Annotated in this window: 131 protein-coding genes (2 of these 131 only partly in view); 100 read left to right on the top strand and 31 right to left on the bottom strand. The window is 43.6% G+C overall.

The features are described 5' to 3' along the window. Positions 1–399: the 3' portion of a GNAT family N-acetyltransferase gene (locus BAA9072_RS01225; RefSeq protein WP_201712865.1), read on the top strand. The gene continues 204 nt to the left of window position 1, outside the view; only the last 399 of its 603 coding nucleotides appear in the window; the start codon falls outside the window, past its left edge; it ends in the stop codon at positions 397–399. 48 nt (positions 400–447) lie between these two features. Beyond that, positions 448–675 carry a hypothetical protein gene (locus BAA9072_RS01220; RefSeq protein ID WP_201712864.1) on the top strand — a complete coding sequence of 76 codons (228 nt, stop codon included), beginning with the start codon at positions 448–450 and terminating at the stop codon, positions 673–675. A 431-nt stretch (positions 676–1,106) separates the two neighbouring features. Here the strand turns inward: BAA9072_RS01220 and BAA9072_RS01215 are convergent, their stop codons facing one another. Beyond that, positions 1,107–2,288, bottom strand: coding sequence for a YhgE/Pip domain-containing protein (locus tag BAA9072_RS01215; protein ID WP_201713179.1), 1,182 nt, complete (start codon positions 2,286–2,288; stop codon positions 1,107–1,109). Positions 2,289–2,490: 202 nt separating this feature from the next. Between BAA9072_RS01215 and BAA9072_RS01210 the strand changes: the two genes are divergently transcribed. From BAA9072_RS01210 to BAA9072_RS01190, 5 genes are all read left to right on the top strand, one after another. Continuing rightward, complete coding sequence (locus BAA9072_RS01210) at positions 2,491–3,357, top strand: ABC transporter permease subunit (protein ID WP_201712863.1); 867 nt, start codon at positions 2,491–2,493, stop codon at positions 3,355–3,357. Continuing rightward, complete coding sequence (locus BAA9072_RS01205; RefSeq protein WP_201712862.1) at positions 3,354–4,376, top strand: ABC transporter permease; 1,023 nt, start codon at positions 3,354–3,356, stop codon at positions 4,374–4,376. The genes BAA9072_RS01210 and BAA9072_RS01205 overlap by 4 nt, the downstream gene beginning before the upstream one ends. A gap of 390 nt (positions 4,377–4,766) precedes the next feature. Continuing rightward, on the top strand, positions 4,767–4,925 hold the full coding sequence (locus BAA9072_RS01200) for a hypothetical protein (RefSeq protein ID WP_201712861.1): 159 nt from the start codon (positions 4,767–4,769) through the stop codon (positions 4,923–4,925). Between the two features lie 91 nt (positions 4,926–5,016). Next, positions 5,017–5,424 carry a YbaN family protein gene (locus BAA9072_RS01195; RefSeq protein WP_230980713.1) on the top strand — a complete coding sequence of 136 codons (408 nt, stop codon included), beginning with the start codon at positions 5,017–5,019 and terminating at the stop codon, positions 5,422–5,424. A gap of 37 nt (positions 5,425–5,461) precedes the next feature. Further along, complete coding sequence (locus tag BAA9072_RS01190) at positions 5,462–5,644, top strand: hypothetical protein (RefSeq protein WP_230980712.1); 183 nt, start codon at positions 5,462–5,464, stop codon at positions 5,642–5,644. Between the two features lie 163 nt (positions 5,645–5,807). Here the strand turns inward: BAA9072_RS01190 and BAA9072_RS01185 are convergent, their stop codons facing one another. From BAA9072_RS01185 to BAA9072_RS01175, 3 genes are all read right to left on the bottom strand, one after another. Further along, entirely contained in the window at positions 5,808–7,379 is a 1,572-nt protein-coding gene (locus BAA9072_RS01185) for a glutathione ABC transporter substrate-binding protein (RefSeq protein ID WP_201713176.1), read from the bottom strand. A 250-nt stretch (positions 7,380–7,629) separates the two neighbouring features. Next, positions 7,630–8,007: a penicillinase repressor BlaI gene (blaI, locus tag BAA9072_RS01180; protein ID WP_201712860.1), complete on the bottom strand. Its 378-nt coding sequence runs from the start codon at positions 8,005–8,007 to the stop codon at positions 7,630–7,632. Between the two features lie 41 nt (positions 8,008–8,048). Further along, positions 8,049–9,803: a BlaR1 family beta-lactam sensor/signal transducer gene (locus BAA9072_RS01175; protein ID WP_201712859.1), complete on the bottom strand. Its 1,755-nt coding sequence runs from the start codon at positions 9,801–9,803 to the stop codon at positions 8,049–8,051. A 172-nt stretch (positions 9,804–9,975) separates the two neighbouring features. Between BAA9072_RS01175 and bla the strand changes: the two genes are divergently transcribed. The 6 genes from bla to BAA9072_RS01145 all read left to right on the top strand — a co-directional run bounded on the left by bla (position 9,976) and on the right by BAA9072_RS01145 (position 15,284). Continuing rightward, positions 9,976–10,869 carry a class A beta-lactamase gene (gene bla, locus BAA9072_RS01170; RefSeq protein WP_201712858.1) on the top strand — a complete coding sequence of 298 codons (894 nt, stop codon included), beginning with the start codon at positions 9,976–9,978 and terminating at the stop codon, positions 10,867–10,869. A gap of 375 nt (positions 10,870–11,244) precedes the next feature. Further along, positions 11,245–12,708, top strand: a complete 1,464-nt coding sequence (locus BAA9072_RS01165) for a sensor histidine kinase (RefSeq protein ID WP_201712857.1) — start codon at positions 11,245–11,247, stop codon at positions 12,706–12,708. After that, positions 12,705–13,391 carry a response regulator transcription factor gene (locus BAA9072_RS01160; RefSeq protein WP_201712856.1) on the top strand — a complete coding sequence of 229 codons (687 nt, stop codon included), beginning with the start codon at positions 12,705–12,707 and terminating at the stop codon, positions 13,389–13,391. The genes BAA9072_RS01165 and BAA9072_RS01160 overlap by 4 nt, the downstream gene beginning before the upstream one ends. 162 nt (positions 13,392–13,553) lie before the next feature. Further along, complete coding sequence (locus BAA9072_RS01155) at positions 13,554–14,048, top strand: hypothetical protein (RefSeq protein ID WP_201712855.1); 495 nt, start codon at positions 13,554–13,556, stop codon at positions 14,046–14,048. A gap of 23 nt (positions 14,049–14,071) precedes the next feature. Then, on the top strand, positions 14,072–14,284 hold the full coding sequence (locus BAA9072_RS01150; RefSeq protein WP_201712854.1) for an SHOCT domain-containing protein: 213 nt from the start codon (positions 14,072–14,074) through the stop codon (positions 14,282–14,284). A 151-nt stretch (positions 14,285–14,435) separates the two neighbouring features. Continuing rightward, positions 14,436–15,284 (top strand): STAS domain-containing protein, encoded by an 849-nt coding sequence (locus tag BAA9072_RS01145; RefSeq protein ID WP_201712853.1) that lies wholly within the window; start codon positions 14,436–14,438, stop codon positions 15,282–15,284. 59 nt (positions 15,285–15,343) lie between these two features. On the opposite strand, the gene BAA9072_RS01140 is transcribed toward BAA9072_RS01145, so the two are convergent. The 8 genes from BAA9072_RS01140 to BAA9072_RS01105 all read right to left on the bottom strand — a co-directional run bounded on the left by BAA9072_RS01140 (position 15,344) and on the right by BAA9072_RS01105 (position 22,877). Continuing rightward, the gene (locus BAA9072_RS01140; protein ID WP_201712852.1) at positions 15,344–16,051 is read right to left on the bottom strand and encodes a Dph6-related ATP pyrophosphatase; all 708 of its coding nucleotides are present in this window, start codon (positions 16,049–16,051) and stop codon (positions 15,344–15,346) included. Positions 16,052–16,204: 153 nt separating this feature from the next. Further along, entirely contained in the window at positions 16,205–17,506 is a 1,302-nt protein-coding gene (locus tag BAA9072_RS01135; RefSeq protein ID WP_201712851.1) for an SLC5/6 family protein, read from the bottom strand. Positions 17,507–17,509: 3 nt separating this feature from the next. Beyond that, positions 17,510–18,199, bottom strand: a complete 690-nt coding sequence (locus BAA9072_RS01130) for a response regulator transcription factor (protein WP_201712850.1) — start codon at positions 18,197–18,199, stop codon at positions 17,510–17,512. A 13-nt stretch (positions 18,200–18,212) separates the two neighbouring features. Continuing rightward, positions 18,213–18,980, bottom strand: coding sequence for a sensor histidine kinase (locus tag BAA9072_RS01125; RefSeq protein ID WP_201712849.1), 768 nt, complete (start codon positions 18,978–18,980; stop codon positions 18,213–18,215). Between the two features lie 69 nt (positions 18,981–19,049). Further along, a complete protein-coding gene (locus BAA9072_RS01120; protein WP_201712848.1) occupies positions 19,050–20,030 on the bottom strand; it encodes an ABC transporter ATP-binding protein in 981 nt (326 codons plus the stop codon). Then, a complete protein-coding gene (locus BAA9072_RS01115) occupies positions 20,027–21,022 on the bottom strand; it encodes an ABC transporter ATP-binding protein (protein WP_201712847.1) in 996 nt (331 codons plus the stop codon). The genes BAA9072_RS01120 and BAA9072_RS01115 overlap by 4 nt, the downstream gene beginning before the upstream one ends. An 11-nt stretch (positions 21,023–21,033) precedes the next feature. Next, positions 21,034–21,954 (bottom strand): ABC transporter permease, encoded by a 921-nt coding sequence (locus BAA9072_RS01110; RefSeq protein ID WP_201712846.1) that lies wholly within the window; start codon positions 21,952–21,954, stop codon positions 21,034–21,036. 17 nt (positions 21,955–21,971) lie between these two features. Beyond that, complete coding sequence (locus BAA9072_RS01105; protein ID WP_201712845.1) at positions 21,972–22,877, bottom strand: ABC transporter permease; 906 nt, start codon at positions 22,875–22,877, stop codon at positions 21,972–21,974. 239 nt (positions 22,878–23,116) lie between these two features. On the opposite strand from BAA9072_RS01105, the gene BAA9072_RS01100 reads away from it, so the two are divergent. The 4 genes from BAA9072_RS01100 (at position 23,117) to BAA9072_RS01085 (ending at position 28,142) form a co-directional block, all read left to right on the top strand. Then, positions 23,117–24,637: a glutathione ABC transporter substrate-binding protein gene (locus BAA9072_RS01100; protein WP_201713175.1), complete on the top strand. Its 1,521-nt coding sequence runs from the start codon at positions 23,117–23,119 to the stop codon at positions 24,635–24,637. 68 nt (positions 24,638–24,705) lie between these two features. Then, positions 24,706–25,950: an amidohydrolase family protein gene (locus tag BAA9072_RS01095; RefSeq protein WP_201712844.1), complete on the top strand. Its 1,245-nt coding sequence runs from the start codon at positions 24,706–24,708 to the stop codon at positions 25,948–25,950. Between the two features lie 18 nt (positions 25,951–25,968). Further along, positions 25,969–27,204 carry an amidohydrolase gene (locus BAA9072_RS01090; RefSeq protein WP_201712843.1) on the top strand — a complete coding sequence of 412 codons (1,236 nt, stop codon included), beginning with the start codon at positions 25,969–25,971 and terminating at the stop codon, positions 27,202–27,204. Next, complete coding sequence (locus tag BAA9072_RS01085; protein ID WP_201712842.1) at positions 27,201–28,142, top strand: DMT family transporter; 942 nt, start codon at positions 27,201–27,203, stop codon at positions 28,140–28,142. The genes BAA9072_RS01090 and BAA9072_RS01085 overlap by 4 nt, the downstream gene beginning before the upstream one ends. Positions 28,143–28,257: 115 nt before the next feature. Here BAA9072_RS01085 and BAA9072_RS01080 read toward each other — a convergent pair whose 3' ends face one another. Continuing rightward, entirely contained in the window at positions 28,258–30,357 is a 2,100-nt protein-coding gene (locus BAA9072_RS01080; protein ID WP_201712841.1) for a sensor domain-containing diguanylate cyclase, read from the bottom strand. A gap of 82 nt (positions 30,358–30,439) precedes the next feature. Here BAA9072_RS01080 and BAA9072_RS01075 point away from each other — a divergent pair, with 82 nt between their 5' ends. The 9 genes from BAA9072_RS01075 (at position 30,440) to BAA9072_RS01040 (ending at position 36,050) form a co-directional block, all read left to right on the top strand. Further along, positions 30,440–31,081 carry a C40 family peptidase gene (locus BAA9072_RS01075; protein WP_201712840.1) on the top strand — a complete coding sequence of 214 codons (642 nt, stop codon included), beginning with the start codon at positions 30,440–30,442 and terminating at the stop codon, positions 31,079–31,081. Between the two features lie 130 nt (positions 31,082–31,211). Beyond that, positions 31,212–31,415 (top strand): helix-turn-helix transcriptional regulator, encoded by a 204-nt coding sequence (locus BAA9072_RS01070; protein ID WP_201712839.1) that lies wholly within the window; start codon positions 31,212–31,214, stop codon positions 31,413–31,415. 1 nt (position 31,416) lies between these two features. Next, on the top strand, positions 31,417–31,545 hold the full coding sequence (locus BAA9072_RS24415; protein WP_269139891.1) for a hypothetical protein: 129 nt from the start codon (positions 31,417–31,419) through the stop codon (positions 31,543–31,545). Positions 31,546–31,604: 59 nt separating this feature from the next. Beyond that, positions 31,605–31,832 (top strand): hypothetical protein, encoded by a 228-nt coding sequence (locus BAA9072_RS24110; RefSeq protein WP_230980711.1) that lies wholly within the window; start codon positions 31,605–31,607, stop codon positions 31,830–31,832. A 170-nt stretch (positions 31,833–32,002) separates the two neighbouring features. After that, positions 32,003–32,326 (top strand): PadR family transcriptional regulator, encoded by a 324-nt coding sequence (locus tag BAA9072_RS01060; protein ID WP_201712838.1) that lies wholly within the window; start codon positions 32,003–32,005, stop codon positions 32,324–32,326. A 2-nt stretch (positions 32,327–32,328) separates the two neighbouring features. Continuing rightward, positions 32,329–33,090 carry an HAAS domain-containing protein gene (locus BAA9072_RS01055; protein ID WP_201712837.1) on the top strand — a complete coding sequence of 254 codons (762 nt, stop codon included), beginning with the start codon at positions 32,329–32,331 and terminating at the stop codon, positions 33,088–33,090. Between the two features lie 470 nt (positions 33,091–33,560). Next, a complete protein-coding gene (locus BAA9072_RS01050; protein WP_201712836.1) occupies positions 33,561–34,589 on the top strand; it encodes a DUF3231 family protein in 1,029 nt (342 codons plus the stop codon). 290 nt (positions 34,590–34,879) lie between these two features. After that, entirely contained in the window at positions 34,880–35,419 is a 540-nt protein-coding gene (locus BAA9072_RS01045; RefSeq protein WP_201712835.1) for a sigma-70 family RNA polymerase sigma factor, read from the top strand. After that, the gene (locus tag BAA9072_RS01040; RefSeq protein ID WP_201712834.1) at positions 35,412–36,050 is read left to right on the top strand and encodes a hypothetical protein; all 639 of its coding nucleotides are present in this window, start codon (positions 35,412–35,414) and stop codon (positions 36,048–36,050) included. The genes BAA9072_RS01045 and BAA9072_RS01040 overlap by 8 nt, the downstream gene beginning before the upstream one ends. A gap of 41 nt (positions 36,051–36,091) precedes the next feature. Here BAA9072_RS01040 and BAA9072_RS01035 read toward each other — a convergent pair whose 3' ends face one another. Further along, positions 36,092–36,289, bottom strand: coding sequence for a hypothetical protein (locus BAA9072_RS01035; protein WP_201712833.1), 198 nt, complete (start codon positions 36,287–36,289; stop codon positions 36,092–36,094). 515 nt (positions 36,290–36,804) lie between these two features. On the opposite strand from BAA9072_RS01035, the gene BAA9072_RS01030 reads away from it, so the two are divergent. From BAA9072_RS01030 to BAA9072_RS01020, 3 genes are all read left to right on the top strand, one after another. Beyond that, positions 36,805–36,999, top strand: coding sequence for a hypothetical protein (locus tag BAA9072_RS01030; RefSeq protein WP_201712832.1), 195 nt, complete (start codon positions 36,805–36,807; stop codon positions 36,997–36,999). Between the two features lie 350 nt (positions 37,000–37,349). Next, positions 37,350–38,003 (top strand): hypothetical protein, encoded by a 654-nt coding sequence (locus tag BAA9072_RS01025; RefSeq protein WP_201712831.1) that lies wholly within the window; start codon positions 37,350–37,352, stop codon positions 38,001–38,003. A gap of 139 nt (positions 38,004–38,142) precedes the next feature. Continuing rightward, positions 38,143–38,328, top strand: coding sequence for a hypothetical protein (locus BAA9072_RS01020; RefSeq protein WP_201712830.1), 186 nt, complete (start codon positions 38,143–38,145; stop codon positions 38,326–38,328). Positions 38,329–38,447: 119 nt separating this feature from the next. Here BAA9072_RS01020 and BAA9072_RS01015 read toward each other — a convergent pair whose 3' ends face one another. After that, entirely contained in the window at positions 38,448–38,588 is a 141-nt protein-coding gene (locus BAA9072_RS01015; protein ID WP_201713209.1) for a hypothetical protein, read from the bottom strand. Positions 38,589–39,041: 453 nt separating this feature from the next. Between BAA9072_RS01015 and BAA9072_RS01010 the strand changes: the two genes are divergently transcribed. The 8 genes from BAA9072_RS01010 (at position 39,042) to spoIIP (ending at position 44,586) form a co-directional block, all read left to right on the top strand. Further along, on the top strand, positions 39,042–40,232 hold the full coding sequence (locus BAA9072_RS01010; RefSeq protein ID WP_201712829.1) for an MFS transporter: 1,191 nt from the start codon (positions 39,042–39,044) through the stop codon (positions 40,230–40,232). Between the two features lie 102 nt (positions 40,233–40,334). Then, positions 40,335–40,775 carry an AraC family transcriptional regulator gene (locus tag BAA9072_RS01005; protein WP_201712828.1) on the top strand — a complete coding sequence of 147 codons (441 nt, stop codon included), beginning with the start codon at positions 40,335–40,337 and terminating at the stop codon, positions 40,773–40,775. Positions 40,776–40,908: 133 nt separating this feature from the next. Further along, positions 40,909–41,388, top strand: a complete 480-nt coding sequence (locus tag BAA9072_RS01000; RefSeq protein ID WP_201712827.1) for a hypothetical protein — start codon at positions 40,909–40,911, stop codon at positions 41,386–41,388. A gap of 69 nt (positions 41,389–41,457) precedes the next feature. Beyond that, on the top strand, positions 41,458–42,093 hold the full coding sequence (locus tag BAA9072_RS00995; RefSeq protein WP_201712826.1) for an HD domain-containing protein: 636 nt from the start codon (positions 41,458–41,460) through the stop codon (positions 42,091–42,093). A 96-nt stretch (positions 42,094–42,189) separates the two neighbouring features. Continuing rightward, positions 42,190–42,357: a hypothetical protein gene (locus tag BAA9072_RS00990; protein WP_201712825.1), complete on the top strand. Its 168-nt coding sequence runs from the start codon at positions 42,190–42,192 to the stop codon at positions 42,355–42,357. Between the two features lie 114 nt (positions 42,358–42,471). After that, positions 42,472–42,723 carry a hypothetical protein gene (locus BAA9072_RS00985; RefSeq protein WP_230980710.1) on the top strand — a complete coding sequence of 84 codons (252 nt, stop codon included), beginning with the start codon at positions 42,472–42,474 and terminating at the stop codon, positions 42,721–42,723. A gap of 428 nt (positions 42,724–43,151) precedes the next feature. After that, entirely contained in the window at positions 43,152–43,691 is a 540-nt protein-coding gene (locus BAA9072_RS00980) for an RNA polymerase sigma factor (protein WP_201712824.1), read from the top strand. Beyond that, complete coding sequence (gene spoIIP / locus BAA9072_RS00975; protein ID WP_201712823.1) at positions 43,681–44,586, top strand: stage II sporulation protein P; 906 nt, start codon at positions 43,681–43,683, stop codon at positions 44,584–44,586. The genes BAA9072_RS00980 and spoIIP overlap by 11 nt, the downstream gene beginning before the upstream one ends. Before the next feature lie 46 nt (positions 44,587–44,632). Here spoIIP and BAA9072_RS00970 read toward each other — a convergent pair whose 3' ends face one another. From BAA9072_RS00970 to BAA9072_RS00960, 3 genes are read right to left on the bottom strand one after another with little or no spacing between them, the layout of a single operon-like run. Next, positions 44,633–46,000, bottom strand: a complete 1,368-nt coding sequence (locus tag BAA9072_RS00970; protein WP_201712822.1) for a PTS ascorbate transporter subunit IIC — start codon at positions 45,998–46,000, stop codon at positions 44,633–44,635. A 29-nt stretch (positions 46,001–46,029) separates the two neighbouring features. Then, positions 46,030–46,296 (bottom strand): PTS sugar transporter subunit IIB, encoded by a 267-nt coding sequence (locus BAA9072_RS00965; RefSeq protein WP_201712821.1) that lies wholly within the window; start codon positions 46,294–46,296, stop codon positions 46,030–46,032. 19 nt (positions 46,297–46,315) lie between these two features. After that, on the bottom strand, positions 46,316–48,415 hold the full coding sequence (locus BAA9072_RS00960; protein WP_201712820.1) for a BglG family transcription antiterminator: 2,100 nt from the start codon (positions 48,413–48,415) through the stop codon (positions 46,316–46,318). 311 nt (positions 48,416–48,726) lie between these two features. On the opposite strand from BAA9072_RS00960, the gene BAA9072_RS00955 reads away from it, so the two are divergent. The 10 genes from BAA9072_RS00955 (at position 48,727) to BAA9072_RS00910 (ending at position 54,128) form a co-directional block, all read left to right on the top strand. After that, positions 48,727–48,987 carry a SunI/YnzG family protein gene (locus tag BAA9072_RS00955; RefSeq protein WP_201712819.1) on the top strand — a complete coding sequence of 87 codons (261 nt, stop codon included), beginning with the start codon at positions 48,727–48,729 and terminating at the stop codon, positions 48,985–48,987. Further along, complete coding sequence (locus BAA9072_RS00950; protein ID WP_201712818.1) at positions 48,988–49,146, top strand: hypothetical protein; 159 nt, start codon at positions 48,988–48,990, stop codon at positions 49,144–49,146. It begins immediately after the preceding gene. An 86-nt stretch (positions 49,147–49,232) separates the two neighbouring features. Then, on the top strand, positions 49,233–49,511 hold the full coding sequence (locus BAA9072_RS00945) for a YesK family protein (RefSeq protein ID WP_201712817.1): 279 nt from the start codon (positions 49,233–49,235) through the stop codon (positions 49,509–49,511). Positions 49,512–50,254: 743 nt separating this feature from the next. Continuing rightward, positions 50,255–51,037, top strand: a complete 783-nt coding sequence (locus tag BAA9072_RS00940) for a phosphotransferase (protein WP_201712816.1) — start codon at positions 50,255–50,257, stop codon at positions 51,035–51,037. A 12-nt stretch (positions 51,038–51,049) separates the two neighbouring features. Next, a complete protein-coding gene (locus tag BAA9072_RS00935; RefSeq protein WP_201712815.1) occupies positions 51,050–51,526 on the top strand; it encodes a GyrI-like domain-containing protein in 477 nt (158 codons plus the stop codon). 12 nt (positions 51,527–51,538) lie between these two features. Then, positions 51,539–51,790: a hypothetical protein gene (locus tag BAA9072_RS00930; protein ID WP_201712814.1), complete on the top strand. Its 252-nt coding sequence runs from the start codon at positions 51,539–51,541 to the stop codon at positions 51,788–51,790. Further along, a complete protein-coding gene (locus tag BAA9072_RS00925) occupies positions 51,784–52,212 on the top strand; it encodes a hypothetical protein (RefSeq protein ID WP_201712813.1) in 429 nt (142 codons plus the stop codon). The genes BAA9072_RS00930 and BAA9072_RS00925 overlap by 7 nt, the downstream gene beginning before the upstream one ends. A 302-nt stretch (positions 52,213–52,514) precedes the next feature. Then, entirely contained in the window at positions 52,515–53,081 is a 567-nt protein-coding gene (locus tag BAA9072_RS00920; RefSeq protein ID WP_201712812.1) for a histidine phosphatase family protein, read from the top strand. After that, on the top strand, positions 53,072–53,542 hold the full coding sequence (locus BAA9072_RS00915) for an NUDIX hydrolase (RefSeq protein WP_201712811.1): 471 nt from the start codon (positions 53,072–53,074) through the stop codon (positions 53,540–53,542). Before BAA9072_RS00920 ends, BAA9072_RS00915 begins: the two co-directional genes overlap by 10 nt. Positions 53,543–53,654: 112 nt before the next feature. Next, positions 53,655–54,128 (top strand): DinB family protein, encoded by a 474-nt coding sequence (locus tag BAA9072_RS00910; RefSeq protein WP_201712810.1) that lies wholly within the window; start codon positions 53,655–53,657, stop codon positions 54,126–54,128. A 114-nt stretch (positions 54,129–54,242) separates the two neighbouring features. On the opposite strand, the gene BAA9072_RS00905 is transcribed toward BAA9072_RS00910, so the two are convergent. Then, positions 54,243–54,743 (bottom strand): GNAT family N-acetyltransferase, encoded by a 501-nt coding sequence (locus BAA9072_RS00905; RefSeq protein ID WP_201712809.1) that lies wholly within the window; start codon positions 54,741–54,743, stop codon positions 54,243–54,245. Positions 54,744–54,842: 99 nt separating this feature from the next. Here BAA9072_RS00905 and BAA9072_RS00900 point away from each other — a divergent pair, with 99 nt between their 5' ends. From BAA9072_RS00900 to arsC, 3 genes are read left to right on the top strand one after another with little or no spacing between them, the layout of a single operon-like run. Beyond that, positions 54,843–55,178 carry an ArsR/SmtB family transcription factor gene (locus BAA9072_RS00900; RefSeq protein ID WP_230980709.1) on the top strand — a complete coding sequence of 112 codons (336 nt, stop codon included), beginning with the start codon at positions 54,843–54,845 and terminating at the stop codon, positions 55,176–55,178. Positions 55,179–55,197: 19 nt separating this feature from the next. Then, the gene (locus tag BAA9072_RS00895) at positions 55,198–56,487 is read left to right on the top strand and encodes an arsenic transporter (protein WP_201712808.1); all 1,290 of its coding nucleotides are present in this window, start codon (positions 55,198–55,200) and stop codon (positions 56,485–56,487) included. Positions 56,488–56,511: 24 nt separating this feature from the next. Beyond that, positions 56,512–56,931 carry an arsenate reductase (thioredoxin) gene (gene arsC / locus BAA9072_RS00890; protein ID WP_201712807.1) on the top strand — a complete coding sequence of 140 codons (420 nt, stop codon included), beginning with the start codon at positions 56,512–56,514 and terminating at the stop codon, positions 56,929–56,931. A 143-nt stretch (positions 56,932–57,074) separates the two neighbouring features. Here the strand turns inward: arsC and BAA9072_RS00885 are convergent, their stop codons facing one another. The 3 genes from BAA9072_RS00885 to BAA9072_RS00875 all read right to left on the bottom strand — a co-directional run bounded on the left by BAA9072_RS00885 (position 57,075) and on the right by BAA9072_RS00875 (position 58,512). Then, positions 57,075–57,941 carry a permease gene (locus BAA9072_RS00885; RefSeq protein WP_201712806.1) on the bottom strand — a complete coding sequence of 289 codons (867 nt, stop codon included), beginning with the start codon at positions 57,939–57,941 and terminating at the stop codon, positions 57,075–57,077. Positions 57,942–57,962: 21 nt separating this feature from the next. Then, positions 57,963–58,118: a hypothetical protein gene (locus BAA9072_RS00880; RefSeq protein WP_201712805.1), complete on the bottom strand. Its 156-nt coding sequence runs from the start codon at positions 58,116–58,118 to the stop codon at positions 57,963–57,965. Between the two features lie 70 nt (positions 58,119–58,188). Further along, positions 58,189–58,512 carry an ArsR/SmtB family transcription factor gene (locus tag BAA9072_RS00875; protein WP_201712804.1) on the bottom strand — a complete coding sequence of 108 codons (324 nt, stop codon included), beginning with the start codon at positions 58,510–58,512 and terminating at the stop codon, positions 58,189–58,191. A gap of 269 nt (positions 58,513–58,781) precedes the next feature. Here BAA9072_RS00875 and BAA9072_RS24410 point away from each other — a divergent pair, with 269 nt between their 5' ends. From BAA9072_RS24410 to BAA9072_RS00850, 6 genes are all read left to right on the top strand, one after another. Then, the gene (locus tag BAA9072_RS24410; protein ID WP_269139890.1) at positions 58,782–58,913 is read left to right on the top strand and encodes a hypothetical protein; all 132 of its coding nucleotides are present in this window, start codon (positions 58,782–58,784) and stop codon (positions 58,911–58,913) included. A gap of 177 nt (positions 58,914–59,090) precedes the next feature. Next, positions 59,091–60,410 (top strand): neutral/alkaline non-lysosomal ceramidase N-terminal domain-containing protein, encoded by a 1,320-nt coding sequence (locus tag BAA9072_RS00870; RefSeq protein ID WP_201712803.1) that lies wholly within the window; start codon positions 59,091–59,093, stop codon positions 60,408–60,410. A gap of 466 nt (positions 60,411–60,876) precedes the next feature. Continuing rightward, positions 60,877–61,419, top strand: coding sequence for a GNAT family N-acetyltransferase (locus BAA9072_RS00865; RefSeq protein WP_201712802.1), 543 nt, complete (start codon positions 60,877–60,879; stop codon positions 61,417–61,419). A gap of 57 nt (positions 61,420–61,476) precedes the next feature. Further along, positions 61,477–61,848: an iron chaperone gene (locus BAA9072_RS00860; protein WP_201712801.1), complete on the top strand. Its 372-nt coding sequence runs from the start codon at positions 61,477–61,479 to the stop codon at positions 61,846–61,848. A 14-nt stretch (positions 61,849–61,862) separates the two neighbouring features. Further along, positions 61,863–62,456, top strand: a complete 594-nt coding sequence (locus BAA9072_RS00855; RefSeq protein WP_408015192.1) for a YdeI/OmpD-associated family protein — start codon at positions 61,863–61,865, stop codon at positions 62,454–62,456. A 135-nt stretch (positions 62,457–62,591) separates the two neighbouring features. Further along, positions 62,592–63,152: a GNAT family N-acetyltransferase gene (locus tag BAA9072_RS00850; protein WP_201712799.1), complete on the top strand. Its 561-nt coding sequence runs from the start codon at positions 62,592–62,594 to the stop codon at positions 63,150–63,152. A gap of 7 nt (positions 63,153–63,159) precedes the next feature. On the opposite strand, the gene BAA9072_RS00845 is transcribed toward BAA9072_RS00850, so the two are convergent. Beyond that, positions 63,160–64,515: a polysaccharide deacetylase family protein gene (locus BAA9072_RS00845; RefSeq protein ID WP_201712798.1), complete on the bottom strand. Its 1,356-nt coding sequence runs from the start codon at positions 64,513–64,515 to the stop codon at positions 63,160–63,162. 207 nt (positions 64,516–64,722) lie between these two features. Between BAA9072_RS00845 and BAA9072_RS00840 the strand changes: the two genes are divergently transcribed. The 6 genes from BAA9072_RS00840 (at position 64,723) to BAA9072_RS00815 (ending at position 68,298) form a co-directional block, all read left to right on the top strand. Next, positions 64,723–65,004 carry a hypothetical protein gene (locus BAA9072_RS00840; protein WP_201712797.1) on the top strand — a complete coding sequence of 94 codons (282 nt, stop codon included), beginning with the start codon at positions 64,723–64,725 and terminating at the stop codon, positions 65,002–65,004. A 78-nt stretch (positions 65,005–65,082) separates the two neighbouring features. Next, on the top strand, positions 65,083–66,243 hold the full coding sequence (locus BAA9072_RS00835) for an FtsW/RodA/SpoVE family cell cycle protein (protein WP_201712796.1): 1,161 nt from the start codon (positions 65,083–65,085) through the stop codon (positions 66,241–66,243). A 12-nt stretch (positions 66,244–66,255) separates the two neighbouring features. Continuing rightward, on the top strand, positions 66,256–66,561 hold the full coding sequence (locus BAA9072_RS00830; RefSeq protein WP_201712795.1) for a hypothetical protein: 306 nt from the start codon (positions 66,256–66,258) through the stop codon (positions 66,559–66,561). Between the two features lie 4 nt (positions 66,562–66,565). Continuing rightward, complete coding sequence (locus BAA9072_RS00825) at positions 66,566–67,270, top strand: zinc dependent phospholipase C family protein (protein WP_201712794.1); 705 nt, start codon at positions 66,566–66,568, stop codon at positions 67,268–67,270. 135 nt (positions 67,271–67,405) lie between these two features. After that, on the top strand, positions 67,406–67,666 hold the full coding sequence (locus tag BAA9072_RS00820; RefSeq protein WP_201712793.1) for a hypothetical protein: 261 nt from the start codon (positions 67,406–67,408) through the stop codon (positions 67,664–67,666). Between the two features lie 260 nt (positions 67,667–67,926). Beyond that, complete coding sequence (locus BAA9072_RS00815; RefSeq protein ID WP_201712792.1) at positions 67,927–68,298, top strand: DUF4181 domain-containing protein; 372 nt, start codon at positions 67,927–67,929, stop codon at positions 68,296–68,298. A gap of 50 nt (positions 68,299–68,348) precedes the next feature. Here BAA9072_RS00815 and BAA9072_RS00810 read toward each other — a convergent pair whose 3' ends face one another. Beyond that, the gene (locus BAA9072_RS00810) at positions 68,349–69,821 is read right to left on the bottom strand and encodes a DHA2 family efflux MFS transporter permease subunit (protein ID WP_408015191.1); all 1,473 of its coding nucleotides are present in this window, start codon (positions 69,819–69,821) and stop codon (positions 68,349–68,351) included. Positions 69,822–70,036: 215 nt separating this feature from the next. Here BAA9072_RS00810 and BAA9072_RS00805 point away from each other — a divergent pair, with 215 nt between their 5' ends. From BAA9072_RS00805 to BAA9072_RS00780, 6 genes are all read left to right on the top strand, one after another. Next, positions 70,037–70,633 (top strand): TetR/AcrR family transcriptional regulator, encoded by a 597-nt coding sequence (locus BAA9072_RS00805; protein WP_201712791.1) that lies wholly within the window; start codon positions 70,037–70,039, stop codon positions 70,631–70,633. Between the two features lie 28 nt (positions 70,634–70,661). After that, positions 70,662–70,859, top strand: coding sequence for an SE1832 family protein (locus tag BAA9072_RS00800; protein ID WP_201712790.1), 198 nt, complete (start codon positions 70,662–70,664; stop codon positions 70,857–70,859). Between the two features lie 805 nt (positions 70,860–71,664). Continuing rightward, positions 71,665–72,300, top strand: coding sequence for a YdcF family protein (locus BAA9072_RS00795; RefSeq protein WP_201712789.1), 636 nt, complete (start codon positions 71,665–71,667; stop codon positions 72,298–72,300). Next, positions 72,297–72,521 carry a hypothetical protein gene (locus BAA9072_RS00790; protein WP_201712788.1) on the top strand — a complete coding sequence of 75 codons (225 nt, stop codon included), beginning with the start codon at positions 72,297–72,299 and terminating at the stop codon, positions 72,519–72,521. The genes BAA9072_RS00795 and BAA9072_RS00790 overlap by 4 nt, the downstream gene beginning before the upstream one ends. 30 nt (positions 72,522–72,551) lie before the next feature. Next, positions 72,552–73,214, top strand: coding sequence for a tubby C-terminal domain-like protein (locus tag BAA9072_RS00785; RefSeq protein WP_201712787.1), 663 nt, complete (start codon positions 72,552–72,554; stop codon positions 73,212–73,214). Between the two features lie 27 nt (positions 73,215–73,241). Further along, positions 73,242–73,532 (top strand): hypothetical protein, encoded by a 291-nt coding sequence (locus BAA9072_RS00780; protein WP_201712786.1) that lies wholly within the window; start codon positions 73,242–73,244, stop codon positions 73,530–73,532. Positions 73,533–73,629: 97 nt separating this feature from the next. On the opposite strand, the gene BAA9072_RS00775 is transcribed toward BAA9072_RS00780, so the two are convergent. Continuing rightward, the gene (locus BAA9072_RS00775; RefSeq protein ID WP_201712785.1) at positions 73,630–73,881 is read right to left on the bottom strand and encodes a hypothetical protein; all 252 of its coding nucleotides are present in this window, start codon (positions 73,879–73,881) and stop codon (positions 73,630–73,632) included. A 128-nt stretch (positions 73,882–74,009) separates the two neighbouring features. Here BAA9072_RS00775 and BAA9072_RS00770 point away from each other — a divergent pair, with 128 nt between their 5' ends. From BAA9072_RS00770 to BAA9072_RS00665, 22 genes are all read left to right on the top strand, one after another. Further along, positions 74,010–74,717 (top strand): hypothetical protein, encoded by a 708-nt coding sequence (locus tag BAA9072_RS00770; RefSeq protein WP_201712784.1) that lies wholly within the window; start codon positions 74,010–74,012, stop codon positions 74,715–74,717. Positions 74,718–74,993: 276 nt separating this feature from the next. Beyond that, entirely contained in the window at positions 74,994–75,503 is a 510-nt protein-coding gene (locus BAA9072_RS00765; RefSeq protein ID WP_201712783.1) for a nucleoside deaminase, read from the top strand. Beyond that, on the top strand, positions 75,500–76,141 hold the full coding sequence (locus tag BAA9072_RS00760) for a kinase (RefSeq protein ID WP_230980707.1): 642 nt from the start codon (positions 75,500–75,502) through the stop codon (positions 76,139–76,141). Before BAA9072_RS00765 ends, BAA9072_RS00760 begins: the two co-directional genes overlap by 4 nt. A 103-nt stretch (positions 76,142–76,244) precedes the next feature. Continuing rightward, positions 76,245–77,498 carry an ATP-binding protein gene (locus BAA9072_RS00755; RefSeq protein WP_201712782.1) on the top strand — a complete coding sequence of 418 codons (1,254 nt, stop codon included), beginning with the start codon at positions 76,245–76,247 and terminating at the stop codon, positions 77,496–77,498. Between the two features lie 333 nt (positions 77,499–77,831). Beyond that, positions 77,832–78,254, top strand: a complete 423-nt coding sequence (locus BAA9072_RS00750) for a DUF4181 domain-containing protein (protein WP_201712781.1) — start codon at positions 77,832–77,834, stop codon at positions 78,252–78,254. Positions 78,255–78,268: 14 nt separating this feature from the next. Further along, entirely contained in the window at positions 78,269–79,342 is a 1,074-nt protein-coding gene (locus tag BAA9072_RS00745) for a DmpA family aminopeptidase (protein WP_201712780.1), read from the top strand. Positions 79,343–79,359: 17 nt separating this feature from the next. Continuing rightward, entirely contained in the window at positions 79,360–79,860 is a 501-nt protein-coding gene (locus tag BAA9072_RS00740; protein WP_201712779.1) for a kinase, read from the top strand. 19 nt (positions 79,861–79,879) lie between these two features. Next, positions 79,880–80,314: a cytidine deaminase gene (locus BAA9072_RS00735; RefSeq protein ID WP_201712778.1), complete on the top strand. Its 435-nt coding sequence runs from the start codon at positions 79,880–79,882 to the stop codon at positions 80,312–80,314. Between the two features lie 31 nt (positions 80,315–80,345). Next, positions 80,346–81,155: an MBL fold metallo-hydrolase gene (locus BAA9072_RS00730; protein ID WP_201712777.1), complete on the top strand. Its 810-nt coding sequence runs from the start codon at positions 80,346–80,348 to the stop codon at positions 81,153–81,155. Positions 81,156–81,406: 251 nt separating this feature from the next. Next, positions 81,407–81,964, top strand: coding sequence for a DEAD/DEAH box helicase family protein (locus BAA9072_RS00725; protein WP_201712776.1), 558 nt, complete (start codon positions 81,407–81,409; stop codon positions 81,962–81,964). Positions 81,965–82,113: 149 nt separating this feature from the next. Continuing rightward, positions 82,114–82,719 carry a GNAT family N-acetyltransferase gene (locus BAA9072_RS00720; RefSeq protein ID WP_201712775.1) on the top strand — a complete coding sequence of 202 codons (606 nt, stop codon included), beginning with the start codon at positions 82,114–82,116 and terminating at the stop codon, positions 82,717–82,719. Between the two features lie 263 nt (positions 82,720–82,982). Next, positions 82,983–84,281, top strand: a complete 1,299-nt coding sequence (locus BAA9072_RS00715; RefSeq protein ID WP_201713170.1) for a histidine--tRNA ligase — start codon at positions 82,983–82,985, stop codon at positions 84,279–84,281. Between the two features lie 384 nt (positions 84,282–84,665). After that, positions 84,666–85,496, top strand: coding sequence for a glycerophosphodiester phosphodiesterase (locus BAA9072_RS00710; RefSeq protein WP_201712774.1), 831 nt, complete (start codon positions 84,666–84,668; stop codon positions 85,494–85,496). A gap of 463 nt (positions 85,497–85,959) precedes the next feature. After that, the gene (locus BAA9072_RS00705) at positions 85,960–86,379 is read left to right on the top strand and encodes a MarR family winged helix-turn-helix transcriptional regulator (RefSeq protein ID WP_201712773.1); all 420 of its coding nucleotides are present in this window, start codon (positions 85,960–85,962) and stop codon (positions 86,377–86,379) included. Positions 86,380–86,391: 12 nt separating this feature from the next. After that, complete coding sequence (locus BAA9072_RS00700; protein WP_201712772.1) at positions 86,392–87,585, top strand: MFS transporter; 1,194 nt, start codon at positions 86,392–86,394, stop codon at positions 87,583–87,585. Positions 87,586–87,825: 240 nt separating this feature from the next. Then, positions 87,826–88,299: a DUF2975 domain-containing protein gene (locus tag BAA9072_RS00695; RefSeq protein ID WP_201712771.1), complete on the top strand. Its 474-nt coding sequence runs from the start codon at positions 87,826–87,828 to the stop codon at positions 88,297–88,299. A 9-nt stretch (positions 88,300–88,308) separates the two neighbouring features. Further along, positions 88,309–88,539, top strand: coding sequence for a helix-turn-helix domain-containing protein (locus BAA9072_RS00690; protein WP_201712770.1), 231 nt, complete (start codon positions 88,309–88,311; stop codon positions 88,537–88,539). Next, on the top strand, positions 88,536–89,336 hold the full coding sequence (locus tag BAA9072_RS00685) for a DUF817 domain-containing protein (protein WP_201712769.1): 801 nt from the start codon (positions 88,536–88,538) through the stop codon (positions 89,334–89,336). The genes BAA9072_RS00690 and BAA9072_RS00685 overlap by 4 nt, the downstream gene beginning before the upstream one ends. 165 nt (positions 89,337–89,501) lie before the next feature. Continuing rightward, complete coding sequence (locus BAA9072_RS00680) at positions 89,502–89,786, top strand: DUF3784 domain-containing protein (RefSeq protein WP_201712768.1); 285 nt, start codon at positions 89,502–89,504, stop codon at positions 89,784–89,786. A 309-nt stretch (positions 89,787–90,095) separates the two neighbouring features. Further along, a complete protein-coding gene (spxA, locus tag BAA9072_RS00675) occupies positions 90,096–90,491 on the top strand; it encodes a transcriptional regulator SpxA (protein ID WP_201712767.1) in 396 nt (131 codons plus the stop codon). 74 nt (positions 90,492–90,565) lie between these two features. After that, a complete protein-coding gene (locus BAA9072_RS00670; RefSeq protein ID WP_201712766.1) occupies positions 90,566–90,982 on the top strand; it encodes an Rrf2 family transcriptional regulator in 417 nt (138 codons plus the stop codon). Between the two features lie 58 nt (positions 90,983–91,040). After that, on the top strand, positions 91,041–91,373 hold the full coding sequence (locus BAA9072_RS00665; RefSeq protein ID WP_201712765.1) for an IDEAL domain-containing protein: 333 nt from the start codon (positions 91,041–91,043) through the stop codon (positions 91,371–91,373). A 66-nt stretch (positions 91,374–91,439) separates the two neighbouring features. Here BAA9072_RS00665 and BAA9072_RS00660 read toward each other — a convergent pair whose 3' ends face one another. Continuing rightward, the gene (locus BAA9072_RS00660) at positions 91,440–92,234 is read right to left on the bottom strand and encodes a sporulation protein (RefSeq protein WP_201712764.1); all 795 of its coding nucleotides are present in this window, start codon (positions 92,232–92,234) and stop codon (positions 91,440–91,442) included. Positions 92,235–92,405: 171 nt separating this feature from the next. Here BAA9072_RS00660 and BAA9072_RS00655 point away from each other — a divergent pair, with 171 nt between their 5' ends. From BAA9072_RS00655 to BAA9072_RS00645, 3 genes are all read left to right on the top strand, one after another. Then, positions 92,406–93,422 carry a C45 family autoproteolytic acyltransferase/hydolase gene (locus BAA9072_RS00655; RefSeq protein ID WP_201712763.1) on the top strand — a complete coding sequence of 339 codons (1,017 nt, stop codon included), beginning with the start codon at positions 92,406–92,408 and terminating at the stop codon, positions 93,420–93,422. Positions 93,423–93,618: 196 nt separating this feature from the next. Further along, positions 93,619–95,358 (top strand): ABC transporter ATP-binding protein, encoded by a 1,740-nt coding sequence (locus BAA9072_RS00650; protein ID WP_201712762.1) that lies wholly within the window; start codon positions 93,619–93,621, stop codon positions 95,356–95,358. Beyond that, positions 95,355–97,133 carry an ABC transporter ATP-binding protein gene (locus BAA9072_RS00645; RefSeq protein WP_201712761.1) on the top strand — a complete coding sequence of 593 codons (1,779 nt, stop codon included), beginning with the start codon at positions 95,355–95,357 and terminating at the stop codon, positions 97,131–97,133. Before BAA9072_RS00650 ends, BAA9072_RS00645 begins: the two co-directional genes overlap by 4 nt. 307 nt (positions 97,134–97,440) lie before the next feature. Here the strand turns inward: BAA9072_RS00645 and BAA9072_RS00640 are convergent, their stop codons facing one another. The 5 genes from BAA9072_RS00640 to asnB all read right to left on the bottom strand — a co-directional run bounded on the left by BAA9072_RS00640 (position 97,441) and on the right by asnB (position 104,250). Then, positions 97,441–97,644, bottom strand: coding sequence for an IDEAL domain-containing protein (locus BAA9072_RS00640; RefSeq protein ID WP_201712760.1), 204 nt, complete (start codon positions 97,642–97,644; stop codon positions 97,441–97,443). Between the two features lie 245 nt (positions 97,645–97,889). Next, positions 97,890–98,690, bottom strand: a complete 801-nt coding sequence (locus BAA9072_RS00635; protein ID WP_201712759.1) for a YibE/F family protein — start codon at positions 98,688–98,690, stop codon at positions 97,890–97,892. Continuing rightward, positions 98,687–99,799: a YibE/F family protein gene (locus BAA9072_RS00630; RefSeq protein WP_201713169.1), complete on the bottom strand. Its 1,113-nt coding sequence runs from the start codon at positions 99,797–99,799 to the stop codon at positions 98,687–98,689. The genes BAA9072_RS00635 and BAA9072_RS00630 overlap by 4 nt, the downstream gene beginning before the upstream one ends. Before the next feature lie 595 nt (positions 99,800–100,394). Then, positions 100,395–102,077, bottom strand: coding sequence for an alpha/beta hydrolase family protein (locus BAA9072_RS00625; RefSeq protein WP_201712758.1), 1,683 nt, complete (start codon positions 102,075–102,077; stop codon positions 100,395–100,397). Positions 102,078–102,426: 349 nt separating this feature from the next. Continuing rightward, positions 102,427–104,250, bottom strand: a complete 1,824-nt coding sequence (gene asnB / locus BAA9072_RS00620) for an asparagine synthase (glutamine-hydrolyzing) (protein ID WP_201712757.1) — start codon at positions 104,248–104,250, stop codon at positions 102,427–102,429. A gap of 365 nt (positions 104,251–104,615) precedes the next feature. Here asnB and BAA9072_RS00615 point away from each other — a divergent pair, with 365 nt between their 5' ends. The 7 genes from BAA9072_RS00615 to BAA9072_RS00585 form a co-directional block, all read left to right on the top strand. Then, positions 104,616–105,512, top strand: a complete 897-nt coding sequence (locus BAA9072_RS00615) for an STAS domain-containing protein (RefSeq protein ID WP_330999250.1) — start codon at positions 104,616–104,618, stop codon at positions 105,510–105,512. Positions 105,513–105,654: 142 nt separating this feature from the next. Further along, entirely contained in the window at positions 105,655–106,212 is a 558-nt protein-coding gene (locus BAA9072_RS00610; RefSeq protein WP_201712756.1) for a hypothetical protein, read from the top strand. A 117-nt stretch (positions 106,213–106,329) separates the two neighbouring features. After that, on the top strand, positions 106,330–106,662 hold the full coding sequence (locus BAA9072_RS00605; protein ID WP_201712755.1) for a hypothetical protein: 333 nt from the start codon (positions 106,330–106,332) through the stop codon (positions 106,660–106,662). A 189-nt stretch (positions 106,663–106,851) separates the two neighbouring features. Continuing rightward, on the top strand, positions 106,852–108,882 hold the full coding sequence (locus BAA9072_RS00600; RefSeq protein ID WP_201712754.1) for a DUF4179 domain-containing protein: 2,031 nt from the start codon (positions 106,852–106,854) through the stop codon (positions 108,880–108,882). Between the two features lie 304 nt (positions 108,883–109,186). Next, on the top strand, positions 109,187–111,097 hold the full coding sequence (locus tag BAA9072_RS00595) for a PTS mannitol transporter subunit IICBA (RefSeq protein ID WP_330999249.1): 1,911 nt from the start codon (positions 109,187–109,189) through the stop codon (positions 111,095–111,097). Between the two features lie 86 nt (positions 111,098–111,183). After that, on the top strand, positions 111,184–113,253 hold the full coding sequence (locus BAA9072_RS00590; protein ID WP_201712753.1) for a BglG family transcription antiterminator: 2,070 nt from the start codon (positions 111,184–111,186) through the stop codon (positions 113,251–113,253). Positions 113,254–113,258: 5 nt separating this feature from the next. Next, positions 113,259–113,649 carry the 5' end (the start) of a mannitol-1-phosphate 5-dehydrogenase gene (locus tag BAA9072_RS00585; protein WP_201713166.1) on the top strand. The gene runs 749 nt beyond the window's last position, so 391 of the gene's 1,140 nt are visible here — the first part of the coding sequence; the start codon lies at positions 113,259–113,261; the stop codon falls past the right edge of the window.

Raw genomic sequence — 113,649 nt, 5'->3', positions numbered from 1 at the left:
GACGTGGCCCACGTATTTGCAGTGTTTCGGAAAGAAGATCAAACCCACTTAGGAATGATTGATTTTTCCACGCTGGCTCGGGACGATTTTCAGTGGGGGAGGCTGGGATATACGATACATAATCAGCATTGGAAAAAGGGTTATGGAAAAGAGGCAGTGAAAGAAGCCTTAAACATGGCTTTCACGAAATTGAACTTCCATCGGATCGAAGCTCATATCAACCTCGACAATATCCCCTCTATGAAACTGGCAGAAAGCGTCGGGATGGAATTCGAATGCGTGAGGAAGGGGTTTATTTTTGAGAACGGAGAATGGACGGATCACCTGATCTATTCTCTTCACTCTACGCAAAGGAGGAACTCGTCCCAAGAGATGATAAAGACCTCCTCTAATGCATAGTAGATTGCTCTAGAGAAAATGAAGTACCTGGACATGCAGATACCATGAATGGCGTGTAAATTTGTCCATAAAACGTTTTATTTTCACAATCGGATTTATGGTGATGGGTGCCTTTCTTTCACATATCGGGATGTTCTTTCACATTATTGCCTCGGCATTAAACTCTTTGCATCGGGTGAAATCATGTCGACCATTGATATGGGGAAGGGGAATAAAACGGGGAGTGCGTTCTTAATCCTTGTCACTTCTGCTGTTATATACGTTGTTGGGAATTAACCAAGCATAATTTGAACACGCCAGAAAGGATGACACATGATGCTTGAAACGGTCTTCGGAATCTTTATTGTTCTTTTTATATTGGGGCTTTGTTTTATGATCATCGTTTGGAGTGTGCGATCTTTATATAAGAGTACAAAAAGATTAAGAGAAAATAGGGATTTAGAGTTACGAAAAGAGATAGAAATGTTAAAACAGCGGGTGGAATTACTTGAGAGTGAGGCCCGGAAGTCGAGTGTTGCCACGTCAAGAAATCTGTAAGAAAGGAGTGTTCCCCTGGTGATCTGGTTATTCGTTTTAGGTATGACATATCCAGATTTAACGGAGCACACCATGAAGATAGATGAAGCGAATAAAAATACCAATGTGCACAAAAACGCAGGCGTTTCGTAAAAAAATGGTCAGAGGCTATACGCCCTGACCACTTCTCATTACCCTGCTGTTGTTTGGGATGTTGTCTTGCCGGCAGCATGTGGCTTGAACGCAGTGGCAAGGATCACAACTATGCCCCCGACTCCGATCCAAACAAGCGTAGACACGGAAGAACTCCACGTCAATCCCTTCCCGAAGAAGAACAATTCACGCAAACCTTCCACCATGAATTTCATTGGCAGCCAGGAATAGAACCAATCTCGGTAAAATGATGACATCATTTCAGGAGCCATGGCAAGTAGCGGGGCCCCGAAGAATAGCATTAAGACAAAAAGGGGCATGCCCTTAATGCCGATCAGAGATAGAATCGCTGAGATCATCAGGAAAAAGCTGAAGGACGTAATGCTCAGGAACAAGGCTGTATCGGTCACATCAGGAATATGAAACCCGATCAGTCCATCGGCTAAAAAGGTCAGGCTAAACCCTACGATAAGGGCAACAACCGCCCCGATCAGGATCTGGATGCACTTCGCAGCAAGCTTTTCTTTCCGGCCGGCAACGTTCATTTTGCTGACAGCCAGATAGATGATCGCTGCACTTGCCATACTCGCCATCCAGAGTGGCTGGAATAAGGAAACAGGTGCATTTCCGTTTGCACTGTTCGTTCCGATTTCATTGACGTTCATCACGTTTTTCGTAATGGGGGTGATCAGTCCTGAAACCTGTTGTGGCGTCAAGGTGGCTCCCTGCTTCTCAAATCCTTCAAGCAACTGCCCGCGGATTGTAGTGTTCATGTTATCAATGACTCCATTTAAGATCTGTCCGGCAGCAGTCGACGCCATCGTATTCATCCCTTGGTTAATAAAGATGTCCACTTCTGCAGAAGCCGGGGCCGGTGTTCGTAATGAAGCCTGCTTCGCACTGAAATCTTCCGGAATGACGAGTGCTGCATAATATTCTTGATGGTCTAACCCTTTTTGAACAGCTGATGTGCTTGAAACGGGGACCCATTTCACGGCAGGTTCTTCATCACCCGACTTCGATTGCACCTTCTCAATGAGCGTTTCTCCCATATTCATCATTGATTGATCCGGCATTTGAAATCCTTCGTCTTCATTCACAATTGCAATCGGCAGATTTTTCGGCTGAGGCTGAACCGATGGGAACAGGGTCAGGGAAAAAATAAAGATGATGGCTAGTGCTATAAGGGGGGATGCAAGTACCAGTTTGTTTTTAAAAATGGACATGTGTAGACCTCCTCCCTATTTAAAAGTGAGTAATCACTCACAATTCATATTACCTGCTTTTTTTAGAAAGTCAATAAAAAAGTGAGTGATCACTTATTTATTCCGCTTGTTCATCACTAGTAAAAGGGTAATTGACAGAATTTTCTAATCTGATATATTGGTAATTGTTAGCAGTGAGCATTATTGGGGGTACAGTATGAAGAAAATCAAACAATCCGGCCTTGAAGCCGTTCTAATTATAATCGGAATCTTACTCGTCAGTGCTACATCAGGCCTGTTCAAAAACCAGGCATTTTCCCTTATTACATATACAGAGGAATTGGTTGCTTTATGCAAAGAAATAGTCGAACCCCATAAGCTGGTTTACACAAACCCCATCTCGGATATAGAACGGCCGTTATTCCCGATCATATTGAAAGCCTTCTTGAGCAGTGCAAGAATTTTCTTCTTATCACTGGGGTTGGCACTCTCGAGTTCGCTCCTTCTGATGATCCTCTATTTTTCAGTAGGCAAAACAATGCGCAAATGTATTCAGGGAGTCTCTTTTTATCTCGCTTCGCTGCCTGATATTTTTATCATCGGGATCCTCCAGGTGGTTGTCATCTGGTTTTTCAAGCAGACAGGCATTCTACTGGTCGATGTCGCTTCCTTGGGGAAAAATCAGGTCATCCTGTTCCCTGCAATCACGCTCTCGATCCTTCCAACGTTCTTTTTCCTGGGATCGATGGTGTCTTTTTTGCAAGAAGAGGAGGGACTGCCTTATGTGGAGCTTGCGAAAGGGAAGGGGCTCGGCAAATTCCGGGTCATGTTCATCCATATGATGAGAAATGTGCTGGTCAGCCTAACTTATCACGGCAAGCAAATCATCTGGATGATGTTATCAAATCTATTAATCTTGGAATATCTATTCAATGTGTTCGGAGTCACCTCGTTTTTATTTTCCTATAACACGCCTGCTATTTTTGCGATTACTTCGATCATGCTATTCGTTCCGTTATATTTTCTACTAAAAGTCATGCAGTTTGTGATTTCGAGAAAAATAGGCAGGGAGATGAGTCTATGAGAACCTGGAACCGGCACCATTTCACCATTAGCATCAGTTTACTTTTCATCGTCGTTCTGCTCGGTTGGAGTATGGTCTTCTATTTGACGGATTGGGAAATCCCAAATACGTATATCCTCTATGATGACGAGGCCAATATCATCGGGGATGCGCCGTTCCCTCCTTCAGCAGACTTTCCATTCGGGACGGACCGGGAGGGGGATGACCTATTTTACAAAGTACTGGAGGGAGCACAGTATACCATCGGCGCAGCGATTTTGATTTCCCTCCTCAGTTTCATGCTTTCCTTTGTCATTGGGGTGGCAGGAGGGTTCACGAAATCGAGGGCAAAGAAGTGGACACAATCAATCTTTACGTCCTTTTATTTCATCCCCCAATCAATCATCGCCTTCAATATGTTATACCCCTTACTATGGGAACCTTTACAGGGGTTTGAAACAAGTTTCACAGAACGAGTCGTCTGGCAGTCGATCACCCTGGCCGTGATCACGGCCCCGACAACGGCGATTCTCTTATCCAATGAAACCCGGCAGATTCTCGACAAAGAGTTCGTCACCTGCGCACAGGTGCTCGGTGGAAGTAAGGTCTTCCTGTTCCGGAAGCATGTTCTTCCACACTTGAAGCCGAGGCTCTTTATCATTTTTCCAAAAATCATGATCCAGGTGCTTCTCATCATTGCCCACCTCGGATTCTTTGACCTATATTTCGGTGGCACCGATGTGTGTTACGGCCCAATGTGCCCGCCACCACAACCCTTCGTCCAGGAATGGGCGAGCATCATGTCCATGAGCTACGTCGAATTGACCAATGCCTGGTGGATCTTTATGATCCCGATGATTTTCTTCGCTTCAACGATCCTGTCATTGACGGGCATTGCGAGGGGACTGGAGGGATTGTTGGAAGAAGATGAGGTGAAGAGTGTTTCGGACAAAAATGGCATGGCTGAACGGAGAGAAAATGGTCCGTTGGTGGAGAGTGATTTTTATTTTGTCGATCGGGGAGCTGATGAAACGTACTGACCACAGCATGGTTTAATGAGCAATTTCGTTCATGGAAGTCTGCTGAGAGCAGACTTCTTCTTTATGATAGTCCTCAAAATAAAGAAATTCCGACAATCCGGCATGAATCGTTGGTATCCCGCATGATTAATCTGTATCTCGCACGATAACGATAAATCCCGCACGATTTCCGTCAAATCTGCATGAAAATAGTAAATCCCGCATGATTATCTCACTGATCCAGAGAAAATCCTAAATAGATAGAGTCCTTCAAGCGTTCTTCTTTCCGCAGCTTCCAAGTCTGTCTGGGAGCATGATGAAATTAGACGCGAAATTCGAAATAATGCCTTTCCCTTTGTCATGCACCCCCACAACCTTTCATATTCATAGAAAAGGAAAGGAGCTGCTTCCATGATCATCTCAATCATTTTCTACCTTATGAACAAATACCGAAAACAAACGGTCCAGGTCCTGACCTTGGAAAGCTTTCTTCAAGCTTCGGCTCTCCATGAAGAGGTGGGGAAGAAGAAGGGTATGGAGGTGATGGTGACGGAGGTGAATAGTGATTAACAATAATCTCCTAAACAACCCATTCCACCTTTCTGGTATATTTATAGTACAATGAAGGAGAGAAACACGGTGAGGGTAGGGGAGATGGATCATGACTTTGAAAAAGATGAAGAGTATTCTGTTCATGGTACTCGGGTTCATAGCCTTAGTGTTCGGAATTGCCGGCACGGTTCTGCCCGTTCTGCCAGGTGGGCCGTTTTACTTATTATCGGCTTACTGCTTTGCGAAGAGCTCCAAGCGCATGGAAGCCTGGTTCAAGAATACTTACATTTATAAAAAATACGTGGTCGCCTTCCTCGAAAAAAAGGGAATGACCCTGAAAGAAAAAATCAGGATCAACGTGACGGCTGATTTCTTTATTCTGCTTTCTGTTCTGTACGTGGATATCCTCCTTGTCAGGATCATCTTAATCGGACTCGCTTTGTTTAAGCATTATTATTTTATAAAGAAGATCAAAACGATTCATCCGGAGTCGTATCAGGTGGAAAAGAGCCAGTGATCTGTGGGGATTACGTATCAAGGAGTTCCTGGATACAATGATGAAAAGATATCTATTAAAAAGAGATTTCAGAGGGTTCAAAAAGGGTTCTCATTTCTATTTGGTTGTTGAATCTGAGTATATCGGCATGAAGGAGTATGTATTACGAACGCAAGATTTATCCAAGAGAATGATTATCTCTGAAAAGGAAATGGAGAACCATTTTATTCGTGTGAAATAAAAGACCCGTCTTCAAGGAGACGAGTCTTTTTTTAGTGATAAGTTCAAGAAGATTCGACTTAACTGGCAGGAATCCGGTTGTATCACTGTTATAAAATGCAATGACCACATCGTAGACTTCATGAAAGGGTTGAAAGGGACCGCTTCCCTTTCAACCCTTTTATTTAATCTATGCTGATCTCATTGATTTCCATATAACCCGCAGGACTGATGGTGAAATCCTTCACGCCTTTTCGGACGGCTGCCATGTTTTCGATCACTCGAACCGGAATGTAGACGGCGTCTTCCATTTCAATCTCCTGGGATTTCGCGTAAAGCTCGATCCTTTTTTCCTGATCCTTTTCAGAGCGCGCCTCTTCAATCAACTGATCGACTTCATCATTGCTATAGAAAAAAGTATTTCCAGCTGGTCCATGGGAACTGCTGTGGAATAGATTGTATTGATTATAGTCTGCATCTCCTGTGGCATTTCTCCAGCTGATGATGAACATTTCTGAATTGCCGCTTGTGGCTTGTTCTACAAAGGTTCCGTATTCCTGGATCTGAATGTCCAGTTCGATGCCAATTCCTTTGAGCTGGGATTGCATGACTTCTGCCAGACCGATTCTTTCTTTACTATCCATAGTGAGGAGGGTGGTCTCGAATCCATCTGGATAGCCTGCTTCAGCCAGGAGTTTCTTGGCTTCATTTACATTATACTCATATGCTTTCATTTCGGGATGGTAGCCGAAGACTTTCGACCCTAATAAGGAGTTCGCTTTTTTCCCGATGTTGTTAAAGACACCTTTCATGATGGAATCCATTTCGATGGCATGGGATATGGCTTTCCGGACACGGACATCATTGAACAGCTCCTTTTGTACGTTGAACCCGACGTATTCGGTTCCAAAGCCTTCACTGCGGTAGACGTCAACGTTACTGGAGGTCTTTACGGAGGCCATCATATTGACAGATAAGGGTTCAGCGATATGGGCTTCACCAGTTTCCAACATGGAAATTCGAGTTGTCTCCTCGGGTACCACCTTGAAGACGACTTCCCTTACTTTGGGTTGATCTCCCCAATAGGATTCATTTTTGTGAAATACGATTTCTTTTCCTGTTTCCCAGGATTCAAATACGAAAGGACCTGTCCCAACCGGCTCCTGGATAATGTCCTTCCCATATTTGTCGATGGTCTTTGGACTGATGATTCCTCCTTCATGACTTGCCAGGATGGATAATAGAGGAGAAAAAGGCTCAGATAAAAGAAGTTGGACGGTATGATCATCGATGATTTTGACTTCCTTGACCATTTTGAATACAACCGCTCGAGGGGAAGCCACCTTCGGGTCGGTTAATCGGTCAAACGTTTTTTTCACAGCTTCTGCGTTAAACGGTGTTCCATCATGAAATGTGACATCTTCTCTTAGCTTGAACTCCCACGTAGTGTCGTCAAGCTGCTCCCACTCCTTTGCCAGAAGTGGCTTGATTTTGGCGTTTTTATCTCTGCCGACAAGGCCCTCATAAATTTTTCCGTGGGTCACACTGGCCGCATTGATCGTGGACATAAAATGGTGATCGAGATTCTCCACATCGGATTGGCGGACAATGACCAGTCGATCATTTTTCTTGGATGCATGTCCATCGGCTTGATCATCCGAATTCGCCCCCATATTGGTTGAACATCCGCTTATTGTCAACAACACCCCCAGAACGACCATCACCAGTAACCTTACCTTGATACTCGTACCTTTCATCTTCATCTATACATCCTCCCTCCGTATTGAGTTAATTATAAGAATTTTCAGATATATAAAATTAAGATATCTTTACTGATTTTTTTGTTTTGTTGACCTTTTTGTTTTGGGAGGATGTTTTGATAACGAAGGATGGGATTCTTCCGTGGTTCTTAGGAGAGGTGACACTTTACTTGGAAGTGAGGGCTTATGAGGAAAGGGACCAGTTCCTATGCTTTCAATGCAAGCACAATAACCGGTCCCTTGCTTTCTAATCAATTTTTTTGTCGAGCATTTCTTTAAGTTCTTTGAGCTCTTCCGTCGTCAGGTTTTCGTCTTCGATGAATTGGACGAGAAGGGATTTGGTGATACCTCCGTATATACGGTCGATGAAGGAGCGGGTTTCAGCCCGTTGGCACTCGTGCACGGAATAGAGTGGTGTGAACGTGTAAACGCGCTTGTCTTTGTCTACTGAGATGACTTGTTTTTTGGTTAGGCGGTCAAGCAGGGTACGGATCGTTTTCGGTTTCCAATCTTCATCCTCCTGGATGGCCGTGCAGACCTCGTTCGCCGTCATGGGCGACTTGTTCCAGAGGACTTTCATCACTTCCCATTCCGCTTCGGTGATGCTGGGCATTTCTTTTGACATGTTAATTTCCCTCCTCAGCAGATAGCACCCATTCGGACGCTTTATTTCAATACAATCCTATATTTGTTTAATATCGACATGGTGATTTCGGCGGCTTGACTACCACCGGCTTGGTCTGTATTTGTGGCAAAAAACCAGGTGTCGTCTTTGGTTTCAACGAATCCAATGAACCATCCATTCACCGTTTCCCCGTTGACGATGCCGGTTCCGGTCTTACCATACAGCCTCGCATCCCCTTTTTCTTCCAGGGCGAGGGCGGATTTCACCGTTTCGACGTTAACAGGGTCAAAATGCTGTTCATTCGTGTAGAAGCTGCGCAGCAATTCAACCTGTTCCATAGGCGAGATCTTTAGGGATGACTCAAGCCAATAATCACCGACCCCACCTGAAAGATCCTTGTTTCCGTAATCAAGCCTATCCAGGTATGCAGACAGCTTGTCTTCTCCGGTTGTCCTGTCGAGGGCTTGGAAGTACCAGTTGACGGAATGCTCTATGGCTGTATCGAGTGTCTGATCTCGGTTCCACTCTTTATATTCATTTGGTTCGCCATTCCACTTAATGATGGAATCGCCAGGCGTAATTGAATTCACTTCAAGGCCGATCAAGGCGCTGTAGATCTTATAAGTTGAGTCAGGGGACACTCTCAGCCTGCTCTTCTCTTCATTGTAGATGTGATAACGGTCGTCCTTCAAGCTGTAAAGGACGGCGCTTCCTTTTACGTCATTGAAATAGGTATTCAAGCTCTCGTCAATGATCGGCTGATCCTTACTATCATAATAATCCTCGTCTCCCAATGCAAGGGTGAAGAAGGGAAGCTGCATAAGAACAAATAGCGTTGTCGCGACAAAGATTGCGATGCTTTTCATAAGTCTGAGACGTGAGTCCCTACGGAATGATGCAATATGACTGATCCTTTTCTTGATCTGTTTTTTCGAACCTGACAGCTGATTCGTCAATGTAGTGAACCTCGGCTGCTGCTGTTGCTCAAAAAAGGAAAGGATGGTGTGGCCATACTCCTTATATGAGACAGGGTCGAGGTAATGAAGGACGGCATCGTCACAAGCCAGTTCTCGGTCCACCCGCATCTCCCTGAAGGCTAACCAGATGAATGGATTGAACCAGTATACGATTTGGTAGAAAAGGAAGAGGTAATTGACTTTCGTATGATGGCTTTTCTCGTGCTGGAGTTCATGAAGGATGACATATTTTAGCTCGCTCAAAGGTGTATTCTGTTCGCTTCCTTTTGGAAGCAGGATGGTCGTCCTGAAGAAACCGAAAGTCAGCGGCGATTGAACCTGTGATGACTCCAATAAAGCGATTTTCTTCGTAATCCCGAGATCTTGCTTGCATTTTTCGAATAAGGAAAGGATATCTGTACTCCTTATTCTCCTGGCTGTCCCGGCAAGACGGTTCAACTGTAGATGAGAGCTGAGAAAGAAGACAGCGAGCGCGATAATGCCCGCTACCCAGATTAGCAGGAAAACCTTATTGAGATTCGAATAATCGAACTGATTCACCGACGTGCCGAAATCCTGCATCCATTGGCCGTTAAACCCGGAATTCCCTTGGGACGTTCCGACAGGCGTTATGGCGTGGGAGTTTCCTGACGCTACGTCCATCTGTTTTCCAAATGAAATCAACCCCTTTGGAAAAATTGGAAGGGTCAGGGCAGCGATAAGTAGCAACCACAGATGATAGCGCCAGGCGGCCGACAGTCGGAATCGCCGAACAAGAAAGATCACGGCAATGGTGATGGTCGAGAATCCGAATGTTAGTAACATTTGTGGCAAAATCATTAACTTACCCTCCTTTGTGAAGCAACCTCGTCAGTCTGTAATCCCATTATACAATGTGATGGAAAAAAAGAAATTGACATGTTTTGATTACAATTGTAGTATATGACTACACGTGTAATCTGTCAATGAGCTCAAAACAGATTACATCAAAAATAATAAGTGAGGGATTAGGATGACATTTACAAAAATGAAGAAGGTTTTAGGGACGTTGGCATTGGGAGCGTTGCTTCTTGTGGGTTGTTCAAGTACCGAGAGTGTGGCAGAGCCAAAAAAAGAGAAGGAAACACATATTGGTTTTAAGGCGCTTGAGAAGGAATATGATGCAAGACTTGGGGTATATGCACTCGATACGGGAAGCGATCAATCTGTTTCCTATCGTGGCGATGAACGTTTCATCTACGCATCTACCCACAAGGCCCTGGCTGTAGGAGCACTACTTAAGAAGAAATCGATTGAGAACCTTGGCGAAAAGATCAAATATACGGAGGATGACTTGGTCAACTATAACCCCATCACGGAGAAGCATGTTGATACAGGGATGACTTTAAGGGAGTTGAGTGATGCCTCTATCCGTTACAGTGACAATACTGCAGGGAACCTTATCCTTGAAGCCATCGGTGGCCCTGAAGGATTTAAGGAAGTCCTTCGTGAAATCGGTGACGATGTGACGGAACCTGAGAGAATCGAGCCGGATCTGAACCATGTAGAGCCTGGAGAAACCAGAGATACAAGCACGCCGAAAGCACTCGCTGAAAGCCTTCAGGCATTCTCACTTGGTAGTGCTATCCCTGCAGAGAAGCAAAATCTTCTGAATAACTGGTTGAAACAAAATACGACAGGCGATGCCCTGATCCGTGCTGGTGTACCTAAAGGATGGACAGTCGGGGACAAAACCGGCGCAGGATCTTATGGCACTCGCAATGACATCGCCGTCATCTGGCCGCCTGATGGTGACCCCATCATCCTTGCCGTCCTTTCCAGTCGCGAAAAAACGAACGCTAAGTATGACGATGAACTGATTGCCAAAGCGACAGAAGAAGCGATGAAACAGCTGGAAAAGAAATAAAGCATGGTTTCTCAACATTTAATGCACCAGGAGAAACTGTTCTAATTCCTGATCATAAAGGTTGGAGCCATTCAAAAAAATGACACACCAATAGAATATACAGAACCGCCTTTATCAAAAGAGTATAGAGGCGGTTTTATTTGTTTATAGGTTAATGATGAAGCAGCCCAAACAACAAAACAATAATGGAGCAAGAGGCTCTTTGAAAGAACGGATAAGGTATTAACAACTTGAATTGTCATGATATAGTCAATAAGAAAAGATAGAATGGGGAAGAATTTATAAAAATTTAAGACTTTTCTTATCTCCTGGTTAGATGTAGGTACTAGTATTTATTAATAGAACGCAAACAACGACTTTTTGAAGGTGAATTTTATGTCGATACGCAAACGACTCTTTCTCTCTAATGTGGCGATGGTACTCATGCCACTCGTCATGTTTATTCTTTATTTTATTCTACTTAATGTACTGTTCAGCGATCATATGAAGTTTCTCAGCAACGAGTATCACCGCGGGTGGGAAAAACAACCGGCGGGACAGGAGAGTCCACTGTTTAACCAGCTCAAAAAAACAGCTTCCTTGGAATCAGAGAAATTTTCAAATCAGACATTCCTTGATTCGATATCGAACGAACTGAAGGAAGAACACGCAGGCGTCATTATTCGCAAAGAAGATAAGCTCTTGTATACATCAAATCGTGTAAAGGACCTGACTTATGACGAGCTTCCTGTATTCGGTCAAGAAGGTTATTTCCCTGTGGCTCGGCTCGAACATCAGCAATATGAGGTAAGGCAGCATGATTTTTTCTTTAAGGACGGCTCGGAAGGATCAATTTTTCTCTTAAATGAAGGGGTGCCATTTATTCAAAATGCGAGAACGTTCTTCCCTGTGATTGCTTTCGGAATAGTGATTATATTGGTATTGACCAACGCGACGCTCACCTATTTCATGTCGCGAAGAATTCTAAAGCCGGTCAATCAGCTGTCGGCAGCTGCTTCGAAAATTAGAGAAGGTGAACTTGATTTCAAGATGGAACCTGCAAGTAAGGATGAATTAGGAAAGCTCGTAAAAACCTTTGATGAGATGAGAGGGAAGTTAAAGGAAGCGTCAGAAATCAGGGAACAATATGAAAAGAATCGCAGGGAACTGATCGCGAATATATCACATGATTTAAAAACACCGATCACCTCCATTCGAGGCTATGTAGAAGGGATTAAGGACGGGGTCGCAAATACGGAAGATAAGCTTGATCGATACCTGGATACGATTCACGGGAAGGCGGAACACATGAATCGTTTGATTGATGAGTTGTTCCTTTATTCTAAGTTGGATGTCCAAAGCCTTCCTTTCGATTTTGAAGAGATCGAATGGAAAGCTTTTCTGGAGGATTATTTGGAGGAGCTGAGACTCGAATTAAGGGAAGAGAATGTTCAAATTTCCATGCAAACGGTGGAAGGTTTCAGTCCGACTGTTAGGGTTGATCCAGATAAAATGATTCGCGTGATGGACAATATTATTTATAATAGTGTGAAGTATGTGGATAAAGATCGGTGTCACATTCGCATTTCTCTGGAAGAGAAGGAGGAAATGGTTGAAGTGAAGATTGGGGATAACGGACCGGGCGTTCCTGCAAACGAGCTTTCAAGCATATTTAACCGTTTTTATCGAAGCGATCCTTCCCGGAATTCAAATTCGGTGGGAAGTGGTCTTGGTCTCGCCATTGCCGCCCAAATTATAAAAGCGCATAGGGGGAAGATTTGGGCAGAAAGTTCTTCCGGAAACGGATTATGCATTCATTTTACACTGCCACTATTCGATGAAGAAGGGGATAGACGATGAGCCGAATCTTGATTATAGAAGATGAACGCAGCATTGCAGAGCTGGAGAGGGATTATTTAGAAATAGAAGGATTTGAAGTGGAAATGACTTCAGACGGAAACACCGGGCTTGAAGCGGCGCTGAACCACCGTCATCAGTTAATCTTGCTTGACTTGATGCTTCCCCATATTAACGGCTTCGAGCTCTGTAAGCAAATACGGAAGAAAACGGATATTCCCATTTTAATCGTTACGGCGAAAACGGAGGATATCGATAAGGTCCGTGGTCTTGGTCTTGGGGCGGATGATTATATCGTCAAGCCATTTAGCCCGAGTGAGCTGGTGGCAAGAGTCAAAGCGCATCTGGCAAGATATGAGCGATTGATTGGAAGGAATGCAAGTACCGATGATATTCAAGTTCGGGGACTTCACCTTACTAAATCCTCCCGGCAAGTGTTTATGAATGGAAAAGAGGTTTTATTGACGGCACGGGAATTTGATTTATTGACCTTTTTGGCGAGTCATCCTAACCAGGTATTCAGTAAGGAGCACCTGTTTGAACGCATTTGGGGTATGGACTCGATGGGAGACACGGCGACCGTCACGGTCCATGTGAGAAAAATACGCGAAAAAATAGAATCAAATACGGCTAGCCCCCAATATATCGAAACAGTTTGGGGGGCGGGCTACCGCTTTAAAGGATAATGAAAACCCATTCAGGTTTCTTTCTAAAGAAACCTGAATGGGTTTTTTTCGGAACATGTATATCCCCAGTTTAGAAATATTTAATCATTTCTTTAGTGGGAGTTTATATATGCCGGCTACACTTAAACGTGTAAGAGGTCAGTGAAAAGGAGGTGATGAAAGATGAAACTTACACTCAAATCTAAAAGGTGGCTTCTCATCATTCATATATTATTCGCGGCTATTATGCTTGGAAATATGGTCGCTTTTCTTATTTTTAGTATGACGGCTGCCTTGGCCGGGGATAAAGACATTGTTCAGGCATGCTATCAGGCGATGCATATCCTTTCAAAAACGTCTGTCAAAGCATCTACCATCGCTACAACCGTGACAGGGATTCTTCTTTCCCTTTGGACGAAGTGGGGATTGGTCCGATATTATTGGATTCTCGCCAAGGAAGGGCTGACAGCGCTTGTGATCGGTTTAAATTTATGGGGCATGTATGCCTGGACTTTGGAGGCGTTGAGTTTATACAAATCAGGAGGAAGCAGAGAAGACATCTTTGACGTACAGATTGGCCTATGGGCAGGAATCCTGATTCAAATCGTTTCACTTGTTCTTATGTATATCATTTCAGTATTTAAACCATGGGGCAAACGAGTTAAGGTGACCTCATAAAAAAATGAAAGGAGTTGATTCTAATGTATCATTGGGGATATTTCCCTCCATTCGGAATGGTTTTCTTCTTATTAGTCATCGGTTTCGTTCTTTCAAATATCGTTATTTGGCGACGCCGCAGTGGGATGTGCTCCAGATACTCACATCACGCCCTGGGAATACTCGACAAACGATTGGCTGCAGGAGAAATTGACCTGGATGAATATGAGAAAATGAAGGAAATCTTACAGAAATGACTTCTTGGAAGCTATTGACGGAACAGTTCATTATGCTAAATTCGGGTCCAAACTGATTCAATTCACGAACGATTATGGAACCTTTTTGAAGGATTTTTATTCATAGACACGAATAAAGAATATATCCCGAATAAAAAAGGAGCGTGTTACTATGAGTAATGAATTCCTTAATAAGGAAAAAGTAGCGGATTTTCTTAAGGCTAACAGAGAGGATTTTAAACAAAAACTCTTATCTGAAGCTGTCAACGTTGGTAGCAAAATCAATGATATTCTAGAAAAAGGAAACATCGATCTATTAAAGAATGCAGAACTATTAGCTCACTATATCGTTGAAAACAGAGAAGAAGAGCTGATTGAATTTGCAAAAGTAGAGGGGGTTGCATGGGCGCAACATTCTCTCACACTTGCATTCAAACTGGAATGGGTACATGCAATTAGAAGAACGTTATGGCATTTCCTGTATCAATATGAAAATAAGAATGAGGATCATGAATCTCCCAGAAAGAAATTCTTTGACTTGGAAAAAAGTATAAATGACAGGGTGGATCAGTTTCTGAATAATTTCTTTATCAGTTATTCTGATTACAAGGATGACCAAATATTGTCTCAGAAAAAGCTGGTGGAAAATCTATCCGTACCTATCATTCCGATTAATAGCTCGATTGCGGTATTGCCTTTAATTGGAATGATCGATACCCACCGTGTGAATACACTGGAAGAAAAAGTGTTGATGGGGATCAGCTCTATGAAAATTCAAACCCTTATTATTGATTTATCGGGTATTGCCGAAATGGAATTGGATGTCATTTTTCAATTTGAGAAGATCTTAAACGGAATTAATATGATGGGATGCAAAGCTGTTCTTACAGGGCTGCGGGTAGAGCTTGTCAGAAAAATAGTTGATTCAGGAGTGGCATTTGACGGTCAAATAGAGACAAAGGGGACATTACAGCAAACACTCAAAGAACATCTGGTGTTGGAATCAGGAGTGCAAATTTAATTTATAGAGGCCAAAAGCTGAAGATCAATCACCTGATCTCCAGCTTTTTTTTGGTCAATTCAAACAAGCCTATCCGACATCTTATCCAGCTCCAGCGGCAAGAATGCATACTCTCCGTCTTTCAAAATCTCCCGTTTTACTACGGGAACAGGTTGTTTGAAGAGTGGCCCGTCCACTACTGTGGTATGGAACTCACCACCCTCTCCGCAAGGGTCGATCCCGCGTGCTTCAAGCTCCTTTATGTAATCATGGGTTAATGTTCTGCCTAAATCCTCTGAGCGCATACCCAAAGATAAATTAACCGTTACAACGATGGATGCAAATCCCAGATTGATGAACTCTTCGACAGCTTCACGATGGTTCATTCCCCATAAAGGCATCCCAAGCTTCATGCCAGCATTCTTTGCCATTTTTTCATGCCAGCAGCCGTGTTCGGGCATATCAAGGTCTCCCGTTACTAACACTTCTGCTCCTTGTTTCTTTGCTTTTTCTAATAGGGTCATAAAGACTTTTTCATAATCTGTCCAACTGGCCGCTGCTGTGAATACAGGCAAACCGATCGAATCCGCTTGTGCGCGGATTAACTCCGGTGGCATCCCGTGTGACCTTGAACGCTTGCCTTCTTCCTCCAACATTACAATCAGGCCGATCGCATCTCCGTCTTTTGATGCTTTGTAGAGGGCTAAAACACTATCTTTTCCTCCGCTAAACGAAGTGATGAATGAATGCCCCCGAGCACCATGTTTCCATTCCATTGATTCTGTCATTTTTTCCCTCCTGAATGATTTTTACTATTTTCATTATATCTAGTATTCTATCACGATAGGGCTTTGTAGATAAGGTTATACCATCCTGTAATAGTAGATGGCTTAGTCCAAAAAAGAGAATAAATGTCGTCTATGCCCGCTACTATGGTGGTTTTATTTTCTATGAATCAGAACCTCATTAATTGCCAGTAATATCACCACTAATCCACTGGACACGAAAAAGCTTATCCAGGTCGATTGGATCGAATTATAGTTTAGGAGGGATATCAACCCAATCCCTAAACCAATCAACGAACAATACGGGACGAGCAACGGAACCGATTCTTTATAAAAAATGACCACCAACATGGTAGGTATGATTGCTGCATACACCTGGGCAAAAAAGAAGATGAGCTCCATCAGACTCGGTGACAAGATCGAGCTGATGAGAAACAGTAAAAGAGATAGTACGCCGGACACCAGGCAGGTTTTTTTTATTTGCAGGTCTTCACTCCAATCGAACCGATGATTCATCATATTACGGATGAACATGATCGATGTGGCATGGAGTTCCGCTCCCACCGTTGAGGCAATGGCACTGAAGCAGCATCCGATAAATAAGAGAAGAAGGAACAGTGAGTCTATTTTCTCTACAAGCTGACTCAAGATCGAGTAAATGTTTTCAAACCCCTGCCCGTAAACGGCGATCAGAACAATGGCGGTGAAGGCGAGGGGGATGGTCGCCCATATGAGTCCCGCCATCATAAAGGAGGTCCGGACCTTGGATTTTTCAATGATATAGATGCGCTGCCAGCTCGCCCGGTCGATCAATACTTGTCCAAATCCAATCAGCAATGCTGTAAGGATGAACAAGGTGATTTCGTTATGTTTAAGAAATAATAAATAGGGATGATAAAGGAGTAATCCATCGTAAACAGGAAAAATACCTTTTTGAATAAAAAAATAAACGGGAATCAGGATGACGGCAGCAAATATAAATGAAATATGAATTCCCTCAAAGCGTTGGATTTGCTTCATGCCCCCTAAAGACAAGAGAAAGCAGTACAGAAAGAAAAAGAGTAATCCTACATAGATCGGTGTTTTCAGAAGGAAATGAAAGAGAACACCTGCCCCGAGTGCTTGTATAAGCAGAGAATCCAGGCTTGTCAGGAGCAGGATCCACATGACGAACCAGTATGACCGTCCCCGGAGTCGCGCCTTCAAAACATCCCCAATCGTCATGGAGTCTGGAAAACGTTCCCTGATATAGGGGGTGATCCATCCGAATAGAAAGAGTGCGATGGCTCCCATCATGGCATATCCGATTCCACCGAGAAGTCCATATTTCACAAGGGTTTCAGGGGAAGACAAAATCGTGTTGCCTGTCACCCATCTGGCGAGGAGGGTGACGACTCCATAAGCCACTCCAAATGAGATGGTTCCTTGTATATACTCACGATATGTCCGTGGCTTCATTGCTTATCCCTTCTCTCTTATCCGGTATTCTCTTGGAGTGCATCCCGTTTGCTTCTTGAATAATGAACTGAAATAATGCTGGCTGCTGAATCCGCACTCCTCCGATATAGAGGAAATGGACTTTTCTGTCTCCTGCCGGAGTAATCGCTGAGCGGCCTGGACCCTGAAATTATTCAGGTATTCAGAGAAGCTGATGCCCATTTCTTCGTGGAACTTTCTGCTCAAGTACGTACCGTTGATATGGATCTGGTTCGCAAGGGATGAGAGGGAAAGCTTTTCGTTGTATTGTTCATGGATGATCGTTAATGCATCCTGGACGATATGGGACTGGATGGATGCATATTTATATTGGTCCAGAACGTGAAATAGTTCTTCTTCAATAATCGGTTTTGTCAAATAATCCTTAGCCCCGAGACGAAGGGAGGCTTGGGCATAATCGAATGATTGAAAGGCCGTCACCATGATGATGTCAATCTGTTCATCCTTCTTCATTTCCATCCCAAGTTCGATCCCGGATTTACCAGGAAGCTGGATGTCGAGTAATGAAAGGCGGACCGGGAATTCGGTGAGGACTTTTATGGCCTGTGATGCGTCCGCTGCTGTATGAATGGTCCAGTAGGGATATTTCTCATGGATCATATATTCGAGCTGCTCCAGTTCAAGGGGCTCATCGTCAACGAGTAATAGATGCATTCCCTTTCCTCCTTCATGACATATTATTATGCTCTCTTTTTGTACGTGGCCAGAAGACCTGGACGCTTGTTCCTTTGGCTTCTTCATTCAGCTGAATGAGGATGTCTTCTTCAGGAAAGAGCATTTGCAATCGTTTCTTTATATTGAGTAATCCAATTCCCCGGTCACTCTTATGATGATTCAACCGGTCAGAATCTGTTGCCGTGCTGTTCCATACCTCTAAGTACACCCTGCTTATTTGCTCATGGAGGAGAATGATCAGTTTACCTTGACCGGGATTTCTTTCAAGGCCATGTTTAAAGGCATTCTCAACGAGTGTTTGCAGGAGATAAGGGGGTACGAGGTATGTTTTGCAGCTTTCTTCTACGTTCCAGACGACATCCAATCGGTCTCTGAATCTGAGTCTTTGGATGTCGAGATAATATTGAGTGTATTCAATTTCCTCTTCAATTGTGATGAGGGGATCTGTCTGTTTATATTTAAACTTGAAGTATTTCGATAACACTTCGATGGCGGAAATTAGTTCCTGTTTCCGATTCAACCGTGCCAGGCTCAGAATGATATTCAGTGTATTGAAAAAGAAATGGGGCTGGATCTGTTGGTTCAATTGATTGTATTTCGCTTCCTGCAGTTCCTGCTTCAAAAGCAATTCATTCTTTTCCTTCTCCAGCTGATCCAATCGTTTTTCAAACAGAAAGAGAAATAATAAGCTAAAAGCCCCAATGATTGGGGCTAATACGGACAGCATAATATAAAAAGAAAAGGATTCCTGTGTAATCATATGAAGAACTCCTATAGGAATGAGTCATACTTTCTATTTTATAAGAAAATGTCGATTCTGAACATATGTTCAGACATAATGGCACCTTGTAAAATGTTCCCCATGCCCCGTCATAGTAGGAAGTTCTTGTTTACACAAATCCGTTGCCAGGGGGCATCTGGTATGAAACTTACACCCAGGCGGTGGATTAAGTGGGGAAGGAACGTCACCCTTTAACAGAATTCTTTCCTTCTTCTTTGAAAAATCGGGTACCGGAATCGCAGAAAGTAAGGCCTTGGTATAGGGATGAGTAGGATGTTCAAACAGTTCCTGTTTCGTCCCAATTTCGACTACTTTACCGAGATACATGACGATGACCCGATCTGATATATGTCGGACGACACTTAAATCGTGAGAAATGAAAAGGTACGTTAATTTCAATTCCTTCTGAAGCTTCTTGAGCAGGTTCAGAATTTGTGCCTGTATGGAAACGTCCAGTGCGGATACAGCTTCATCACAAATGATCACTTTCGGATTGACGGCGAGAGCCCGTGCGATTCCGATCCGTTGTCTCTGACCCCCACTGAATTCGTGGGGGAGACGGTCCAGAGATGTAATAGGAAGCCCCACATATCCCAGTAATTCCTTCATCCGTTCCTCTTGCCTGGAAGGGGGAAGGACCTTTTGGATGGACATGGCTTCTTTCAGAATCTTTCTGACGGTTTGTCTGGGGTTCAAGGAGGCAAACGGATCCTGGAAGATCACTTGAATGTCGCCCCTCAACTTCCTTAATTCCTTCTTTGACAGACTGTTTAACTCTATACCATTGTATTGAATGCTTCCTTCTGTCGGTTTATCGAGCTGTAGGATGGCACGTCCGGTTGTCGATTTACCGCAGCCTGATTCTCCTACGATACTGAGGGTTTCCCCTTCGTAGAGGGTGAAGTGGATGTCATCCACGGCTTTTACCACTTGTTTCGGTTGGAATAAGGATTCCCTTTTGACAGGGAAATACTGCTTCAGTCCTTTCACTTCAAGAATCGGCTTTTTCTCGGTCATTACTGCGGTCATGTCATTTGCACCTCTTTCTCGGCGTTATATAAGAAGCATCTGATTTGGCTTCCGTCCTCTAATGAATGAAGTTGTGGTTCTTCCTCATGGCATTGCTCAGTCGCCAGGGGACAGCGGGGGGAAAAGCGGCACCCCTTGGGCATATCATATGGGGATGGGACATTGCCCGGCATCGTTTGAAGTTCTTCCTGGTCTTCATACAACTTCGGTAATGAGGAGAGAAGACCATTCGTATAAGGATGTTTTGGGTGTGAGAATAATGCTTCCGTCGAACTATACTCCACTACCTGTCCCGCATACATGACCGCCACTTTATCACATAATTCGGCCACCACTCCCAAGTCATGGGTAATGAAGATAATGCCCATATTCAATCGCTTCTGAAGGTCTTTCATCAGCTCAAGGATCTGGGCCTGAATCGTTACATCCAGAGCAGTCGTCGGTTCGTCGGCGATCAGGACCTCAGGGTTACAGGCAAGGGCCATGGCAATCATGACACGCTGTCTCATACCACCGCTCAGCTGAAAGGGTTCTTGTTTCGCCCTTTGCCGGGGCGAGGGGATGCCGACTAATTCGAGCATCTCGACGGATTTCTCCCAAGCCTCTTTCCTCCCAAGCTTCTGATGGACACGTATGGCTTCGGCAATCTGTTCCCCAACGGGAATGACAGGGTTCAAAGACGTCATCGGCTCTTGAAAGATCATGGAAATCTGGTTGCCACGAACCTTCCTCAGTTCGGAGTCGGACATTTGAAGGATATCCTTTCCTTTCAGTTCAACTGTCCCGTCCACAATTTTTCCGGGAGGGGAGGGGACAAGGCGCAGGATTGACAGGGAGGTCATACTCTTTCCGCAGCCTGATTCGCCAACGATCCCAAGGGTTTCCCCTTGATGAAGGACAAAGTCGATGCCATCCACGGCTTTCGTCACTCCTTTTTTCGAAGTGAAATGGGTTTTTAAGTTTTTTACTTCCAGGACCACATTTTTACTCATGTTTACCACTCCTAATTAAGTTCGATTCGCTTGTTAAAGAATCGGTATAAAACATCCACGAATAAATTGACAATCACAAACACCAAAGATGCGACCAGGACCCCGCCTTGGACCATGGGAAGGTCACGGGTGCGGATCGAGTCCACAATCATTCGGCCAAGCCCATTGATGGCAAACACGGATTCGATTAAGACCGTCCCCCCGAGCAGTGCCCCAAACTGAAGACCGACCACCGTGATGACGGGGATCAATGCATTACGGAGTGCATGCTTATAGATGATGGCAAAGCCTTTTAACCCTTTTGCCTGAGCGGTTCGGATATAATCCTGCCTCACGACTTCCAGCATACTGGATCGCGTCATTCTGGCTACGATGGCTGCTCCTCCGACTCCGAGGGTGAAGGCCGGTAAGATGATGTGCAGCATGCTGTCCCACCCGGCTACCGGTAAAAGGTGAAGCTTGACCGAGAATAGATAGATGGATAACAGACCGAGAAAAAAGCTTGGTAAGGAAATCCCTAATAGTGCAACAACCATGACAGAAATATCTGTAGCCGAGTATGGCCGGATGGCGGAAATAATCCCTGCGGTCATCCCAAGGACCACTGTAATGAGAATGCTGTAGAAGGCAAGCTCAATGGTGATGGGCAAGCGCGTCATGATTTCCTGGATGACAGGCTGCTGGCTCTTTAAGGATTCTCCCATGTCACCTTGAAACACATTCATGATGTATTCTCCGTATTGAACATAGAGGGGACGGTTCAGACCGAGCTCCGTGCGTAATTGGTTTATCGCTTCTTTCGATGCTCCTTCTCCTGCCAGTATGACGGCTGGATCTCCGGGAACCATTTGCATGATGAGAAAAACAACCAGGGTCACACCGAAGATGACGGGGATGATTTCTATTAATCTTCTGAAAATGTACAGTATCATTTCGTATTCCTCCTTAATTATGATTTCAGTCTCGGATCAAGAGCATCCCGAAGCCCGTCCCCAAACAGGTTAAAGCCAAGTACGAGTATGGAAATGGCTAGCCCAGGGAAGAGGGCGATGTAAGGGGCTGTGAATAAAAAGTCTCTTCCACTGGAAAGCATCGTCCCCCATTCAGGCGAGGGAGGCTGTGCTCCTAATCCCAGGAAGGATAATCCTGCTGCTGAAAGGATGGCTGTAGCAAGTCGCAATGATCCTTGAATGATAATGGGAGATAAAATGTTCGGCAGGATGTGCCGGAAGATGATGATGAAATCATTGGCGCCGAGGGACCGGATGGCATCGATATACTCGAGCTTCTTCGTTTCGAGCGTGGATCCCCGTACGACTCTTGCAAATAAAGGAATGGAGAACACCCCGACGGCTATCATGACATTTAAAAGGCTCGGCCCCAGGGCAGAGATGATGGCAAGGGCCAATAGAATCCCAGGGAAAGCAAGCATGACATCCAGGATCCGGCTGATGAGGGTATCGATCCAACCTCCATAGAATCCGGAAATCAATCCCATGATGATGCCAAAGAATGCCCCGAATCCTACAGCTGCAAATCCAACTCCCATGGATAGGCGTGAGCCGTAGAGGATCCTTGCAAGAATATCCCTTCCTTTATCATCCGTTCCCATCCAATGGTCAGTCCCTGGTGGCTCGAGTTTATTGTCCAGTTGAATGGCATATGGATCATGGACGGAAAGGAAAGGAGCAAACAGAGCAATAAGAATATAGAAGAGTATGATCCCACCTCCAACGACAGCTGCCTTATTTTTCGAAAAGGTTTCCCAAAAAGGCTTGATCCTTTTTTCATAAAGGCCGGGTTTTGAATCAAGTATAGGTGATTGAAGTTCTTCCACTTTAATTTCGGTCGACATGGCTTTTCCTCCTTAATGAAATGGTGTGTGTAATTCAAAGATAGAGGATGAGGGTTGGAAAGGGAAGGTGATAAGATTGAATTGTCAAAATAGTTAAAAAGTTGGTAAAGATATTGAAAATCCTTTTCCTTATTCTTTTCTATAATGCAGATAGGCACCAACAATACGGAAAAGGGAGAGTGGAGGAATTGAAAGAAAAGAAGAAGTATCTTAGGGGGATCGCAGGACTATTGATTGTTATGATCATGCTCATCACCCAGGCATGTTCCACCAGTAATGTAGAAAGTGGAACGGCAAGTAAGCAAGGTGGAGGAACGGAAGGCGGGGTACTGAAAGTCGTCCGATTATCCGATGCCACCAATTTGGATCCTCATTTCATCACGGATATCCCATCAGCCAACGTTCTCTATCAAAAGGTATATGAAACCCTCGTGGCATTTGATAAGGATATGAACATTGTTCCGTCACTTGCGAAAAGCTGGGAGCAACCGGATGATTCAACGTGGGAATTCACATTGAATGAAGGAATCACATTCCATGACGGTTCTGCATTGAATGCGGAAGCGGTCAAAGTTACGTTCGATCGCTTATTGGATCCAAACACCGGGTCCCCACAAAAGGATAAGCTCGGTATGATCAAAGAAATCAATGTACTTGATGAAAATAAAGTGCAGTTTAAGCTTGATGCACCGTACGCTCCTTTATTATCGATCCTTGCAAGTAATGAAGGAAGCATCATGAGCCCGATAGCCATAAAGGAAAATCCTGATAGTCTGGCTAAGCACCCGGTCGGAACCGGTCCATTTGTCTTTGAATCCTGGAAGTCCGGCCAGTCTATTACCCTGTCAAAAAATGAAGGGTACTGGGGAGAAGAGCCTAAGATCGATGGAATTGAGTTTCAGGTCGTACCAGAAGATGCAACACGCTTAGCGATGATTGAAACCGGCGAAGCTCATATCAGTGATCAAGTCCCGGTGACGGAAATTGAGCGTATCGAAAGCTCTGACACATTGAATCTGTATCGAACAGAAGGCCTGGCCGTTGAATACGTCGGATTCAATACCCAGAAAAAGCCTTTCGACAATGTGAAAGTGAGACAAGCGATTTCCATGGCGGTTGAGCGAGAAGCCATCATCAAAGGCGTGTATAACGGTGTGGGTACATTGGCGAACGCTGCCATGAGTCCGAAAGTATTCGGACACAGCGACAACGTGAAACCATATGAGTATGATCCGAATGCCGCTAAGGAGCTATTGAAAGAAGCCGGATTTGAAAAAGGTCTTGAGTTGACGCTGATCACGAGTGACCGTAAAGAACGGATCAATATGGCGGAAGTCATTCAGTCCCAGCTGAAGGGGATCGGGATCAAAGTGAACATTCAGGTACTTGAGTATGGTGCATATATTGAAGCCGTCGACACCGGAGAACATGATATGTTCATCGGCGGATGGGGAAATGCAACAGGTGATGGAGACTACAATCAATATAACCTGTTCCATTCTTCTTCCCACGGGTCTCCAGGAAACCACTTCTATTATACAAACGAAAAAGTGGATGAGCTTATCGAGCAGGCAAGAAGAGAAGTAAGTCCGGAAGTAAGAAAAGATCTGTATGAAGAAGCCATGAACATTGAAATGGAAGAAGCGGTCTACATCCCGATCCGGAACTACGAGCATTTAGCAGTCTACAACAATGAAGTGAAAGATTTCTGGTTAAGTGCCGTCAACTACTTGATGGTGAATAATGCAACGATTGAATAGGGTCAGTCGGAGGGTAATCGCCGCCATCCGGTAATCCCACTACACACTAAAACTTGGAGGTTGAATTGATGAAATCGAAATGGATGAAAAATGTGAAAATGGAAACAGGATTTGAGAAAGAAAATGAAGTCGTAATCAAAACGCTGACGGAGAGTGCCCATGTCAAAATAGAAAATGGAAAGATTACGGCCATCACGCACGACGAGTCACAAATCGAAGCTGGAATCGAAGTCGTGGATGCACAAGGGAAGCTGCTTCTCCCCTCATTCCGTGAAATGCATATCCACATAGATAAAACCTATTACAGCGGACCATGGAAGGCATGCCGCCCAATCACAAAAGGAATTTTCACAAGAATTGAAGAGGAACAGGAACTGCTTCCAAAGCAATTGCCATACGCCCAGGACCGGGCGGAAAAGATGATCGAGCTTCTGCTTCAAAACGGCCACACCCACATCCGTACCCACTGCAATATCGAGCCGACTTCCGGTTTGAGGCATCTCGAAGTCACGGTCAACGCCTTAGAAAAGTATAAACAGCACCTTACCTATGACATTGTGGCGTTTCCTCAGCACGGGCTGTTGCGCAGCAACTCTGTGGAACTGATGCGGGAAGCCATGAAAAATGGTGCGACCCTTGTCGGCGGAGTCGATCCGGCAACAGTGGACCGTCATATTGATCGATCCCTCTATACGACCTTTGACATCGCAACGGAGCATAACGCCGGTGTTGATCTGCATCTTCATGATCCGGATACACTTGGAGCATTTACGTTTGAACGCATAGCTGATTTTACAAAAGAGGCGAACTTGAAAGGACGTGTCACGTTGAGCCACGCCATAGCCCTTGGTGACCTTGAGGGACAGGCTCTTACGGACATAATGGCCATTCTAAAAGATCAAGAGATGGATATTACGACCACGATTCCGATTAATCGTCCAACCATTCCTGTTCCGGTCCTGGATCAATACGGTCTTCAGGTGTCCGTGGGCCATGACAGCCTGACCGATCACTGGTCCCCATTTGGTACCGGGAATACGATCGAGAAGCTGAACATTCTTGCTGAACGGTTTCGATTGATTGATGAGTACTCTATCAACCGTACCTGGAAATACGCTTCCGGGGGGATCACTCCATTGAATGACGAAGGGAACCAGGTCTGGCCGCAAGTAGGAGACCGAGCAGACTTTGTCCTGGTGAATGCAAGCTGCACAGCCGAAGCAGTGGCAAGAAGAGCAGCGATTGATTCGGTTTATAAAAGTGGGGAGAAAATCAAACTTACTCAATCAGACTCAGTATTGATCAATAAATGATAGAGGGGAGACATTTCGATGATTTGGATGAAAAATGTGAAGCTTGAAGTCGGGAATACGGAACACGATGGAATGACGGAAACCAAAACGGCATTATTTCATCTCGGGATCAAAGAAGGGAAGATTGTTCAACGGCTGTCTCATACACAATCCATCCCTGATTCTGCTGAAGTGATTTATGATGTGAAAGGCCACCTGGCCATCCCGACCTTTCAAGAAATGCATAACCATTTGGACAAAACGTATTTGACGCTAGGATGGAAAGCAACGAAGCCGGTTAACAATCTGAAAGAAAGACTGCAATTTGAAGCAGAGGAGCTGAATGAACTCGCCCCGACGACCAAACAAAGGGCGATGAGGATGATAGACGAAATTCTTTCAAACGGGTCCACCCATATTCGTACCCATGTAAACATCGATCCGTACATCGGATTAAAGAACCTCGAAGGTGTCATCGAGGCATTGGAAGAATACAAGCATGCGGTCACGGCAGATATCATTGCCTTCCCGCAGCATGGATTATTAAGGGAAACTGTCCCGACATTGATGAAAGAGGCCATGAGAAGCGGTGCAACCATGGTAGGAGGACTGGACCCTGCCGGAATCGATCGCTCTATCGAAACATCACTCTATGAAACCATGAACATCGCAACGGAATTCAATGCAGATGTCGACATCCATCTCCATGACAGCGGCCATGTGGGAACCTACACGATCGAAAAGTGGATGGATATGGTGGAAGAATCCAATTGGCAGAACCGGACCGCCATCAGCCATGCCTTCTGTATCGGTGATGTTCCCGAAGTGAAACAGGCAGAATTGGCAGATCGATTAAGAGAAAACGGAGTGGCGATTATGTCCACCATTCCACTGACCAAGTCACTCCCACCTATCAGACTACTGGATGATCATGGTGTAAAGGTCCATCTTGGTTGTGATGGATTCTATGATTCTTGGAGCCCGTTGGGACACGGGGACGTGCTTGAGAAAGTGTATAAATACGGACAGGTGACTCGAAAAAGCGATGAAGTATCCTTGCGTGAAAGTCTGAAATGGATCACTGGAGGAAAAACGGCATTGACGAAAACGGGTGAATATAAGTGGCCGAAGGTGGAAGATGAGGCAAGCTTCATTTTCGTTGATGCCGTGTCCTCAGCCGAGGTAGTGGCCAGAAGACCGAAGCGTGTGGCCGTAATGAACAAAGGGAAAGTCGTCTATGGGTCTCTCTGGAGCACTCAAGAGCTGGTGAAATGAACGGAAGATTAACTGGAAAGCCCGTGTATCTATACATGGGCCTCCTTTTTTGTGTGATCTGCTGGGGGAGCAACTTCATCTTCGGAGCGATTCTAGTACACTACTTCAAGGCGATGGAAATCGCTTTTTTACGTCTTGTTTTTATTATCCTGTTTCTGTTGATAGGGTTTTATAAACCCATTAAACTCGCAGGTTCGGTAAAAACGGTGATCGTCCCGCTCCTTTTCATCGGCTTTATTGGTGTGACCTTGAATCATTGGAGCTTCTATGCAAGTTTGACCCAAGCCTCACCCGTAACAGCTGCCTTGATTCTGGCTACTGCACCCATTTGTACATCCCTTATTAATTCCCTTGTGTTCAAGGAACAAAAAAGCCCACTTTTCTGGATGTGGAGCCTGCTCAGTCTCGTTGGTGTATTTCTGGTCATCATGAAAAAAGGAACCATCATATTCGGTCCGGGAGAGGGCTATATCTTCCTTACAATGCTGACGTTTTCTGTGTACATGGTACTTGTGGAACGATATGCCAAACCCCTCTCTTCTATTCTATTGACCTTTTATTCAACTTTGGTGGGATTGATCTTGCTGACGACCTTTCTGCCATTCTCTGAAGTGTCTTTTCTTGGGGCGGTTCCATTCAGTATTTGGCTGCTGCTTTTCTTCACCGCCATCATCATGCACGGTGTATGCCCGCTGATTTGGAATCATTGTATTTCACACGTCGGTTCAACCAATACATCACTCCTATTGAATGTAGAACCGTTTGTAGCGATGGTAGTCGGATATATTGTGTTGAATGAGTCAGTGAGCGGTATGCAACTGGTTGGCGCCATGACGATATTATTAAGCGTGACGATGGCTCTGCATTCGAATCGGAGAACCCCCATGAATATCGACGGAAAAGATATGGAAAAAGAAATAGCCGAGCGATTAATCTGAGCCGGCTCAGTTCATAATCGCCGGCCATCCACACCCGCGGGTCGAACCCAACTCTGGAGCATGGTAGAATCGCTTGTTTTCTAAAGGATCCAGGGGACCTGTCCCCTGGATCCACTCATGAACCAACCGCTACCTGATTCCGCCCGTTCCGTTTAGCCGTATATAATTGTTCGTCTGCTAACTGAATCATCTCACCGATCGTGAGAAAGCTGAGGGGCTGGCTGCAGCAGAATCCGATACTCACCGTTAAGTAAATGGATGTGCCGTCATCTAGCTGTAAGCTCTCGTGCCGGAATGCTTCAAGTAACTGATTGGCCGTTTCAAGTGCCTGTTGTTCCTCAGCATTTTCTAAGAACACGATAAATTCTTCCCCGCCAAATCGTCCGACGATCCCTTTGTCATGGAAGACCTTCTTGATAAGGTCAGCGGCAAAGATGATCGCCTCGTCTCCGACTAAGTGGCCGTATTGATCATTGATTTTTTTAAAGTGGTCGATGTCGATCAATAACAGAGAGGCAGGTTCGGTTTCTGTAAACACTTCGTTTGCTTTCTCCAGAAAGTATTTCCGGTTAAACAGTTTCGTTAAGTGATCTTTCATGGCAGACTTTTTGAGGGTCTGGATCTTCTCTTTCTGATCGATTAAGGAAGTGAACTGCTCGATGAAAGCAGGGAGGAAGCTTTCCATGACCGTAAGATCGACTTCTTCCTGCGTGCTCCAGATGACGAAATGTCCAGTGTGTGATCCGCATGTAATGGGTACCGTGAACGTAGAACCGTCCAGAATATCTCCGTTCCCATTTTTGAGCGAAACATATTGCTTTATGTAGAAATCCTCCAGTTCTGCCGGCACGTTTACTTTTGACAGTACCTTCCCTTCCTTTGTGAGATAGAACCCCTTTTCAAAGTGGGACACATCCATTAAACAATGCAGCCCTTCCTCTGATAATCTTTCCAGACCCTCCACGGCAGACATCTGTTTAACGGCGTTTTGCAAAAGGGTTTGGACGTAGTACTTCTTCGTCTCGCGTTCTTTTTCTTTCCTCATCCGCTTGATCTGATCAGCGAGACCGAGGGAAAGAACCAGTACCTCGACGACGGCTCCGACCTTTGGTGCGAACAGCGACAGGTCCGTTAACGGAACGAGCTGATAGGCGGACAATAGGTTAAGAAGAACCCCGATAAAGAGCAGTGACCAGGCTGTAAGATAGAATCTGGCTTCTCTTGTCTTCAGCCTGACTGTCAAGGCGATGGCGATTAGAAACAATACGAATACCGTTGCCAAAACGGTACTGATCATGGTCATAGTACCGATGCTGACAAAGAAAGGGAGTACTAGGCAAAGGGCACAGACCTTATTGAAAATGGTGACAACCTTATGTAGAACCGGTGCATATTCTTTCAGATGAAGAAAATGTTTTGCAAACAAAAGGGCGAACAGTGATGTCCATATGATGAAAAAAGAATTGGATCTCAATGCCCACCACGGGAAGTCCCCCCATACAAACTGAAAGGCAAATCCATCCCAGATCGCCTGCATCATCGTAAATCCCGAAACAAACAATATGTAATAAAGATAACTTTTTTCCTTAAGAGATAGGAATAGGAAGGTGTTATATAGAATCATGGCAAGCATGATCCCGTAAAAAACGCCAAAGAACGATTGATTCATATAGTTGGCTTCCGAGAAGGCAATGGGATCCCAGAGCGACACGGGAGCCTGGAAGAAACTATCTGTTTCGATTTTTAAAAAATAGGTAGTGGATACGTTCGGTTTAAGATTCAGTGTCAAGACAAGGTTACGATGTTTATAGTCTCTCTTGTCAAAGGGATAGCGGTAACCCACTGTATCTTCTTTCAAGAGCCGATCATGTTCGAGGGAAAACAATGTGACCGAGCTTAGATGAGGTTTCTTGATTTCCAGGAGAAGATCCCGCTGCCGGCGTGTATCATTTTCAAGATTCACTTTCAGCCAGTAGACGGTATCTGATATGTCCCCGGAAGGATTCGATTTGGACAAAGGGACAAATTCGCCGCCCTTATTCAGGATCTGTTGATCGGATAGGTGATCCTGATCCAAATAGATTTCGAGTTGGTTAGTGAGATCCAATTCTTTGAGGGAATCCGGAATAGTGACCGACGCGTAAGCAGAAACGCCAGGTACGAATATGACAGAGAAAGCAAAGGTTATGAAAAGCAGGACCACGAATTTTTTCATAAAAAAGGCTCCTAAATTTACTTAATACTGTATGATTATAGCATAGACTCGTTATGATAAAATTGGAAAAAGGAGAAAAATAATGAAATCTGAAACCTTTAATACCCTTTACCCTGCACTTAAGACAGGGGACCTCATCCTTTTCAGCGGACAATATCAAATTAGTAAAATGGTGGAATCCTTGGAGCATAGTATGTGGTCTCACGTCGGAATGGTTTTTCGGCCGGATCCTAAAGGAGAAGTCTTCTTTTGGGAGTCCACTGCCTTAACAAATTTGGAAGACGAGTTCATGCATGACCACTTGACCGGTCCGAAAATCGTGAAACTTCTTGATCGACTTCAAACCTATGGTCAGGATGTTGTCCCATATAAGCCGCCAGCCTATGCCTGGAGAACTCTGACTCTTGATCGCCCCCTGGACCAACAGAAATTGGTCCGTTACATGAAAGAAGTCCATGGAATTCCCAACCCGACAGAATGGAACATGATTGAAGAGGTAATCGAAGGAAGGTTCTTCTCCATCCCTTCAAAGAGAAAAGACTATACGTGCAGTAAGTTGATTGGTGAAACGTATCAGGAACTCGGTATCGCGTCTTCCTCTATACCTCTGAATGGATTGATGCCGTCGGATTTTTCTTCGAAAGGAAAGCTGAAACTCTTGGAATGCGAATGGGGGGAAGAGGTGTTGATTGAGGTTGAGGTACCAGGTGTGACTCATACATAATAGAAATGAGAGGGGAGAGGACACCAACAGAAAAGATTCTGAGGAGTCTTTTTTTTGTTGAAGAATGTAATATATATATTTCATAATGACACATATATGTTACGATGAATGTTAGAGGGGTTGGATGTATATGGAAAACAAAGTAAAGGTTTCCCGTGTTGAAAAAAATTTAACCCAGCAACTGCTGGCAAATAAGGTGGGGGTCACCAGGCAGACGATTAGCCTAATCGAGAAAGGGGCATACAATCCATCCTTGAACTTATGTCTGGAAATTTGTTATGTCGTCGGAAAGACACTGGATGAAGTGTTTTGGATTGAAAAGGGGGAGGAGTAAGTTGAAGAAAATTACAGATGAACGACTCAAACTACAAAACTTAAAGAATATTAGAGTGTTGTTCCTGTTTCAAAGCGCAGGCATTATCGGGATCCTTGCCTATGACTTTATAACATCGGGGCTGGGATGACGGATAATCCTCTATGGTTCCTTTTTATTATGACAACTATTGTTTCAGCGTATCTGTCAATGAGCATCAGTACAGACTATGAAGCGGAGAAGGTCGATCCAAAAAAAGGTCTGGTGATTTCAATTGCAGTCGTGATCACTTTGGCGGTAGTGTTCGGGGGAGTCACCTCTTTACCGGAAACCACGGAAATAACAGATGGGTTAATAGTTGGTTTGGTCGTTCTAATCAGCGGGCTTGTGCCTGTCTTATATATCTATTCACTCAGGAAAAAGCGGAATGGGGAATAAGCAGAGGTCCGTTGAGGGACGGACCTTTGTTTAAGGGGTTGTTTTAATTTCCATTATCTAGTAAAGTGTATCTGTATTTAATTGCACCTTGTTTTTCCCTTAATATTTTTTTGAGTAACTAACTTGTTTTGCAATATAGTTGAGCTGCCTACTGGGAAGGGGGATCGATCATGTCATCCAGTCAATTATTAAAAGGGATTCTTGAAGGATGTCTGCTTTCCATCATTGCAAATGGCGAAGTGTATGGGTATGAAATGATGGAGAAACTTGAGGCCAATGGATTCAAAATGGTCAAAGAAGGAAGCATTTATCCTTTGCTCCTTCGTATGAAAAAAGATGGCCTTGTGATAGCCCGACAGAAAGAAATGCCTTCTGGGGGACCAAAACGGAAATATTATTATATCACTCCAAAAGGGGAAGGAGAGTTGGAAGACTTTAAACAAAGGTGGAGAGAAGTCTCTTTAAGCGTAAATCAACTACTGGAGGAGGAGTAAGGATGCAGTTATCTCATAAGAGCGAAGAGTTTTTAGGAAATCTGCGAATCTATCTGATTTCTAGCGGGAAAAACGAAAACGAAGTCGATGAGATCGTTGGAGAATTAGAAGACCATTTAGTCGAAGCAGAAAAGCATGGGAAGAGTGTAGAGGAGGTAACGGGTTTAACGCCAAAACAATACATGGACCAAATTTCTGCCGAGATGCCAATGGATTATAGAAATATCTTCAAGTATATCGTAATGGTATTACTTGGTGCCCTTTCTTTTATTGTTTTGAAGGATGCGTTAAGCCGGGATTTGGAGTACTCCTTATTTGTATTGATTGGATACCCAATTGTCATAATCGGATTTTTATTTTGCACGGCGACCGTCTTTAAATATGTTTCAAGTCATCAGGTTACTAAAAGGAAAGAATGGACGTTATTCTTGATTCTTGGAGGGGGGCCGGTCGCAATGTTAACGGGGTTGTTATTTCTTAGCCAAACCATAGTGGGACCGACAATAGAGCTAGAGGGAATAGGAAGACTTTTTGCTTTGGTTCTAGCGATCGTTGTCATCATTAGCGTGTCTTACTGGTCTAAAACCTGGATTATGATCGTATTGGCAGTCCTTCTCAATGTACCGGAAATGCTTATTCAAAATAGCTCCTTGACTGAAGAAACAAAACTCATCATGAGTGCCATTTCTCTTCCTGTACTTATAGGTGGGTACTTTGTCTTTCTTATAATAAAGGAGAAGCATTCACCGCCAATTAATAATTAGGTCAATCAGGACGGTACAACATGTACCGTCCTTATTGAATGGTGGTAAAAAAATTCGACAATCCGGCACGATTATGGATGAAACTGGCATGATTACTTCAAATCCAGCATGATTATCCTGAAACTGGCATGATTATTCGAAAACCCGCTTGATTGTCGTTCCAACCCGCACGATTACCAGGCGAGGTCATGTTCACTCTATGATTGGACCTCAAATTTGGCTTCCTCACCACTTAAAATTTCCGATTACAGTCAAAACAGGCAATCTTAGGTGTTTTTCCATCGATATAAGTTGTATGCCCCACACCATATCTCAAATCACCCACCGATATTCTCAAAATTATTCATCAACCGTTTTTATTACAGTCATCGTTAGTATAATCCCCGTTTCATTAGGACAATCTAAAGAGGAATTTTAAGGTTATTTCTTAACTATTTTTACTATTCCTATTCGATAATGGAGGCTTCCGCATGGTAGATAATCACAAAGCTAACTTAACTGCTTCAGAAATCGCTTCTCTATGGACAGCGTACATGAATAATAGCATGTCCTGTTGTTTTCTAATTCATTTTCTAAAAACGGTTGAAGATCAGAGAATCCATGCAGTAGTTGAAAGGGCTTTTTCCATCGCGGACAATGACCTCTCCACACTTAGAGAAATTTTTGAAAAAGAAGATTTGCCTGCACCCACTGGATTTTCTGAACAAGATGTAAATGTATCAGCACCCCGTTTATATTCAGATTCATTCATTCTCTTTTACATACACCAGATGGCTAAAGTTGGCATGCTCGGATACAGTGGGATGATATCCATGAGTGCAAGGAAAGATATTCGGACATATTTCAGAAATGGTCTTATAGCGGTTTCCGATTTATATGATCAAAGTATTGAACTGCTTTTAGAGATGGGATTATATACTCGTTCTCCGTATATTTCCTACCCGCAAGAAACGGATTTTGTGGACAGTAAAAAGTACTTAAGTGGTTTTAATCTATTTAGTAAACAGAGACCAGTGAATGCGATTGAAATTTCACATCTGCACATGAATATTCAAACCAACTTAATTGGATTAAAATTAGCTCTAAGTTTTGCTCAAATCTCACCAAGAAAAGAAATTCAAAAATATATGCTTAGAGGAAAAGAAATTTCAGAGAAGCACGTCAAGATTTTTTCTTCTGCATTATCAGAAAACAATGTTCAAGTGCCGATGTCTTCCGATATTGCCCTCACTGATTCAACGGTCTCCCCATTCTCAGATAAACTTATTATGTTTCATTTTACTTTGTTAGGTACGGCAGGGATCGGAAATTATGCAACAGCTGCCGCGGCAAGTCAAAGAAGTGATCTCGTCATCAATTATGAACGGCTTTCCTTAGAAATAGCTCAATATGCCAAAGATGGCGCGACAATCATGATAGATAATAATTGGCTTGAGCAGCCCCCAGGAATACTGGATAAAGAAACACTCGTTAAAAAGAAGCAGGAAGGAACTAACTGATTACCAATAGCCTCTCTTTTCTGAGTGAGGCACACATCCGGGAACTAAAAGAAAAGATTGTCTGATCTGGAATGTTTTGTAATAATGGTAGCGGGCAACGTTCTGTCGTAAAGGAATGGCTAAACCGCACCAACATCATTCCCGATTCATGACCGAAACCACTCCGCCTGTCGAGAATTCTCGCCAGGTTTTTTTGTTTTAAATGGATTAAATTGTAAAAAACCAAACTTTCTTCATTTAAGATACGTCCAATAAATAGAGATACATATAAAGCAGGTGAGTGTTTAAAAATGGAACAACGGACGAAATCCGAGAAAGACCGACTACTTGAGGAAGCCATGACAGAGTATGGAAATGATGTCTATTATGTTGTCTATTCCTATGTAAAGGAACATAGCCTGGCCGAGGATCTGACACAGGAGATCTTTATCAAGTTTTATCAAAAGATGGATACCTTTCGTGAGGATTCCAGTCTCAAAACATGGATCATCTCCGTCGCCATTAACCATTGCAAGGATTATTTAAGACGGTGGGATACGAGGATGGTCAGTATCTCCAGTAAGATCAATGATCTGGTCAAAGGGAAAATGGGGGCACCGGAACAGACTGTGATCAAAAATGAGCAGAATTCGGAGCTGATCCAAAGTGTCTTGTCCCTTCCCGTTAAATATCGGGAGGTTATCTTCTTATATTATTTTGAGGAAATGAAGTTATCCGAGATCGGTGCGAGCCTCGATATCAACACGAATACGGTGAAGACCCGACTGACAAGAGGCAAGGCATTACTCGGTTCCACGATTAAACGGAATGAGGTGTATAAGAATGGATGAACTGAAATCTTTACGTGGATTGATGAAAGATGAAACGTTCAAAGGCCGGGGTTTTACCAATAAGATGAGAGAGAACATCTTGAACGAAATCCATTCAAAGCAGCCCAAATCGTTTAGTTTTAATAAAAAACCGATTCTTGCACCTATCCTGTCTATGCTATTTTTCGCCGCCTGTCTTTCAATCTTTGTTTACTTCGGCGGAACACAGCTGGGCATCTTTGGGAACAATGCGAGCGCTCCGTTATATGAAGCAAACGACCGTCCGGAATTCCTGGGAAAAGAGTTCAAGTTTCCCACAAAAGTTCCTTTCAAAGTGGAAAATGTAAGCACGAAAACGGCAGATGGTCCCTATGGAAACGTACAAATCGTCACTCTCATGGGAAAAGAAAAACAGACGATCACGATGTCTTTTCAACTTCTTGAGCAAGGAACTGACCTGAACTTATCACAAGAATCTGTGAAAGTCGGTTCTTCTAAAGGGAGTTATACTGAATCAGAGGGTCCCTTAAAGGTAAGTGTGCTGACATGGATCGAAGGCAGAGCCATATATGAATTGAAATACATGCCGGCACGTTCCGGCGTCACTCTTTCCAAAGACGACATGATCAAAGTAGCGGAGTCCTTCCGTTAATGAAAAGGATGATGGCTTTCTGCGCCATCATCCTTTTCCAGTTAGTTCCCGTAAACAACATTCACGATTTTTCCGCTTTTGTCATAGGTGACCTTTTTCCACTGACTTCCGCCATTTGAGCTTTTATATAAGACAATCGTATAACTGCCCGAAGTACTCCGGGAGACCTCTTTCCAAGTGACGCCCCCTTGACCTCCGCCGTCCTCGATGACTTTCGTTCCATCATTTTTCGCCATCAATATAAACACCCCCCCTTTTGTTAGAGAATACCATTAATACATGCTAATCATACTATAAATCTACTCATTTAGAGTTTTGGCATATGCACAGTAATAGGGGAAAATGGCCTAGAAAGAATTCGATATCTCAAAGATCCTTTCAGGATATTAATATTTTAATAAAAGGATTGTTTAACAAACATTTTTTTGAAATAATTGGTATTGCAGAAAGTCTTGGTGGAGAGAACATGTGCGAAGGGTTCAATATAAATTCTGGCCGGTTTGCATAATACAAGATCATGATTAAGTGTTGCCATTAGGTAGACAGCATGATGATTTCAAGGGGTTCAGTCCTCCTGGGAGAAAAGGTGGGTAGAAGCGGCCATCAGAAGGCGATTCCCTTTTTGGATGAGGGACCTATGAGTTCCAAGTGTGGTGGGATGATGAACATGATCGGGAGGGGAACGTGATCTCCCAGGGCATGACATGGAGAATGGGAATCGTATGACTTCTGCAGAAAGGAAGTGGTGGATGATATGAGCAAAGAGAAACGTTCAAAACCAGGGAAATGGAGCGCGAAATATGGGAATTTAGTTGTTGGTTTCAGCTGCTTGATAAGTACCATTTCAAGTTGGGGAGAGAATTGGATCCTCACCGTTCTTTTAGGATTAGGCGCATTCATTTGTGGAACGATCGGTATTTTTGACCTTAAGCACAATATGAATGATTAGCTAAGAATAAACTGTATTGCCCGTCTAAACTAGATTTTTCGACAATCGGCTCATAAAATAAAATCGCGGATCATAAATCAAAAACGTGGCTCATAAGTGGTAGAATCCGGGTCATAACTTTGAAAAGTAGCTCATATGTCTTGAAATCTGGCTCATATCTAATGGGATAGGTACCGATCAGTAAAGCGGTAGACCTAGCTAATGCCCATTTCAATCAGAATCTAGTGAAATAGCTGGTTTCTGCACAAAATCCAGCTGGAAATTAGCGAAACAGAATACTTTTTGAAAAATATCATACGTTTCAACTAAACTACTTATTTACATAAATTATAAAAGGGAGATGAAACAACATGATTAGAAATAAAAAAGCACTCATCGCTTCAGCAGTGATTCTGGTGGTATGTATGTCATTGTATTTCCCTTTTCCTAATAATGAAATGATTTACGCGCGCTCAACGTTCATGACCTTTCCTATTACTGATCAAAATGGGAACAATGTGCTTGCGATCATTGGTGCCTTTCTGTTTGTTTTTGCTATCCTTTTTCTTGTGATTGGAATTTCCAAATACCACATCCGAACAGTAATCGTCGTGTTAATTGCCTATGCGCTATTACCACAGGGGCTTATAGCATTGTATCAGGAAACAATGGCGGATGGAATTGCTGCCATTTCGTACGATGGAAAAGGAACGTGTGATTTTGAACGGGAAGGTGAAGATGAATTAACAGGGGAATGCAACCTGCCTATAGTCAATCATAGCAGGGAAGCGGTGACATTTGAGCTCGAATTCCTGGATACCTTTTTCCCGGGAGATGGGACACGATACACTTCCCTCATGAATGTGAATGGCCCCTACAAGATCACGATTGAACCCAATCAAAAAAAATCCTTCAGGCTGAAAGAGTGGCTCGATGTATCAGATATTCCTCATCATATTGATAGTGGAGGCTTTATGGATGTTCACTTTAAGATTATGGATGGGGAGAGGGAACGGGTTTTGTGATGGGCAATGACTATAAAAAGCTGATGATTATAATTTATAGCATTCCATTTATCGTACTAACAACTAGATTATATTACGGTCATTTCCATAAATATCGAATCTGATTTTATTCCATATACAAAGAAGGATGTGCATGAACATGTTTAAAAAAAGCATCCAGCTGCCGCTGATCTATTTTCTCGTATCGACATTCTATCAATTCATAAAAAATGGGGAAATCAGATGGATGGAAAATGTAGCAGTCTTCTTTTTTATTTTCTTATTTGTCTGGTTTTCAAATTGGGCGGATGTACCCTATAAATGGAGAAAGGATCACACGAAATAGACATCATCGGGAGGGAGGATTGGCTGTTCTTTGGGCAAAAATAAGAAATCCGGACATTCTACCTTAAACGATTCCCTTTTGGAAATCAGAAGAGGCGGTATGAACCGCCCTTTCCGCCATTAGTCACGCATGGCTCCTGCTTCCCGGGAAGTCATGGCCCCTTGTCCTGCGGCTACATCTTTTTGAATTTGTTTTTTTACCTGTTGTGGGTCTGTCCCTGTTGTTATGGCTTTCGTATTATTCTGATTAGACTTTTTCATAAACATATCACCTCCATGTTTGTTTTAGGCTCTTAGTATGAGCCGTTCATGTGAGGGCTATGTTGACAGGATAAAATCCTCCCTTGTCCAAAAAAAGGAAGAGAGATATAATGAAGAAGAATTTTAAACAAAAAAGGAGGGAATATCATGCATACGTTCACTGTAGACATCAAAAAATATCAACTTTTAATGATGTCTATTATTGGAATTTCAGCCGTCCTCGGGATACGTCTGTCCTTTTTTAGCTGATCTTTCATAATGGTGAACGAACGTTTGATTTCCTAATATAGCGAGAGCCATGGGGAATGATTCCCTGTGGCTTTTTTTAATCCAGCTACGGTGGCCAGATGCTCGAGGTCATAAGATGAACATGGCAAAGAGGCTAAGAACTCTTTTCTGTCCGGTTCATCTTATGCAAGCCGCCTGCGCTTTTTAATGAGAGGACGAAATAAAATGATGAAAACAAAGAACAATATCTATCTGCTATATCTTTATCTCTTTTTTGCCCAACTGTTTTTCGATCGGGCGTTATGGGTCATCTATCTTGGCGACAAAGGGATGACATTAGGTGAAATCGGTTTGTTGGAGGCTCTTCTTCATTTGGCTATCGTCTTGTTCGAGGTACCGACGGGTATGATTGCCGATTTGTACGGGAGGAAGGTCAGTCTCGTAATCGGGAATGTGTTCAGTCTGCTTTACGGACTGTTCATGCTGATGAGCGGTACGTTTTCCATGTTCACCCTCGCCTTTTTATCTATGGGGCTCATGGTTACCCTCCATTCAGGAGCCGAGCAGGCATTTGCCTTTGACACGTTGAAAAATGATAAACGGGAAAAGGATTATACCCGGGTCATCGGGAGCATGACGGCAATATCCCTGCTTTCTTTGAGTTTGGCGAAATTCCTCGGCGGTTTCATGGCTGAAGTGAGCTGGGAGTGGGTGTATGGGGCCACGATTTTCACCCATGTTCTCGCGGTGATCCCGCTGCTCTTCATGAAAGAACCGGAACGGGAGAAGACAGAGGATATAGGTGGGCGATGGTATCATCAGTGGGTCCATCAATTCCGGTTAGGGGTCAATGTGTGGAGGAATAATCCGGTAATTCACGCGCCGGTTGTCCTATTCATTCTTGCGGGAGCTGTGATGGTGATCATGGTGTTCTACGGACAGGAGTACTTCGTGGAACTGGGCTATTCATCCATCGTCGTGGGGGCCGTGTTCACGCTTGAAGGGCTCCTCGGAGTCGTAATGGCAAAGGTTGCGTATAAAGTGGAGGAACGATTCAAATTCTTCAACATCCTGTATTACGGCTTAGGTCTTTTTCTTGTCTTTTTTGTCCTGTTCATCTTTGCAACGGACTGGGCAATCCTGCTGTCGTTTCTAATTCTTGCGCAACTGTTGAGCCTGTTTGAACCGATCTTCAGCTCGTTCGTGCAAAACTTTTTGAAAAGCAATATCAGATCGACTTTCCTTTCCTTGATTGGTTTGATGGAAAGCTTCGTGATCATGATCAGCTTCCCGGTGTTCGGGTATGCGATTGAACGGATAGGATTTACCGACGGATTTGCCTGGCTGCTTGTGATCTTCTCTGTGTTGGCAGGTGGGTATTTGGTTGGTCAGCGGGTTATGCAAGAGAAACGGTAAGAAGGAGCTTCCCACTTTTAGGTGGGGAGCTTTTTTATCCTTGTAATAGGAAAATTATGTTAAAATATATTTATGAAGAACATTCGGAAGGGGGATTGTAGAATGAAGGGTGAAAAAGTGAAAAAGACGTTTAAGGTGATAGGGATGAAAGGAGAAGGAGCTTTCACTGATTTTATGACAGAAGTACCGAAGCTTGCCAAACTATTTTTGGAGCGGTTACACGAAGTTGAAATCATACCGGGCACTGAAATCGCCTTATATGAACCAAAGAAGGATACGGACCATTTGGAGGGGACCTTCTTTGTCGGAACAATCGTGGGTGAATCTCTATCACATATTCCTGACGGTGTGGAGTTTATCGAGGTGGAGGAAGAGTATGTTACGGCGAAAGGGCAACATATTGGGGAGCTTCATAAAAATTTATTAATATGGATGGATGAGCAGGGATATAAACGGAAATTGGAAGCTTACATTGTGGAGACCTATCATCCTCAGGAAAATGGTGAGGAAGAAGTGATGGTTCACCTGCCGATTCAACCTTAGAATTCATTTTAGAAATGCCTCATATTTCGCAATCCTTATCTATCCCCATTCAATTGTTCACAAAATGTTCACTTATGTAGCCCATCCCTGAATCGCTATACTAGCAAAGTGTATAAAAGAAGGGATGATGAAAATGCCGGCTACAAAGAAAGAAAATCTTTATTTTGGAATGATGATGTGCATGGGAATGGTGGTGATGATGACCTTTTATAATCTGTTGATCAATGGATTGATTGGTACCGTGACACTGAAAGGGATCCTTCTTCAACTTCTCTTGGGGTTTATGGCTGCGCTCCTTCTCGAGGTATTCATCGTAGGTCCGTTGGCGCATAAAATAGTGTTTTCTTTACCGTTCGATAAATCCAAGAGTTTGTATGTCATCTTCTTCACTTCCCTGTTTATGGTGGTGGGGATGGTCAGCCTGATGTCTCTATTTGGATTGGGGACGACCTACTTCTTTCACGGTTTTGGAGAGAAAACCATCCTGGAAAGCTATGTATCGATCGTTTCTAAAAATATCATTTTCGCACTTCCTCTTCAGCTCGTCATCATGGGGCCGATCGTACGGTTCGTGTTTGGGAGAGTGGTGAAAAGGCAGGGAATGAGTGCTTGATTCCTTGTATGGAAAAAGGCAGTCAGAGGTTTCGTTTAAACGCTGACTGCTAAAAACGGAGGAATTCACATGAAAACAAATCTATTAAACATTCTGGAAGTGATTAAGCTTGGAGAAAAGCTGAAATCAGAAATGAGGCACAGCTGGCTATCGAACGGGAGGCAGGAAAGTGTCGCAGAGCATACATGGAGAGTCTCCTTGATGGCCATGTTGGTGGAACACTATTTAACTGAGGAAGTGGACTCCGCAAAATTATTGAAGATGATCATCATCCATGATCTCGTTGAGGCAGAAGCAGGGGACATCCCGGCATTCGATACGATGAACGACGAGTCAGCAAGGGAACAAAAGTCAGTCAATGAGAGAAAATCCATCGAGAAAATCAGGGGTATGCTAGGGCATGCATTAGGAAACGAACTGTACAATCTATGGTTGGAGTTTGAAGGGAAACAGACATACGAAGCGAAAGTCGCCAATGCCTTAGATAAATTGGAAGCACAAATTCGGCATAACGAAGCAGATGTATCCACATGGCTTGAGGTCGAACACAAGATGAGCTTTATGATGGATAAGCATGTTGGATTTGATGAAACACTGCAGATTTTTAAGGATATTATTGAAGAGGAAGCAGAGAAAAAGCTGAACGAGGCTGGGGTTGATACGAAGAAACTGAGAGATCATCGTCCATCTCCCATTGTTACATAGAAAAGACCCATTTTTATGGAGTTTGAATAAAATAGTACGCAAGTTGATCAAAGGAGATTTCATTTTTATGAATGAAAAATCCAAGGAGAGAAATAGATGAAAATAGGTTTGGTTTTATTTATAGTCGGTTTAGTGATTTTTATGCTGGGAATCTATTTATCTGCTTTTATCGGGAGCATAGGCACTGTATTAGGTGTCGGTGGCGGAATGATGCTCGGGGTCAGTAGTTATTTTATAGGGAAGAATCAGGTGAAATCGAAATAAGGACGGAGGTGTTGAACAAGTTGTGTAGAGAATCAGGTGGGGGATGATATCGCTGAGTGAAGAATGAATTTTATTACTCCAACATAAGTAGATTTGAGAAGGGGAGGGATTTAGTTGAAAAAGTACTTAACTATTGGTTCATTTCTTTTCTTTTTAATCAGTTTAATAATATACATTTTGTCTTTTTTAGGCTACGACACTTTCTTACTGCCCGCGGTCATCATCTCAGTCATTGGTTTTATTACAGCCTTGTTTGGGGAAAAATCGATCTACAGGAAGATTGGTCTGTTTGGAAATGGCGTCATTTTAGTGGTTGTACTACTCATCCCCTTTATTGTGACGACTTTTTTTTGGAATAGTCCTTAATGGGATATATTTATAGTAGAGGCTGGGACAAAACTAAATCTATACATTCTAAAGACGAACAATAAGATCACGTGTTACACCGCTGCCCGATTCCGTGCAAGACTTCGCTTTCCTCGGGCGGAAGGCGAGTCTCCTCGTCGCTGACGCTCCTGCGGGGTCTCACCTATTCCGCTTTTCCCGCAGGAGTCTTCGTCTTGCACTCCAATCAACAGCTAGAACCTGCTTAATACATGGATTAAGCGTTAGCACCAAAAAAATAAAATCCGAACGAGTTAGATTTTTATTAAATCAATCGTTCGGATTTTTCTTTATCTGAAACCCTTTTGTCCCACCCTCTTTATTTTATAGAAAAAAGAAAAACAGAAAAAGTTGTAACCTTTTCATGCACTCATTCGATTAATCATTGAACACAAAAAGGAGGGAGAAGATTGGTTGATGAAGAAGAACTTGAGGTCACCATATCGAGGCTCTATCAGGAGCACTATATGGACGTATACAAATTCCTGGTCTGTTTCTCAGGAAATCGGAACGACGCAGAGGATTTAACACAAGAAGTCTTTATCCGCGTACTCAACCATTTATCCCGCTATAATCATCAATCATCCATTAAAACGTGGATTCTCTCCATTGCCAAACACGTCGCCATTGATCATTATCGTAAGAGGAAATTTGTGACCATCTTCAAAGAAGGCTTCTTCAAAAGGATGATTTCTACTACTCAACAACCAATCGACCAGATGGAAGAAAGAGAAATGAAGAAATCAGTACATGATGCCATTGCAAGCCTGAAACCCGATTACCGATCCATCGTCATCCTCAGGGGGATCAATGAGTTCTCAGTAAAGGAAACTTCTGAAATCCTTCAGTGCAGTCAATCTAAGGTGAAGGTAAGTTACCACAGGGCTTTAAAAGAGCTGAAAAAGAAGCTGAACGTAGAGACGGAGGAGGTATTAAGACATGCAAGGTGAAAAGGAAATCATTCAGCTAATGAAAGAGACGTATCCATTAGAGCCAAGAAAGGATTTTGTTTCCACCACTCAGCATGTATTAGAAGAGTCTGCAAGAAGAAAGAGCAAAAGAAGGCAGTATAAAAATAGAGCTCTTACGTCAATTGTCATTACCCTTAGTGTCATCGTCGCTTCCTGGGTTCTATTTTTCGACGGAACCTCCACCATCAATCGAAATGTAGCATCGCTCTTACATGATGACGCCTTTTTTATCGGAGAGCAGGAACAACCTGCTGTATACGTATATCACTCACATAACAAAGAGTCATTTATCCCCGAATTATCCACAACTAAAGCTTCTGAAGCGTTCGATGATTCAACGAATATTACATTAGTGGGAAAACGGCTTCAGCAACAATTAAACAAAAAAGGTATAGACGTCATACATGAACAAAAAGATGTCGGGGAAATAGTGGACAAACGCAATTGGTCATTTAAGGATTCGTATAAAGTGTCGAGAGAACAATTCAAAGAAGTACTTAAAGACCATCAAACTATAGAAATAGCATTGGATATCCATCGGGATTCAAGGAAAAAGGCTGAAACGACTCTTAAAGTAGAAAATAATGAGTATGCAAGAACAATATTCATTGTATCAAGATCCAGCAGCAACTTTGAGGAGAATCTGAAATTTGCGAAGCTTATAAGTGAACAAATGGAAGAGAAAGTACCGGGGGTATCCAGAGGAGTCGTAGTGAAATCAAAAGAAAACACTGAAGAACAGAATACCTACAATCAGGATTTGCTGGATCAATCAGTATTATTAAATATAGGTGGATTGGAAAATACTCTTGAAGAAGAGTATCGGACAATAAACGTCCTTGCTGATGTCATAGAGGAAATAATGAAGGATTAAACACAAAAACAGCCACCCGCAACAATGGCGGATGGCTGATTCTATCTTACGCTACTTCCGTCTCTTCCTTCTCCCCAGTCCCTTTAGACTTAAAGCTGATAAAGAACAGGACGGCTAGAATTACAATGATTGAAACAAATACCATCATATTGGATTCGATCAGTTTGACAAGGTTTCCAAGCACGATGCCGACTAAACCGAAATCCGCATCTCCAAATGTGGTTCCCTGGAATCCAAGTGAGCTCAATACCGGCAGCAAGAGGGCAGGCAGGAAGCTGATCATGATCCCGTTCGCCATGGAGCCAATGACGGCACCGCGACGTCCCCCGGTTGCATTGCCGAACACTCCGGCAGCTGCCCCTGTGAAGAAGTGAGGGACGAGTCCGGGAACGATTACTTTCAATCCTAGTAAAGGCAAGAAAAGCATGCTGACAAGACCGGCAATAAAGCTGAATAAGAAACCGATGATGACGGCGTTTCCTGCGAAAGGGAAGATCGCCGGGCAATCAAGTGCCGGTTTAGCATTCGGGACGATTTTGTCCGCAATCCCTTTGAATGCCGGAACGATTTCACCAAGAAGCATACGCACCCCTGCTAAAATGATATACACACCAACGGCAAATGTGATCCCCTGCATAAAGGCAAACACAAGGAAGTTTTGTCCGCCGCTCAATTCTCCTTCGACGAAAGCGGGACCTGCTGCGCCTGCTACGACGAAGAACAGGATGACCATCGTCAGAGAAACGGAAACGGATGTATCGCGAAGGAAACCGAGTGATTTTGGCACTTTGATTTCTTCTGTCGATTTACTTCCTTTCCCAACGGCTTTTCCGACCATCGCTGAAACCAAATACCCGATCGATCCGAAGTGACCGACGGCAAAGTCGTCTGAGCCGGTGACTTTACGTGTGAAAGGCTGAAGCATGGCAGGGGACAGGACCATCAACGCACCAAGGATGATCGAACCGAGAACGATCAGCGGTACTCCGGTAAATCCGCTGGTCGTTAAGATGACCGCAATCATACAGGCCATGAACATCGTATGGTGACCAGTTAAAAAGATGTATTTAAAAGGACTGAATCGTGCAATGAGAATGTTGACCACCATACCGAACAGCATGATCATCGCGGTCTCCGTTCCAAAGCTTTCCTGTGCCAGGGCAACAATCGCTTCGTTGTTCGGAATCACCCCGTCGACTTCGAACGCATGATTGAACATGCTGCTGAATTGCCCAAGGGACTGGACGAGTACATTCGCACCCGCACCGAGGATGACGAAGCCCATGACCGTTTTAAGAGTCCCGGACACGACATCCCCTGAATTCTTACGTTGAATAAGGAGCCCGATTAAGGCGAATAACCCAACAAGGATTGCAGGTGTACCTAATATATCCTTCATTATGATATCAATCATTGAATCGCTCCTTTCTAATAAAAAGTGGACTAGATATTTTGTTCCAATGCTGCGCGCAGTTCGTTCTTATCCATTAAGTTCTTTAACTTCACAACATTCTTGCTCCCGTCTTCCAGGCTTTCGACGATATCTTCAGAACCCAGGAAAAGATCTGCCTGTTCTGTCTTGGCTGTTGTCAAATCCGTGTGGGAAACCTCTGCCTCTTTCCCCATCTCCTTCAGTGCTGCCTTTACGTTCATTTCCACGATCATGCTGCTTCCTAATCCATTTCCACATACAACTAATACTTTTTTCATTTTGTTTTCCTCCTTAAATTTATCCTTCAATGGTTTGATTGATTAATTTGATAACGGCTTGACGATCCTTTGCCGTGATTAACCGCTCCACGTTCCCTTCATTCGATAATAATTCTGTTAGCTGTGCAAGTGCCTTCAAGTGAGTTTGATTATCGATCGCCGCGAGCACGATGATGAGGTGGGCGCGATGCTTTTCTTTTTCGGAAAAATAAACGGGTTCCTCTAGTCGCAGGAAGCTCATCCCCAACTGTTCGACTCCTGTCTCTGGACGAGCGTGGGGGATAGCGATATTCGGTGCGATGACGATGTAAGGACCCAATTCCTTCACGTTTGTAATCATCGCCTCCACGTAATCCGGTCGGATCGATTGCTGTTCGACAAGGGGCTCACTCGCCACCTTGATGGCCTCCTCCCAATTCGTGACTCGGTCTTTCAGCTGGATCGTCTGTTCTGTCAGTAATTCATTAAGCATAGGCTTTCTGATCTCCTTTATCATGGGAGTAGTTTGTTCTAAAAGGTGGACCAGTTCTTTCTTCAATTCGTCTTCTTCATGGATGGTCGCATGACGTTTGATTACTTCCATCAAATGATCGGTCCGGTTCTGATCGGGGGGCTTCGAGTCGAAAAGATCGTTCATTCTCTGGATGACCCGCTCCTTTTCAAGATTCGTCAATATGGCGGGAACATGGATGACGGGAATGTCTTTTTCCTTAATGTAATTAGTGGAAAAAATGACGTCCGCCTTGTACTCTTTTCTTTGGTATTCCCTCATGGAGAGCGTCGTGATGACATTCAGCCCGGCAATCAGATTCTCGAGTTGAGTCTGGAGCATATTGGACGTCCCGATACCATTCTCACAAACGATCAGTGCTTTGAACTTCGTCTCTACTTTTTTCTTCTCTTTGGTCAGCCACCCTCCGAAGTGCAGGGTGATGTAGGCTGCTTCTTCATCAGGAACGGTTTTTCCAACATACAGCTCGAGATGCCTCATGACCCGCTTCGTCAGGTGAAAGATGTCCGGGTACGTCGTTTGAATGCTGTCAGACAGGTCATTCGCGATGGCGAGACCGTATTTGAGCCGGTAATAGGTCGGTTTAATATGGGAAATCAGGTTTTCCTCTAGTCCCTTTTTATCATCGAAAACGACACAGGAGTAAAGCTGGAAATCATGGATCATGTGTTGAACGACTTCTTTCAGCCCTGACAATTCTTGTTCTGTATAGCGGTTGAAGTTATCTTGTTGAACTTTTGACCCCAACAGGTTCATCGTTATAAAACAAACTTCATCATCGGGGAAGGCGACTTCAAGCTTATTGGAGATATGAAGCGCTGCCCTGTAGGCTTCTGTTTGCTTGAGGACCTCTTTTTCAGCTTCTGGAACCGTTATATACTTGTGCAGTTCTATTCGTTTCATGATCATCAGGATTTGCAGGGACAGGATTTCCACCATTTCATCTGTCAGGGTCAATCCTAATTCGTTTTCCGCTTCATAAAGAATCTCCCTTACCAGGCGTCTTTTCTCCGTTTCATGTGACCAGGTGGCAGCTTCCGGCTGGATCATCCTGTGAACCTCATTCCGGACATTTTGCCAATCCTGATGTGAGAAGATGGTGGCGAGGATCGTGGAAAGCATCGTTCTTCTTGCCTCTTCAGGACCACTCAACCGGTATCCCGAACCTTTCTTGTAATACAAGTGCAATCCCGCTTTATGAAATTCCTGCTTGATGTCTTTAATCACCTTCGCAATCGTCCCCCGGCTCATGCTGGTCAGCTCCATGAACCTCTGCATCGAGGCATCTTGTTCCTCTAACAGGATGACAGCTTTAATCAGAACATCCCGTTCCTGCTTCGATAATTGATATTGCCAATCTTCGAAACTTTGATCCTTATAAACCATTAACTTCGATTTCGAAACAGGAGGCAAAAACAGTCCCTTGCCATGCCGGCTTTCAATGGGTTCCAGTGCTTGAGTCCGCAACCAGTTGTTAATCTGATCCAGGTCGTAATAAATGGTTCGTTGAGACAGCTTCGTCCTTTCTGCCAAATCTTTCGTCGAAATCGGATCAGGTGAATGTTGAAAGATGGATAATAAGTGTGCACGCCTTTTATCCAGTACCATGAGGATCCTCCTCTAATCAATTTTGCATATTTATATTCTTGTTTAGTAGATGATCATCTTATGAGTCTAGTATAGGGGTATTTATTCAGTGATGAAAGGGGTTTCACTGTACAGAGTTTGTACGCGTTATTTTTGCAAAGTTAAACAGATGGGTAGAGAGGAAGATAGGGCCAACTTTAGCAAACCAAGGTTGGAATGAAAGGAAAAGAATAATGTCTGTCGTTTATATTCAATTACAGTTAATTGGGAAAAATTGAAACTTATTATCCTCGTTTACGTAGTTATACGTATATAGGACAGGAGTGATCAAAATGGAAATAAAGGTATCCAGAAATGGCGGAAACTTACGAATCAAGTGGCAGCTAAGTCAAATAGACATCCGATTATCGGAAATTAAGGAAGTGTCAATGGATGATACATATGGCGGTGAAGAAAAGCAGGAGATACGGATTGGATTTCCTTACGGGCACACAGACAGAGTGGTGATCAAGACCAGCATGGAAACGTATATTCTTTATACCAGTAATGGCGGTATGAAAGAGAAGGTTCTGTCGTTTGTGGAAGCGAGTTAGATGAGTTTCTGGATGTGGATCGCCATTTCTTTATCATTGGTTGGCGGTATCACCGCTGCTAATTCCAGTAAGAGAAAAACGGAAAGAAAATATGTGGTTGCTCTACTTTGTTTTATCGTTGCAGTAATCATCTTTTTCTTTTGGTGGTTTGACCGCTAATAAGCTATATGTTTTAAAAAAGGATTGAGGTCTTTACAGATATTTGAAATAATTGGAATTAACAAATGTTCATAGGGGGTGGCAAAGTGTTCTATTTTGAAGGTTGGCTGCCAATCATATTACTTTTTATCATTACAACATGCCTGATTGTCGTGATGGCCAGGTATACCCGTAACCACATAGTATTTAGTTTGTCTGCCGTGTTGGGGTGCCTCAGTCTCGGGATCATTTTGTCCAGTGTATTCATGGTCGGTGGTTGGGATGGTATGGCGATCGGCTTCTATGCGATTGCTGCGTTTCTTGGTCTTTCAATCGGAACCGCTATAAGTCCGTTCATTAAGAAAAAAGAAAGAGTGGATGGATGAAAAGCTAGTTTGGTCAGCCGATCCTGTTCGAGTAAGGTGAAATGATGACATAGGCATTGCTCCAAAAAAACCCGCGCCTAACAGGGAAGCGGGCTTTTTGGTGTTATCCCATAGAGCATAGGAATGATATCGCAAGAATTCAGGGCTTCTCCACGTCATCAAAAACAGCCTCAGCATGATCAAGCTCGATAACTCAAACAGGTGGGGCAGGGTATGCATCATTGATAACGGTAAAGGTATCTCTCAAAAATGATTTGCCCGTAACGGAGAACCATACTTCACCAACAAAGATCGGTCCTACCAACTGCTTAAAATTGATGAACGACTGCTGGTGACGCTGCTCTTGTCTATGAGTGATACCCCTCTTGAAAGATGAGAGGGGATTATTTATGGAAAGGGGGATTGTTAAATGGTTAGGGGTTTGAAATAATTGGAATTATAAGAAACTTGTGGAGGTTTCTGTTTCATTTTGCTCGCAATCTATAAGTTCAGCTATGAGTTCTTAAATTTAGGCTGGCGTAGAATCAGGAGGGGCCGTCTTATCCAAAAGATATGAGCCGATTTGGATCACTTATTTATGAGCAAGAATTTTTAATAAATGAGCATGATTTACATTTTATGAGCCAGGTTCCGACCATATTGAACCGTTTGTCGAATCGTGGATGTTAAACCCCGGAGACCTGTGACCAGGGACATCGCCAATTATATAGTGGGAGTGGTTTAGAAGAAAGGTGGACGTACATATGCCAAATGAAGAAAAATTAACAGGAGGGAATGTCTCTAACGTATACCGTTCAGGAGACACCGTCCGTCGGGAACTAAAGCCGGAAAGTGCCAAGATTCATAAGCTCTTGAACCATTTAGAAGTGAAAGGATTCAAGCATTCACCAGCATTTCTCGGAATCGACGAGAAAGGCAGGGAAATCTTATCGTTCATTGAAGGGGAAGCCGGGAATTATCCGTTAAAAGACTACATGTGGTCAGGTGAAGCGCTAAAGGAAATAGCGAAGATACTCCGCAAATACCATGATGCTGTGAGTGATTTTCCGATAGAAGCAGGCTGGCATCCAATCGATAACACCCCCCGGCCATATGAAGTACTGTGCCATAATGACTTTGCCATATACAACATTATTTTTAACGAAAAACGTCCTGTCGGAATCATAGATTTCGATGTAGCCGGTCCCGGACCAAGACGGTGGGACATCGCTTATACTCTTTACACCTGCGTTCCCTTGAGCCGTCTGCATCATTCTGAAACGGGGGAGGCCGTTCATTACGATCCATTACGGGATGCCGGCAGGATCAAACAGAGGGTGAAAGGGTTCTATGAATCGTACGGTTTGGATTTTGGAATTGACGATCTCCAAATGGTCCTCGGCCGATTGGAGGCAGTATGCCGTACCATCCATCGAAAAGCCGGGGAAGGAGATCCAGCTTTTCAAAAGATGATTGAGGAAGGGCACGTCGAACACTATCAGAAGGATATCACTTTTATCCGTGAAAATCTTGAGGATTGGATATAGGAGGCGTCGTAATTGGTAGGAAAAGAGATTAAAAACGCAGGAGAAGTAAAACTGGTGGGATTCAGAGTCGTTTGCCCTGGTGACAGGGACACAGAAGAAATCCCGAAAGCGGCAAAGCAGTTGAAGGAAAGAATGAGTGAAATTCGGAACGCATTGCCTCCTCGAAAGCAGATAGGCGCTTTTGTAGTGGAGGAGTCGTCCCCTGAAGAAGATGGCTATTGGATTGGACTACGGGTAAGTGAATACGAAGACATTCCAGAAGGCATGACAACCTTGACCATCCCACCTCATCGATATGCTACTATCCTTCATCAGGGACCGAATGAACATATCAGAAAAAGCTATGAAGAGCTGCATCGATGGATCAACGATAATGGCTATATCCGCTCCACTGCGTCGTGGAATCTCGAAATCTATCAAAAAGAAAACCAGCCTGAAAACCCTTCTGATGTGTGGGTGGAATTATACGATGCTATTTTATCGACATGAGGTGGAAGGGAGATGAAAAAAAGGGCATTTATGCTGACTTCCCTTTTATTAATAGGCTGTCAGGGCATCGAGTCTGACCTGACGGAAGAGCAGGCAAAAGCCATCGTGATGGAACACCACTCCGGCACGGTTGAAATTATCTCCGTGACGAAGGAACGGAATAAGTATATTGTTTCATGGGAAAAGGAAGACAATTGTGAGTGGGGAAAAGATACTGTGAATAAAAAAGGTGAAATTGAAAAAGAAGAGACTTCTATATGTTGAGGACGTTTCTTAAGCCACTTGCATATATTTGTATCATTTTTATGATAACCGCCTGTTCGAATGAAATGGGACATGAAAAGCAAGACATCGTTGTCAAGAAGCAGGTTGGAGATGAAAATAAATATGAAACATTTAACAAGATCACCGACACGAAACGGGTGGAAGAGGTTAGAAAAATCCTAAATGACGCCCATTGGAAAAATGCACAGGTAGATTTTATTCGTCCTGCCGATTATCAATTTATCTATGAATTTAAGAATCCCGATTTCGATGCAAAGGCAGTGTTGCACCGTGTGTGGATCAGTCCGAAGAAAGATGAACTGCAAATCATCCGGGGGGATTTTGACTACACACAGCTGCCAAAGGCAGAATCTGCACGTTTGTTTGAGATTTTGACCGGAGAGAGATTAGGAGAAGACTAGTTTTCTACAAAGAAAATTCGACAAACGTGCTTGATTCTTTTAAATCCCGCACGATTTTTCATATTCCCGCACGATTAATCTGAAACCCGCATGATTATTCCCAATCCGGCATGAAAGTAGTGGAAACCAGCATGATTCTGTTACGGGGACTATTTAGGGAGGGTAACAGGAATAGAAGATTGATCGATAGTGGCTTTTTTTACCGTTTTCAACTTAAAGAAAGGATCAAACATGAAAAAAGCTTAAGAAATCATTCAATCGATTGATTTATAGGTAAGACTAAAAGTGGAGGAAACCAAACGATGACCACATACATTTATATGATAAGGCACGGAGAGTCCCCTAAAGAAGGCAATGAACGAACACGGGGGTTAACGGAGAAAGGAATGGTCGATGCGGAGAGAATAACGGATCGTTTAAAAAAGGAAGGTATCCATGCAGTGGTATCAAGTCCATATCTCCGTTCGATTCTGACGGTTGAAGGAATAAGTCAACATATAGGACAGCAGGTCATAGTGGAGGAAAACCTGAAGGAGAGGGTCTTTTCTTCCGGACAAAATCGGGTATCCGATCAGGAATTAGGTCCGCTCCTTTTGAAGTCCTTCGAAGATCCGGACTTCGCGTTAGAAGGTGGGGAATCAAACGCCGAGTGTCAAAAGAGAGCGATCGCCGTATTGACTACCCTTTTGCATACATGTGAGGGAAACAAAATAGTGATCGGAACACATGGTGCCATCATGACAATGATGATGGGCTATTACGACAGCCGCTTTGGTTTACCTTTTTTACACAGTACGACCAAACCGGATATGTATAGGATGGAATTCAAAGGTTTGGAATTTGTGGGGGTGGAGCGGTTATGGAAGTGAGTACAGTTCCAATAAGGTGTACAGGAATCGCCGTCGTACTATTAAAGAAAGTGCAAAACCAATACAGAGTATTATTAGTGAAAAGAGCCGGGGTGGTCTTGAAAGATGTTTGGTGCTATATCGGCGGGGGCATCGAGAATGGGGAGAGGGCGTGGGAAGCTGCATACAGAGAGGTTGAAGAAGAGACAGGTATCTCGAAACTATCTTTATATTCTTCTAATGCCTTTGACAAGATTTACTCCATAGGTGAAAACTTCATTTATCTGGCACCCGTATTTGTTGGTTACGTCTCAGAGGATCAGGAAGTGACTTTAAACGAGGAGCACAGTGACTATAAATGGTTATCCTTTGAAGAAGCAATCGATACTGTCTCTTTACCTGGAAATGAGGAAGTTCTATCGTTCATTGAGAAGCATTTCGTAAAAAGGGAAGTTCCGGATTATTTGCGCGTCGAAAATTGAGGCGGTTTAATAGATATCTTTTTATACAGACAGGAAATACAAGTTTGAAAACAGAATGACTACTATACATACCTTAATAAAAAATGATGAACTTTAAAAGGAGACAGAAAAAATGGATGTTTTCATAAGCCAGTATGAGTGGATTCAACGAACAAGGGAGTTATTGTTTCGTTATTGTGAAACCATGTCCCAATCGGAATATGTAAAAGAACTTGAATCGTTTGGAGGAGATTCCATCCGTAATCTTCACGTTCACGTGGCCGATTGCTATCGCGTATGGTTGGGAAGTCGAGGACTTGGTCAATCCCTTCCTCCATTCACTCCAGAATCGGCTAACAACGTAAAAGAGATGCGTGACATTTTCAGAGCGACAGATGCCCTGGTTCATGAATTTCTACAGGAGTTTAAGGGGAAATGGGATCACACGATACACGTATCCTTTGGAGAAGACGAGAGTGCAGTGATCTCTGCGTTATGGCTGTTTACGCATACCGTCACACACGAATTTCACCATAAAGGACAAATCGTGAAAATTGGAAGACAGCTGGGGTATACCCCGCCAGATACGGATCTGATTGAGTCTTGATTGTTCAGGCGATATAAGGTATAGGGCATGCAGGATAAATATTCGTGATTTCATGGGACGTGCTTCTTTTTGACATCATCTAAACTCGACCCCCGGGGATCAGTCCCCGGTTTTTCATCCTATTCCAATGAATTTACTCCTTCTCTCCAACAAAACCGTATCGCGCCAGATCCCATCCATCTTCCCGATCTTTTCACGGTGACCGACGATTCGAAAACCATGTTTCTCATGAAGTTTGATACTTGCCCGGTTTTCAGGGAATATCCCCGATTGTAGGGTCCAATATCCTTCTTGTTCACTTGCTTCGATTAAGGCGCCGAGGAGTTGGCTTCCGATTCCCTGCCCAGCATGCCGTGTCGAAACATACACACTGACTTCGGCTACACCTCTGTATACACATCTGCTTGAGACAGGACTCATGGCAGCCCATCCTACTATAGAATCCTCAGAACGGACAACGATCCGTCCTGCTTCTATATGATTGGCATCCCACTCTTCCCAGGAAGGGACGTCTTTTTGAAAGGTCGCGTTCCCCGTTGCGATTCCCTCCCGATAGATGTCGGCTACTTGATTCCAGTCACTTTTTCTCATCTCATCTATATATCCCTTCTTCATCTCAACACCCCTTTTACTTAGAATAATACAGAAACGTCTTGCAATCTATATATAAGTGAAATATTATATAAGCATACATTAATATATGGAGGTGGCAAAGTGACGGTTGAACTAGACAAATCAGCAACCATTCTTAAGTTATTAGGGGATAAAACCCGATTAACCATGGTTAAGATACTAGATACGAACGATTGTTGTGTGTGTGAATTTGTAGAAATCTTCAAAGCAAGTCAGCCTGCTATTAGTCAGCACGTCCGTAAATTGAAGGATGTGGGGATCGTGAGGGAGAAACGCCGTGGTCAATGGATTATTTACTCCCTTAATCGTGAAAGTGAATACTTCCCGATGATCCAAAGCCTTCTTGACCACCTGCCGAATCAGGACTTCAAATTGAAGGAATTGGAGGAGCAGGGCTTACGCATTTCTTGTGAATAATAGGAGGTAAAATGGAATTATGACTATATTAGCATCTGTGATTTTTCTCATCACCCTCGTGTTCGTCATTTGGCAGCCTAAAGGACTTTCCATCGGCTGGTCCGCAATCGGCGGAGCCATTTTGGCGCTGATCGTAGGGGTTGTCGATTTCAGCGATGTGGTGGATGTGACAGGCATCGTCTGGAATGCGACATTAGCATTTATTGCGATTATCATTATTTCTCTCATTCTTGATGAAATCGGATTTTTTGAATGGGCTGCCTTGCATATGGCACGGGCGGCAAAAGGAAACGGAGTGAGGATGTTCGTCTACGTTTCCCTCTTAGGAGCGGTGGTAGCGGCTCTTTTCGCCAACGATGGAGCGGCACTGATCCTGACACCGATCGTCCTTGCGATGGTACGGAATTTGAATTTCAGTGAGAAGCTTGTGTTTCCGTTCATCATCGCCAGTGGATTCATCGCCGATACGACGTCACTGCCTTTAGTGGTCAGTAACCTGGTGAACATTGTGTCCGCTGACTTCTTCGGAATCGGGTTTGTGGAGTTTGCTTCCCGCATGATCGTACCGAACCTGTTTTCATTAGGAGCAAGTATTTTGGTTCTTTATCTCTTTTTCCGGAAGAGCATCCCGAAGAATTATGATGTTTCTCAGCTTAAGAAACCTGTGGATGCCATACAGGATATCAAAATGTTCCGCCTTTCCTGGGTGGTGCTTTCGATTCTGCTTGTCGGCTATTTCGCCAGTGAATTCATTGGCCTGCCGGTTTCCATCATTGCAGGAATCGTGGCTATCTTCTTCTTAGCCATGGCAAGAAGAAGTGCAGCCGTCAACACGAAATCAGTCATCAAAGGGGCTCCGTGGGCCATCGTGTTCTTCTCGATCGGAATGTACGTGGTCGTATATGGTCTCCGTAATGTAGGGCTGACGAATGTGCTTTCGGATGTCATCCAAATGACGGCGGATCAAGGATTATTTGCCGCCACTGTCGGAATGGGATTCATTGCGGCCATCCTTTCATCCATCATGAACAATATGCCGACGGTGATGATCGATGCCTTGGCGATCGCAGGGACGGATACAACAGGTGTCACCCGTGAAGCGTTGATCTATGCCAACGTCATCGGTTCGGATTTAGGACCGAAGATTACTCCGATCGGATCATTAGCCACATTATTATGGCTCCACGTTCTTTCATTAAAAGGAGTCAAAATCTCCTGGGGGACCTATTTTAAAACAGGTATCATTTTGACCATCCCAACCCTCTTCATCACACTGATCGGGCTATATATATGGTTATTAATCATCTAACAAACATTAAAGGAGAGATTGAATATGTCAAAGAAAAACATCTACTTCCTATGTACAGGTAATTCATGCCGAAGCCAAATGGCAGAAGGCTGGGCGAAAAAACATCTAGGTAACGAGTGGGACGTCTACAGTGCTGGAATCGAAGCACACGGATTAAATCCAAATGCAGTGAAAGCGATGAAAGAAGTCGACATCGACATCACCGATCAAACATCCGATATCATCGATCCTGAAATCCTGAATAACGCTGACTTAGTCGTCACACTATGCGGCGACGCAGCGGATAAATGTCCAATGACACCACCACATGTGAAACGTGTACATTGGGGATTCGATGACCCTGCAAAGGCGGAAGGAACGGAAGAAGAACAATGGGCATTCTTCCAGCGCGTTCGTGATGAAGTAGGGGAAAGAATCCATCGTTTTGCGGAAACCGGTGAATAAAAACTCAATAGCCAAGAGGGACGGTTTCTCTTGGTTTGATTAGGCAAATGAACCTTATTTGAAAGAACAGCTCCAGATCGGGGCGAATAATTGTTGTAAACCAAAAGCAAGGCAGCTGCGAAAAGAGCAGCTGCTTTTTTTCATCAGACAAAGTAGAAGATGAACCCGGATACGGTAGACATGGTGATCACCGATAGAACAAAGATCATGACCAACTGTTTTCTGAAAATCGATTTAAGGAGGATCACTTCAGGAAGACTGGCCCCAGCTGAACTGATCATCATCGCCATGACAGGTCCGAGAGCCATTCCTTTCATAATCAGAATCTGTGAAATGGGGATCATACTCGAAAGACGAATATATAAGGGTATCCCGACGACGGCGGCGACCGGTATGAGCCACCAATGCTCCCTCCCGAAGAAATCGGAGATCCACTCTGTCGGAACGAGTCCATGTATGACGGCACCTATGGCTGCACCGATGATGAGATAGGGATACACACTTCTCATCAAGTCAATGGTTTCCTTCCAAACTCCCTTCATGGAGAATTTTTTCTGATCTTCATTAAACCCGGTCATCATGACGTTCTTGACGTACTTTTCAAATCCAAATGTCTCCAACAGGAAGCCGATGCAAATAGAGAAGATGGTCGTCACTACGGTATATATGAAGGTTACTTTCCATCCGAGGACAACACCCATGATAGTCAGGATCGTGGGATCTAAAACGGGGGAAGCGAATAAGAAAATCATCACAATCCCAAAAGGCATTTTCTTTTTCAACATGTTCACCACAACCGGTATCGTCGAACATGAGCAAAATGGAGTGATAAACGCAAACACGATTGCAGCGGCCGCACCCCAAGCCTTGTTCTTCCCGGATATCATTTTCTCGATTTTTTCATAAGGGATGAATCCTTGCAATAAACTGATGGCAAATGAAATGACCACAAACAACACCGTTAATTCCAGGGCAATTTCCAGAAAACTTTTTACTGTTCCCCCCCACATATTGATCGTCCCCTTTCCTGATTAAACTGCCGGGCAGCAAGAGCTGCAGCATATTTGGTCTTCGATTTTCTTAGTGAAAATGGATGGTGCCGGTTTAGCGTGGTGCATGGAGATCCTTTCTTGCATGTAGCTTCTTTTTTCCTTTAAAATCATTTCTTCTTTATAAAAGTTAAACATTTTTATCTCCTCCATTAATCAAAATATATTGATTTATTAATCAGAAAAAATTGATATTACCTTTAAAAATTTAACAGGATGGCCTGAAGAGGCAGCATAATTCTGCTGAAAGCAGGTGGTTGATCTCTTCCTGGTTCAAACTGTAATAGCTCCAAGTCCCTTTTGTTTCTTTCTTCACAATGTTCGCATCCAGGAGGATCTTTAAATGATACGATAATTTTGATTGCTTCATATCCATTAATGGAGCCAGGTCACATACACACATTTCGCCTTTCATCGTCAATATGTTCATGATCTGAAGCCTTTTTTGATCGGCAATGGCTTTGAATTTCTGTTCGTATGTTTCAAAAACCTTTGTATTAGATACGTCTTGTAGTGGAATGTCGTTAGTCATCACTCAATCCTCGTTTCTCATCAATTTTTCTTGATGTAATCATTTTATATCCATTATTTTCATGTGTCAAGTAATAAATCAATTATATTTGATTTATTCATTTTATTCTATACGACGTAATGGAAGAGGTTTATAAAATCAATTTTTCTTGATTTATTGGTTGTTTTTCAGAAAAAAGGAACATATACTATGGTTGTAAATCAAATAAAATTGATTTATATAATTAATCAATTTTATTTGATTTAAAATGAAGGAAGGGGATGGAACATATGAATATCATTAAGATTTTACTAGGGGATAAGAAAAGCGATTCTCAAGAATGTTGCCAGATTGAAATAAAAGAAGCGGATGAAGAGAGAGGTTGTCCTTCGGAGGAAAGTGAAGAAATGAAATGCTGCTAGTTTAAAGGTGAGGATGTTGTCATCGATAAGGGAGGAATCCATTCCCTTATCGATTTTTTATTTTAATGACACGTGGAACTGTGCAGCCCTCAGGAATAAAGCTTGAGTAAGTGGTAGGATTTTGAAATAATTGGGGCGTCACTATTTTAAGAAGATGTTTTAACAAGGAGAGAGAAAGTGAGCAAAGTAGGAGTTTATAAGAGTGATATTACGCCCCCTTTAGGAACCGATTTTATCGGGTATCACAGACCCTGTGGGATTAGAAATATTGATGAACGCATTTATTCAACAGCTTTTGTGTTTGAGCACCACCATGATAAGTCGGTTTTTATTAGTATAGATAATATTGGAATGCTGATAGAAGATACGTCAGTGATTCGTAAGCGGATTGCCGCTAAATTGGATGTACCTTATGAAAAAATAACAGTTGTCTTCACTCATACGCATTCGGGTCCCGCCACCGTCAGTAGCAGTGAAAGAGTGAATGAGTATAAAACCGTCCTCATAGAAAACACGGTGGTGGCAGCCGTTAAAGCTCATGAGCGTATGCAGCCTTCTGAAGTTGGCTGGAATGTCACACTTGGAGATATTGGCGTGAACCGAAGAGAGGAAACAGCTGAAGGAAGAGTGAAAATGGGGACAAATAAGAAGGGTGTGGTGGATAAGCGAATCGGGATCCTGGCGATTCGTCATCAACAAGATCAAACACTCTCTGGAGCCATCGTATTCTGTACGGCTCACCCCAATGTCCTGAAGTCAGATAGTGATTGCCTGTCCGGGGATTATCCGGGAGAGACAAGAAGGATCCTTGAACCAGCATTGGGGTGTCCCGTTATCATTGTTCAAGGTGCGGCCGGTAATGTGAATGCCAGATACCGGGGTTCAAGGAATGCATTGAAAAATATGGCTTACGCCTTGAGTGCCAGTGTGTTAGGGATGATTCCTGCTATTTTATTCCAAGGGATTTTTAAGTTACAAACACCATCGACTATCATGCCGATAAAATTGATCAACATACCAGAACCAGAGGGGATTAAAAAAATGGCCAGGGCTGCAGAGGAACAATGGGGGGTGGGTACAAGCAAATGGCTGGCACATATGTTGGGGAAATTTGAACTGGATGAAAGACAAATTTCGATTGATTTAGAGATTCAATCCTTCCAGGTTAACGAAGGTTCTTTTTCCGGTATTCCGATGGAGCCTTTTTCAGAGGCAGCCCTTGAGATCCAGGATAGGTTACATTCTCCTCTTGCCTTTTTTGGCGGCTATACCAATGGCTATCTGGGCTATTTACCTACAAAGGAAGCTTATCCATATGGAGGGTATGAAGTGGAACTGAATCCAGTAGTGTATGGACCGGTAACAAGTCTTTGGATGCCGCCTGCAGAAGATACCTCACAAAAAGTCGTTCACAAAGTACTGGAACTGCACAATCATAAGGAGGTAGAAAAATGTTTCGAAACAAACCAAAGTGTTCGAGATGTGGGAAAGAAATAACCGGCAATGAGATCATCTACATCAAGATGAGATATCCTGAAAGGAAAGGAATGACAGAGATCAAAGCTTTCTTGAACAATGAAGGAAGATTCATATGTGAAGGATGTTTTGATGGGGAGAGATCTGCTACCATTTAATTGAAAGCCTCTTTTGAGGATGATTTTGCCTTTTTCCGCCCGGGATTTTCATCATCCTATATGAAAATCGGAAACTTTCAGCCTTGAGTGTATATCAGGAACCTTATCTGAGTTTCCGGTTTCTCGAGTCGAATATGAGCCGTTTGTCGGAAATTCCCGATTAGCTGCTAAACGAACATGATGGTCAAGAGGGAATTCTAATCACTGTGACCTCTCTCGGAGAAACCGCCCCATGTTGATTGTTTCTTCTTCATAAAGGAAAAGCTTATACCAACAGAGAAATAAATACATAGGAAACTACACAATATGGAGAAGGGAGTGACACAGTGATGAATCTATTATACGAAGTGATTCCCGAAGATAAGGCTGAACTCTGCCAGGATTTGTGCAATGAACTCATGGCCTTCCAAAAGTCGAAAGCATCCATCGCACCGGAACGGTTTGACAGTATGAATTTTGACACACGTATGCTGCCCTCGATCAGAAGTGCACTGCACAATTATCTTGTGGTGGTGAAGGACCCTTTAGAACATGACGAAATCGTCGCCTATGTGTATACCAGTATATCCCCCAAGGAAGCGTACTCGAATGATTTTGCCACGTTTTTCGATCTTTCAACTATTCAGAAAGAAGCCGTGGGTTGCTTATCGCAATTTTATATTAAAGAAGGTTATCGTCAATTCGGGGTCGGGACCAAGCTTTTTAGCATGTCCATGGAGTGGTTGAGAACTTATGAGGACGTGGAGGATTATTTTGTCTTTACATCAAATGGGAATCATGAGGCATTGGCCTTTTATCAGCGTAAAGGATTCACGGTCTCTCATGATATTTTGGACGGTTTTATCACGGTTTTACGAAGCAAGAGGAAGTAGACGACCCCTGGCAGTTAACTATATAGTGAAGGAAAGTAATATGGAGGAGGAGATGAAATGGACGTTTTTTCAACCTATTTAGCGGGTATCGATCACCCTGATCACCGCAGTCGAATGGAGGAAATCCTGTCGTGGGTGGCGGAGACATTCCCGCAAATGGAACCTGCGATCAAGTGGAATACCCCGATGTTTACGGATCACGGTACCTTTATAATCGGTCTCTCTACAGCCAAGCATCATGTGAGCGTTGCGCCTGAAGAAATCACTATGACCCACTTTGCCGATCGCATCAAAGAAGCAGGCTACAGTGCGACTAAAGGCTTGTTCCGCATTCCTTGGAAAGACCCGGTGAATTATGCATTACTTGAGGAAATAATTGCTTATAACATTCAGGAAAAAGCTGAAATCAACAGCTTTTGGCGGAAATAAAGGAGGCGGATTTGATGAAAGGGAAAACGAATCTGAAGGTGGATGAATACATAAGCAGGGCGAAAAAGTGGAAAGAAGAAACGGAAAGGCTGAGAAGCATCATCTTGGATTGTGATTTGACAGAAGAGTTTAAATGGATGCATCCTTGTTACACGTTTGAAAATAAAAACGTCGTCTTGATCCATGGATTTAAAGAGTACTGCGCGCTTTTATTTCACAAAGGGGCTTTGCTGAAGGATTCACATGGGATTCTTATTCAGCAAACGGAAAATGTACAGGCTGCGCGACAGATCCGATTCACCAGTTCTCAGGAAATCATCGAAATGAAACCGATCCTGAGGGACTATATACAGGAAGCCATTGAAGTGGAAAAAGCAGGTCTCGAAGTAGAGTTGAAAAAGACAGAAGAGTACAGCATCCCTGAAGAGCTTCAACAGAAATTCGATGAACTTCCTGAATTGAAAACGGCTTTTGAAGCACTGACGCCGGGTCGGCAGAGGGCATACATTCTGTATATTTCCAAAGCGAAACAATCGAAAACCCGGGAGTCAAGGGTTGAGAAATACGTACAGCATATTCTGGATGGTAAGGGATTGAATGATAACTAGATCTTTAAACAATCAGTGCATATCCAATGAGAAGAGCTTATTTTGAGAAAGGTTCTTGAGTAGGTGGGGGCTTTGACCTTTTGGTAGTGGGAAGCCATTATTCAAACATGAATCGAACGGAAAGGAGGTCATCCAATGAACAAGCCATTTCCAATCCTTGAAACCACCAGATTGATTTTGAGGGAAGTAACGGAAGAAGACGCTCCTGATATGTTGACCTATTTATCCAATAAACAGGTCGTGCAGCACATGGGTCTGTTGCCTTTTCAAACGGTTCAAGATGCGAGGGATGAAATCGGTTGGTATAAAGAAATCTGGGAAGAAGGTTCAGGTATACGATGGGGAATCACGTTAAAAGATGAGGGAAAGGTAATTGGAAGTTGCGGTTTTCTCAATAGACATACGAAGCATTTCCGTGCGGAAGTTGGATTCGAGTTAAGCCAGGAGCATTGGGGGAAAGGTATAGCCCGAGAGGCGTTGGCTGCTGTTGTGGCTCATGGGTTTACATCCTATGACCTGGAAAGGGTCGAGGCATTGATCGTACCTGAGAATCTCGCCTCGCAAAAGCTTGTAGAAAAGCTGGGCTTTATTAGGGAAGGACTGCTTAGGCATTATGAATACACATGCGGCCAGTTTGATGATTTGTTGATGTACTCTTTCTTAAAGGCAGAATATAAGGAACGGGATGATGCATAAGTCAGCGTCATCCCTTCTTTTTCATGTTTCCGTAAAACGGGCTCGAGCTTTCCACTGCAAGGAGCGATTGCAGCTGAGAGACAGTGAGAAAGTGATAGCCCTCTTTTTCAAGTGTCGTCAGTAATGCCGGTAATGCATCGGCTGTGGTGGAGTGGACATCGTGGAGGAGAATGATGGCTCCCGGAGCGATTTCCTGCTGCACTACGCGGTTGATGGCAGCCGCATTTTTGTTTTTCCAATCCAGTGAATCGACGGACCATAGTACAAGGGAGGAACCGTTATCGTGTGCGATCGTTTCAACCTCTTGATTGATTGCACCATAAGGCGGACGTAATACCGCAGGCGCCTGTCCCGTCGCGCTCATGATTTTTCGGCTCGAGGCTTGAACTTCCTCCATCATTTGTTCTTTACCGATTTTCGTCAAGTCTTTATGATGATCTGTGTGGTTGCCGATTTCATGTCCGGCTTTTGCAACGTCTTTCGCGACTGTTGGGTATTTCTCCGCTTGGCTTCCTAGCATGAAAAAGGTGGCTTGTACGTCATGAGCTTCTAATACCTTAAGGATCCTTGGTGTGACGTTAGGATCGGGGCCGTCATCAAAGGTGAGTGCCACATATTTTTCTCCTGGTTCAATCGACACTTCCGTTACTTCCAATCCATCTACTGTCTTTTCATTCAAGTAGGGAAGGATAGTCCGGATGGGGATTTCCACCTGGGTGGGGCCAGCTTCATCAATATCTTCAAAGTACAGGGTGAGTGCTTGCGAGTTTAAGGTCCAATTCCACGATGAAGGATCCATTAAAGCCTCCTGTACCTTGTCATTTGGATGCTGCTGGAGGCGATTCCGGATTACCTTGATGATATCGCCATTCGTCTCCAGGATGTCCGGCAGCTTTACGAACTTTTTTTCAGACACATCGATGGAAAACGTCTTTACATGTTCTTTTCCCCGGACATTATTGACCAACTGATACGAGTGAAAAATGATCGTACATGTATCATGCGTTGACTTCCTGCTGTCAGCCTGGATGATGAGATGAGCCCGATATCCTTCTCCCAGCTCCTTTTTGTTCTCCTCTACTGCTTTTAAAAAGGCATCCTTTTCGTTCTTAATCCATCCTTTGATGGGCTTTTGGAAACGTGAGTCCTCCATAACCGGCGATTGGATGGACATTGTATACGTTTCTGTATTATCCGTTTCCGTTTTAAAGTCAATGCTCACTGGGGACGAACCACCTGATTCAGGATCGACTCGGATCGCATCGACGAGCTGGGCCATTCCATAAAAGAAGGAACTCCCTATGATGATCAACACAACCCACCCCGGCCAGCGTACCCGCCTAAAGGGTATCTTTTTCAGCATGTGACATCCTCTTTTCTAGTAAAAAAGTCATCCTACATTCACACAACAATTCCAATTATTTCAAATTATTGCGAATAATTCAATGCTTCTAATTTATTTTTTCACTATATTGGAAAAGAGTGGATTTCTTGAAACTTACACCCCCTATCATTCGTCTAATAAGAAGAAGGGTGACGAGCGCCCATTTAAAAAAAGGCGGCGATCAATGTGAAAAAATATTCCTGGATCAGTTATGTATCAGCAGGAATCCCAATTGTACTGATCGGACTGTTGTTTGCGGTTTCAAAGATTACCAATGAATCAGTCGTTAAGTCGATTTTTTATACCCTTTCGATGGGGGCTCCTCTTTCCATTGTGCTGAGTATCATCGCTCTTACGAAACGGAATGAAAAAAACGGGATTGCCTTTGTTGGATTGTTATCGGCGATTCTATTAACGGGCGCCGTTCTATATGTATTGGCCCTCGGGTTTGGGATGGGGGAGACATGAGGGGGATGGGGATCAGGCAGGCGGATGCCTGGATCCCCTTCTTTATCTTGCACTTAGCTAAACAAGTTAGGAGAGGTTATGGAAACAAGTAAATGGAAGAAATTTGATTTGGATTTGATGTTCATTGTTTTTGTGTTTATGATTGTCAGCTGTGTTTCGATTTATAGTGCTCAGAAATTTTTACCCTACGAAGAGAATTTTGCCCTGAAGCAATCCGTTTGGTTTATTGGCGGGATGATCCTGACATCCATTGTGTACTATTTTGATTTTGAACAGCTGAGAAGGCTGTCCCCTTATTTGTTTGGCTTTGGTGTACTGTTGCTTGCGTTTTTAATGGTGGCTCCTTCAAGTATCGCGCCCATCATTAAAGGAACCAAAGCGTGGTTTTCGATTCCCGGATTCGGGTCCTTACAGCCTTCAGAATTCATGAAAGTGTTTTTGATCCTTTTTTTAGCCCATGTGATTCAGAGTCACAATGAAAAGCATGAAGAGAGGACACTATCTTCGGATTCGTTCTTACTTTTTAAAGTCGTCTCGTTCACCCTCATACCCCTTTTGCTCATATTAAAGCAGCCCGATGCAGGGACTGGGATGGTCATCGTCAGTATTATGATCGGTATGATCTTTATTTCGGGGATCAACCATTATATCCTGTTTCTATTTTCTTTTTTAGGGGTTTCGGGCATTGCCTCCCTAGTCTGGATCTTTATTTACAAGACAGATGTATTGTTAAAGATCCTAAGTCAGTATCAGCTGGATAGAATCTATTCGTGGCTGGACCCGTTTGGAAATGGACAGGGCATCGGTTATCAGCTGAGATTATCGATCCTCGCTTCCGGTTCGGGGAAGATGATGGGAAAAGGGTTCAATGACGGGGAAGTAGCCGTTCCCGAAGCTCATTCAGATTTTATATTCACGGTGATTGGAGAGGAATTCGGGTTTATCGGGTCCTCCGTCGTCCTTTGTTTATATTTCTTATTGATTTATAAAATCATTACGATCGTGTTGAGGAATAAAGGCCATTATGAGATTCTGATCGGTGCCGGGGTCATCTCGATGCTGACGTTTCATATTTTCGAAAATGTGGGAATGGTCATCGGATTGGTCCCCATAACCGGAATTCCCCTCCCGATGCTCAGTTACGGGGGAAGCTCGGTACTTGGCACGATTCTCGCCTTGAGCATCATCAACAATGTGTCAGCTACAACAAATGTGTATATGTTTGAGAGTAAAGAGTAAGGAGGGTCTGGGGTGAGGAAATGGTGGATTCTCTGGGTGCTGTGCATACCCATATTTCTTGTCTCATATGTCTATTCCATCTTCATTACAAGCAAGATTACCTATTTGCCGCAATCGGAATGTAAACCGATGTTCATCTTTACCCCTCAGGATATGGACTACTGTAGTGATATTTATCCGATCGATGTTTTCATCATCGCATTGAAGACTAATCCAATTACATATATTTGGTTATTAAGCGGGTTTTATTTGGTTGGGTTTTTTGTGTTTTTGATAGGCAGGAAAATAAGAAGTAATCAAAATTCGAAAGGGGAATAACGAATTGGCGACGTGGATGGTACATTTCAGAATAGCAGAAAATTTATTGAAGAGAGGTTTGCCCGCCTCTGAAAAAGAGTTTGTAGTGGGGAATATCGGTCCTGACTGCGGCCTGCCTGATAAGGTGACAGGGGAATTTTATCCTGATAAACAAGCAACCCACTTTAAACAAAATGGGAAAATAGCTCCTAACCTGTTTTTGGAACAGTACATACAGAAAGGACGACATGACTTCACCGATCCACGGTCCTCCTTTTATTTAGGTTATTACCTTCATCTGGTGACAGATGTGGAATGGAGCAGGCTTCATCATGAAAAAAAGAAAGAGCCGGTCTATCAAAACATCCTGGGAACGCCTGAATATACGAGAAAGATCAAGGCAGACTGGTATGGATCGGATTTTGTGTATTTACAAGAAAACCGGAATACTATCTTTCACCAGATCTTTCAACATATTAAGAGTTTCCCAGATTATTTGGACATTTTTCCAGATAATCAGATTTCCACACAAATTAAAAGGATTACTGATTTTTATAAAAGTGATGTTTATGCTTTCGTATTGGAACCGGATTATCAGTTTGATTACTTAACTCCCGATGAAGTAACTCTGTTTGTTGAGGAGACAACCGATAAGTTGGTGGATATCATGCAGTCCACTTTTCAAGGGGAGACTCTCTGGAACATGAATCGAAACAATCTTATTAGATAGGAGGGAACCTTATGAATCTACTTACACCAATCATAGTAACAAGTGCCGTTTTAGCATTGGCTTGGATTGCTGGCCATAACGAGAAGGTGAATGACCAGAGAAAGATACAATAGGGTTTAAAAAGGGGGAGCCATCATGAAGGAGGAACAAGCCAGAAAGCATATGCATTTAATTCTGGGTTATTCAGGACTCCTGCTCATAGGACTGGCAATCTTAAGGAATTTGTCCGTCGCCCGGGATCATGTTGGATACGGATTGACGATGTTTGGATATTTATTCCTTGTTTCGTATTTCAAATTTGCCGATGATAAGATTGGTGCCACGAGGAAGGAAAAAGCGTTTTATCGGATCGGATTTTTTGCCCTGCTGGCGATTGTGGCGTTGAATTCACATTAGTGGAAGTCATTTCATAGAGTTGAGGTGGACTATGGATTGCATGATGAAAATTATTTTCTTCATGCTGGGAGCACTCTTTTTATTTCGGAGGCACGAAAAGGGTGAAACGTATTGGCCACTTCACTTTTATTGTGATTTTAAGCGTTGTGTTACTAAGCTATTTTTATTGGTTTGACATACAGCTATAGCTCTATGGGGCGAGAATTACACTGAAGGAAAAGGAAGTGCAACACAATGAAAACCGACCGTCGTGGTAGAGTATGAACATCGTACTCCATGATATTTATCAATTCATCATTTACATAGTAGCATTCGTCATCATCTTTTATTTTATCGAAAAATTGGCCAGAAAAAAGTGGAACATTGGTAAACCAACAAGATCGGGGGCCCAGGGAGTCAATCAAATCCACACTTGGGGGAGACGCATCCTTTGGACGGTCTTCTTTGTTAGTGTCGTGTTTGCCCCTTCTGGAGGAATCAGTGTACTGCTCATCATGGTCATCTATGCCTTCGATACCTATATGCAGTGGAAATACGATAAAGCCGCCAAGGAATACATCATAACGTTTTTGGGTCTCCTTCTCTTTGGCCTTTTTATCACGATTGTGTATTCTTTTGTCCTGCTTTGGTGAACATCAAAGGGGAGGCATCACCTAATCACAGGGTGATGCCTCCCCTTATGCTAGCTGGATTGTGATGTGAGTGTTGATTCGGGAGCCTGTTCTGTACGCTTAATGAAGAAGGAAAGCACTAAGCTGACGGCTCCGATGATCATGATGGCAAAGTAGGTATCACTGATGCCCTGAATCGATGCTTCCATGATCATATGGGCTTTTGATTCTCCATTTGTGCCGCCCATCATGATGTCCTGCAGATGATCCTTTGTCCTGCTCGTCATAATCGTGACGAGGAGGGACGTCCCGATGGCGCCGGCTACTTGTCTCGCCGTATTCGAAATAGCGGTCCCATGGGAATGAAGGCTTGAGGGCAATTGGTTCAATCCAGCCGTTTGCAGTGGCATTAGAAAGAGAGCCATCCCGATACGGCGTCCTGCGTACATCAAGATCAGGTGCATATAACTCGTCGAATCCGTCAAATCGGTAAAGGTATAGGTGGTGATCATGATGATGGCGATACCGATGATGGTGAGCCATTTCGCACCGAAACGGTCGAACAATTTACCGACTGCGGGACTCAACAGCCCCATCAATAATGCACCGGGAAGCATAAGGAACCCCGCTTCTAATGCGGTGAACCCCCGGGCGTTTTGAAGATACAACGGGAGCAGGATCATGTCTGCATACATAACCATCGTAATGACGCAGTTAATGAGGGTAGTCAACGTAAACATATTGTATCGGAATGCTCTAAGGTCAAGAAATGGGCGTTCAGCAACCAGCTGTCTCCATGAAAACAGCCCAACGGCCACAATCCCGACAGACAGTGTGGCAATAACCTCGATGCTGCCCCAGCCTTCACTGCCCGCTTCACTGAACCCATAAAGCAAGGCTCCAAATCCAATAGTGGAAAGGATTAAACTGATCATATCCATCTTGCTATCAATCGTTTCCGACACATTCCTGAGAAAAATAAATCCGCAGACGATGATGATAAGGATAAACGGAATCATTCCATAAAACAACGTCTGCCATGGGAACACATCAAGGACATATCCTGTCAGTGTCGGGCCGATCGCCGGGGCGAAAATGATCGCAAGGCCGACGGTCCCCATGGCCGTCCCCCTTTTTTCAGGAGGATAGAGTTTAAGCACCACATTCATCAGGAGTGGCATGATAATTCCAGTGGACGCAGCCTGAATCAGCCGACCCGTCAGCAATAAAGGGAAATTGGGTGCAAGGGCAGAGACAACCGTACCCACAAGAAAGATCACCATGGCACTTAAGAATAACTGCCTGGTAGTATAGCGCTGCATCAGAAAACCAGTGACGGGAATCAGTACACCATTCACGAGCATATATCCCGTCGTCAGCCATTGCCCCGTAGAAGCATCAATGTTAAACACGTCCATAATAGTGGGAAGGGCAACCGTCATGGTGGTTTGATTAAATATAGTAAAGAAGGCACCCAGAATCATGATGGTCATGACGGGTCCTTTTTTTATTGAGCTTGTAACTGGTGTGGCATTCGTACTCAATACTCTACACTTCCTTTCGTGTATTTAATTTACAATGTGTAGTATACTAAACAAGACATAAATTAAATTATAGAAGTTATCTCAGGAGCTTTCAATGAACAGTACAGTTGTATGTGTTGATTAGTTTACACCCTGAAATCCCATGTTGATTAATTCGGGGATACTAAACAGAATCAGTGAAATCGTCAATTAGTCCCGAGAAAGTGTGGAATGACATGAGTAACAAAAAAAAGCAGACAGATCCCAGAATCCTCCGCACACGCCAGCTGCTGAAAGATGCATTTGTACAATTGCTGCAGGAGATGGATCTTGAGAAATTAACCGTCAATCGTCTGACCGAAACAGCCACCATCAATCGGGTGACGTTTTACCTTCATTATCAGGATATCTCGGATATGCTGGATAAGATGGCTGATGATATGATCCTTGAAATTTCAAGCGTCCTGGGAGATCCAGAAACGGATCAGAGTCCAAATCATGACGAAAATATAAGAATGCTTGAGAGATTTCTTGAGCATATCTCCATGAATGGGGAGTTTTATAAAACAGTCCTGGCGACGAGAAGAATCCCGATTTTCAAGGAGCGGATACTAACCTTTTTTACAAATTGGCTCGTGTCGAGGATCGAGAGCAGGGGAGAGGCGTCTTTTGTCCAAAAAGCCGGCATCCAGCAGGAAATCTTCATATGGTACGACGCCGCTGCGATCATAGGGACCATTGAAGCATGGCTGCGCAATGATATGCCCTATACACCCTCCTACTTGGCAAGACAATTTTACCTGATCCATACAAGAGGTTTCGGTCAACGATAACCACATTTCATGAAAGGAAGGAATCACTATGACCAAGCAAGAATTGGAATACAAGATGAACGAAGTGAAATTAGATTATATCCGAATTCAGGGGGACCTGGAGAAGCTCGAATCCTTCGGGAGAAATACGGAAATTCAACAAAGGAAACTAGACGAACTCGAACAAGAACTTTCAGATTTACATAAGCAGCTCGAAGCAATCGACCAACCTTCACCGCATGTTTGATGAATATTGAGGTGTAAAGCAAAATAGGTATATAGAAAGAACAATGGTACAAGTTTCAACTTGTGCTAAGCTCTTTGATTGGGGCTGATTTCTATGTATCGAAACCGGGACAGACAGGTCAATATCGTCATTATGGTGCTCTTTTGCATCCTGCTCTTTCATATCATCCGGATTATCCTTCATGTAAAGGTGTATTTCGTATACAGCATGGGGATGGGATATCTTTTATTTTTAGGTTTCATCACATTCCTTATCGTTTTCCTTTTACTAAAGAGGTGAATCTTTGGGTACTTTTCGTTCGTGGGAAAGTACTTTTTTTTTGTGAAGAAGCAAGGTGTCTCATCGTAGGAAAATTATGTTAAAATTGCATACAAGAATGTTTTTGGAGGTTCACTATGAAAAAAAGGAATCAATTGGCGTTACGTGTGTCGTTCCTCGTATTCATCGGATTTCCCATACTTTTTTTCTGTGTATCCCTATATACGGAACAATGGGGTTATCTAATGTGGAGTTTTCCACCTTCACTTTTTGCGGGACTTACGGGATTAATCTTTACACTCCATACGCGGAAGAGAGAGAAAAAGGGGGCGTAAACAAGATATGGACTTGTTTTTTATTTTTAACGTGTTCAGAAATATCATTTCAACTTTTTTTCTGGATGGGATATGGGTAGTCGGCTTTTTTTACTTGTTAAATAAGACGTTTGAAAGCGAACGTCTTAAAAGGGTGTCTATATATGCAATTGGCCTGATATCGATTTTGTTGTTCTTTTATTCTGTCATGGTGAGTATGTGAGTATGTGAGTATGTACATATCGACATTGGAGATTGAAAGACTTACACCTGATCAAATGGGCAATCTATTATTTTCTGATATGAAAGACAATCATGAACGTGGGGATTGTATCTTCGTGGTGGGAAGCAGCAAGGCTGTGGAGTACCGATTGCCAAAAGCCGTGGAGCTTTATAAACAGGGAAGAGCAGGGAAAATCTTGTTTTCCGGCGGAGTGAAGTGGCAGGGGAGTGAGTATACAGAAGCCCAGGAATTAAAGAGAGGAGCGATCGCATTAGGTGTTCCCGAAAAAGATATCTTAACTGAAGACCTTTCCTTACATACCCTGGAGAATGTACTGGCGTCCCTACTTGTTCTTGATAGGCATTTCCAATTACACAACATTCAGCGGCTGTTGGTCGTGACGACTTCCTATCATATGAGAAGACTGCACCTGACACTTAAAACGTATATGCCGGAATGGATATCATTCACCTTGTGTCCGGCAGATGATCACAATACTAGAGTAGATAACTGGTTTGAAAGTGAAATAGGGGTAAATCGGGTAAAAGGGGAATCGGCTAAACTGATTCGCTATGTAAAACAGGGTGCTTTGAAGGATGAAAATATTCTTATTGATAAAATAGAATGTGCGGAGGCAAAAAAATGACAAAAGAAAGAGTGTATCCGAAATTCTGGCTGTTTGCCATCTGCTTTACAAGCTTCTGGATCTTGTGTGGCTCCTTTATTCTAATCAAGGATGTCGTCAGCAAAGATCCATTTGATTGGCAGCCCCTCTATTTAATAGGAGGGATGGCCATTATGCTGTTGCAGTCATTTGATGAATATAAAAAGGCAAAAGGTCAAGGGGAGGGACTATCAGAAAAGTAAGTGAGAGAGAATCAAAAGGGGGGGAAGAAAATGGGCAGATGGGAATACGTACCCAATTGGTTTATTGTACTGGTCTTTGTAATAGCGGCTGGTTTTACCTTACTGAACTATTTGCTGACAAAGGGAAAAGTGGAGCATCAGCAAAGAAAATCCAATGGGACTGAAACAAAAGCTTATTACTACGAGAATCCATTGAAAATCATGACCAAACCTGTTGATATCATAGATATACAAATGAACGAGGCAGGTCAGTTAAGACGAGAATTTTCAAGGTTGAAGGAAATGCTCATTTCCCTGTTCCTTCCCAATTACTACGTTGTGTTCAAAGGGGAAGATGAAGGGAATCATACTTCAATGCTTATTGAGAAACGAAGAGGGAAGAAAAGCCTTCTCGAAAGAAAATGGGATATCGCAATAACCTATCCGAATAATATCGAAAGTTTTGTCATGAAAGGGAAGAAAGTATCCGTGGATGGAATCAATGCCAGCTTTTCTTATCAAGATGATTTCATTGAAGTCTCTGAAAATAGGAAGGACAGAACCTTTCACTTTAGTAAAAACAATCTCGAGTTGGCAAGAGTCACCCCCATAGGTAAGATGCCGCCAAGAAAGATCTTTATTGATGGAGGAAGTGGAGAGTTACCATTACTATTGGTCGCTGGAATTTACGAAGCATTAAAATTGTACAGGTAAATGATGCAGGAAGGATGGAGGAACCAAATGTTTGTCAAAATCTATCACTATCATATACCGAAAGAGAAGACGGAAGAGTTCTTGAAAATTCAGGAAAGAGCAGCGGAACTGTATGGCCGGTATGTAAAATTTGAAACAAGCTATCTACATGATAAGGATGATGAAACGAAATGGCTGGAAGTAACCCGGTATAAAGATGAAGATGTGTATCGAAGTAGCATGAAGCTGTTGGATAAAGAGGAGGAGTTACATACTTTGTTTAAAGATGAATCAGATTGCCTTTTTGAAAACGGAAAGAGGGGAGTGAAGATTTGTTAAGGATCTTGTGTGATGGGATGGTTATTATTGGTTGCCGGATTACTCTGCCTCTACCCTTTGATTCAAGGATTTTTATTCTTCCATTAGAGGAGCAATTTCACGTATGATTCACCATCAACTTCTGCAAAATAACGGATATAAAACGATCTGAAGATCTGGAAATGACTGATGGCTGATCCCATATATTCCTCACGACCATCAAGACCAATTTTTCCGTCGTCGTTCTGCACCCTGTCACCTGGTAGCCTGTACGGAACATAAACATTTCATAATCCTGATAAAACTTCTTGAAAGAATGATGGTCCCTTGATAGTAAACAGGACATTAAATCGATCTTTGTCATCCTCATGTAAAACAACTCCTCCTTTATACTCCCATATCCATACCCTCCCATATCCAATTGATAACTCTTTTTCCATCAATTCTTGAATAAATACAAAATAATGTGGTATATATACGGTAAGAGGTGGTGCAGAAATGACGATCAAAACGAATACTGCAGCCCTCCTTCTAGGCAGTGCATTACTTTTATCAGCCTGCAGCGGGGACGGGACTGCATCAGACCAGGACGAAAGCAATCAGTCGCAGGATGAAAATCAAACGGCAACTTCCACGGATATGAATGAAGAGAACCATTCAGATAACAACGCCGGTGAGAATGTGAACAGCGCCGATGATATGGATTCCGATGATAATGGAAACAATGAAGATGCCGGAGACAGCAGTGGGGAAGCAGATAGCAATACCAGCAGTGGAAACGAAGATATCCAAAAGCAAGAGTATGATTCCACTGAAGACGCTGCTGCCGCCGTTGAAGGATATGAAAAAGTAGATCAGACCAATATCGATCTTGGCCATGGCATCAAAGGACTCCAGGAAGGGGCAGCCGGTCACGAATATCTTTACTGGAATGAAGGACGCTGGCTCATCAAAGTCAACTTTCCGACGGATCCACAATACAGCATTGATGGATATGATGGGGCAGAGGATATGGCAAAGAAAGTTGTAGATTATCTAGAAAAGAACTACTTGCCCGCACCAGAGGATAAGGGTGTCATCACGATCAACGGATTCAAGGAACATCCGGAAACAGTCGTGAAGTGGCAAAAAGGGAAGACCGTTTATACGATTACTTCGAAAGAAAAAGAACCGTTTGATGCATTGGAGACTGCAGTTGAATCGTAATAAAAGGGTGACAGGGATCTAATTCCGGTCACCTTTTTCTATTCAGCTTTTCATTCATTTAGAGTGTTAATTGAATGAAAAGCTGATCCCTCTACCCGTCTTACATTTCGGAAAAAAGAGGTCAGTAATAAGAGGTCTGTCACCGACACAATAGAATATTAACGTGGAGATGCAGACATCTTATTTTATGAAAGAATCATAGCTTTCAGTTAATTATTGAGTTATCGGTCTTAATTTGAAATAATTGGTAGATACTAGATTCGCAAGGAGGAAATAATGAGCAAAGATCGATTCTTTCTGGAGGTGGCTCTGGAGGAAGCAGAAATAGCATTAAACGACCATACCTATCCAGTCGGAGCTGTCATTGTAGACCAAGAACGTAATATCATAGCTAAAGGACGAAATCGAGTCCATTCTCATCAGGATGCCACGGCCCATGCGGAAATAGACGCCATTCGAAACGCAGGTTCGTCCATTTTCAACGCGAAAATAGAGGGTGAGAAATTCACGATCTATACTACTGTGGAACCGTGCCTCATGTGCACAGGAGGGATTCTCTTCGCTAAAATGAGAAGAGTGGTGTGGTTACTGAATGACGGGGAAGGATTCGGCGGGTATAAAAAGATCAACGGTGCCGGCATCTTTGAACGAAAACTTAACGAAGTCGACGTATCGGACGAACCGTATGCTGATTTGAAAATAAAGCAGCACGATCTCATGAGACAGTGGGAGGAAAACCCTAATCATGTGGGGAACTTGCGTAGTACATTTAAAAAGGGAGGATGAAATCTACGAGAAGCATTATGAATAATGTAACGAAAACATTGTTATCTCACTACCGACAGCATCCTAATAAAAATCGCCCCTTTATTGTCGGAATTGATGGGTTGGGGGGATCGGGGAAGACAACCCTCGCCCGAAACTTGAAAAAAGAACTAATGCAGGTAAATTGGGAGTCGGTTATCGTTCATATGGATGATTACATTGTCGAAAAGAGTGACCGGTATGAAACCGGAAATGAGGAATGGTATGAATATTATGCCCTTCAGTGGAATATAGAACGGCTTCGTAAAGAACTTTTCCAAAGGTTGCACCATAACTGCGCCGCTATTACGTTACCCTTCTATGAAGCCACTGTTGACGAAGTCGTTTCGAAATCCATTCCCCTTGATGGGGTAAAGGTCGTGCTGATCGAAGGAGTCTTCCTTCAGCGTAAAGAATGGCGGGATTTCTTTGACTTTATGATCTTTATGGATTGTCCTCATGAAATAAGAGCCGAACGGGTGATCAAGAGGGATGTCTATCTCGGTGATGTGCAGGCAAGGCTTGAAAAGTATAAAAGAAGATATTGGTTGGCTGAGGAACGTTATCTTCTTCATGAGAATCCATCCGGGCAGGCGGACTATATTGAAAGAGTTCAATAGATAGAAAATGGAGACTGATCTTTTATTATTGAAATATTCTTTTCTTACATCTGTTTTTTGCTAGAATAGAAGATATATAGAACAGAAGGTGAATGGTGCCCAGATGAGTATAGTGAAAGATTTCCTCCTGCAGCTGACACTAATGATCATACCGATTTTCAGTTATTTCACCATTATCCTGGAAAAGGTAAAGGGGGATCGATCCATTAAGATGATCATGACCCTTTTGTGGGGTGTGTCCATCCTATTATGCATGTCCTTCCCTGTGGAATATGGAGAAGGTGCACGTCTCGATATCCGATTTATTCCCCTCCTTTTCGTTACGTTATATCTTGGAATGTGGCCGGGGTTGTTTCTGTCCGCCCTGATCATCTTTTATCGCCTCGCTTCGGGTATCAGCATGGGATTTTATTCGACGGTCCTTGTGTTAGTCATTACCCTGCCTGTCATCTTGTACGTTCAGCGATTGTTTCTCCTTGTAAAAAAGGACCGTAAAGTGACAATTGCAGCAGGGTTATCCTTCCTGTATTGCCTCTGTGGCATGACTGTGTTTGGTATCATGAACGGGTTCTCAACCACCGTTCTGAAAGTACAGAGTATTCATCTTCTATTTACTGTCGCCGTTACCTGGTTCTGTACAGTATTAATTGAAAAGATCCGTGAGACCCATCAGCTGAGGCTTGAGGTCCAGGATGCGGAGAAATTCAGGGTGATCAGTGAGCTGACCAGTGTATTCGCCCATGAAATCCGTAACCCGATGCAGGTGAGCAGAGGATTCCTTCAACTACTCGATGAACCGGATCTCCCTCAACATAAGAAGGAATATATCAAAGTGTCAATTGAAGAATTAGACCGGGCCAATGAAATTATCAACGATTTCCTGGCGTTCGGCAAGCCTTCCTTGAATACATACGGGAACATCAATGTCGGTGAACAGTTAAAGCGTGTCATCACGCTCATTCAAACCTTCAGCGTGAACCAGCAGGTGGAGTTCAAATCCGATATTGAGGATGACTGCTGGATCGAAGCAAATCCCCAGAAGCTGAACCAATCCCTGATCAATATCTTGAAAAATGCAGTGGAATCCATGCCGGATGGTGGAACCGTGTGGATCACCTGTCATCCGTCCGGTGACGGAAATATCACGCTCACCATTAAAGACCAGGGGATCGGCATGAACCCGAAACAGGTTGACCGCCTTGGTTCCCCTTATTATTCCCTCAAAGAGAAGGGAACGGGTCTCGGGATGATGGTCAGTTATCAAATCATCCGCTCCTTCAAAGGGAGAATCAGGGTCGAGAGTGAAGAAGGGGTCGGCACGGAGTTTGTCATCGAATTTCCACATATTGAAATGTAAAAGAAAACAGTGTCGACCTTCATCGGTCAACGCCGTTTTCTCTTTTTTTACTGTTCATGGAAGAATAAGGTTCATACCTGGGGCTCATAGAATTAGATACCGCTGCTCGATTCTATTCAAATCCGGCATGATTTTTTCAAATATCGCACGATTGTTCCCAGTGACGCATGAAAAATCCAAAACCCGCATGATTTTTTCAAATCCCGCACGAATAGCGCACTAAACGTCATTTATCGAAGAAAGGATTGAGATTGTATGAATATTTTGGAATAATTGGTAGTGAATCGCTTATTCAAGCAGTTATAATGACTGAACAGAAGGAGGAAACCATCTATGGCTGATTTTTTATTAAAGAGTTTCCTGTTCCTATCAATCTATGCTCTTCTCATCTTCCTATTTAACGCATGGATGAGAAAAATATTGAACGTTAAGAGAAAAAAGATGTTCTCGTATAACCATATGAATGAACGTCATAAAAAGATAGATTGGACCATTCGATTCACGTTCTTGTTCCTCATCGTCATTGTCGGTGTCTATAACACCTACACTCTCGGTCCAGAAGGAGAAGTATGGTATCTGAAACCGTATATATTAATATTCGGTTTTATCCTCGTCTCGGAAGCAGTCAGGGCCATCTTTGAAAAAAGACATTCAGAGAATCCAAATGATTATAAATTCACCCTTTCACAACTAGCCTTTCTATCCATCACGCTACTGTTATTCTTTACAACTGAATTTTTCGGAATATTCACCTAAATGGAGGCGTCAACATGCTCAATCAAACACAAAAAAGAATCAGGGATTATGGAGTGGAAATAGGTACATTAAAAACCGGTATCAACAATTCGATCACAGACGTCGAGGGTGTAACGGTGGGTCAAGTCACACTCAGTAAAAACGACATGCAAACAGGTGTCACGGCGATCCTGCCACATCAGGGGAATCTCTTCAAAGAGAAACTCATCGCCTCCACTCATGTCATCAACGGATTCGGTAAATCGATGGGCACGATTCAGATCAATGAACTCGGGACATTGGAATCGCCCATTCTCTTAACCAATACATTAAGCATCGGTACAGCCGCCGATGCCCTGATCGAATACATGCTCGAACGGAATCCTGAAATCGGCAGAACGACGGGGACCGTTAATCCCGTTGTCTGTGAATGCAATGACATGCTGTTAAATGATATCCGGGCAGGGTTTATCACCAAGGAACATGCCAGGAGAGCCCTGGACCATACCTCTACAATCGTTGAAGAGGGGACGGTCGGAGCGGGAACCGGCATGCTATGTTACTCCCTGAAAGGTGGAATCGGCACGTCCTCCAGAATCATGAAGATGGAACACGGAACGTACACGATGGGAATTCTCGTCTTAACGAATTTCGGGATATTAAGCGACCTGACTGTGAACGGAAAGGGAATTGGGGAAAAACTAAAGAAGAAAATCCTCCACTCCCGTGAAGAACAGGACAAAGGGTCCATCATCATCATTGCAGGGACGGACCTCCCAGTATCGGAAAGACAGCTCAACCGAATCATCAAACGGACCATCACAGGTCTATCCCGTACAGGCTCCATCATCACGACCGGCAGTGGAGAAGTGGTCATCGGCTTTTCGACCGCCACCAGGATTCCACATGACAAAACGTCCCATTGCATTTCACTGCCCATGATTCATGAAGAAGAAATCGACCTTGCATTCCGAGCGATCGGTGAAGCGACGGAAGAAGCCGTCCTGAACTCATTAGTAACGGCAACCCATGTGATTGGACGGGAAGGAAATGAAAGACCGGCATTGAAGGATTTATTGGAAAAATACAATATACAACTAACCGACTAACCATCATGGAGGGAATTATGGAATCTACGTTACTCATCATACGGGGAAACTCCGGAAGTGGAAAAACAACGACTGCTAAACGTCTTCAGCAACGTCTGGGGAGAGGTACGCTCCTCGTTTCACAAGATGTCGTCCGCCGCGACATGTTGATGGTGCAGGATCGGGACGGTAACCTGTCCATGGACCTGATCCGTCAGATCACGGAATATGGAAGGGGGAAATGTGAATTTGTCATTGTGGAAGGGATCTTTTCTGAGCAGCGCTATGGTGACATGCTCAAGGGGTTAATCAGCTTCTATTATGGAAAAGCCCATGCCTATTACTATGATTTATCGTTTCAAGAAACCGTCCACCGACATAACTCCCGTTCAAAAAAGACCGAATTCGGTGAAGAATCATTGCGTGCCTGGTGGAATCCGAGAGACTATCTCGGTGTGGATAGTGAAGTGATCTTGACGGAGGAGCTGTCACAGGAGGAAATAGTGGAATTGATATTGAAGCAAGTGCAAACTCCATAATCCAAGGGAGAGAGTAAACATGATAGAAGTAAGACCATTAGAAGAAAAAGACTATGAACTTATCAAAGAAGCAGAAAGAGTCATAGAAAAGAATTACCGGTACGGTCGCCATCATATCGGTTCAGCGGTCAGAGCCACATCCGGAGAAGTATATGCAGCCGTGCACGTAGAAGCAAACGTCGGCAGAATTACCGTCTGTGGGGAAGCCATGGCCATCGGGAAGTCCATCTCTGAAGGAGACCACGAATTCGAAACGATTGTCGCCGTCGCTCACCCCCATCCACACGAAGATATCAAACAGTGCTGGGTAGTGGCTCCCTGTGGCATGTGTCGGGAGTTAATAAGCGATTACGGGAAAAACACCGATGTCATCCTTTCGTATAAGGGAGAATTGGTAAAGTGTAAGGTGATGGAGTTATTGCCTGAAAAATATAATAGTGATGTTGTTGATTAATCTAGCAAAGAAATGAAAAAGGAGGCAACCTATGATTCATTTCAAAAACGACCATCTAACCGTTTTCCAAAGTTCATTATATCAGACCACGTCGGCCATCATTCAAACCGACGACGTGATGATCATGACCGACCCGAATTGGCTGCCGCATGAAGTAAAGGAAATTCGGGAGCATGTGGATAAGAAGTTAGGCGACAAGCAGCTGTACATCCTCTACACTCACAGTGATTTTGACCACATCATCGGTTCAGGAGCCTTTCCAGAGGCAAAAGTAATTGCTTCAGAGGAACTTAAGCATCACGAACACAAAGAGGAAATAATTCAAAAGATCCATCAGTTCGACCAGCGGTATTATATAAAAAGGAATTATAATCCTCATTATCCGTCCGTGGACTATGCCATATCCCGCGATGAAGAAAAGCTCGAATTGGGAGACCTTTCTTTAACCTTTTACAAAGCACCATGCCACACGCATGATGGGCTTTTCACCGTCATAGAACCATTGGGTATTTTCTTATCCGGGGACTATCTATCGGATGTCGAGTTTCCGTTTATTTTCAGCGGTTACATAGATTACAAGGAAACGATAAAGAAGGCTGAAAAGATTTTACAAATGCATACGATCCGGACTCATGTCCCCGGTCATGGATCCGTAACGGATAATCGACATGAGATGGCGCGGAGGGTGGAGGATTCTACGTATTATTTAAGTCATCTTTCACAAGAAGGAGAAAAGGCAGAAGCCTTTTGCAGTGAGAGGTATGATTTTTTTGAAGGAATGAAGAGTATTCATTTTGAAAACATAGAAATGGCGAAGAAAGGAGCAGGGTTGGACGAGTGAGTTCCTGCTTATCCAACTCACATAGTCGAACCGTCTGTGCTTTCGAGAAACGGTCCATACAATATCCATTCGGATCATATCTCAATATGCCGGATCAAATCTATTAGAAATCGCCCACAAGGAGTGAAAGTCTGCTCATAAAGAGATTCGAACGTAGACCTGTAAAGGACTCATACAAGCCCCTTCCCATCCGATTTTTAAACATTTTGTTGCACAACTACTAGAAAACTACTAAAAAAGGGGGCAATCCAATGAAACTCATCTTACTATTCGGACCACAAGCCGTCGGGAAAATGACGGTAGGACAAGAATTAGAAAAAAGAACAGAACTGAAACTATTTCATAACCATATGACCATCGAATTGCTGCAACCATTCTTCGGATTCTCGGAAGAAATGTGGAGACTGTGCAGCATGATGAGAGAAGAAATATTTGAAGCTTTTTCAAAAAGTGATCAGTACGGGATGATTTTCACCTTTATGTGGGCATTTAATAAGCAAGAGGATTGGAAATGGGTTGAGAAGGTTACAAACATATTCGAGTCCAACGGGGCAGAAGTATATTTTGTAGAATTGGAGTCTGACTTAGAAGTACGGCTAAAACGAAATACGACATCGAACAGGCTGCAACATAAACCGTCCAAGCGAAATGTCGAAGACTCTGAGAGAAGACTGCTGGCTTCCCTGGAGAAACTCCGTCTGAATTCGGTTGAAGGGGAAATAGTAAGAGAGAATTATATCAAGATCAATAATACGAAGATGAGTCCGGAAGAGGTTGCTGAAAAAATGATTAATAGATTCCAACTTTAAATCATACCACGGGCATTTTAACCAGGAGCCATTAACACTAACGGAGCATCAAAGGCCGAGTTAGCCCATCCCATAGGACTCGAGCGTGATGGTATACAATACGGTGAGGGACGGACCTCATAAAATAAATTGGAAAAATAGGAGGACATATGAAAACCAATCTCTTTCACTCCCCGCCACTATTAGAAAATGAGAAAATAAAATTGATTCCTCTGGAAGTTACGCATTCCGCTGCTCTTCTTGAAGCAAACCATCCAGAGATATGGCGTTTTATGCTGACGGAAATCACTACCCTCGATGAAATGGAGCAATGGGTAACAGCTGCCATCCGGTTACGGGAGCAGGAGACCGCCTTACCTTTTGCAGTGGTGTTAAAAGAACAAAATAAGATCATTGGATCTACCCGATTATTCGAAATCAATCGTTCACAAAAATCTTGTGAACTCGGTTCCACTTGGTACAGTAAAGACTATCAAAGGTCATTCGTTAATTCCAATTGTAAGTTTCTGATCCTCCGTTATTGTTTTGAAACTTTAGGAATGATGCGGGTTCAGCTTAAAACGGATGAACGAAATCTCCGTTCCCAGAAAGCGATTGAAAGAATAGGTGCTGTAAAAGAGGGAGTATTGAGGAAAGAAAGGATCCTATCAGGGGGATATGTCAGAAATGCCGTTGTTTACTCGATCATTGATGAGGAGTGGCCTTCTATAAAGGAAGGATTCGCTTTGAGGGATCGAAATATTGAACGGCAGTGATGGCAGGAACCGATCCTTGCATTGAAATCATCCTTCTCATGTGATAATGTAATTGAAAATAAGAGGTGGATAAAAATGATACTCATTAACCAACAACATTCATTCACACAATTCCATCATCATATCAAGTAACCTTGCTATCCGATTTTTAATAATCGTAAATAGGAAGGTTATTTCTCATAGAACCGCATTTGATTAAGTTATTCGCTTATATCAAGTGCGGTTCTTTTTTTATACAAAAAAGGAGGAGAAGAAAGATGAAAATGAAGAAAATGGATTATCAAAATGTTAAAGGGACTCAGGATTATTTACCGGAGGCGGAAGTGATCAGAAGGGAAGTCAGAAGAACACTGGAGGATGTATTTATCCAATACGGTTGCAAGCCCCTTGAAACCCCTATCTTGAATTACACTGAGCTTCTTTCGTCGAAATATGCTGGAGGGGCTGAAATCCTTGAAGAGATGTACACCTTAACGGACAGGGGGGAAAGAGATCTCGCCCTGCGATATGATCTGACGATTCCCTTTGCCAAGGTAGTTGCAATGAACCCTGCCATCAGCCTGCCCTTCAAACGTTATGAAATCGGGAAAGTATTCAGGGACGGACCTATTAAGGCCGGGAGGTTCCGGGAATTCACTCAGTGTGACGTGGATATTGTGGGCGTCGATTCCCAGGTGGCGGAAGCAGAGCTGATGATGATGGCACTGGATGCATTCGGTAAGCTCGAAATGAATGTAACGATCCAATACAATAATCGAAAACTTCTGACCGGGATGCTTGAAGTGTTCGGTCTTGAGCCGGACAATCTCAACCGGGCAGTCCTGATTCTGGATAAACTTGAAAAGGTCGGAGTTAAAGCGGTTGTGGCAGAACTTGAAGAACTTAAGATAACAGTCTCAACCAGAAGCGCCATTGAACAATTTTTAACAGATGGAAACAATGCCAGCTTTGATTATTTCGAATCGTATTCCAAAGAAAATCCAAATCCAAACCTCAGGGAAGGATTAAGGGAAATAAAAGAACTCGCACTCTATCTTGATTTCCTGGATATCAAAGAGCAATGTGTGTTTAATCCGTTTTTGGCAAGAGGTTTGGAAATCTACACAGGGACAATCTATGAAATATTCTTAACGGACCGATCGATCACTTCAAGTATCGGGAGCGGTGGGCGTTATGATAATGCTATTGGAGGTCTTCTTGGAACAGATGAAACGATCTCGACTGTCGGCATATCCCTTGGATTGGATGTCATTTATGCAGCGATCAAGGCTTCCCGAAAACGAGTGAACTCTGCTTCCCGAGTGGATTATTATGTTATCTCACTCGGGACACAGAAGGAAGCTCTCCGACTAGCCAGTGATTTAAGGAAAAAAGGTGAAACAGTCGAACTTGAGATGAGCAATCGGAAATTAGGCAGACTCCTTGAAAAAGCAAACAAAGAAAAGGTCCGGAATGTGATTATTATTGGCGAGGATGAGGTGAAGAAAAATCAGTATAAAGTGAAGAACATGGAGACTGGTGAGGAATCATTGTGGGACATGGGCACGTTGTCCCGGGAATGAGATGGTACATGGAGGATAGGTCAACTGTCCTCCACTAAAGATAATTCGACACAGCTGCTTGATTTTTTCCAATCCCGCAGGATAATGTAATTTCCCGCATGATAATTTTGAATCCTGCATGAATATTGGATATAAGGCTTGAAAGTTGTACAAACAGGCATGATTCCTGCTTCCGTTCGAGTTTTTAGTAACTATTTTGACATTAAATAAGCACAACAGACTATAAATCTACTAGTTTCCCAATCTTTTGTAAAAATCCCTAAGAAAAAAGGTCGAATTCTATTAACGTAACCTTTATAAATGTTTTAACTATCAACATATTAACTCAACATCCCTTTCCTACAATAAAGTAGAAACATATATTCGGGATAGGAGATGAAGAACATGAACAAAAGATTATTAATCGGTACAGGAATTGCGGTTTCATTGTTATTGAGTCCGTTCAGCCAGGCGTTTGCAGAAGAACCGACAGCAGGTGAGGAAAAGCAGGTAGAGAATATTGCGCACCGCGGGGCGGCAGCCTATGCACCTGAAAATACGATTGCAAGCTATGATCTCGCAGTCAATATGAAGGCGGATTATGTTGAAATCGATGTTCAACGAAGCAAAGATGGTGAATTGGTCGTCATCCATGATACATCAGTGGATCGCACAACCGACGGCACGGGAAAAGTGGGGGACTTAACACTCGAGCAAATGAAGAGTCTTGATGCAGGGAGCTGGAAAGGCGAACAATTTTCAGGAGAAGAGATCCCTACTTTTGAAGAAGTGCTGGATCGCTATCATGGAAAAGTGGGGATCTTAATCGAAATGAAGTCTCCTGAACTTTATCCTGGTATCGAAGAACAAGTTGCTGATACATTAAAGGAACGTCACCTCGATACACCGCAAAACGAAAAAATTATTCTTCAATCCTTTCATTTTGACTCTATGAGAAAGATGGATAAACTGCTTCCAAAAGTTCCAGTCGGAGTGTTGGCGTGGAGCCAGGCGCAAGCCACACCCGAAGTGTTAAAAGAGGTCTCCACGTATGCCGAATGGTTCAATCCAAGCTATGGAATCGTCACACAGCAAGTAGTGGAAGATGTTCATTCCCTTGATATGAAAATCGGATCATGGACAGTGCGCAGTCACGAATCGGCAGATTTTCTATTCAATATGGACGTGGACGCGATCATTACGGATTATCCCGATTATGTGGACCCTAGAAACTAATTTTTGTAAAAGAGGAGTGGCGGATGCTGCTCCTTTTTTACAACTCTTTGAAAAAAGACAGGTTTATACAGTATTAGCGGAAATGCGATTGCCCTCCTTAAAACTACACCAATCCTAAAAAATCTCCTCTCATAAAATTCAACAAGAATGATTAATTATGTTGAATCCGGACAGAATCAGTATAAAATATGGCTGGATTTCAAAAAAACGTGTTTATTTCTTCACCTTCTGACCAAACTAACCTGACAAACCTTTTCGTATTATAGCTCTGACTTGGTTCGTCCAAGTTAACCTACGTCTTACGAAGAAGGTTTCTTTTTTTGTCTCTTAATGAAGAGAATTCCCCCCAGCTAAATCTCCACATTCCCCATTCTCGACATCCGCCTAATAATCTGCTAAACTAAAATAGTTACCCAAGATAACCATTACCTGAGTTAACCATATACGAAGGAGGAACGACCAAATGAAATCGGCACAACAATTTTTTCAGGAGTTGATCAGGCTCTACAGGCCATTTGAAAATCAATTGAACGTTCAGCTGAATGAACACGGTCTGCACAGGGCCCAGTGGACGATTCTATATAACCTCTACCATAACGGACCTGCATCCAATGTGGAAATCTCTCATTATCAAAGTGTAGAGAAACCGACGATTACGAGGACGGTCCATCAATTGGAGGAAGCGGGATATATTGAACGGATTCCGGGAAAGGATCGACGAGAAAAGCGGATGCAGCTTACTGAAGCGGGGATCGAAGTTTATGAGAGTGCCAGGAAGACCATCGACCTTTTTGAGCAGTCTATCATGGAAGGAATCAGCGAAGAGAAGCAACTGGAGATGATCGGAATGATGAATCAGATCAAGGAGAATATGAACAGATAAGGAGTCTTTCAGATGAGTCAGTCAGAACCGAAGCTTTGGACGAAGGATTTTTCCCTCATGTCTATCGCCAATTTTTTTATTTATTTAATCTTTTATTTATTGCTTGTCACAATGGCCGTATATGCCGTGGATGAATTCGGGGCGTCGGAGAGTCAGGCGGGACTTGTGACCGGTATCTTTATCATCGGGACCCTGATTGGGCGCCTTTTCCTCGGCAGGATGATCACGACCATCGGGAATAAAAAAATGTTGTTTGTAGGCATGATTGCGTTCATTGCCACCTCATGCCTGTATTTCGTAGAGGGAGGCATCAGTTTCTTACTTCTTACCCGTTTTCTTCACGGTGTGGCACTTGGAATGGTCAGTACGGCTACAGGAACGATCGTAGCAGAAATCATACCCCAGAGCCGAAAAGGAGAAGGGATCGGCTATTACAGTATGAGCATCACATTAGCAACAGCTGTTGGCCCATTCTTCGGTCTCTTCTTAAGTCAACATGCAAGTTTCAATACGATATTCGTCTTTTGCCTTGCACTTGGGGTCATCAGCTATGTGATTAGTCTATTTGTGAAGATTCCAGTCGTGAAGAAACCAGTAAATGGAAGGGTGAAGAAAGAACGACTCAACCTGGCAAGCTTTATCGAACCAAAGGCACTTCCTATTGCACTGGTTGTACTGTTCGTGTCCCTGGCATATTCAAGTGTTTTGTCGTTCATTAATTTCTACGCGATCGATATCGACCTAGTGGAAGCTGCCAGCTTGTTCTTTGTCGTCTATGCCGTAGCGATTCTTGTATCACGCCCTTTCACAGGGAGACTGATGGATGCAAAAGGGGCAAAGGCCGTCATGCTACCGGCCTTTGTTCTTTTCGCTGCCGGCCTGTTCCTGCTAAGCGCGGCTGGTAACACCTTGATTCTGCTTCTTTCAGGTGTTCTGATCGGCCTCGGGTTCGGAAACATGCAATCCGTCACCCAGGCGATAGCTGTAAAGGCAGTGCCCCCTGAACGAGTGGGTCTGGCAACATCTACTTATTATATTTCCCTGGATGCCGGCCTCGGATTTGGACCGTATGCTCTTGGATTTCTGATTCCCTTGACGGGATACCGGTCACTGTACATGATCATGGGGATCCTGGTTGCCGCAACACTAGTCCTTTATTATGTTCAGGAAAGAAAACAATCGCGCACAATCCTGGCGCATGAATAGTCATTAATAATATAATTCTTTCTTAAATGGAGTCCGGCCGTTTGGCCGGACTCCATTTTTTTGAGGGACGGACCTCTAAAAGGCATGCACACTCCATAATTCCACCTCTCAAAAAGGTCCGTCCCTCAAACGGCTATTTACCGTTTTCAATAAAAAAATCTATAAAATTGATAAATATTTATTGTTAATCAATAAATATCATGGTAAATTCATAGTATATTATCAAGTGAGGTGCTATAGATGAAACGGGAAACACTTCTTTTAAAGATTGCGCTTTTTCTGATCGGGACTCCCATTGCCGCTTTATGCCTATTCGGGTTGCCTACGTTGGCAATGGAAGCGGCAGGATGGAAGCTTGCCTATGTGGTTTATGGAATGCTTGTCATCATATACGCATCGGCAGTCCCCTTTTACGCAGCGTTGTTCCAGGCGTTTAAACTGTTAAGGTTAATTGACCAAAAAAACGCGTTTTCAGGATCATCGGTCAAGGCTTTGAAGACGATCAAAAAATGTGCCATTACGATCAGTCTCTTCTATGTGGCTGGCATGCCGCTCTTTTATACGTTGGCGGAGGTGGACGACGCTCCCGGTGTCATCGTAATCGGCATGACCTTCCTATTCGGTTCAGCGGTGATCGCCATCTTTGCGGCCGTTCTCCAAAAGCTATTAAACAATGCCATTGAAATCAAATTTGAAAATGATTTAACGGTCTGAGGTGAGAATATGGCGATTATAATCAATATTGATGTAATGATTGCGAAACGGAAAATGAGTGTGACGGAGCTTTCAGAAAAGGTGGGAATCACGATGGCGAACCTTTCAATCCTGAAAAATGGAAAGGCTAAGGCGGTACGGTTATCCACATTAGAGGCGATTTGCAAAGCCCTTGATTGTCAACCGGGGGACCTGCTGGAATATCAGCGTGAAGAAGATGCAAAGGAATCAGGATTATGATGGCGATCAAACAGCTCCTTCGTTTCGGATGGGAGCAGGCTTTGTCCTGCTTGTTTCCTGTTGTCATCTTTGCTTCTTTGGCGTTGACGCAGATCATTCCCCTTCCAATCCTGCCAAGATATGACTGGCTGCTTCTCATCTGTCTTTTTATGCAGTGGGCAATGGTGAAATCAGGTCTTGAAACCCGGGATGAACTCAAGGTCATCACCCTCTTCCATTTGATTGGACTCGCACTTGAACTGTTCAAGGTTCATATGGGATCGTGGTCTTATCCGGGAGAAGGCTACTCCAAACTGTTCGGAGTCCCTTTATACAGTGGATTCATGTACGCAAGTGTAGCAAGTTATCTGTGCCAGGCGTGGAGGAGGCTGAAGGTTGAACTGATTCAGTGGCCGCCTTTTTTGTCAGTCGTTCTCCTTGCCGCTGCGATTTATTTGAATTTCTTCACCCATCATTTTTGGATCGACATCCGCTGGTGGCTGTCGGGCCTTGTCATCATCGTCTTTTGGAAAACATGGGTCGTATATGTGGTCGGGGGAACATACTATCGAATGCCACTTGCCCTTTCGTTTGTCCTCATCGGCTTTTTTATCTGGATCGCTGAAAACATTGCAACGTTCTTCGGTGCCTGGGAATACCCGAACCAGGCCGATGCCTGGAGCCTTGTTCATCTTGGTAAGGTCAGCTCATGGCTTCTTCTTGTGATCGTCAGCTTTCTGATTGTGGCGACGTTGAAGAGGGTAAAGGGGAAGGGCCCCGTTCGAGCAGGGACGAAGACACTTACTAACGGATATTGACTTTAAAGAACAGGTTGCCTGGTTGAATTTTCTCTATAAGGAAAAGCTCCGGGGAACCTGTCTTTTTGATTTTTTTAGCCTTTCATAAGGAGTAATTTGGAACCTTGTTCAAATTAATACGTACATGTAATGAAGAAATTTCATAATTATTACGGAGGGATCAAAATGAACTACGGACTGCTTACCATCGGAATCGCTCTTTTGTTGGTTTCATACTTAGTAGGTGTGAAAAAGCAAACATGGCTGCTCGCAGGTTTCAATGAAAAGATGATCAGGAATAAGTCTTTGTTAGGAACCGTAACGGGGCTTGTATTTTTTCTTCCATTAGGGTTGATCGTGATCATCAATAGCCTGATCGATTATGCCCATGAGGGAACCATCTTTGTGGTGGTCATGTTCGTTCTTTTATCTGCCGTGTATGCATTCATTAACAGGAGGCTAATGGATTGATGAAAGGAAAGTATGTCATGATCAATGGGCAGAAGGTATTTGGCTAAGAAAAGGGGAGGGGGAAATGATTATCTTTCTCCGTGGTGGCGCCAGGAGGAGACTTGACTATTTCCTTTCTCATATGGGCCTTTAGCGGACGACTATCAAATGTAACCTTTTTCTATAGGGAAATTTACTGGTTTTATAAAATGATGGTTGACAATCTTAACTGTAAATATTATTATTACAGTGTATCCAGAATAACGGATGCATTTATTAACGTTAAAACTGTTACTTTTTTTATTACATTTAAAAGGAGTGTGTAAATACATGGTCAATTTATTTCTGACACCAAGCTGTACGTCCTGCCGCAAAGCGAGAGCGTGGCTTGAGGAACATTCAATCGAATACGTGGAGCGGAATATGCAGACAGAGCCGTTGACGCCGGATGAGATCAAATCAATCCTTCGTCTGACGGAAAATGGAACAGAAGATATAATATCAAAACAATCTAAGGCGTACCGGGAATTAAAGGTAGACATTGATTCGTTGCCACTCCAGGATTTATATACATTGATCAGGGAGAACCCCCTTATGCTGAAGAGACCCATCATGCTGGATGAAAAAAGATTGCAGGTCGGCTATAACGATGATGAAATTCGCAGTTTCCTTCCGAGAAAAGTGAGAGCCTACTCATATAATGAACTGCAAAAACTTGCCAATTAGCTGTTGAACGGGATTCTTGACAGTGTAAACTGTAAAAGTTACTATTACAGTAACATCCGTGAAGGAGGCAGGCCATGAATAGCAACTTTACATTAGCCATCCACAGTTTAACGTATCTGGCCCTGCAGGCAGACCGCATGTCAACAAGCGATGCCATTTCAGAAAGTGCCGGAGTCCATCCGGTCCGGATTCGCAAAGTCCTAAGTCTTTTGAAAAAGCAGGGAATCATCGCCTCAAAAGAAGGGACGGGCGGAGGATTCATCTTTGCCAGGGACTTGAGTGACATTAATCTGTGGGATATTTATAAGATCACATCAGAAGGCGCACTGCAGCCAAAATGCACGGCTACAAATGAAAAATGTCTTGTAGGCGCAAATATGAAGAATGTTCTATTTCAGATTTTTCTCGGTGCTGAAGAAAAGCTGGGGGATTACTTAAAATACTACTCCATTAAAGACATTGTCGAGATGATCAATCAAGAGAAAGCATAGAAGGCTTTCTTTTTGAATAAATGTAACAAATAATATTACAGTTTAGAAGGTGAATCATTTGTCAAACCAGCCGTCTATATTAAAAATTGGAGATTGGATCAAAGGGAGGCTACTTTCTGGAGAACTGGTCATCGGCTATATAGAGAATCTTGACATCCAGGGAGAAGGCGTAAAAGCGAAAATCGTGACCAGTGACAATAAGACCATCGAAGGGAAAAGTCTTCCACTGTTGAACAGACAGGTAAACAAAATACCAGAAGCACATGTCAAAAATAAAGAACAAATTCAATACTTAATCGATCTTGCCCTGGAAACAGGAGATGAAGAGTGGTTCCTTGAGTTGACTGCAAAATTGAACTCCATAAGGAAATTGGTCGAGGGTGTAAAATGAATATATTGCTGGAAAGCTGAAGAGGCCGATTCTTCAGCTTTTTGGTGTTTTGCCATCAAGTCTCAGTTAAAGAACCTCATCAATAATCTCTTCAAATACATCACTCACACGGCTTCTCTTAAGCAGGATCTCCTGGTTGTCAAGGGTCACGTTTCCTCTGTGTTCATCCAGGTTGAACTTTTCTTTCAAGGCAGCCAGCGATCCCTTGCTGCGGGTATCGATTTCGAAGTAGATGGTTGTTTCATGATCGCCCTGAAGGATATAGACTTCGAGTTCGTCGAGCTTTCGGTTGTATTTGCCGTATGTTGGTTTAAATTCGTATTGCTGCACGAATGGACGGTTCGTTTTGATCCATACCGGAGTATTCTGACTCTCCATTTGATGAAATTTAAAGCCGATGACCTTGATGGCATCCACGATGTTTTCATGAACGGTGGTGGGATCAACGGATACATAATCCCTGTCTTTCGGATCAATGGCATTCTTGATATCCACTCCTGTCTCGATCCAGACTGGTGGTACATTCTTCTGTGTTTCTGGATGAATCATAGTAATCGGTGTATAGAGGGGCACCTGAAATGAGAACGGGATGTGCTTCTTTTCTCCCTTTGAAATAGTAAAGGGTTCATTGAGCTGGTGGACTTCCACAACGGCAGGTGACAGTCGATCTCCACCTTCATGGCCGTACATCGTCATCAGTTTCAGATTGATCGAATCGATTAACTGATCTGTATTCCCGCCTTTTATCTCTACAACTCCCTCGAGCATTTCCCCTTGTTGGATATATGCACTCTTCACCTTCGTATCGACAGTCGCAGAGCCGACTCCGATACTTGCGATCACTCTATTGAATATGGACATGAGAGTCATCCCCTTTCTTCTTATTCTCATCGTAGCACAACTGGAAGAGATTATGGGGGAATACCTCCACCGATTAGAAACGAGGACAATCTTATAGCGGTCCAATTCAAGCAAAAAATGACAGGTAATGTGGTAATAGGAAGTCTATGATGGCATCAGGGGGATTTCAACATGTCTAATTTCTATGTAAGTATATTTCAAATAAGAGGCAGCTCTTATCACATCGGCTTAGAAACAGGTGTAAAGCTGAGAAATACCACATTCGTAAACACTTTGGAGTCCATTACGAAACAGGAGATTGATCTTCCTAACATGAAATCGATCTATTCCACTTTTGCACCTCATTTACTGGAAGAATTAGACGGACTGGCACAGGGGAGTGGGATATCAGAGACGAGGGCATCGGCTTTGTTCAGCGGTTATGATGTACCAAAGACGGAATCGATGGGATGTTCCTCACTACTTACAAAGGATTATTATGTGAGGAATTACGATTTTTCTCCTGCTCTATATGATGGGGTTTTTAGTCTGGTTCAACCGGATCACGCTTTTGCCTCAGCCGGGTATAATCTTCAAGTCTTGGGGAGGCATGATGGTGTAAATGAGCAAGGCCTGGTTGCAGGTTTGCACTTCGTCAGTCATCATGGCTACAGAAAAGGAGTCTCTCCGTGGGCTGCGATAAGGATGATCTTGGATACGTGCTCTTCCCTTAAAGAAGCAGTTGCCATGCTGAAGGAAATTCCTCATTCTGCCTGTTATAATTTCTCTTTAGGTGACCGAAATGGTAACATGGCTGAAGTCGAAGCGAGTCCCGATAAGGTGAGGGTCAGGTATGGAGATTCATTCTTGTCGTGCGTGAACCATTTTCAGGACGATCATTTAAAAAGGAATAATCGCCGGTCTATTGAAGGTTCTCTCCAACGCAATAAGCATTTACTGAGTTTAAAAGATAAACAACTGTCCCATCATCAAATGTTCCAACATTTCAAAAACATGGATTCACCTGTTTTCTTCACGGATTACGAGAATTTATTCGGCACCCTACACACTTTTTCGTATTCTTATCAAGAGGCAAGGATCCTCACAACCATCGCAGGAAGTAAGCAGGTTCTGGACGTGGATGTTCAGGAGTGGGCAAATGGTGAAGACATTTGTGAAAAGAAGTTAAGCGGTATTATTGTAACTTAGCCCAAAAGATGATCCCAATTTACAACGGGCTCATCTTTTTTTCATCCCAAAGTCTTAGGATCCTTTCTCCCCAATGGCCGAAGATGCAACCTAAGAGGCAGAATATACTAAATTATATGGACGATTAACTCAATTCAAATTATAGTGAATATTTCATGTGATTGGTATAAAATAGAATTTTGTGAGGGGGGTCAACATGAACTTATTAAAAACAACGTTAAACCATTTTAAACCCTATTGGAGAAAACTATTGGTGGCACTTGTGTTTTCCGTCATAGGCGGTCTCTTTACCATCGTGCCATCGATACTCGTAAAGCGGTTGGTCGATGACGTCATCGTCGGGGGAGATTTGAATTTCTTAGTGTGGGTCGTAGGGGGAATTCTCGGTGCATACCTGGGTAAGTCCTTGTTCGAGACAATGCAGGAATATGTGCAGGTGAAGATCGGACTTGACGTCATCACAGATATGCAGATCCGGGCGTTCCGAAAGCTGCACCGGACACCGATGTCGTTTTTCTCAAAGACGCCGAGGGGAGATATGCTCTTCCGTTTGACTCATGATGTGGAATCGATTCAAAACCTGAACAATACGGTGGTTCCTCGTATTCTGCAGCAGGTGGTGGGGGCGATTGCGGCTTTTTCCACTGTGTTCGTTTTATTCTGGCCAGCCGCGATTGTGATGTTCGCTGTCTTCGCTATTTACGTCGTACCTTCCTTTACGCTGGGAAAAAAGATGCGGAAGATGAGCGCGACCCAGCGTGAAATGAGTGCAGATATGTATCAACACCTGCAGGAAAGCATTGAAAGTGTCAGGTTGGTGAGAACCTATCAGACGCAGGATGTGGAAGTGGTTACTCAGGAGAAGAAGCTGAGTGATTGGAAGCAGTTCTCAATTCGGGCGGCACTTATCGGGAAAGTGAATTGGCGCCTCGGGAATCTTTTTAATATCGCAGCACCAGGCGTGGTAATGCTGATTGGTGGATGGGCAATCTGGGACGGGACAATTACGGTTGGTACCCTTGTTGCGTGCCTGAGCTTTATCCCGATCATGTTTCTGCCGGTACGTTCTATGGCGGAGCATGCCCTGACGATACAGCAGGCGATACCTGCCTTGCAGCGAATCTATGAATACTTTGATCTGCCGGAAGAACACAAGGAGGAACTCCCTTCTTTTGGCACGGTTGAAGGGAAGATAGACTTAGAGAATCTATGGTTTTCATATCCGGGAAATGACAAACAGGTCTTGAAAGGCGTTTCCCTATCCCTTGAACAGGGGAATCACATCGGGATTGTGGGGACGAGTGGAGGAGGTAAAAGTACCCTGGTACAGCTCCTGCTTGGGCTCTATGAACCACAGGAGGGCTCCGTATTCATCGATGATAAGAATCTGTTCAGCTATAACCGGAACAGCTTCCGTCAACAGGTTGGTGTTGTTTCTCAGGAAACGTTCCTTTTAAATAGTACACTCCGGCAGAATTTGTTGTACGGAAAACCTGATGCGACAACAGAGGAATTGAATCAAGCCGTGGAAGCGGCTGGCTTGAAGGAGTTGATTGAGTCCTTGGATGAGGGATATGAAACAGTCGTCGGTGAACGGGGATTGAAGCTTTCCGGTGGTCAAAGGCAGCGGGTGGCTATGGCCCGTGCGATTCTGAGACAGCCACCTGTCCTGATCTTCGATGAAGCAACTTCCTCGCTTGACGGGGAAACAGAAGAACGAGTACAGGAATCTTTAGAGAAACTGATCCCCGGCAGGACAACGATTACCATCGCACACCGTCTCGTGACCGTGAGAAACGCCGATGTGATCATCCTTCTCGATCAAGGAGTCATAGCGGAAAAAGGGACCCATGAGGAGCTCTTGCAAAAGCAAGGTAAGTATTATGAATTATACAGAGCTCAATACAGCGAGCTTGAAAGGGAGATGATCGGATGACGGCGGCTCAAGTAAAGAATCGTGATGGTAGAAGAGTACTAAGCTTTCTCCGTCCTTATAAAAAATGGGTCATTGCTGACTCCATCGTCATCGCAATCAGCCAGGTGTTCTCAGCTCTGATACCCACTCTTGCCCTCAGCTGGCTGGTGGATACCATTATCCCGAACGAAAACCATAATTGGCTATGGGGATTGATGTGGCTCTTGATTTTATCAGCGGTCCTTGATTTAGTCATGATGGTCATTGACGAATATTTCTGTCATCAAACTGCAAAGACCGTGACAAATTGGCAGAAGCTGCGCCTGTTCCGTCATTTGCAAATTGTCCCATATTCGTTTTATCATCATAATTCCACTGGAGAGATGCTTGCGAGGGTGTCTGATGATCCGGATACACTCCACAATTTTCTGGCATGGGAAGGGTCGACCTTCATGGCAAGCGTGCAGGGGGTATTCATTTACAGCCTGGTGCTTTTGTGGATTCATCCTTATTTGATGATTACGAGCGTCGTCCTTGGCGTGATTTTTTACTGGACTTCTAATTTTGTAGGGGCAAGGACCCGGTCGGCTTCAGCGGATGCCCGGAGAGAAGCGTCCAGATATCTTGAAAGATTGAGAGAATCCGTGACGGGGATCCATCTGTCCCGGATCATGGGGGTGTCGGACAGTGAAGTGGACAGCGTCATGTCCATCCGGGACAACTTCGTGAAGCACTCGGTCAAAGAGTTAAAAGCGAGGATGCAATCCGTCGTGGTAATCGCAAGCTATAATGGATTTGCCCTTGGACTCGTCTATTTAATCAGTACGTTGTTGATCTGGAATCAGGGACTGACAAGCGGACAGATGTTGACGGCCGGGGGACTGGTGACCATTGCGGCGAATGAAATGCAGAAGCTGCTCCGCAACTGGCTATCTGTCAGGAGAACAGGTCCGGCATTGGACCGTTCTGAAATGTTGCTTGCTGAGGAAGTGTCTGAAGCCGAGGTGTCAGAAGGCATTCAAAGCGGGCGGGCAAGCGGCCACATCCAACTTAAGGACGTTGCGTTTTCATATCCGGGTAAAGAAGAAAATGTATTAAAAGGTGTATCATTTTCCATAGGTGCCGGTGAGAAATGGGCATTGGTGGGCCCGAGCGGATCGGGGAAATCCACGATTGTCGATCTATTGTTCAAACTTTACGATACGGGAGTAGGCCGGATTGAAGTCGATGGCCGCGATATCCGGGAGTGGGATACAACTTGGCTTCGTTCACAGATGGCCATTGTCACTCAGGATGTCATGCTCAGGAGTGGAACGCTCGCTGATAACCTCAGGATCGGAAAATGGGATGCAACGGATGAGGAACTCTTGAAAGCCCTTGAAGACAGTGGACTGGGTGATCTCATCGAAACTTTGCCGGAAGGACTCGACACCCCGGTAGGTGAAAGAGGGAGTCTGCTGTCTGGAGGGCAGAAGCAGCGTCTGTCCCTGGCAAGGGCACTTTTAAAGGACGCTCCGATTCTGATTCTCGATGAAGCAAGCTCGGCCCTTGATCCCATCACGGAAACCAAGATAAACGAAGCCGTCCTCCGAGCCGGGAAGAATCAAACCATCATCATCGTTTCCCACAGGTTATCCACGGTTCTTTCTGCCGATAGGATTGTTGTCCTTGAGGATGGCCGGATCGTAGAACAAGGGAAGCATGTGGATCTCCTGCAGAATCAAACAGGCGTCTATTCCAGACTGTTTGGGAGAGAAGCGGAAATTGGCGGTGGTACGGTTGATTATGTTTCGTGAAGAAAAATGTATATCAATAAAGAATATTCGACATGAATGAATATTTAAATTATGGATTGAAAGCTATTTAACCGGCATGGTTCTGTTACTATTCGATTCCTGTATATGACTTAAACGGAGATAGATCTTCTATGAACACCATATATAATGTGAAGAATCGAAAAGGAGTTAGAACCAGCTCCAAATAAGCTAAAATAGGTGCCTCTAGCAGTCAGGGTGATTGGTAGACACCCTTAAATAACGTAAAAAGGACAATCCTTCTGCCTGGACAGGCAAAAGAATTGTCCTGGTTTATTGTAGAAATATATTATCCCACATTCTGAATCTGGTTTAGTATATCTGTCAAACGCAGGAAGTCATCCTTATTGCGTTTGCGTAATGCCTGGTCAATCTCTTGTGCGATTTGCTCTTTCCGAAATGTAAGCAGTGCCTCGTCCAATATCATTTCTGCAAATAGTGAATCCATGTGATTTACATCAGACTGTGGTGAGTTTAGCAAATACTTCTTCATGAAAATCAGCTCCTTGACCTTTTTTCTATTATACTAACCATTTATAGAATATTCAAACATTTTCTATCAGAAAATTTTTTGCAATCTTCCAAGATGCTAATAGAGCGACTTTACAAAGGCATTACCGGCAGGGACTGATACCTTCAGGGATCAGTTGTCTGATGAAAGCTCGCAACATTTTTAAATGCACTGGCACCCGACTTATTAGGAAAGGTCCGTCCCTGGTTTTCGGGGGACGGACCTTTTCATTGGTCTTCAGGGGATTCATCCGGGACAGCGGCCATGTCCTTTTGTCCCGTTTTCAGCAAGTAATAAGCCGTGATAGCTGAGGTGACGGGGATGGCAAGGGCGACACCGAGTCCTGCTGAGCCGATGAAGATCATTTCTGAAGTGAATACTTTGGAATTGACGATTTCCCCGATGGAATAGGATAAGTCCTTGAACCAGATCAGGAGCCCCATGTACCCACCGAAGAAGGCGAAGAACAGTGTATTGGTACTGGTCCCGAGGATATCCCTTCCCAGCCTGAGCCCGGAAGTGAATAAATCCTTCCTGCTGATTGCCGGATTGTGATAGGCGATTTCCCTCATTGGTGATGAAATGGATATTGATACGTCGATGATCGCCCCGATTGTACTCATGATGATCATGGAGGCTCCGATCTTCACAAAATCCACTCCGACATACAGAGAGAATGCTCCGATTTCTTCGGTTTCTTCCTCGCTGAATCCCTGGATCATAGCGGCGTCAGTCAGCTCCAAAATGAAGAAAATCAAAGCCCCGGTCGTAATGATGGTCGAAAGGAAGGCAGTAACAGTCTTGATGTTGATTTCACTGATATAAAACAGAGATATGCAGCTGATTAAGATACATGCGACTAATGTCAGAATGATCGGATTCAAATTCGGATCATTCATCATGATGATCGTGAGGAGGACTACCCCCGTATTCAGGAATAATGCTACAAAGGATCTTGCCCCTTTCTTTCCTCCTACCCCGACCATCAGGACGAAAAGGATGATCGCAAGCCACACTTGAACCGTCATGTCCTCACCCTCTTCCGGTTTACGAAGTAGATGGCCGTATAGATGCCAATGGGGATCGCAAGTACAATCCCAATTCCACCTGTGAGGGCCCTGGTCATTTCAAGTGAAAGATTCATGGAAAGGGTGAACCCGAGTGGTGATGCATTTTTAAAATAAAGAATGAGCATGGGGATCGCCCCGCTAATATAGACGAAGAACAGAATGTTGGTCATCGTCCCCATGATATCCTTTCCAATATCAAATCCCGATTTTCGGAGCGCTTTGGTAGAGATGTCGGGATTCTTCTCAAATAGTCCAAAAATGGAGGACGATAGAGTGATCGTGACATCCATCACGGCTCCCAGGCATCCCACCAGGATTCCGGCCATGAATACCAATTGATAAGGACGGGTGAGATACTGCATCTCCTCATACCTGAGTCCGTCCCCGGCAGTGAAACGGATGGCCATGTAGCTTATAAGGAGCGTCATGAACGTTCCGATTAAAGTAGCCACCACCGCTGCATAAGTCTTCTCATTAAATCCATTCACGAATAAGAGGGAGACGAGGGTGAATGCGATCACCCCTACACTGCAGGCCAATAACAGACTTACATTCTCTGAATTCAGATAAACATCCAATGCATACGAGAGAATGAGGGCGTTTACACCCAGGGTGATCAAGGAGAATAAGCCCTGCTTTTTTCCTACAATCAATAGGAAAAGGATAAAGGCCCAGGTCATGATCATGAGATATTGATCCCGCTTCACATCTTCTATATGTCCCTTTAATGCTTTATCCGCTTTTTTCCCTGCATCAATAGATACAAATAATTCGTTCCCTGGTTGATAATGTTGATCGTTCGCACCAGACATGGAGTACTTATTTGATAAGAGGATGGTTTCCCCTTTGTGTTTCCCGTTTTTCATTACGGCTTCCATCTGTTGTATGTATATCCGGTCCTTATTTCCGGTTATATCTTCCATATCTGTCGTTTCTACTATCTCGGAGTTTGTCACTTCTGCAATCGGGCGATCATATAGTTCTTGATTGTGAGTGACGAAGTATAAAGAGACGAACACACATACTGCCAATAAAGTAATTAATAGTAGCGACTTGTATTTTTTCATTGCAAACAAAAATAATCCCCCAGCGCCGAAGCAGGTATTTCGAGGTGCGTCTAGATCCCCCGCATGTAGTTCAATTAAATCGTATTAATTATTCCATACTGTAATGAATTACGCAAAGGCGGGGAGGGGCGAATTATTTGTTGTTCATCGCTATTGATTTCCGTGTAAGAATTCGCTTTCCACGGGCGGAAGGCGAGCCTCCTCTTGTCTTCAAGGGCATAGAGATCGAGGTCTTGTACTACAATCATCAGCTATACACTAAGTATGCTTTATACAAAATAATAAAAATCCAAACGAAATCGATTTTCCTAAAAGAATTTCGAGTGATCGTTCGGATTTTTTATTGGACTTAAACACGTTTGTCTCAGCCTCTTCGTGGTAAGGTTGTCACGCCGCATTTAATGCGTTACGCCAATCCTTTTGAAAGTGATCGCTCACCTTCTATTTCAGGATACTGTATGAAACGGGTTTCATAGCAAGAGGGAAATGTAAAAAGTGATCATACAAAAATGGCATTGATTAATAGGGCTGATACACAATTTATGAGATTCCCATTATCCTTTGTCAAAGCTCCAGGACAAGTGAGTCTTTACGTTCATTCCCTTGTCAGCCTATCCACAAAGCTTCGAATCTCCCTGTAGGCATTCATCTCATTCCGCTTCTTCGAGAACCCATGTCCTTCATCTTCAAACATTAGAAACTCCACATCAATTCCTTCCCTTTTCAAGTGATCGACGATGCATTCTGACTCCTCGATTTTCACTCGTGGATCATTCTTTCCATGAATGATGAACATAGGTGAGTTCATCCCATCCACATAAGTAATGGGAGAGTCCCTGACGAGCTTGTCATGATCTCTTTCCGGATTTCCCACCATTTGATGCATCAGCGGTCTCCAGCTTGCCGGGACGTTTTTCAGGAAAGTGAATAGATTCGATATTCCGAAGATGTCGACAATCCCACAGAAGTACTCGGGATGACGTCCAGCAAGAAGCAGGCTCATATAACCGCCGTAGCTTCCACCCATGGCTATGACTTTCCCTTTTTCTGCGCTTCCGTTCTCAAATAACCAATCCATCCCTGCCACACAGTCGAAGCGAGGTCCGTCCCCCCAGTTTCGTTCCACCATCTTCTCGAAAGATGCGCCGTAGCCTTTGCTGCCCCTGAAGTTGGGGGCGAAGAGGGTGTAGCCGCTTTGGACGAGGAATTGAAACAGCGGTCTGTATTTCATGCGCTCAGCCTTTTGGGGACCGCCATGCGGCCATAGAATCGTATAACCATTTGCCTTCTGGGGTTTAAAGAGCAGAGCTTCAATTCCAAGTCCATCCGTACTTTCAAAATGGACGATTTCCGGTTTGATCATGTTTCCATCTGGTATGCCAAGTACTTGGGAATTGGTCATCTGTAGCCATTCACCGTTTGTTTCCCTTTTGAAAATCGCATCGGTTTTGTCAGCGGAAATTCCTAATATATATAGGGTCCCGTCCTGCATGACCCTCATCTTTTTGATTATATCGCATGGGATCCCAAGGGTCTTTCGTTCGGTTGTCGATAGATCATATTCATAAAGATGATCCCTCACGCCTTTTTCCGAAGAGAGGAATAGGCGGTTTGAATCCTCACTAAATTGGATGGAGGTGATTTCTTCTTTTTCTAATTTGAATACTGGTTGAAATTCATGGGTTGATAGGTTAAACGAAGCTAAGTAAGAAAACTCTTCTCCATAGTTGGTCGTGAAATACACTGTATTCCCCGCAAATAGGGCGGCATGTATCGTATGAGGCAGAGTGGGATCGGGGACCAATGATATCTTCCCGATGGCAGACTGATAAAAGGCAGCCACATGGGTGTTGGAGTAGGTCTCCGTGAATACATAAGTTTCGTCTGCAGAAGCAGCGGCCACCACTACGATCGGGGCCTCGCCTCCTTTTTGAACCAGGGAGGTGTTCCCGGATGGTAAATCCATTTTGTAAATGTTTAATAGAGGGTTTTCATGGTTCGCAGAATAGTAGACTGTATGATTCCCAGTAAGGCAGGCATGGTAGCAGGTAAAACCTGTTTCCTTCTCATGGAAGGGAATAGGGATTCCGCCATATTGGGGCAGGTAATGAAGCTGATGATTTTCATCGCCATCCTTATCGAAGGTTGCAATAATGTGATCCCGGACGATATGAACGAGGCTGCTTTTCTGGTTAACGGTCGTCAGTGGATAGGGAAACTGGTGGGGAAGATCCATGGCCCATAGATTGTATTCTCCGTTCAGATTGGTACTGAACACAAGCTTATCGCCGGTTTCGTTGACATCAAAAGTACTGATTTCTATTGTGTGGAAGTAGTGTTCTACTTCAGGTGTTGGTGTTTGGATAGGTCATTCCTCCTTATAGGAATATTATTCCACTATTTGACAGAGGAGGCAAGATATAAAAAAGAGAGGATAAATCACGTGGAATCCACCGAAATGGATAGCTAAATGCGGCAATAATTATACAATCCCCGGGCAATGATGATACATTCTTCTACAACTATTTCCCCGGAAATTGATAAATAATACTAGTATTCGACCTGGGACAGAGTCATTTAGGGGATCCTTGACAAAAAAGGACAGGGGAATCCCCCTGTCTCTTCGTTTACATGGTAATCTTGATTTCGTATTCTTCCAACCAGCCGTTCACCTGAATCAGATAATCCAATAATCCCTTTGCACTGGAATCTGATAGGCTGCTTTTTCCTTCTGCAATTTTCCTCACAGCCTCAACATCAATTAACTCAACAATTGGTGATGCAGGATTGTCCAATATCAAGATCATCCACTTCTGGACCCCAGTGAGGTATGCATCATCTTTCGTACTTGGATATGCACTCTTTCTTCTATTCCGTACATCATCAGGGAGATATCCTGCAAATGCCCGGCGGAGAATTCCCTTTTCGATGTCGTCGATATTCTTCATTTCGAACGGGATGTTCCACAGATATTCAACCAATCGGTAATCACAGAACGGAACGCGCACCTCGAAGCCGGTCATCATACTTGCCCTGTCTTTCCGGTCAAGCATAAATGGAAGGAAGCGGGTGATGAACATATAAGACATCCGCCTTTGTTTCGCTTCAACATCACTCTCTCCCTCTAATTTTGGAAGCTCTGCAAGTGCTTCTTGATAGCGTTCCTTTTGATAATCCTCGATGTTCAGTTTATCCTTCAGCTCTTTCTTTAGAATACCGGCAATCCCCCCGATATTCAATAGCCACGGGAAGACATCGGCATCGAGGAATTCCTGCTGATGGAACCAGGGGTATCCGGAGAATACTTCATCGGCAGACTCTCCTGACAAAGCCACTGTTGCATCCTTTTTCATTTCTTTAAATAATAAGTAGAGAGAAGTCTCAATTTCACCCACACCAGGCAAATCACGTGCTCTCATGGGAGTGAGAAGATTATCCACAAGTTTCTTCGCATCAAAGACGATGGAGGTGTGATCCGTACCGACATGTTCAGACACGCGCTTCACCCATGGTTCATCCAGGTCCCGTCTTAGGAAGTCTTCCTTGAAGCTTTCTTCATTGTTCACGAAATCAATAGAATACGTAGGAAGTACCTTATTTTCCTCCTTGAACTCTTTTCCCGCTATGGCTGTCAGTCCACTGGAATCGAGGCCGCCTGAGAGCATAGATACGAGCGGTCTATCAGCGATCAATTGTCGTTTGACCGTGTCCTCGAGCAGTCCACGAATGGTTTTAACTGTGGTTTCCACATCATCGGTATGCTCCTTGCTCTCCAGTTTCCAATATTGGACGTTCTTTCGATTATTTTTGGTGAAGGTCATGTAATGTCCTGCCCGTACTTCATGTATGTTTTTAAAAATGGCTTTTCCAGGTGTTTTCATCGGACCGAGGCCGAATACTTCGGATAGACCTTCTGTATCGATTTCTGCCTGAACATCCGGATGCGCAAGGAGTGCTTTGATTTCTGATCCGAACAGGACCAAATCATCCTTTACTGTATAGAATAATGGCTTTACTCCTAAATGGTCACGCCCGAGCATGAGTCTTTCCTTTCGTTCATCCCATATCCCGAATGCAAAGATGCCGTTGAAATGTTTGACGCAATCCTCGCCCCATTCCAGATAGGCATGTAAAAGCACCTCTGTATCGGAGTTTGTCGTAAATCGGTGACTCTTCTCGATGAGTTCATTACGAAGCTCCAGATAGTTATAGAGCTCCCCATTATAAGTTAATGCTATGGTTTTCTCTTCCTTCTGATAGAGCATGGGCTGCGTACCGCCATCGGGATCGATGACAATCAGTCTTCTATGCCCGAGTGCAGCATGACCACGGAGCCAGCTTCCTTGTGCATCAGGTCCCCGATGTTCAATGGCATCGGTCATGTTCTTCAATGTCTGATTTTCATCTGTAAGGTCTCTTGACCAATCAATCCAGCCTGCAATTCCACACATATTCAATACGCCTTCTTTCTTTAAGTGCATTCATGGTGAGCGCTCAGCCACGAAATGGGTTTTAATCTTTTCGTCTTATGGCTCCCTTTAAGGGGGTCACGTTAAATGGTAAATCTCTTCTTTAGAGAACGTCAAAGAATTGCGGTTGGTTTTTGAGAAAAAATGTAAATAGTCGTCATTCCCTTCCAATGAACTCCCAAATATTCATGTCCTTTGACTTAAAATGAAGAGGGCGGAAAAGTTGAGGCTGAAGGGAATATCGATGCAGGATTTTTTTCTTTCATTTATATCCGGGACATAGTACATTATTTTTATAAGCCTCTCTATAAATCGCTTTACAACGGACCAATGAGGTGGTATCAGCGGTGGTTGAAGAACGGCTCACATTATCTAGTCTTATAGAAAGCAGGTCGATTATGCAGGTATCGGAAAAATTTTATGAATTCATAAGCGAACGTACATGGCAGCTGACGGAGAAATGGTACGAATCCTTGGATAAAAGTGATCCGGCAGGTGTATATTCTTCCAGGGATCCCGAAGAGATTCAAAGGTTAAAGGAACAAAATCACGGGTTTCACGAACGTTTTTGTCACCTTTTTAAGGATGTTGGTCAGGATACATTACGTAACTTCGAGCTGTGGATTGAGGAAATTGCCAAGGATGAAGAACACTTGCAAACCCCCATACATTATATTTTAAGGGAATTTTTCAGGACACAAGATCAATACTTAGAAATAGTAAAGGAATTCATCCGTTTGCATGGCAGCGAATATTCATCTGAAAAAATCGAGTCGTTAAGGGATTTAATCATTAAGACGTTCAGCCTCGTCATTTCAGAATTTGCAGAAGAAAATTATGAGTATTCCCAGAGACGTTTGAATGCACAGCAGGAAATGATTAGAGAATTGAGCTCACCGGTCATTCTGTTGAATAAAAAAACCGGCGTCCTGCCTTTGATCGGGGACATCGATACGGGAAGGGCAAGATACATCCTGGAGAATACGCTGGCAGAGTGTGTCGGTAAGGATATCGAGCACCTTTTCATAGATTTATCCGGCGTTATCATGGTGGATACAATGGTCGCCCATCAATTATTTCAGATTATCGAAAGCCTGAGTTTAATCGGGGTAAAGAGTACCATTTCCGGGATACGTCCGGAAATTGCCCAAACAGCGATTCAGTTAGGTATTTCATTTGAAAACATTTCAGTTACCTCAACGCTTGAACGAGCGTTGAACGAGCAGGGCGAGAGGAACGAATAGAAGCGAGGGGAAACTTCCCCCTCGTTTTCAACTATTTGTGCCTTCATTGTTTGAAAACACTCTATATAGGGAAATAACCCCATTATAGAGTGAGTTTGGTAAAATGGTCCCTTATGAAATTCACCATAGAAGGAGGGGCACCATGCAATTCGTAAAAATCATCCGCTATCATCATCATGGATTTAAATGTGGAACACCTGAATCTGACTGTAGGGAGGATGAAGGGAGTAATCCGGTCTTTATCAACCGGGTGGTGAAAAATCTCTTCCAAACGGGTCAGCAGGTTTACACAACAGAAATAATCCTGCCAAGTCATGCAAACAGGGAGCTGTCCGGATGCTTCTGCTATTTAGAAGAAGGCAGACAGCTTGAGACAGAGAACCGGAACATCGGTTTTTTGCCAAGAGAAAGTGTCATTTGGGTAAGGAACATAAGTCACCTGGGCGACGGCATCCCTTACTATAACCAGTCCATTCATCCGTTGGTGGAAGAAGCCGCGGACATGGAAAATATGATACGGGGTGCCTGGGTGAAAATGCGTGTCGAGGATGCCCTGGAGCGAACCCGTTTATGGAAGGAAAAAAGTGATTCCCTCCCTGATTGGGTGACAGAATGTTATCTGACAGAACGTCAGGTGAATAATCTGATCTACCCTTCCGCAAATGAGAAAGTCATGGAATTTTGGTTGAGTAAGAAATAACACACTGAAATGTCTGCCTGTAACGTTTTTTTTGTTATACTACTTAGTAATTGATCTCTTACTCCGAGATCGAAGTGTAACACTTTTGTTCACTATCTATGTAAAAGGGGAATTCACTTGAAATTTGAAGAATTAAATCCAGAGCTCGTGAAACTATGCCAGACAGCTGATCATTTTCACATGGCTGAAACTGTGATCGGCAGTCCGTTAAGAGGACTGGACATCCTTTCTTTAAAGGCGATTGACCGTAAAGAAATCCTTCCAATCGACGTGACCAACCTGTTGATCATTTACTTCTTCACTGAAGTGAAAGGAACGGTTTACCACCGGAACGCTCTGGCTAAATTATATAATCACTGGGTATCAAATGAAGTGTTTACCTTTTCTAAGGCACAGAACATGGTGGAGCTGGATATGCAGTCACAGCTCGGTGAAATCGATCGTTTATAAATGGAAAAGAGGTCTGGATCCAACGTGGTCCAGACCTCTTTTCATGCCACTACGCAAAAAGATTGTTAAGACGGCAAAGATACATCAATCAGATCCAAAGTTTCATAGATAATGTAAAGAAAAAGATTGTGAAGTATTGGGAATTTTGAAATAATTACTAGTAGGAAAATGGAAGGAGGGAAGAAAGGAATGGCAAAAGTGGAAACAGGTACCGTACCGGCCGGTAGGCACGTTGAAGACGAAGCGGAGTCGATCCTTGCCCGGTTCAACGAAAATAAGCATTCGTTTTATGCCCTGGGAGGGGTGTATCTTAATTCTCAACAAGAGATAGAAGATGTATTTTATCGTACGATCATCTTTGAACTGGGTCAGGCTTATAAACGTAAGAAGAGTCGATCGGCCATATCCATTTTTCTCAAGGATTGTCAGGAGATATCTGAACGTTCATTGAGTGCAGGTGGTGACGAAATCTTTCATCACCTGGAAGCAGCGGATAAAGAAGCGGTGGCTTTAGTATATATGAAAGGGTGCTCACAGGAAGAAGCCGCCTCTATCCTGGAAATCACGGTTGATGAGGTGAAATCCCGATTATTCTCAGGTATTCGGAAGCTCCGTGAAACGATGGGATACGGTACAGGATATGAAGGCTGTCACGATTACCAGAAGCATTATCTGGATTACTTGGGAAGAACGATGGATCGACCGGAAAAGGTGGTTTTTGAGATACATATTTATCATTGCACAGAGTGCCAGGAGGACCTTGCCTCGTTTCAGGAGGTGACCCTCGCACTTGCCCGATTGGCAGAAAATACCCAGCTTCCAGAAGGATTCATGGAAAGGATCAGATTGAGGATCGATGAACGGGAAACACGCAGGCGGAAACGGAAAAAGAAACGGAACTCTATCCTGCTTTCCATTGCTGGTGTTTTCGCACTATTCATCATTACAGGATTCGTGACGGGTGGATTCGCAAGTCTCTACTATTCTTATACAGAAGATAATGAACAACTACGTCTCTTTCTTCGGGAAGGTCTGGGTGAAAGGTTGGACCTGGAGGCGGAAAGCGATGGGGTGAAGATCACCATCAAAAGTGTGGTGGCAGATGATGTGCAGACACTTGTTTTCTATGAAGTGGAGGATTTGAAAAACAAAAACTGGTACATGATGAATTCGTTTGAAGGGATATATATTGAAAATGAACGGGATATCATGAATATGGAATCCAATAATCAGTATTATTCCCCTCCGGTTGATCAAGAAGAAATACATAATGAGCAAAAGAATGTGTACAAGGGAACAATGAGCCTTAAACCTGTTACCGTTGACAAAGGAACCATCAAGCTGAATGTGGCGAGGCTGATCCAATTGCCCCATGATCCTAAAGAAGAATTGGCAGGGGAAAGGGGAATGACATTTGCCGAAGGGGATTGGAGCTTCGAAATTCCATTCGAGAAGCAGCCATCCAAGGAGCATAATCTTAATAAGATAGTGGAAGTAGCAGGAATACCAATTCGATTGGACAAACTGACCATCGCCCCCACTGCCACTGTTCTGCAATACGGTTTTCGGAATGATCGTAAAAAAGAACGGATTGATGTCATTAACTTTGACTCCCTTATCATAGATGGAGCAAAGAAGAAAGCCAATCTCTATGGTGGAAATTTCGTTGATTCCTATGATCAACAGGATTGGAGTGCTTTTACAGCAGACTTCGATACACTCTATTTTGACAACCCAAAAGAAGTGACCCTTCGGTTCGGATCCATTCATCTTACAGTTGATGATCGAAAAACCATAGAGCTCAAAGCTCCCGGCAATATGCCCCAAACCTTTGAATATCAAGGCAACAAGATCACTATTAATGAAATCGATGTAGGAAACCCAGCCCATGTCAAATTGACGCACGATGTACCCGGGGACAGGAAATATGAAAATATTCATTACGGCTTTTTTAATCAGGATGACCTCACTCATAATGAAAATATTTCCATCGGGATGAGCGGTGGAGACGGGGTTCTCATGGACAAAGACGGGAATATTCATAAGCCCGAGGAGTATGTCTATGAACAAGAGGAACAGCCCCGTTATTTTGAGAGAGAGCAAACGATCGAATTCTATAATGATTCTTCCGACGAAGACATTGTACCGGAACAGCTTGTCATCGATGGCTACAGTTCGACGAAATATGTTGACGATTTGGTGAAGCTGAAACTGGAATAGGGGTACGCTGGTTCTTGCAATCTGGTTGCCTGATAATCTCAAGGTAACACTGCTATTTCATGAACGCCCTAGATGATCTCACTTTAATGAAACATATACAAGAGCAGGAGAACAGTATAACGCTGTTCTCTTTTTTTATAGATGACCATAAATCAACCCAAGAATAACTTTCCCTAACTGAGAAACAATAGGTTTGTCGTCGCCAGTGTGACAAAGTTAGTTTTCATCCTCCTTGAATCCTCTATGCTGTAAGGCCTATCATTAAAATTAGAAATCATTATCTATTCATGAAAGGATGAGAGAAGTGGCGCAATCAAATATGAAAGTTGCGGTACAAAAGTTTGGTAACTTCCTCAGTTCTATGGTTCTGCCGAATATAGGTGCATTTATCGCTTGGGGTTTAATTACAGCGTTGTTCATACCAACTGGGTTCTTTCCAAATGAAAGCCTTGCCAAACTGGTGGGGCCAATGGTTACGTACCTGTTACCGTTATTGATCGGGTATACAGGAGGTAAGCTTGTACACGACCAGCGTGGTGGGGTCGTGGGTGCAATCGCCACAATGGGTGTCATTGTCGGTGCGCCGGATACACCGATGTTCTTAGGGGCCATGGTCATGGGTCCACTGGGAGCATATGTGATTAAGAAATTCGACGGATTGATTGAAGGGAAGATCAGAGCAGGGTTTGAAATGCTCGTCAATAACTTCTCAGCTGGTATCCTCGGAGGAATTCTTGCAATCTTAGCATTCCTAGGCGTAGGACCTGCTGTTGATGCCTTCACGAGTCTTCTTGTTGAAGGTGTTGACTGGCTCGTAGGAGCAGGATTGCTACCATTAACGAGTATTCTGATTGAACCGGCAAAGATTCTATTCTTGAATAATGCCATCAACCACGGTGTTCTGTCACCAATCGGTCTGGAGCAGGTTCAACAAGGTGGAAAATCGATTCTATTCCTATTAGAAGCAAATCCTGGACCAGGTCTTGGTGTGTTACTAGCATTCATGTTATTCGGAAGAGGAACAGCGAAACAATCGGCTCCAGGTGCAGCCATCATTCATTTTCTGGGCGGGATTCATGAGATCTATTTCCCGTACGTCTTAATGAAACCGATGCTCTTTGTTTCTGTCATCCTTGGAGGAATGAGTGGAGTCTTTACCCTTGTGTTATTAGGAGGAGGACTGGTATCCCCGGCATCTCCGGGCAGTATCATCGCGATTACAGCCGTTACACCTCCTGAGGGAATGGCGTATCTGGCAAACTTCGCCGCAGTCATCGTGGCAGCAGCCGTGTCCTTCATCGTATCTGCCATTATCTTAAAATCAAGCAAAGCAACAGACGAAGACATTGAAGGCGCTACAAAGAAAATGCAGGAAATGAAAGGCAAAAAAAGTTCCGTTGCAGGTCATGTAAGCGGTCAGGGAACTCTGCCTGAAGAAGTGAATAAAATCGTCTTTGCCTGTGATGCAGGTATGGGCTCAAGTGCCATGGGGGCATCATTGCTCCGTAAGAAAGTGAAAGCAGCAAATCTGGATGTCAGCGTGACGAATACATCCATCAGTAATCTTCCATCAGATGCGCAAGTGGTCATCACTCAGGAAGAGCTGACTCCTCGTGCGAAGAACAAGCTGCCAAATGCGTATCATATTTCCGTGGATAATTTCTTATCGAGTCCGGAATACGATAAGTTGATTGCCAGTCTTCAAGACGGAATCACGGATGAGCAGGCAGAGGTTGTTGAAGAAGCAGAGGAAGAAGCTGTAAACGCTGAACCGAATGCAGATCATGATGATGATCTCCTTCTCGAAGAAAATATCTTTATGAATCAAGAATTTGCCACGAAAGAAGAGGCGATTCGATTCGCAGGGGAAGCCCTCGTGAAAGCAGGATACGTGGAAGAAAGTTATGTAGATGCTATGATAGATAGAGAAGGAATCACCTCTACTTATATGGGGAATAATGTGGCGATTCCACACGGTACGGAAGATGCGAAGAAAGCAGTCATCAAATCAGGTTTCACCGTCATTCAAGTTCCAAATGGAGTGGATTTCAATGGTGAGAAAGCGAAGATGATCTTCGGCATAGCCGGTAAAGACGGCACTCATCTGGAAATCCTTTCAGGCATCGCCGTTGTCTGCTCGGAGCAGGAAAATGTCGATCAGATGGTACTGGCCAAGTCAGCAAAGGAATTGAAAGACATCATTAACAGCAACTAGAGCAATCATTCAGAAAGGCGGGAATCCTGCCTTTCTGTTCTCATTTGTATCGATAAAAAGCTCATTTTAGGGGAAGAGGGGAAAGTATGTTTATTACATCAAGGGAAAAGTCCATCATTGAATTGATTGTAAAAACATCAGGGAAACATACGGTTTACTCCCTTTCTTCCTTCTTGAATGTGAGCGGTAGAACGGTTCAAAGAAATCTTAAGTCAATCGAAAGTATATTAAAACAGTATCATTTGGAATTGAAGAGGACAGCCAATGAAGGTCTGTTTATTGACGGGAAGAATGAGCATATCTATCGTTTAATACAAAATCTTGCGGATGTGAATCCTACAGACGAAACGCCTGAGGAACGAAAGCTGCATCTGCTGATCATCCTTCTTCATGAGGGACCTTCATTTAAAAAGCAGGTGCTGGCGAATCAGCTGGGAACCAGCGTCACGACCCTCTCATCGTATCTGGATGAGCTCGCAGATTGGTTACAGAAATATGGCATCACCCTAACAAGAAAACGAGGGGTGGGGGTGGAGCTTGTGGCGGAAGAAACTGACAAGCGTCATGCCCTCGCCAGCTTCTTCCTCGTCTATTTTTATGAAGATATTATAGAGACCCTTTATGGGATGCAAAAAGGAAATCATCTGGATGAAAAGGTGCTCGGGTATTTCAACCCGGACTATATAGTCGTTGCCGACCGAGTAGTGAATCATCACTTGGCAGAGGAGCAAATCACTCTGACGGACAGTGACTATATCGGTCTCGTTGTGCATATATGCCTGACGATACAACGAACAGAAAATGGCTTCGGGTTTCACCAGAATGAACCACCTGAAAAGGAGGATTCCAGTGAATATCACCTGATGGACAAGATTTGCCGGGAGCTTAAAGAACGCCTTTCTGTTCAATTGACCCATCGGGACGTCCAATTTCTAACGGTCATACTTAAAGGATCAAAAGTTCAGGATCCCGACGTTGTATATTACGACAGCATCCTTCTTGGCCATCTGATCAAAAATGTCATCAAGGATGTATCAGCCGATCTCCATGTGGATCTGTCAGATGATTTTTCCCTGTTTCAAGGACTGCTTGCACATATGGGACCGTCCATTTTCCGCCTGCAACAGGAGCTTGACCTTTTCAATCCCCTGACGGATGAAATCAAGAAGAAATATCCCGTATTATTTTTGGCAGTAAAGAAGAGTCTTGAAACGGAATTTAAAGATATTTCTTTTCCCGATGATGAGGTAGCGTTCATCGTCCTTCATTTCGGATCCGCCATGCTGATGAATGAAGAAAAGGTTAACATTCAAGCTGTAGTCGTCTGTCCGACGGGTATCGGGACGTCCAAGATGCTTGCCAGCCGAATCCAGAGGGAGCTGACCATGATTAACAAGGTGGAAATTCTGTCGATCAAGGATTTTCAGACGGCGGATTTAGGGGATTATGACATTGTCATTTCCACCGTCAGACTTCCTTTTACAGAAGTGGAGTATATCCTTGTGAGTCCATTATTGAGCGAAAGGGACATTGGATTCATCCAGAGCTACCTTCAGAATAACGTAGAAAAGCTGACGAGGAAAAAATACTTGAAGGCGACGGCGCGGTCAAGTGGGAAAGCTGAGGTCAGGATGCTCCTTAAGGAAATTAAGGATGTTCACTCCAGCATGGAAGCTATCCTTAACAACTTTCGCGTGTATCGGATGCAGTCGGCGGGAAGTCACCTCAGAGTCCTTACGGAAATGGTGGAAGAGGCTGACCGGGACGAACTTCTTCAAAATTCCCAAGTGGTTTTGGGTCAGTTAATGGAAAGGGAGAAAAAGGGCGGACTCGGCATCCCCAACACGAATATGGGCCTCTTCCATTGCAGGGACGACAACGTGAAGCAACTGATCTTCCAAGTTGCCCATCTGGATGAACCTTGTAAGATCAAGGGGATGGACGGCGTTGAAATGGAGATGAAGAGTCTGCTCCTAATGCTCGCCCCTGAAGAATTGAGCAGGAGGGAACAGGAAATTCTCAGCCTGATCTCCACAAGCTTAATCGAAGATCAAATCAGCATGATGATTTATTCGTCTACGAATGAAGGGGTCATCATGAAGAAATTAGAGCATCTCTTTTTGGATTACTTACAAACTAATTTGATAAAGGAATGATAATGTTGAAACAAACCATACATTTTGGAGCAGGTAATATAGGCAGAGGGTTTATCGGAGCATTGTTTTCCCAATCAGGTTACCATGTGACCTTTGTAGATATCGCCGAAGAAGTGATCAACAAGCTGAATGAAGAAGGACGTTACCAGGTGAAGCTGGCAACAGAGACGATGGAAACGGAAACGATCGAGAATGTTTCCGGTCTGAATAACCTTCATCAGGAAGGGGAGGTCATCGAAACGATCGGCCAGTCTACTTATCTAACAACGGCGATCGGACCGAATATCCTGCCAAGGATCGCGCCACTGATTGCAAAAGGGATCGCAAGCCGTGTGGCTGCCTCTGATGATCCATTATATGTGATCGCATGTGAGAATCAAATCGGTGCCACAGATA

The sequence above is a fragment of the Rossellomorea arthrocnemi genome (assembly GCF_904424705.1).
GTDB classification, from domain to species: domain Bacteria; phylum Bacillota; class Bacilli; order Bacillales; family Bacillaceae_B; genus Rossellomorea; species Rossellomorea arthrocnemi.
This window is presented reverse-complemented; position numbering and strand designations above follow the sequence as displayed.

Excerpts from the sequence above, each read along its gene's own strand:
- BAA9072_RS01050 (WP_201712836.1), top strand. The coding sequence starts at position 33,561 with ATGGTAGATAATCACAAAGCTAACTTAACTGCTTCAGAAATCGCTTCT.
- BAA9072_RS00865 (WP_201712802.1), top strand. The coding sequence starts at position 60,877 with ATGAATCTATTATACGAAGTGATTCCCGAAGATAAGGCTGAACTCTGC.
- BAA9072_RS00685 (WP_201712769.1), top strand. The coding sequence starts at position 88,536 with ATGATGGCGATCAAACAGCTCCTTCGTTTCGGATGGGAGCAGGCTTTG.
- BAA9072_RS00895 (WP_201712808.1), top strand. The coding sequence starts at position 55,198 with ATGACTATATTAGCATCTGTGATTTTTCTCATCACCCTCGTGTTCGTC.
- BAA9072_RS00905 (WP_201712809.1), bottom strand. The coding sequence starts at position 54,743 with ATGAAGAAGGGATATATAGATGAGATGAGAAAAAGTGACTGGAATCAA.
- blaI (WP_201712860.1), bottom strand. The coding sequence starts at position 8,007 with ATGTCAAAAGAAATGCCCAGCATCACCGAAGCGGAATGGGAAGTGATG.
- BAA9072_RS01185 (WP_201713176.1), bottom strand. The coding sequence starts at position 7,379 with ATGAAAGGTACGAGTATCAAGGTAAGGTTACTGGTGATGGTCGTTCTG.
- BAA9072_RS01140 (WP_201712852.1), bottom strand. The coding sequence starts at position 16,051 with ATGACAGAATCAATGGAATGGAAACATGGTGCTCGGGGGCATTCATTC.
- BAA9072_RS01175 (WP_201712859.1), bottom strand. The coding sequence starts at position 9,803 with ATGATTTTGCCACAAATGTTACTAACATTCGGATTCTCGACCATCACC.
- BAA9072_RS01205 (WP_201712862.1), top strand. The coding sequence starts at position 3,354 with ATGAGAACCTGGAACCGGCACCATTTCACCATTAGCATCAGTTTACTT.
- BAA9072_RS01040 (WP_201712834.1), top strand. The coding sequence starts at position 35,412 with ATGGATGAACTGAAATCTTTACGTGGATTGATGAAAGATGAAACGTTC.
- spoIIP (WP_201712823.1), top strand. The coding sequence starts at position 43,681 with ATGCAAGGTGAAAAGGAAATCATTCAGCTAATGAAAGAGACGTATCCA.
- BAA9072_RS01105 (WP_201712845.1), bottom strand. The coding sequence starts at position 22,877 with ATGTCGACCGAAATTAAAGTGGAAGAACTTCAATCACCTATACTTGAT.
- BAA9072_RS00765 (WP_201712783.1), top strand. The coding sequence starts at position 74,994 with ATGAGCAAAGATCGATTCTTTCTGGAGGTGGCTCTGGAGGAAGCAGAA.
- BAA9072_RS01110 (WP_201712846.1), bottom strand. The coding sequence starts at position 21,954 with ATGATACTGTACATTTTCAGAAGATTAATAGAAATCATCCCCGTCATC.
- BAA9072_RS00860 (WP_201712801.1), top strand. The coding sequence starts at position 61,477 with ATGGACGTTTTTTCAACCTATTTAGCGGGTATCGATCACCCTGATCAC.
- BAA9072_RS01200 (WP_201712861.1), top strand. The coding sequence starts at position 4,767 with ATGATCATCTCAATCATTTTCTACCTTATGAACAAATACCGAAAACAA.
- BAA9072_RS00990 (WP_201712825.1), top strand. The coding sequence starts at position 42,190 with ATGAAAATAGGTTTGGTTTTATTTATAGTCGGTTTAGTGATTTTTATG.
- BAA9072_RS01025 (WP_201712831.1), top strand. The coding sequence starts at position 37,350 with ATGATTAGAAATAAAAAAGCACTCATCGCTTCAGCAGTGATTCTGGTG.
- BAA9072_RS00755 (WP_201712782.1), top strand. The coding sequence starts at position 76,245 with ATGAGTATAGTGAAAGATTTCCTCCTGCAGCTGACACTAATGATCATA.
- BAA9072_RS01010 (WP_201712829.1), top strand. The coding sequence starts at position 39,042 with ATGATGAAAACAAAGAACAATATCTATCTGCTATATCTTTATCTCTTT.
- BAA9072_RS24110 (WP_230980711.1), top strand. The coding sequence starts at position 31,605 with ATGAGCATCAGTACAGACTATGAAGCGGAGAAGGTCGATCCAAAAAAA.
- BAA9072_RS00880 (WP_201712805.1), bottom strand. The coding sequence starts at position 58,118 with ATGTTTAACTTTTATAAAGAAGAAATGATTTTAAAGGAAAAAAGAAGC.
- spxA (WP_201712767.1), top strand. The coding sequence starts at position 90,096 with ATGGTCAATTTATTTCTGACACCAAGCTGTACGTCCTGCCGCAAAGCG.
- BAA9072_RS00730 (WP_201712777.1), top strand. The coding sequence starts at position 80,346 with ATGATTCATTTCAAAAACGACCATCTAACCGTTTTCCAAAGTTCATTA.
- BAA9072_RS01055 (WP_201712837.1), top strand. The coding sequence starts at position 32,329 with ATGCAGTTATCTCATAAGAGCGAAGAGTTTTTAGGAAATCTGCGAATC.
- BAA9072_RS00795 (WP_201712789.1), top strand. The coding sequence starts at position 71,665 with ATGTACATATCGACATTGGAGATTGAAAGACTTACACCTGATCAAATG.
- BAA9072_RS01210 (WP_201712863.1), top strand. The coding sequence starts at position 2,491 with ATGAAGAAAATCAAACAATCCGGCCTTGAAGCCGTTCTAATTATAATC.
- BAA9072_RS00790 (WP_201712788.1), top strand. The coding sequence starts at position 72,297 with ATGACAAAAGAAAGAGTGTATCCGAAATTCTGGCTGTTTGCCATCTGC.
- BAA9072_RS00720 (WP_201712775.1), top strand. The coding sequence starts at position 82,114 with ATGAAAACCAATCTCTTTCACTCCCCGCCACTATTAGAAAATGAGAAA.
- BAA9072_RS00780 (WP_201712786.1), top strand. The coding sequence starts at position 73,242 with ATGTTTGTCAAAATCTATCACTATCATATACCGAAAGAGAAGACGGAA.
- BAA9072_RS00655 (WP_201712763.1), top strand. The coding sequence starts at position 92,406 with ATGTCTAATTTCTATGTAAGTATATTTCAAATAAGAGGCAGCTCTTAT.
- BAA9072_RS00745 (WP_201712780.1), top strand. The coding sequence starts at position 78,269 with ATGCTCAATCAAACACAAAAAAGAATCAGGGATTATGGAGTGGAAATA.
- BAA9072_RS01095 (WP_201712844.1), top strand. The coding sequence starts at position 24,706 with ATGAAATCGAAATGGATGAAAAATGTGAAAATGGAAACAGGATTTGAG.
- BAA9072_RS00815 (WP_201712792.1), top strand. The coding sequence starts at position 67,927 with ATGAACATCGTACTCCATGATATTTATCAATTCATCATTTACATAGTA.
- BAA9072_RS01005 (WP_201712828.1), top strand. The coding sequence starts at position 40,335 with ATGAAGGGTGAAAAAGTGAAAAAGACGTTTAAGGTGATAGGGATGAAA.
- BAA9072_RS00800 (WP_201712790.1), top strand. The coding sequence starts at position 70,662 with ATGACCAAGCAAGAATTGGAATACAAGATGAACGAAGTGAAATTAGAT.
- BAA9072_RS00740 (WP_201712779.1), top strand. The coding sequence starts at position 79,360 with ATGGAATCTACGTTACTCATCATACGGGGAAACTCCGGAAGTGGAAAA.
- BAA9072_RS00750 (WP_201712781.1), top strand. The coding sequence starts at position 77,832 with ATGGCTGATTTTTTATTAAAGAGTTTCCTGTTCCTATCAATCTATGCT.
- BAA9072_RS01220 (WP_201712864.1), top strand. The coding sequence starts at position 448 with ATGGCGTGTAAATTTGTCCATAAAACGTTTTATTTTCACAATCGGATT.
- BAA9072_RS01115 (WP_201712847.1), bottom strand. The coding sequence starts at position 21,022 with ATGAGTAAAAATGTGGTCCTGGAAGTAAAAAACTTAAAAACCCATTTC.
- BAA9072_RS01020 (WP_201712830.1), top strand. The coding sequence starts at position 38,143 with ATGTTTAAAAAAAGCATCCAGCTGCCGCTGATCTATTTTCTCGTATCG.
- BAA9072_RS01160 (WP_201712856.1), top strand. The coding sequence starts at position 12,705 with ATGAGCCGAATCTTGATTATAGAAGATGAACGCAGCATTGCAGAGCTG.
- BAA9072_RS00970 (WP_201712822.1), bottom strand. The coding sequence starts at position 46,000 with ATGATTGATATCATAATGAAGGATATATTAGGTACACCTGCAATCCTT.
- BAA9072_RS00955 (WP_201712819.1), top strand. The coding sequence starts at position 48,727 with ATGGAAATAAAGGTATCCAGAAATGGCGGAAACTTACGAATCAAGTGG.
- arsC (WP_201712807.1), top strand. The coding sequence starts at position 56,512 with ATGTCAAAGAAAAACATCTACTTCCTATGTACAGGTAATTCATGCCGA.
- BAA9072_RS01000 (WP_201712827.1), top strand. The coding sequence starts at position 40,909 with ATGCCGGCTACAAAGAAAGAAAATCTTTATTTTGGAATGATGATGTGC.
- BAA9072_RS00715 (WP_201713170.1), top strand. The coding sequence starts at position 82,983 with ATGAAGAAAATGGATTATCAAAATGTTAAAGGGACTCAGGATTATTTA.
- BAA9072_RS01190 (WP_230980712.1), top strand. The coding sequence starts at position 5,462 with ATGATGAAAAGATATCTATTAAAAAGAGATTTCAGAGGGTTCAAAAAG.
- BAA9072_RS00920 (WP_201712812.1), top strand. The coding sequence starts at position 52,515 with ATGACCACATACATTTATATGATAAGGCACGGAGAGTCCCCTAAAGAA.
- BAA9072_RS00820 (WP_201712793.1), top strand. The coding sequence starts at position 67,406 with ATGAAGGAGGAACAAGCCAGAAAGCATATGCATTTAATTCTGGGTTAT.
- BAA9072_RS00600 (WP_201712754.1), top strand. The coding sequence starts at position 106,852 with ATGGCAAAAGTGGAAACAGGTACCGTACCGGCCGGTAGGCACGTTGAA.
- BAA9072_RS01155 (WP_201712855.1), top strand. The coding sequence starts at position 13,554 with ATGAAACTTACACTCAAATCTAAAAGGTGGCTTCTCATCATTCATATA.
- BAA9072_RS00925 (WP_201712813.1), top strand. The coding sequence starts at position 51,784 with ATGTTGAGGACGTTTCTTAAGCCACTTGCATATATTTGTATCATTTTT.
- BAA9072_RS01075 (WP_201712840.1), top strand. The coding sequence starts at position 30,440 with ATGAAATCTGAAACCTTTAATACCCTTTACCCTGCACTTAAGACAGGG.
- BAA9072_RS00855 (WP_408015192.1), top strand. The coding sequence starts at position 61,863 with ATGAAAGGGAAAACGAATCTGAAGGTGGATGAATACATAAGCAGGGCG.
- BAA9072_RS00875 (WP_201712804.1), bottom strand. The coding sequence starts at position 58,512 with ATGACTAACGACATTCCACTACAAGACGTATCTAATACAAAGGTTTTT.
- BAA9072_RS00630 (WP_201713169.1), bottom strand. The coding sequence starts at position 99,799 with ATGAAAAAATACAAGTCGCTACTATTAATTACTTTATTGGCAGTATGT.
- BAA9072_RS00645 (WP_201712761.1), top strand. The coding sequence starts at position 95,355 with ATGACGGCGGCTCAAGTAAAGAATCGTGATGGTAGAAGAGTACTAAGC.
- BAA9072_RS01130 (WP_201712850.1), bottom strand. The coding sequence starts at position 18,199 with ATGCATCTATTACTCGTTGACGATGAGCCCCTTGAACTGGAGCAGCTC.
- BAA9072_RS00960 (WP_201712820.1), bottom strand. The coding sequence starts at position 48,415 with ATGGTACTGGATAAAAGGCGTGCACACTTATTATCCATCTTTCAACAT.
- BAA9072_RS01145 (WP_201712853.1), top strand. The coding sequence starts at position 14,436 with ATGAGTAATGAATTCCTTAATAAGGAAAAAGTAGCGGATTTTCTTAAG.
- BAA9072_RS00950 (WP_201712818.1), top strand. The coding sequence starts at position 48,988 with ATGAGTTTCTGGATGTGGATCGCCATTTCTTTATCATTGGTTGGCGGT.
- BAA9072_RS00835 (WP_201712796.1), top strand. The coding sequence starts at position 65,083 with ATGGAAACAAGTAAATGGAAGAAATTTGATTTGGATTTGATGTTCATT.
- BAA9072_RS00775 (WP_201712785.1), bottom strand. The coding sequence starts at position 73,881 with ATGAGGATGACAAAGATCGATTTAATGTCCTGTTTACTATCAAGGGAC.
- BAA9072_RS00705 (WP_201712773.1), top strand. The coding sequence starts at position 85,960 with ATGAAATCGGCACAACAATTTTTTCAGGAGTTGATCAGGCTCTACAGG.
- asnB (WP_201712757.1), bottom strand. The coding sequence starts at position 104,250 with ATGTGTGGAATTGCAGGCTGGATTGATTGGTCAAGAGACCTTACAGAT.
- BAA9072_RS00930 (WP_201712814.1), top strand. The coding sequence starts at position 51,539 with ATGAAAAAAAGGGCATTTATGCTGACTTCCCTTTTATTAATAGGCTGT.
- BAA9072_RS00660 (WP_201712764.1), bottom strand. The coding sequence starts at position 92,234 with ATGTCCATATTCAATAGAGTGATCGCAAGTATCGGAGTCGGCTCTGCG.
- BAA9072_RS00915 (WP_201712811.1), top strand. The coding sequence starts at position 53,072 with ATGGAAGTGAGTACAGTTCCAATAAGGTGTACAGGAATCGCCGTCGTA.
- BAA9072_RS00690 (WP_201712770.1), top strand. The coding sequence starts at position 88,309 with ATGGCGATTATAATCAATATTGATGTAATGATTGCGAAACGGAAAATG.
- BAA9072_RS00805 (WP_201712791.1), top strand. The coding sequence starts at position 70,037 with ATGAGTAACAAAAAAAAGCAGACAGATCCCAGAATCCTCCGCACACGC.
- BAA9072_RS00735 (WP_201712778.1), top strand. The coding sequence starts at position 79,880 with ATGATAGAAGTAAGACCATTAGAAGAAAAAGACTATGAACTTATCAAA.
- BAA9072_RS00965 (WP_201712821.1), bottom strand. The coding sequence starts at position 46,296 with ATGAAAAAAGTATTAGTTGTATGTGGAAATGGATTAGGAAGCAGCATG.
- BAA9072_RS01120 (WP_201712848.1), bottom strand. The coding sequence starts at position 20,030 with ATGACCGCAGTAATGACCGAGAAAAAGCCGATTCTTGAAGTGAAAGGA.
- BAA9072_RS00640 (WP_201712760.1), bottom strand. The coding sequence starts at position 97,644 with ATGAAGAAGTATTTGCTAAACTCACCACAGTCTGATGTAAATCACATG.
- BAA9072_RS01165 (WP_201712857.1), top strand. The coding sequence starts at position 11,245 with ATGTCGATACGCAAACGACTCTTTCTCTCTAATGTGGCGATGGTACTC.
- BAA9072_RS00590 (WP_201712753.1), top strand. The coding sequence starts at position 111,184 with ATGTTTATTACATCAAGGGAAAAGTCCATCATTGAATTGATTGTAAAA.
- BAA9072_RS01030 (WP_201712832.1), top strand. The coding sequence starts at position 36,805 with ATGAGCAAAGAGAAACGTTCAAAACCAGGGAAATGGAGCGCGAAATAT.
- BAA9072_RS00725 (WP_201712776.1), top strand. The coding sequence starts at position 81,407 with ATGAAACTCATCTTACTATTCGGACCACAAGCCGTCGGGAAAATGACG.
- BAA9072_RS01045 (WP_201712835.1), top strand. The coding sequence starts at position 34,880 with ATGGAACAACGGACGAAATCCGAGAAAGACCGACTACTTGAGGAAGCC.
- BAA9072_RS00910 (WP_201712810.1), top strand. The coding sequence starts at position 53,655 with ATGGATGTTTTCATAAGCCAGTATGAGTGGATTCAACGAACAAGGGAG.
- BAA9072_RS00760 (WP_230980707.1), top strand. The coding sequence starts at position 75,500 with ATGAAATCTACGAGAAGCATTATGAATAATGTAACGAAAACATTGTTA.
- BAA9072_RS00700 (WP_201712772.1), top strand. The coding sequence starts at position 86,392 with ATGAGTCAGTCAGAACCGAAGCTTTGGACGAAGGATTTTTCCCTCATG.
- BAA9072_RS00710 (WP_201712774.1), top strand. The coding sequence starts at position 84,666 with ATGAACAAAAGATTATTAATCGGTACAGGAATTGCGGTTTCATTGTTA.
- BAA9072_RS00785 (WP_201712787.1), top strand. The coding sequence starts at position 72,552 with ATGGGCAGATGGGAATACGTACCCAATTGGTTTATTGTACTGGTCTTT.
- BAA9072_RS01195 (WP_230980713.1), top strand. The coding sequence starts at position 5,017 with ATGACTTTGAAAAAGATGAAGAGTATTCTGTTCATGGTACTCGGGTTC.
- BAA9072_RS01090 (WP_201712843.1), top strand. The coding sequence starts at position 25,969 with ATGATTTGGATGAAAAATGTGAAGCTTGAAGTCGGGAATACGGAACAC.
- BAA9072_RS00680 (WP_201712768.1), top strand. The coding sequence starts at position 89,502 with ATGAACTACGGACTGCTTACCATCGGAATCGCTCTTTTGTTGGTTTCA.
- BAA9072_RS24410 (WP_269139890.1), top strand. The coding sequence starts at position 58,782 with ATGAATATCATTAAGATTTTACTAGGGGATAAGAAAAGCGATTCTCAA.
- BAA9072_RS00850 (WP_201712799.1), top strand. The coding sequence starts at position 62,592 with ATGAACAAGCCATTTCCAATCCTTGAAACCACCAGATTGATTTTGAGG.
- BAA9072_RS00885 (WP_201712806.1), bottom strand. The coding sequence starts at position 57,941 with ATGTGGGGGGGAACAGTAAAAAGTTTTCTGGAAATTGCCCTGGAATTA.
- BAA9072_RS01125 (WP_201712849.1), bottom strand. The coding sequence starts at position 18,980 with ATGATTACACAGGAATCCTTTTCTTTTTATATTATGCTGTCCGTATTA.
- BAA9072_RS01150 (WP_201712854.1), top strand. The coding sequence starts at position 14,072 with ATGTATCATTGGGGATATTTCCCTCCATTCGGAATGGTTTTCTTCTTA.
- BAA9072_RS00770 (WP_201712784.1), top strand. The coding sequence starts at position 74,010 with ATGACGATCAAAACGAATACTGCAGCCCTCCTTCTAGGCAGTGCATTA.
- BAA9072_RS01015 (WP_201713209.1), bottom strand. The coding sequence starts at position 38,588 with ATGAAAAAGTCTAATCAGAATAATACGAAAGCCATAACAACAGGGACA.
- BAA9072_RS01080 (WP_201712841.1), bottom strand. The coding sequence starts at position 30,357 with ATGAAAAAATTCGTGGTCCTGCTTTTCATAACCTTTGCTTTCTCTGTC.
- BAA9072_RS00650 (WP_201712762.1), top strand. The coding sequence starts at position 93,619 with ATGAACTTATTAAAAACAACGTTAAACCATTTTAAACCCTATTGGAGA.
- BAA9072_RS01085 (WP_201712842.1), top strand. The coding sequence starts at position 27,201 with ATGAACGGAAGATTAACTGGAAAGCCCGTGTATCTATACATGGGCCTC.
- BAA9072_RS00635 (WP_201712759.1), bottom strand. The coding sequence starts at position 98,690 with ATGACGGTTCAAGTGTGGCTTGCGATCATCCTTTTCGTCCTGATGGTC.
- BAA9072_RS01060 (WP_201712838.1), top strand. The coding sequence starts at position 32,003 with ATGTCATCCAGTCAATTATTAAAAGGGATTCTTGAAGGATGTCTGCTT.
- BAA9072_RS00845 (WP_201712798.1), bottom strand. The coding sequence starts at position 64,515 with ATGCTGAAAAAGATACCCTTTAGGCGGGTACGCTGGCCGGGGTGGGTT.
- BAA9072_RS00995 (WP_201712826.1), top strand. The coding sequence starts at position 41,458 with ATGAAAACAAATCTATTAAACATTCTGGAAGTGATTAAGCTTGGAGAA.
- bla (WP_201712858.1), top strand. The coding sequence starts at position 9,976 with ATGACATTTACAAAAATGAAGAAGGTTTTAGGGACGTTGGCATTGGGA.
- BAA9072_RS00940 (WP_201712816.1), top strand. The coding sequence starts at position 50,255 with ATGCCAAATGAAGAAAAATTAACAGGAGGGAATGTCTCTAACGTATAC.
- BAA9072_RS00610 (WP_201712756.1), top strand. The coding sequence starts at position 105,655 with ATGCAATTCGTAAAAATCATCCGCTATCATCATCATGGATTTAAATGT.
- BAA9072_RS01135 (WP_201712851.1), bottom strand. The coding sequence starts at position 17,506 with ATGAAGCCACGGACATATCGTGAGTATATACAAGGAACCATCTCATTT.
- BAA9072_RS01100 (WP_201713175.1), top strand. The coding sequence starts at position 23,117 with ATGATCATGCTCATCACCCAGGCATGTTCCACCAGTAATGTAGAAAGT.
- BAA9072_RS00695 (WP_201712771.1), top strand. The coding sequence starts at position 87,826 with ATGAAACGGGAAACACTTCTTTTAAAGATTGCGCTTTTTCTGATCGGG.
- BAA9072_RS01070 (WP_201712839.1), top strand. The coding sequence starts at position 31,212 with ATGGAAAACAAAGTAAAGGTTTCCCGTGTTGAAAAAAATTTAACCCAG.
- BAA9072_RS00670 (WP_201712766.1), top strand. The coding sequence starts at position 90,566 with ATGAATAGCAACTTTACATTAGCCATCCACAGTTTAACGTATCTGGCC.